Origin of the sequence: Motilimonas cestriensis (genome assembly GCF_021295315.1) — a bacterium.
GTDB classification, from domain to species: Bacteria; Pseudomonadota; Gammaproteobacteria; order Enterobacterales; family CBDFNC01; genus Motilimonas; species Motilimonas cestriensis.
In genome coordinates, this window is the sequence record NZ_JAIMJA010000005.1 from 1 (window position 1) to 113981 (window position 113981).

At 45.5% G+C, this 113981-nt stretch carries 114 protein-coding genes, 2 other RNA genes and 2 pseudogenes (1 of these 118 running past the window's edge); 45 read left to right on the forward strand and 73 right to left on the reverse strand.

What is annotated here, in order from left to right:
* Positions 1–361, reverse strand: a pseudogene (locus tag K6Y31_RS05985) (IS4 family transposase); the annotation flags it as partial.
* Between the two features lie 527 nt (positions 362–888).
* Between K6Y31_RS05985 and K6Y31_RS05990 the strand changes: the two are divergent.
* From K6Y31_RS05990 to K6Y31_RS06020, 7 genes are all read left to right on the forward strand, one after another.
* On the forward strand, positions 889–1458 hold the full coding sequence (locus tag K6Y31_RS05990; RefSeq protein WP_233051903.1) for a type II secretion system protein GspG: 570 nt from the start codon (positions 889–891) through the stop codon (positions 1456–1458).
* A gap of 202 nt (positions 1459–1660) precedes the next feature.
* Entirely contained in the window at positions 1661–2167 is a 507-nt protein-coding gene (locus tag K6Y31_RS05995) for an endonuclease V (protein WP_233051904.1), read from the forward strand.
* A gap of 183 nt (positions 2168–2350) precedes the next feature.
* Complete coding sequence (locus K6Y31_RS06000) at positions 2351–2953, forward strand: hypothetical protein (RefSeq protein ID WP_233051905.1); 603 nt, start codon at positions 2351–2353, stop codon at positions 2951–2953.
* 352 nt (positions 2954–3305) lie between these two features.
* Complete coding sequence (locus K6Y31_RS06005) at positions 3306–3578, forward strand: hypothetical protein (protein WP_233051906.1); 273 nt, start codon at positions 3306–3308, stop codon at positions 3576–3578.
* Positions 3579–3594: 16 nt separating this feature from the next.
* Positions 3595–3990 (forward strand): hypothetical protein, encoded by a 396-nt coding sequence (locus K6Y31_RS06010; RefSeq protein ID WP_233051907.1) that lies wholly within the window; start codon positions 3595–3597, stop codon positions 3988–3990.
* A 182-nt stretch (positions 3991–4172) separates the two neighbouring features.
* Positions 4173–5129, forward strand: coding sequence for an alpha/beta hydrolase family protein (locus K6Y31_RS06015; protein ID WP_233051908.1), 957 nt, complete (start codon positions 4173–4175; stop codon positions 5127–5129).
* 366 nt (positions 5130–5495) lie between these two features.
* Complete coding sequence (locus tag K6Y31_RS06020; RefSeq protein ID WP_233051909.1) at positions 5496–6113, forward strand: trimeric intracellular cation channel family protein; 618 nt, start codon at positions 5496–5498, stop codon at positions 6111–6113.
* A gap of 472 nt (positions 6114–6585) precedes the next feature.
* On the opposite strand, the gene K6Y31_RS06025 is transcribed toward K6Y31_RS06020, so the two are convergent.
* The 6 genes from K6Y31_RS06025 to mtnN form a co-directional block, all read right to left on the reverse strand.
* Positions 6586–7272, reverse strand: a complete 687-nt coding sequence (locus tag K6Y31_RS06025) for an N-acetylmannosamine-6-phosphate 2-epimerase (protein ID WP_233051910.1) — start codon at positions 7270–7272, stop codon at positions 6586–6588.
* The gene (locus K6Y31_RS06030) at positions 7269–8810 is read right to left on the reverse strand and encodes a PTS transporter subunit EIIC (protein WP_233051911.1); all 1542 of its coding nucleotides are present in this window, start codon (positions 8808–8810) and stop codon (positions 7269–7271) included. The genes K6Y31_RS06025 and K6Y31_RS06030 overlap by 4 nt, the downstream gene beginning before the upstream one ends.
* Positions 8811–8935: 125 nt before the next feature.
* Positions 8936–9787: a MurR/RpiR family transcriptional regulator gene (locus K6Y31_RS06035; protein ID WP_233051912.1), complete on the reverse strand. Its 852-nt coding sequence runs from the start codon at positions 9785–9787 to the stop codon at positions 8936–8938.
* Positions 9788–9903: 116 nt separating this feature from the next.
* Complete coding sequence (locus tag K6Y31_RS06040; protein ID WP_233051913.1) at positions 9904–10296, reverse strand: rhodanese-like domain-containing protein; 393 nt, start codon at positions 10294–10296, stop codon at positions 9904–9906.
* Between the two features lie 28 nt (positions 10297–10324).
* Positions 10325–11293, reverse strand: a complete 969-nt coding sequence (locus K6Y31_RS06045; protein WP_232801804.1) for a cobalamin biosynthesis protein CobD/CbiB — start codon at positions 11291–11293, stop codon at positions 10325–10327.
* Positions 11293–11991, reverse strand: coding sequence for a 5'-methylthioadenosine/S-adenosylhomocysteine nucleosidase (gene mtnN / locus K6Y31_RS06050; protein WP_232801805.1), 699 nt, complete (start codon positions 11989–11991; stop codon positions 11293–11295). Before mtnN ends, K6Y31_RS06045 begins: the two co-directional genes overlap by 1 nt.
* A 486-nt stretch (positions 11992–12477) precedes the next feature.
* Between mtnN and tyrS the strand changes: the two genes are divergently transcribed.
* On the forward strand, positions 12478–13758 hold the full coding sequence (gene tyrS / locus K6Y31_RS06055) for a tyrosine--tRNA ligase (RefSeq protein WP_232801806.1): 1281 nt from the start codon (positions 12478–12480) through the stop codon (positions 13756–13758).
* A 74-nt stretch (positions 13759–13832) separates the two neighbouring features.
* The gene (locus K6Y31_RS06060) at positions 13833–14105 is read left to right on the forward strand and encodes a hypothetical protein (RefSeq protein WP_233051914.1); all 273 of its coding nucleotides are present in this window, start codon (positions 13833–13835) and stop codon (positions 14103–14105) included.
* 42 nt (positions 14106–14147) lie between these two features.
* Here K6Y31_RS06060 and K6Y31_RS06065 read toward each other — a convergent pair whose 3' ends face one another.
* The 5 genes from K6Y31_RS06065 to gltB all read right to left on the reverse strand — a co-directional run bounded on the left by K6Y31_RS06065 (position 14148) and on the right by gltB (position 22128).
* A complete protein-coding gene (locus K6Y31_RS06065; RefSeq protein WP_232801808.1) occupies positions 14148–14555 on the reverse strand; it encodes a hypothetical protein in 408 nt (135 codons plus the stop codon).
* Between the two features lie 244 nt (positions 14556–14799).
* Positions 14800–15462 carry a MarC family NAAT transporter gene (locus tag K6Y31_RS06070; protein WP_233051915.1) on the reverse strand — a complete coding sequence of 221 codons (663 nt, stop codon included), beginning with the start codon at positions 15460–15462 and terminating at the stop codon, positions 14800–14802.
* Positions 15463–15670: 208 nt separating this feature from the next.
* Entirely contained in the window at positions 15671–16081 is a 411-nt protein-coding gene (locus K6Y31_RS06075) for a hypothetical protein (protein ID WP_233051916.1), read from the reverse strand.
* Between the two features lie 161 nt (positions 16082–16242).
* Entirely contained in the window at positions 16243–17658 is a 1416-nt protein-coding gene (locus tag K6Y31_RS06080) for an FAD-dependent oxidoreductase (protein WP_233051917.1), read from the reverse strand.
* A gap of 9 nt (positions 17659–17667) precedes the next feature.
* Complete coding sequence (gltB, locus tag K6Y31_RS06085; RefSeq protein ID WP_233051918.1) at positions 17668–22128, reverse strand: glutamate synthase large subunit; 4461 nt, start codon at positions 22126–22128, stop codon at positions 17668–17670.
* 405 nt (positions 22129–22533) lie between these two features.
* Between gltB and mnmL the strand changes: the two genes are divergently transcribed.
* The 3 genes from mnmL to K6Y31_RS06100 all read left to right on the forward strand — a co-directional run bounded on the left by mnmL (position 22534) and on the right by K6Y31_RS06100 (position 26521).
* Positions 22534–23472: a tRNA modification radical SAM protein MnmL/YtqA gene (gene mnmL, locus K6Y31_RS06090; protein WP_233052126.1), complete on the forward strand. Its 939-nt coding sequence runs from the start codon at positions 22534–22536 to the stop codon at positions 23470–23472.
* A gap of 158 nt (positions 23473–23630) precedes the next feature.
* The gene (locus K6Y31_RS06095; RefSeq protein ID WP_233051919.1) at positions 23631–26093 is read left to right on the forward strand and encodes a transporter substrate-binding domain-containing diguanylate cyclase; all 2463 of its coding nucleotides are present in this window, start codon (positions 23631–23633) and stop codon (positions 26091–26093) included.
* 23 nt (positions 26094–26116) lie between these two features.
* Positions 26117–26521 carry a hypothetical protein gene (locus tag K6Y31_RS06100; RefSeq protein ID WP_233051920.1) on the forward strand — a complete coding sequence of 135 codons (405 nt, stop codon included), beginning with the start codon at positions 26117–26119 and terminating at the stop codon, positions 26519–26521.
* A 107-nt stretch (positions 26522–26628) separates the two neighbouring features.
* Here the strand turns inward: K6Y31_RS06100 and folE2 are convergent, their stop codons facing one another.
* Positions 26629–27555: a GTP cyclohydrolase FolE2 gene (gene folE2, locus K6Y31_RS06105; RefSeq protein WP_233051921.1), complete on the reverse strand. Its 927-nt coding sequence runs from the start codon at positions 27553–27555 to the stop codon at positions 26629–26631.
* Between the two features lie 183 nt (positions 27556–27738).
* Between folE2 and arcB the strand changes: the two genes are divergently transcribed.
* The 4 genes from arcB to K6Y31_RS06125 are packed head-to-tail and all read left to right on the forward strand — an operon-like array spanning position 27739 to position 31989.
* Positions 27739–30063: an aerobic respiration two-component sensor histidine kinase ArcB gene (gene arcB / locus K6Y31_RS06110; RefSeq protein ID WP_233051922.1), complete on the forward strand. Its 2325-nt coding sequence runs from the start codon at positions 27739–27741 to the stop codon at positions 30061–30063.
* Complete coding sequence (locus tag K6Y31_RS06115) at positions 30060–30719, forward strand: esterase/lipase family protein (protein WP_233051923.1); 660 nt, start codon at positions 30060–30062, stop codon at positions 30717–30719. Before arcB ends, K6Y31_RS06115 begins: the two co-directional genes overlap by 4 nt.
* 50 nt (positions 30720–30769) lie before the next feature.
* Positions 30770–31246, forward strand: a complete 477-nt coding sequence (locus K6Y31_RS06120; RefSeq protein WP_233051924.1) for an NUDIX hydrolase — start codon at positions 30770–30772, stop codon at positions 31244–31246.
* A gap of 38 nt (positions 31247–31284) precedes the next feature.
* Positions 31285–31989 (forward strand): RNA pseudouridine synthase, encoded by a 705-nt coding sequence (locus tag K6Y31_RS06125; protein WP_233052127.1) that lies wholly within the window; start codon positions 31285–31287, stop codon positions 31987–31989.
* An 89-nt stretch (positions 31990–32078) separates the two neighbouring features.
* Here K6Y31_RS06125 and K6Y31_RS06130 read toward each other — a convergent pair whose 3' ends face one another.
* The gene (locus K6Y31_RS06130) at positions 32079–33170 is read right to left on the reverse strand and encodes an acyltransferase family protein (RefSeq protein WP_233051925.1); all 1092 of its coding nucleotides are present in this window, start codon (positions 33168–33170) and stop codon (positions 32079–32081) included.
* A gap of 333 nt (positions 33171–33503) precedes the next feature.
* Here K6Y31_RS06130 and K6Y31_RS06135 point away from each other — a divergent pair, with 333 nt between their 5' ends.
* From K6Y31_RS06135 to K6Y31_RS06155, 5 genes are all read left to right on the forward strand, one after another.
* Entirely contained in the window at positions 33504–35087 is a 1584-nt protein-coding gene (locus K6Y31_RS06135; RefSeq protein ID WP_233051926.1) for an alpha/beta hydrolase-fold protein, read from the forward strand.
* Between the two features lie 216 nt (positions 35088–35303).
* A complete protein-coding gene (locus K6Y31_RS06140; RefSeq protein ID WP_233051927.1) occupies positions 35304–35669 on the forward strand; it encodes a hypothetical protein in 366 nt (121 codons plus the stop codon).
* A 498-nt stretch (positions 35670–36167) separates the two neighbouring features.
* Positions 36168–36587 carry a hypothetical protein gene (locus tag K6Y31_RS06145; protein WP_233051928.1) on the forward strand — a complete coding sequence of 140 codons (420 nt, stop codon included), beginning with the start codon at positions 36168–36170 and terminating at the stop codon, positions 36585–36587.
* An 82-nt stretch (positions 36588–36669) separates the two neighbouring features.
* Positions 36670–37023 carry a hypothetical protein gene (locus K6Y31_RS06150; RefSeq protein WP_233051929.1) on the forward strand — a complete coding sequence of 118 codons (354 nt, stop codon included), beginning with the start codon at positions 36670–36672 and terminating at the stop codon, positions 37021–37023.
* On the forward strand, positions 37001–37396 hold the full coding sequence (locus tag K6Y31_RS06155; RefSeq protein WP_233051930.1) for a hypothetical protein: 396 nt from the start codon (positions 37001–37003) through the stop codon (positions 37394–37396). Before K6Y31_RS06150 ends, K6Y31_RS06155 begins: the two co-directional genes overlap by 23 nt.
* 207 nt (positions 37397–37603) lie before the next feature.
* On the opposite strand, the pseudogene rdgC (K6Y31_RS06160) reads toward K6Y31_RS06155, so the two are convergent.
* Positions 37604–37850 (reverse strand): annotated as a pseudogene (rdgC, locus tag K6Y31_RS06160) (recombination-associated protein RdgC); the annotation flags it as partial.
* Between the two features lie 316 nt (positions 37851–38166).
* On the opposite strand from rdgC (K6Y31_RS06160), the gene K6Y31_RS06165 reads away from it, so the two are divergent.
* The 3 genes from K6Y31_RS06165 (at position 38167) to K6Y31_RS06175 (ending at position 39765) form a co-directional block, all read left to right on the forward strand.
* Complete coding sequence (locus K6Y31_RS06165) at positions 38167–38898, forward strand: PRC-barrel domain containing protein (protein ID WP_233051931.1); 732 nt, start codon at positions 38167–38169, stop codon at positions 38896–38898.
* Between the two features lie 82 nt (positions 38899–38980).
* Positions 38981–39268 carry a sll1863 family stress response protein gene (locus tag K6Y31_RS06170; RefSeq protein ID WP_233051932.1) on the forward strand — a complete coding sequence of 96 codons (288 nt, stop codon included), beginning with the start codon at positions 38981–38983 and terminating at the stop codon, positions 39266–39268.
* A 41-nt stretch (positions 39269–39309) separates the two neighbouring features.
* Positions 39310–39765, forward strand: coding sequence for a sll1863 family stress response protein (locus K6Y31_RS06175; protein WP_233051933.1), 456 nt, complete (start codon positions 39310–39312; stop codon positions 39763–39765).
* 239 nt (positions 39766–40004) lie between these two features.
* On the opposite strand, the gene rdgC (K6Y31_RS06180) is transcribed toward K6Y31_RS06175, so the two are convergent.
* Positions 40005–40916: a recombination-associated protein RdgC gene (rdgC, locus tag K6Y31_RS06180; protein ID WP_233051934.1), complete on the reverse strand. Its 912-nt coding sequence runs from the start codon at positions 40914–40916 to the stop codon at positions 40005–40007.
* Positions 40917–41107: 191 nt separating this feature from the next.
* Here rdgC (K6Y31_RS06180) and K6Y31_RS06185 point away from each other — a divergent pair, with 191 nt between their 5' ends.
* The 5 genes from K6Y31_RS06185 to K6Y31_RS06205 all read left to right on the forward strand — a co-directional run bounded on the left by K6Y31_RS06185 (position 41108) and on the right by K6Y31_RS06205 (position 49494).
* Positions 41108–42265, forward strand: coding sequence for an exonuclease SbcCD subunit D (locus K6Y31_RS06185; RefSeq protein ID WP_233051935.1), 1158 nt, complete (start codon positions 41108–41110; stop codon positions 42263–42265).
* Positions 42262–45315: an AAA family ATPase gene (locus K6Y31_RS06190; protein WP_233051936.1), complete on the forward strand. Its 3054-nt coding sequence runs from the start codon at positions 42262–42264 to the stop codon at positions 45313–45315. The genes K6Y31_RS06185 and K6Y31_RS06190 overlap by 4 nt, the downstream gene beginning before the upstream one ends.
* 209 nt (positions 45316–45524) lie before the next feature.
* Positions 45525–46214, forward strand: a complete 690-nt coding sequence (phoB, locus tag K6Y31_RS06195; RefSeq protein WP_232801826.1) for a phosphate regulon transcriptional regulator PhoB — start codon at positions 45525–45527, stop codon at positions 46212–46214.
* A gap of 68 nt (positions 46215–46282) precedes the next feature.
* Complete coding sequence (gene phoR, locus K6Y31_RS06200) at positions 46283–47596, forward strand: phosphate regulon sensor histidine kinase PhoR (RefSeq protein WP_233051937.1); 1314 nt, start codon at positions 46283–46285, stop codon at positions 47594–47596.
* A 266-nt stretch (positions 47597–47862) separates the two neighbouring features.
* Complete coding sequence (locus K6Y31_RS06205; RefSeq protein ID WP_233051938.1) at positions 47863–49494, forward strand: methyl-accepting chemotaxis protein; 1632 nt, start codon at positions 47863–47865, stop codon at positions 49492–49494.
* Positions 49495–49654: 160 nt separating this feature from the next.
* Here the strand turns inward: K6Y31_RS06205 and K6Y31_RS06210 are convergent, their stop codons facing one another.
* The 26 genes from K6Y31_RS06210 to K6Y31_RS06335 all read right to left on the reverse strand — a co-directional run bounded on the left by K6Y31_RS06210 (position 49655) and on the right by K6Y31_RS06335 (position 72709).
* Positions 49655–49879, reverse strand: coding sequence for a hypothetical protein (locus K6Y31_RS06210; protein WP_233051939.1), 225 nt, complete (start codon positions 49877–49879; stop codon positions 49655–49657).
* Positions 49876–51738, reverse strand: a complete 1863-nt coding sequence (locus K6Y31_RS06215) for a hypothetical protein (protein ID WP_233051940.1) — start codon at positions 51736–51738, stop codon at positions 49876–49878. The genes K6Y31_RS06210 and K6Y31_RS06215 overlap by 4 nt, the downstream gene beginning before the upstream one ends.
* Before the next feature lie 7 nt (positions 51739–51745).
* Positions 51746–51934, reverse strand: coding sequence for a hypothetical protein (locus K6Y31_RS06220; RefSeq protein ID WP_233051941.1), 189 nt, complete (start codon positions 51932–51934; stop codon positions 51746–51748).
* Between the two features lie 86 nt (positions 51935–52020).
* The gene (locus tag K6Y31_RS06225) at positions 52021–52860 is read right to left on the reverse strand and encodes a hypothetical protein (RefSeq protein ID WP_233051942.1); all 840 of its coding nucleotides are present in this window, start codon (positions 52858–52860) and stop codon (positions 52021–52023) included.
* A complete protein-coding gene (locus K6Y31_RS06230) occupies positions 52860–55265 on the reverse strand; it encodes a hypothetical protein (protein WP_233051943.1) in 2406 nt (801 codons plus the stop codon). The genes K6Y31_RS06225 and K6Y31_RS06230 overlap by 1 nt, the downstream gene beginning before the upstream one ends.
* Positions 55266–55274: 9 nt before the next feature.
* The gene (locus K6Y31_RS06235) at positions 55275–55637 is read right to left on the reverse strand and encodes a hypothetical protein (protein WP_233051944.1); all 363 of its coding nucleotides are present in this window, start codon (positions 55635–55637) and stop codon (positions 55275–55277) included.
* On the reverse strand, positions 55634–59071 hold the full coding sequence (locus K6Y31_RS06240) for a tape measure protein (protein WP_233051945.1): 3438 nt from the start codon (positions 59069–59071) through the stop codon (positions 55634–55636). The genes K6Y31_RS06235 and K6Y31_RS06240 overlap by 4 nt, the downstream gene beginning before the upstream one ends.
* A gap of 156 nt (positions 59072–59227) precedes the next feature.
* Positions 59228–59986, reverse strand: a complete 759-nt coding sequence (locus K6Y31_RS06245; protein WP_233051946.1) for a phage tail tube protein — start codon at positions 59984–59986, stop codon at positions 59228–59230.
* A 3-nt stretch (positions 59987–59989) separates the two neighbouring features.
* Positions 59990–60406, reverse strand: coding sequence for a phage tail terminator protein (locus K6Y31_RS06250; RefSeq protein ID WP_233051947.1), 417 nt, complete (start codon positions 60404–60406; stop codon positions 59990–59992).
* Complete coding sequence (locus K6Y31_RS06255; RefSeq protein ID WP_233051948.1) at positions 60403–60810, reverse strand: gp436 family protein; 408 nt, start codon at positions 60808–60810, stop codon at positions 60403–60405. The genes K6Y31_RS06250 and K6Y31_RS06255 overlap by 4 nt, the downstream gene beginning before the upstream one ends.
* A 5-nt stretch (positions 60811–60815) precedes the next feature.
* A complete protein-coding gene (locus K6Y31_RS06260) occupies positions 60816–61325 on the reverse strand; it encodes an HI1506-related protein (RefSeq protein WP_233051949.1) in 510 nt (169 codons plus the stop codon).
* An 80-nt stretch (positions 61326–61405) separates the two neighbouring features.
* Positions 61406–62314: a Mu-like prophage major head subunit gpT family protein gene (locus K6Y31_RS06265; protein WP_233051950.1), complete on the reverse strand. Its 909-nt coding sequence runs from the start codon at positions 62312–62314 to the stop codon at positions 61406–61408.
* A complete protein-coding gene (locus K6Y31_RS06270) occupies positions 62314–63465 on the reverse strand; it encodes a phage protease (protein ID WP_233051951.1) in 1152 nt (383 codons plus the stop codon). Before K6Y31_RS06270 ends, K6Y31_RS06265 begins: the two co-directional genes overlap by 1 nt.
* Before the next feature lie 72 nt (positions 63466–63537).
* Positions 63538–64314, reverse strand: coding sequence for an SHOCT domain-containing protein (locus K6Y31_RS06275; RefSeq protein WP_233051952.1), 777 nt, complete (start codon positions 64312–64314; stop codon positions 63538–63540).
* Between the two features lie 236 nt (positions 64315–64550).
* Entirely contained in the window at positions 64551–64985 is a 435-nt protein-coding gene (locus K6Y31_RS06280) for a phage virion morphogenesis protein (RefSeq protein WP_233051953.1), read from the reverse strand.
* A complete protein-coding gene (locus K6Y31_RS06285; protein ID WP_233051954.1) occupies positions 64985–65227 on the reverse strand; it encodes a hypothetical protein in 243 nt (80 codons plus the stop codon). Before K6Y31_RS06285 ends, K6Y31_RS06280 begins: the two co-directional genes overlap by 1 nt.
* The gene (locus K6Y31_RS06290) at positions 65224–66675 is read right to left on the reverse strand and encodes a phage minor head protein (protein ID WP_233051955.1); all 1452 of its coding nucleotides are present in this window, start codon (positions 66673–66675) and stop codon (positions 65224–65226) included. Before K6Y31_RS06290 ends, K6Y31_RS06285 begins: the two co-directional genes overlap by 4 nt.
* Positions 66675–68249 carry a DUF935 domain-containing protein gene (locus K6Y31_RS06295; protein WP_233051956.1) on the reverse strand — a complete coding sequence of 525 codons (1575 nt, stop codon included), beginning with the start codon at positions 68247–68249 and terminating at the stop codon, positions 66675–66677. The genes K6Y31_RS06290 and K6Y31_RS06295 overlap by 1 nt, the downstream gene beginning before the upstream one ends.
* A gap of 13 nt (positions 68250–68262) precedes the next feature.
* A complete protein-coding gene (locus K6Y31_RS06300) occupies positions 68263–69843 on the reverse strand; it encodes a terminase large subunit domain-containing protein (protein ID WP_233051957.1) in 1581 nt (526 codons plus the stop codon).
* A complete protein-coding gene (locus tag K6Y31_RS06305) occupies positions 69843–70430 on the reverse strand; it encodes a DUF3486 family protein (protein WP_233051958.1) in 588 nt (195 codons plus the stop codon). The genes K6Y31_RS06300 and K6Y31_RS06305 overlap by 1 nt, the downstream gene beginning before the upstream one ends.
* Before the next feature lie 10 nt (positions 70431–70440).
* Positions 70441–70737: a VpaChn25_0724 family phage protein gene (locus K6Y31_RS06310; RefSeq protein WP_233051959.1), complete on the reverse strand. Its 297-nt coding sequence runs from the start codon at positions 70735–70737 to the stop codon at positions 70441–70443.
* Between the two features lie 97 nt (positions 70738–70834).
* Positions 70835–71131, reverse strand: coding sequence for a DUF2730 family protein (locus K6Y31_RS06315; RefSeq protein WP_233051960.1), 297 nt, complete (start codon positions 71129–71131; stop codon positions 70835–70837).
* Positions 71124–71363, reverse strand: a complete 240-nt coding sequence (locus K6Y31_RS06320; protein WP_233051961.1) for a TraR/DksA C4-type zinc finger protein — start codon at positions 71361–71363, stop codon at positions 71124–71126. Before K6Y31_RS06320 ends, K6Y31_RS06315 begins: the two co-directional genes overlap by 8 nt.
* 17 nt (positions 71364–71380) lie before the next feature.
* Entirely contained in the window at positions 71381–71938 is a 558-nt protein-coding gene (locus K6Y31_RS06325; RefSeq protein WP_233051962.1) for a hypothetical protein, read from the reverse strand.
* Complete coding sequence (locus K6Y31_RS06330) at positions 71925–72203, reverse strand: hypothetical protein (protein ID WP_233051963.1); 279 nt, start codon at positions 72201–72203, stop codon at positions 71925–71927. The genes K6Y31_RS06325 and K6Y31_RS06330 overlap by 14 nt, the downstream gene beginning before the upstream one ends.
* The gene (locus tag K6Y31_RS06335) at positions 72188–72709 is read right to left on the reverse strand and encodes a glycoside hydrolase family 108 protein (RefSeq protein WP_233051964.1); all 522 of its coding nucleotides are present in this window, start codon (positions 72707–72709) and stop codon (positions 72188–72190) included. Before K6Y31_RS06335 ends, K6Y31_RS06330 begins: the two co-directional genes overlap by 16 nt.
* 161 nt (positions 72710–72870) lie before the next feature.
* On the opposite strand from K6Y31_RS06335, the gene K6Y31_RS06340 reads away from it, so the two are divergent.
* Positions 72871–73152, forward strand: a complete 282-nt coding sequence (locus K6Y31_RS06340) for a hypothetical protein (protein WP_233051965.1) — start codon at positions 72871–72873, stop codon at positions 73150–73152.
* Between the two features lie 14 nt (positions 73153–73166).
* A complete protein-coding gene (locus tag K6Y31_RS06345; RefSeq protein WP_233051966.1) occupies positions 73167–73694 on the forward strand; it encodes a hypothetical protein in 528 nt (175 codons plus the stop codon).
* 58 nt (positions 73695–73752) lie between these two features.
* Here the strand turns inward: K6Y31_RS06345 and K6Y31_RS06350 are convergent, their stop codons facing one another.
* The 17 genes from K6Y31_RS06350 to K6Y31_RS06425 all read right to left on the reverse strand — a co-directional run bounded on the left by K6Y31_RS06350 (position 73753) and on the right by K6Y31_RS06425 (position 81467).
* Positions 73753–74169, reverse strand: a complete 417-nt coding sequence (locus tag K6Y31_RS06350; protein WP_233051967.1) for a Mor transcription activator family protein — start codon at positions 74167–74169, stop codon at positions 73753–73755.
* Positions 74170–74193: 24 nt separating this feature from the next.
* Positions 74194–74367, reverse strand: a complete 174-nt coding sequence (locus tag K6Y31_RS06355; protein WP_233051968.1) for a hypothetical protein — start codon at positions 74365–74367, stop codon at positions 74194–74196.
* Positions 74357–74848 carry a hypothetical protein gene (locus K6Y31_RS06360; RefSeq protein WP_233051969.1) on the reverse strand — a complete coding sequence of 164 codons (492 nt, stop codon included), beginning with the start codon at positions 74846–74848 and terminating at the stop codon, positions 74357–74359. Before K6Y31_RS06360 ends, K6Y31_RS06355 begins: the two co-directional genes overlap by 11 nt.
* Entirely contained in the window at positions 74845–75372 is a 528-nt protein-coding gene (locus tag K6Y31_RS06365; RefSeq protein WP_233051970.1) for a gp16 family protein, read from the reverse strand. The genes K6Y31_RS06360 and K6Y31_RS06365 overlap by 4 nt, the downstream gene beginning before the upstream one ends.
* A 7-nt stretch (positions 75373–75379) precedes the next feature.
* Positions 75380–75601 carry a hypothetical protein gene (locus K6Y31_RS06370; RefSeq protein ID WP_233051971.1) on the reverse strand — a complete coding sequence of 74 codons (222 nt, stop codon included), beginning with the start codon at positions 75599–75601 and terminating at the stop codon, positions 75380–75382.
* A 25-nt stretch (positions 75602–75626) separates the two neighbouring features.
* Positions 75627–75691, reverse strand: an RNA gene (locus tag K6Y31_RS06375) — hammerhead ribozyme type II.
* Positions 75692–75877, reverse strand: a complete 186-nt coding sequence (locus K6Y31_RS06380) for a hypothetical protein (protein ID WP_233051972.1) — start codon at positions 75875–75877, stop codon at positions 75692–75694.
* Positions 75877–75999, reverse strand: a complete 123-nt coding sequence (locus K6Y31_RS22300) for a hypothetical protein (protein WP_282560155.1) — start codon at positions 75997–75999, stop codon at positions 75877–75879. Before K6Y31_RS22300 ends, K6Y31_RS06380 begins: the two co-directional genes overlap by 1 nt.
* A complete protein-coding gene (locus K6Y31_RS06385) occupies positions 75978–76433 on the reverse strand; it encodes a hypothetical protein (protein ID WP_233051973.1) in 456 nt (151 codons plus the stop codon). The genes K6Y31_RS22300 and K6Y31_RS06385 overlap by 22 nt, the downstream gene beginning before the upstream one ends.
* The gene (locus tag K6Y31_RS06390) at positions 76430–76777 is read right to left on the reverse strand and encodes a hypothetical protein (protein ID WP_233051974.1); all 348 of its coding nucleotides are present in this window, start codon (positions 76775–76777) and stop codon (positions 76430–76432) included. Before K6Y31_RS06390 ends, K6Y31_RS06385 begins: the two co-directional genes overlap by 4 nt.
* A 39-nt stretch (positions 76778–76816) precedes the next feature.
* Positions 76817–76882: hammerhead ribozyme type II (locus K6Y31_RS06395), an RNA gene on the reverse strand.
* A 1-nt stretch (position 76883) separates the two neighbouring features.
* Complete coding sequence (locus tag K6Y31_RS06400; RefSeq protein ID WP_233051975.1) at positions 76884–77516, reverse strand: DUF3164 family protein; 633 nt, start codon at positions 77514–77516, stop codon at positions 76884–76886.
* A 25-nt stretch (positions 77517–77541) separates the two neighbouring features.
* Positions 77542–77808, reverse strand: a complete 267-nt coding sequence (locus tag K6Y31_RS06405; RefSeq protein WP_233051976.1) for a hypothetical protein — start codon at positions 77806–77808, stop codon at positions 77542–77544.
* 3 nt (positions 77809–77811) lie between these two features.
* Complete coding sequence (locus K6Y31_RS06410) at positions 77812–78180, reverse strand: hypothetical protein (RefSeq protein WP_233051977.1); 369 nt, start codon at positions 78178–78180, stop codon at positions 77812–77814.
* A 3-nt stretch (positions 78181–78183) separates the two neighbouring features.
* Positions 78184–79155, reverse strand: coding sequence for an AAA family ATPase (locus K6Y31_RS06415; RefSeq protein ID WP_233051978.1), 972 nt, complete (start codon positions 79153–79155; stop codon positions 78184–78186).
* Positions 79156–79230: 75 nt separating this feature from the next.
* Positions 79231–81207 (reverse strand): transposase domain-containing protein, encoded by a 1977-nt coding sequence (locus tag K6Y31_RS06420; RefSeq protein WP_233051979.1) that lies wholly within the window; start codon positions 81205–81207, stop codon positions 79231–79233.
* 11 nt (positions 81208–81218) lie between these two features.
* Positions 81219–81467, reverse strand: coding sequence for a helix-turn-helix domain-containing protein (locus K6Y31_RS06425; protein WP_233051980.1), 249 nt, complete (start codon positions 81465–81467; stop codon positions 81219–81221).
* A gap of 123 nt (positions 81468–81590) precedes the next feature.
* Between K6Y31_RS06425 and K6Y31_RS06430 the strand changes: the two genes are divergently transcribed.
* Entirely contained in the window at positions 81591–82343 is a 753-nt protein-coding gene (locus tag K6Y31_RS06430) for a S24 family peptidase (protein ID WP_233051981.1), read from the forward strand.
* Positions 82344–82829: 486 nt separating this feature from the next.
* Positions 82830–83807: a PstS family phosphate ABC transporter substrate-binding protein gene (locus K6Y31_RS06435; protein WP_233051982.1), complete on the forward strand. Its 978-nt coding sequence runs from the start codon at positions 82830–82832 to the stop codon at positions 83805–83807.
* Between the two features lie 164 nt (positions 83808–83971).
* Here K6Y31_RS06435 and arcA read toward each other — a convergent pair whose 3' ends face one another.
* Entirely contained in the window at positions 83972–84691 is a 720-nt protein-coding gene (gene arcA, locus K6Y31_RS06440; protein ID WP_233051983.1) for a two-component system response regulator ArcA, read from the reverse strand.
* Between the two features lie 408 nt (positions 84692–85099).
* Between arcA and K6Y31_RS06445 the strand changes: the two genes are divergently transcribed.
* Entirely contained in the window at positions 85100–85507 is a 408-nt protein-coding gene (locus K6Y31_RS06445; RefSeq protein WP_233051984.1) for a DUF3293 domain-containing protein, read from the forward strand.
* Here K6Y31_RS06445 and K6Y31_RS06450 read toward each other — a convergent pair.
* A complete protein-coding gene (locus K6Y31_RS06450; RefSeq protein WP_233051985.1) occupies positions 85504–86043 on the reverse strand; it encodes a hypothetical protein in 540 nt (179 codons plus the stop codon). The two genes, K6Y31_RS06445 and K6Y31_RS06450, sit on opposite strands and share 4 nt — an antisense overlap.
* A gap of 699 nt (positions 86044–86742) precedes the next feature.
* Here K6Y31_RS06450 and thrA point away from each other — a divergent pair.
* From thrA to tesB, 4 genes are all read left to right on the forward strand, one after another.
* A complete protein-coding gene (gene thrA, locus K6Y31_RS06455; protein WP_233051989.1) occupies positions 86743–89205 on the forward strand; it encodes a bifunctional aspartate kinase/homoserine dehydrogenase I in 2463 nt (820 codons plus the stop codon).
* Positions 89206–89248: 43 nt separating this feature from the next.
* Positions 89249–90205 carry a homoserine kinase gene (gene thrB / locus K6Y31_RS06460; RefSeq protein ID WP_233051990.1) on the forward strand — a complete coding sequence of 319 codons (957 nt, stop codon included), beginning with the start codon at positions 89249–89251 and terminating at the stop codon, positions 90203–90205.
* Positions 90202–91479 carry a threonine synthase gene (thrC, locus tag K6Y31_RS06465; RefSeq protein WP_233051991.1) on the forward strand — a complete coding sequence of 426 codons (1278 nt, stop codon included), beginning with the start codon at positions 90202–90204 and terminating at the stop codon, positions 91477–91479. Before thrB ends, thrC begins: the two co-directional genes overlap by 4 nt.
* A gap of 223 nt (positions 91480–91702) precedes the next feature.
* A complete protein-coding gene (gene tesB / locus K6Y31_RS06470) occupies positions 91703–92575 on the forward strand; it encodes an acyl-CoA thioesterase II (RefSeq protein ID WP_233051992.1) in 873 nt (290 codons plus the stop codon).
* Positions 92576–92658: 83 nt separating this feature from the next.
* Here the strand turns inward: tesB and grcA are convergent, their stop codons facing one another.
* A complete protein-coding gene (grcA, locus tag K6Y31_RS06475) occupies positions 92659–93039 on the reverse strand; it encodes an autonomous glycyl radical cofactor GrcA (protein WP_233051993.1) in 381 nt (126 codons plus the stop codon).
* Between the two features lie 365 nt (positions 93040–93404).
* Here grcA and ung point away from each other — a divergent pair, with 365 nt between their 5' ends.
* Both ung and K6Y31_RS06485 read left to right on the forward strand, forming a co-directional pair.
* A complete protein-coding gene (ung, locus tag K6Y31_RS06480; RefSeq protein ID WP_233051994.1) occupies positions 93405–94082 on the forward strand; it encodes a uracil-DNA glycosylase in 678 nt (225 codons plus the stop codon).
* Between the two features lie 147 nt (positions 94083–94229).
* Positions 94230–94766: a hemerythrin domain-containing protein gene (locus K6Y31_RS06485; protein WP_233051995.1), complete on the forward strand. Its 537-nt coding sequence runs from the start codon at positions 94230–94232 to the stop codon at positions 94764–94766.
* A 69-nt stretch (positions 94767–94835) separates the two neighbouring features.
* On the opposite strand, the gene K6Y31_RS06490 is transcribed toward K6Y31_RS06485, so the two are convergent.
* Positions 94836–95483 (reverse strand): AhpA/YtjB family protein, encoded by a 648-nt coding sequence (locus tag K6Y31_RS06490; protein ID WP_233051996.1) that lies wholly within the window; start codon positions 95481–95483, stop codon positions 94836–94838.
* Between the two features lie 108 nt (positions 95484–95591).
* Here K6Y31_RS06490 and serB point away from each other — a divergent pair, with 108 nt between their 5' ends.
* Positions 95592–96635, forward strand: a complete 1044-nt coding sequence (gene serB / locus K6Y31_RS06495; RefSeq protein WP_233051997.1) for a phosphoserine phosphatase SerB — start codon at positions 95592–95594, stop codon at positions 96633–96635.
* Positions 96636–96683: 48 nt separating this feature from the next.
* On the opposite strand, the gene K6Y31_RS06500 is transcribed toward serB, so the two are convergent.
* Positions 96684–99029 (reverse strand): PilZ domain-containing protein, encoded by a 2346-nt coding sequence (locus tag K6Y31_RS06500; RefSeq protein ID WP_233051998.1) that lies wholly within the window; start codon positions 99027–99029, stop codon positions 96684–96686.
* Between the two features lie 171 nt (positions 99030–99200).
* Here K6Y31_RS06500 and radA point away from each other — a divergent pair, with 171 nt between their 5' ends.
* The gene (gene radA / locus K6Y31_RS06505; RefSeq protein WP_233051999.1) at positions 99201–100565 is read left to right on the forward strand and encodes a DNA repair protein RadA; all 1365 of its coding nucleotides are present in this window, start codon (positions 99201–99203) and stop codon (positions 100563–100565) included.
* Between the two features lie 51 nt (positions 100566–100616).
* Here the strand turns inward: radA and K6Y31_RS06510 are convergent, their stop codons facing one another.
* The 3 genes from K6Y31_RS06510 to K6Y31_RS06520 form a co-directional block, all read right to left on the reverse strand.
* Positions 100617–101228 carry a flavin reductase family protein gene (locus K6Y31_RS06510; protein WP_233052000.1) on the reverse strand — a complete coding sequence of 204 codons (612 nt, stop codon included), beginning with the start codon at positions 101226–101228 and terminating at the stop codon, positions 100617–100619.
* Positions 101229–101326: 98 nt separating this feature from the next.
* Positions 101327–102076 (reverse strand): SDR family NAD(P)-dependent oxidoreductase, encoded by a 750-nt coding sequence (locus tag K6Y31_RS06515; protein ID WP_233052001.1) that lies wholly within the window; start codon positions 102074–102076, stop codon positions 101327–101329.
* A gap of 12 nt (positions 102077–102088) precedes the next feature.
* Complete coding sequence (locus tag K6Y31_RS06520) at positions 102089–102511, reverse strand: thiol-disulfide oxidoreductase DCC family protein (protein WP_233052002.1); 423 nt, start codon at positions 102509–102511, stop codon at positions 102089–102091.
* A 161-nt stretch (positions 102512–102672) separates the two neighbouring features.
* Between K6Y31_RS06520 and K6Y31_RS06525 the strand changes: the two genes are divergently transcribed.
* Positions 102673–103287, forward strand: coding sequence for a LysE/ArgO family amino acid transporter (locus K6Y31_RS06525; RefSeq protein ID WP_233052128.1), 615 nt, complete (start codon positions 102673–102675; stop codon positions 103285–103287).
* 119 nt (positions 103288–103406) lie between these two features.
* Here the strand turns inward: K6Y31_RS06525 and K6Y31_RS06530 are convergent, their stop codons facing one another.
* Entirely contained in the window at positions 103407–105374 is a 1968-nt protein-coding gene (locus tag K6Y31_RS06530) for a cation:proton antiporter (RefSeq protein ID WP_233052003.1), read from the reverse strand.
* Positions 105375–105526: 152 nt separating this feature from the next.
* Here K6Y31_RS06530 and K6Y31_RS06535 point away from each other — a divergent pair, with 152 nt between their 5' ends.
* Entirely contained in the window at positions 105527–105961 is a 435-nt protein-coding gene (locus tag K6Y31_RS06535; RefSeq protein WP_233052004.1) for a gamma-glutamylcyclotransferase family protein, read from the forward strand.
* Positions 105962–106094: 133 nt separating this feature from the next.
* Here K6Y31_RS06535 and K6Y31_RS06540 read toward each other — a convergent pair whose 3' ends face one another.
* From K6Y31_RS06540 to K6Y31_RS06560, 5 genes are all read right to left on the reverse strand, one after another.
* Positions 106095–106460, reverse strand: coding sequence for a PilZ domain-containing protein (locus tag K6Y31_RS06540; RefSeq protein WP_233052005.1), 366 nt, complete (start codon positions 106458–106460; stop codon positions 106095–106097).
* Between the two features lie 203 nt (positions 106461–106663).
* Complete coding sequence (ettA, locus tag K6Y31_RS06545) at positions 106664–108328, reverse strand: energy-dependent translational throttle protein EttA (RefSeq protein ID WP_232801851.1); 1665 nt, start codon at positions 108326–108328, stop codon at positions 106664–106666.
* A 267-nt stretch (positions 108329–108595) separates the two neighbouring features.
* Positions 108596–110089, reverse strand: a complete 1494-nt coding sequence (locus tag K6Y31_RS06550; protein ID WP_233052006.1) for a DUF3360 family protein — start codon at positions 110087–110089, stop codon at positions 108596–108598.
* A gap of 524 nt (positions 110090–110613) precedes the next feature.
* Positions 110614–110811 (reverse strand): hypothetical protein, encoded by a 198-nt coding sequence (locus tag K6Y31_RS06555; protein ID WP_233052007.1) that lies wholly within the window; start codon positions 110809–110811, stop codon positions 110614–110616.
* 157 nt (positions 110812–110968) lie between these two features.
* The gene (locus K6Y31_RS06560; RefSeq protein WP_233052008.1) at positions 110969–112423 is read right to left on the reverse strand and encodes a protein adenylyltransferase SelO; all 1455 of its coding nucleotides are present in this window, start codon (positions 112421–112423) and stop codon (positions 110969–110971) included.
* Between the two features lie 140 nt (positions 112424–112563).
* Between K6Y31_RS06560 and K6Y31_RS06565 the strand changes: the two genes are divergently transcribed.
* Positions 112564–113981, forward strand: partial view of a hypothetical protein gene (locus K6Y31_RS06565; protein WP_233052009.1) — the 5' portion only. It continues 139 nt past the right edge of the window; only the first 1418 of its 1557 coding nucleotides appear in the window; its start codon is at positions 112564–112566; its stop codon lies off the right edge, out of view.

The window sequence follows — 113981 nt, forward strand, 5'->3', positions numbered from 1 at the left end:
CGGAGCGGCCCTGCAAAGCAACCGAAGCCCGCAATGCCACAAGTCTTTTCTGCTCACGAATATCAGACCAATCTACCAAAATAACCGGCATTGGATTACCCGAGCAGATAAAGCTAGCATGCCAGCGATAAACAGCAAGGCGCTCATGATGAAGGTGGCGGTTGCCTAATAAGCGATCCATGCGCTTGATGTTATGTTTTGCTCTGGACTTGGTGGGTAAATTGCGTCCCAGTTCAGTTAATGTGAGGGCTTTACTGTTGAGTAAAGCTCGGCATGCCAGCGTCATGGTGTTAAGGCGCTTTAAATGAAGTTCAGGGCAGAATTGGTAAAGAGAATCGTGTAAAATCTTAAGTTCGCGCATCTTTCTGTTTGGTTTTTTGTGTTTTGGCGAATTCATTAGATCATACGGAAAGATGCCATTCTACTTAAATTTATGATTTTTAATGAAATCATCAGGGGATTCCTCAGTGTTTAGTTGGAGAGTCATGTATTTACTATTTACTTCGTTTCCATTTGTTACTCAACTACTCATTCTGTGTGTTTTAGCTAATTCACTGATGAGTAAAACTATTAATGTTAAAAGAGTAAAATTACTCTTAGAAGTAACTAAATACCAGTCAGTGTTGTTCATATTTATTGGCACAATTTTCACCTATTTTAATTTAATTGAGGCTTGGTTTAAGGTGCCCAACAACTATGGATATGGCTTCGCTTTAGCTGGGTGGATAGCATTTCCTTTAATCTATAAAGGAAAGCTGTATTTAGCGACTAAAACAACAGTTTAAACTGTATGTTTGCTTGTGATAAAACAGCTAACAGATAAGAATAGGTGTCGCCTACGGCGCACCTGATTTAGGCGTTAACTAGGCTGCAAGGATTATAAAGTAAATGGAAGATGTTCAACAGAATATGAATCAACAACAAAAGTCACCGGGTTGTTTGGGCTTCGTAATTGGCGGAATGTCATTTATTCCGTTAATTGGAGTATTTTTTGGTATTGTCGCGATCGTTTGGGGATTCGCAATAAAGAGTACAAAGCTTAAAATTGTTGGCTTTGCCGGTATTTTATTTACGGTTGTTGTCTATGGTGCTCTTGGGTACTTCGGGTTCGTTGAAAAGGGGGGCGTATATGATGATCTCCGAACAAGCCTTGCTAAAAGCACATTAAGTAGTGCGGTCCAAGCTATTGAGTTTTACAAAGTTCAACATGGTCATTACCCCGCTTCATTAGAAACACTTGAAAATTCATTACCTGAAAATTCGATGGTGTTTTTGCAAGATCCGAGTTTGGTAGAAAGCAGCGATTCTAAGTACTTCTATTATGTTTTAATTAATGAGAATGAATATCACATTAGAGCCTACGGACGTGACGGTATATTGAACACTAATGATGATGTATTGCCTGAGCCGATTGAAAACATTGGTTTGGTTGTTAATTACACGCCTGTAAGTAACTAGTGACATAAGCAGCCGACCATACAAATTTGGGGCTGGTTGGCTAAAGGTTGGTCGATACTGAAGAAGGGCTCAATTATAGGGCCGGATCGTACTTTGTTTGAGCCTTTAACATATGCTTTCCGGCAAAATAACCATATATTAACGCCTGACGAATAGCCTTTTGGATCCTGATGATGACGATGACAGAGTGCAATAATTTACAATGAAGCTAGTAATAGATGTTCACTACAATAACAATGAGTTCGCAGTGGCATCTGGGGTGCTATTTTCTGATTGGGAATCTTCATCTTATACCAGTAAGTTAAGTGTCAAGATTAATGACATTGAACCATATCAACCAGGCAGTTTTTTCAAAAGAGAATTGCCTTGTATTTTGGCCCTGCTTAACGAGATCAAAGATGACGTTGAAGTCATCGTGATTGATGGTTATGTCACCCTTGGGGAGGCGCGACAAGATGGGCTAGGCTCTCATCTTTACAATAACTTGAATACAAAAGTCCCGATAATTGGTGTAGCAAAAAACAGATTTGCTGGAACGCCAGAGCAATGTGAAGTTTTACGCGGTACCAGTAAAAAGCCCCTTTATGTAACAAGTATCGGTATTAGCCAGTCTGAAGCGAAGAAGTTTATCCAACAGATGCACGGTGAATATAGAGTTCCAACTTTACTTAAACTAGTCGACTCTGAGTGTAGAAATGAAATTACTTAAAAAGCCGCTGTCATCCAGCTTCTGGTTGAGTACGAGTTATGTCTACATCCTTTAGACATGCTTTCTGCTAGCCAAATTGTTGTATTGAATATAGATTTTTTTATTTCCCCGTGTAAAATCTATGTCAACTTTTTGTGTTGAATCAAGTTGACACATTATTACGGATTTTTTTAAGGGAATATAATGAAAAAACGTATCTTTCTAGCTGTACTGTTGGCGGCGACTATGGCCGGATGTGGCAGTACTGCGGATCAATCCCGCTCAGAGCTAAACCAGCAAATTGCCCCCGCCATTCACCAGCCTACTGGCATCAACGCACCCGGTAACGTTGATGATCTTAGTCGTGTACTAATGACTAATTACAACGAGATAAGCCAAAGCAGCAGCATTTCTTATGGCAACGATCTGATGACGATCACTTCCTCCTTTCGCGATCCCGATATTGATGCCAATCTTTATTTGGATTTAGGTAAGCAGATGCTTACTCAGTCGTCAGGTGTTAATCGCGTTTTATTTGATGGCAGTTCGACTCTTGTTATCAATGGCAGAGAGCTGCAAGGTTGGTCATATCGAGGCTATGACGTCACTAAGGCTAAAGGGGATACAGATCTTCACCTAGCGGTATTGGAAAGCGTATCTGTTTATCAATATGGTAATTATCTAGTTAAGGTAAGAAGTAGCAGCCAGTCTTTTCTTGGTGGGGAATATACCGATAAGTCATTAGTGCTTATCTCAGATAAAGAAAGCAAAGTACTTAGTGCGTTATTAGCCTCAATCCCTAATTAATGTGCTGCCCCGATTAACCAAGCGGAAGCATTGGGCTAAAAACCGAAAGAATAAAGGGGGACGCCCAGTGCGCCGAGATAAATCGGTAGAAGGATTGGAGTGGCAAGCCCTCTGACTGGTAATACCTAGCAAGTCGCCAGAACCCCAACTCATGGGCCTGTTATCGTGAGATAACAGGTTAAGTGATGATAGGGGAAGCCATAGGCTAAGTATTGAGCTGCGTAATCACTCTTTATGTGTGTCGACCTTGTTGGGTGATAGGGAAACCAATATGACGGTTGGTGTTACTGAAAATCAACCGTTGGCACATCGTAGTTGAGCACCTTACGCATGTGGTGATGTCTTCTAAAGTGTGGATGAACAAGACTGGCAGGGTTATGCTGGAGAACTCGCTCAGCATTTGCCACGTCTGCATCAGCATGTGCAATCGGGGCGCTATCGAGCAAAGGCGATCAAACGCGAGTGGATTCCTAAGGCGGGTGGCTGTCAGCATCAAGTCCTCGATGCGGTATACATGGCCGCCAGTGTGAAAACGCCATATAGAGCTAAGGTTAGTTTGAGTGTGAGGCTAGAAGTGTTCTATAAGTTACTCAATACTTTTCTATTTATTGGCTGCTTCTCATAGTGCTAGAGGTAAGAACATGAAATGCTTAATATCTTTCATTTTAATCATACTTTATGTCCCGCTTTTGCAGGGGGAAGAGCAGCCTGAGCTGACTCGCTTCATAATGGATTACCCTCACGGAGAAGAAAGAATTTTATCAAACAGCGATGGTGCCGCGTATTTATACTACGGTGCTCATCCAAGTGCACAAGTGATAAAAAAAGGGACGTTTTCACCACTGAGTTTATATCACCAATTCAAGGCGCATTTACAGGAAAACCAGCCAGGGGAAAAGCGATCAGATTCAAATGCTATTTATGGCATGGTAACGCTGGTGTACAGCGATGGTAGTACGTCTTCCCACCTTATTTTTGATGTAAAAAGTTTAGCTGAACGCGTATTTAGAAAGGCCCATGACAATATTGTTCAGTGATATTTTCCCCTTTTCCCCCTAATTTTAGAGTCATTACTGATGAAAGATCGAGTGGCTAATATCTGACGCTTTAGGGGGACGCTTCATGCCGCAATGGTTGTGAAAACGACGGGTGGTGTATTTAAAAACTTTAAAAAACAACTTATTATACATTGTCTTAGAATGGATATTGGAGTGACTTCATGAAGTATCGACTACTCGCCATACTTTTAATGGCTTTTAATATTAACGCACTTGCTGACTCTGTAGATGCCACCACACTGACAACGAATCGAGCAGATGGCACGAAAATAAATTACTACCTAATTGATCAAAAAGAAGACAGCAAAAGTGATACCTTGTTGCTCATCTTGCAAGGTTCAGATTGTAATAGTGCTCTGAATATCAAATCCATTTTTACGGATTACAAAAATATTTGGCCACAGTCTGATCTTTTATTAATCGAAAAATATGGCATTGATAAAAGTTTAGTTTACAGCGCTGATGCGGAGCGTAAAGACTGTCCAACAGCCTACTTAAAGAAAGATAACCCGAAGCAGCGAGTTGAAGACATCGCCGCTGTGCTAAGTACGATAAATAAAGAGCGTAATTATGACAACTTGGTTGTTATCGGGGGAAGCGAAGGTGCAGTGATCGCCAACTTACTTGCTGCAAGTAATCATGATGTGGATGCGACTATTTCTTTTAATGGTGGCGGGCAATGGTTTATTGATGATGTATTACATAGCATCAGTTCTGAGCAGACAGATGTTGATAAAACTAAGGAAAGCGTTGAGGGCTTTAAAGGCTTTGCTCAACACATATTAAATAGTGAACCGTTTGATATTGAAGTGAGTGGTCATGGTTATAATTGGTGGCGGCAGATGCTATCAATTGATCAGCTTAGTACACTGAAAAGTGTTAATACGCCTTTGCTCATCGTACAAGGGGGGATTGATAAGTCTGTGTCACCGCAAAAAGTGACAGACATGATGTCTGAGCTACAAAAATCAGGCAAAGAAAACATCGAATTTCGTTTTTATGAAAATCTAGATCACCGCTTTAACAATTCTGCAGGCCAAGAGCAGTTAGCAAACGTCATTACTGACATGAATAGCTGGCTAAAAAAAACGCTAAATGCAGACCAAACACATGAATGAGCCACTCGTGGCTGCATCTTTTAGCAAGGGGCGTAAATTCTTTTTCAAGAGTTGTTATTATGCTGCCTGCCACCTTAACCGTTATTAACGCAGTTGCGGCGCCAATGGTGATGTATTCTGTCTAGGGTCAAGTTGGGCCCTAATGAAGCAATCATTGGCAGGCCTGAGCTTTGTTTAAGTCGGGCTCGGTTAAACTGTATTAAATAAGTTAGTGGCAATTTATTTTTTATTGTTATTGCTTTGGTTTGTTTAAATGCTGTTTATTGGTTTTATTTGCAGTGTAAGGTTCTTTATTTCTCGTTTTTTGTGGGCTTTATATCTACAATGCCCCCTTTATTTTGCGAAGAAAATTTAAGCGATCGAACCATGTTACTAAGCATTATTTACATTATTGGAATTACCGCAGAAGCAATGACTGGTGCGCTCAGCGCTGGTCGAAGAAACATGGATTGGTTCGGTGTCATGCTTGTTGCGAGTGCAACGGCAATCGGTGGGGGCAGTGTAAGAGATATTTTATTGGGTAACTATCCTTTAACTTGGGTCGCGCACCCTGAATATTTATTGATCACTTGTGTCGCAGGCATAGTGACCACTTGGTTGGCAAAGTGGGTTGTAAAATTTAAAGGAGTGTTTATGCGCTTAGATGCGCTCGGGCTGGCAGCATTTAGCATCATAGGTTGCCAAGTTGGACTAAACATGGGGTTACACTACGGTATTTGTGTCGTGGCAGCTATTGTCACGGGGGTATTTGGTGGCCTGCTGCGCGATTTAATATGCCGTCAAACGCCACTGGTTTTGCATCAAGAATTGTATGCTTCTGTGGCATTAATTGTTGCTTGCTTGTACTTAACGTTAGCGCATTTCGCCATTGATGAAAGCATCTCAATTATCGCCAGTTTATTGGTTGGCTATTTAGTCCGTATGGCTTCGGTTCGATTTAAATGGCGTCTACCTAGGTTTAACTTATTAGAGACTGCAAGGTAAAACACTTTGGCCTTGCAGTTACGGCATTTGGCTTGGTGATGTTGTTTCGCGCGGTGGCAAGAGGATACATCAACTTGGGTAGGCTAAATTAAGGTGCTAAGAACCAATAACAAGCAGCCATGTTGAACAGGTACCTTAGAAAGGGCATTTACCGTGGCTTACTTATCGAGCCTTCTTTGGTGATGGTATTTATCTGATATAGGCTAATTAATGAACTATAAGACGTTATTATTTTTTTGTTTGGGCTCGGTGAGTGCTGTTGTCGGCACAGCTCTTTATAATGGCGATCAGGATTGGCTATTGGTTCTTTATACCATCATTGGTATCTCGCTCATTTCTTTGCTGTTGGCGGGAATACTTTTTCTGTGTGGCAAGGCTAAGTGAGCTATCTGCTTGGCAGCGTTCAACTTAATATTGTTAATATTACAAAAAAGCCACTTCGAAAAGTGGCTTTTGTCTTAGAAAGGAGGAGTTACTTCATTGCTGAAATGAACTGCTCTGTGATCTGTTTCGGACGGGTAATTGCTCCTCCCACAACAACCCCGTGACAACCTATTTCTAGGCAACGCTTGGCCATTTCCGGTGTTTTTACATTGCCTTCTGCAATCACAGGTGCTTTTACTTGAGTAAGCAATTCTCTTAGAAATTGAAAATCGTTCGAAAACAACTTGCAGCCTTTGGTGTTCCCGGTGTAGCCATGAAGGGTTGATGAAATACAGTCAAACCCTAACTTGTCCGCTTCTATAGCATCCGCCAATGTTGCTATATCAGCCATGAGCAGTATCCTTGGATACTTAAGGCGAATTGCCTTAACAAGACTTGCTAGCGTTTCGCCCTTAGGTCGAGCCCTGTTAGTGGCATCTAGCGCAATCATGTCTGGCGCAATAGTCATTAACTCATCGACTTCGCTCATTGTTGCGGTGATAAACACTTCCGAATCGCTGTAATCACGTTTTACTATGCCAATAATAGGCAAGTTAACTGTATTTTTGATTTCGATTATGTCTTTCACTGAGTTTGCTCGAATGCCCACTGCACCGCCTTGTTTAGCTGCAAGTGCCATACGGCCCATGATGAAATCACTATGAAGTGGTTCGCTCTCAAGAGCTTGGCACGAGACTATCAAGCCTTTTTTAGTTCTCGTAAAGAAATCATTCATAGCCCTAATAATTCCTCTAATTCATTTTTAACTATGGTGACATGAGGACCGTAAATGACTTGGACTCCGTTACCTTTAATGACAACAGCGATCGCCCCCGTTGTTTTTAATCCTGCTTCATCAACCTTCGCAGCATCATTTAGCGTTAGGCGCAATCGAGTTGCGCAGCAATCAACGTCTTTGATATTACGAGCATTACCAAGGTGCTTAACAATGGCGCTGGCGCGAGCAGTACCAGAAATATCGCTTGCTTCGGCCTGCTGCTCATCTTCACGCCCAAGGGTTTTGAGGTTGAATTTTGCAATGGTGAAGCGAAATACAAAATAGTAAAGGAAGAACCAAGCCGTACCAATAACCGGAACTGCCATCCAGTTCGTTTTAGCTTGACCTTGCAATACACCGAACAAAATGAAATCAATAAAGCCGCCTGAAAAGGTTTGGCCTATTGTTATTTCGAACATATGAGCAAGCATAAATGCGAAACCATCGAATATGGCGTGGATGATATACAGAACGGGGGCGACGAATAAGAAAGAAAACTCCAATGGCTCTGTAATACCGGTCAGGAATGAAGTTAAAGCCGCTGATAGCATTAGGCCACCCACCCGTACTTTGTGCTCAGGTTTTGCACAATGGTAGATAGCAAGCGCAGCGCCCATTAGGCCAAACATCATCGTGATAAAACGCCCAGACATGAAGCGAGACGTACCGATAAAGTATTGCTGTACAGATGGATCTGCTAACTGTGCAAAGAAAATTCGCTGCGTACCTTCAACCATTACACCGTTAACGACTTCTGAGCCGCCAAGCGCGGTTGTCCAAAAAGGAAGGTAGAAAATATGGTGTAGACCGAACAGGCCAAGCATGCGAAGGGTGAAACCATAAAGTAAGGTACCTATGTATCCTGTTGTTTCTATTAAGCCACCTAGTCCAAAGATACCCGATTGAATTTTTGGCCAAATCATGAACATCACAGCGCCCAAAATAATCGCAGAGAATGCTGAAACGATTGGAACAAAGCGTGAACCACCGAAGAAACCAAGGAACTTTGGAAGTTCTATCTTGTTATATCGAGCGTGTAAAAAATTAGCCATGATACCTACGACTACACCACCAAATACCCCTGTATCGAGAGTTTGAATGCCTAAGATCATACCCTGGCCAACCGCTCCTAAATTACCCGTTGCTAAACTACCTTGAAGCGACAACATCGAGCCAATCGTTGCATTCATTACCAAATAAGCAAGTAAGGCGGCAAGCCCAACCGTGCCCTTATCCCCTTTTGCCAAGCCCACAGCAACGCCGACCGCGAATAGCACAGGAAGGTTACCAAATACGATAGCGCCAGCTGCTGTCATAATGGTGAATATAGCTTGTAGGAACTCCAAATCCAAAAATGGATATGCGACGAGAGTATTAGGATTTGATAATGCACCACCTATACCGAGTAATAGGCCAGCGGCGGGGAGAACAGCAATAGGAAGCATAAATGACTTCCCGAATTTTTGTGCAGTTTCAAAGAAAGTAGACTTTGGCATGGAAACTAAACTCCGTTAATTTGTTTTGTGTGGAGTATAATTCCACTTGCTGGTGTATTAATCCATCACGAATGAATTAATTCATGACACTAATCACAGAATTACAAGGGGAGATGTAGGGGAAATTACATGATAGATTGCGTTGTTTTAAGTTTACTGCTGCGCGCACCTTCAAGATCTGAGCGAACCAGCTCAGTATAAAGTAGATCAAGAACAAATATTTGAGCCACTTTTGTGCCAATAGAGTCGCCTTGTAACCAGTTCTCACGATTTCCGTTAACAAGTACTTTATCTGCGTAATTACAAATAGTTGAACGTGAATTATGAGTTAGAGCAACGGTAAATGCGCCCATTTCTTTTGCTATTCGAAGTGCTTTGATCGTCTCTGGAGACTCTCCTGAGTGTGAAATAGCAATAACAACATCATCGGCACAAAGTAATGATGCTTTCATATACATAAAGTGATTATTTGCAATAGCATCTACGTTATAGCCGATCCGCATCAGTTTATTCTTTGCTTCTTCTGCTGTTACGCCAGAGGAGCCCACGCCAAAGAAGGTGGTTGATGATGAGTGATTAATGGCGTCTGAGACTTGATGTAATATATCAAAATCTAATAGCGCACGAGTTTCGGAGAGTACTTGTTGTAACACCAGTTGGAGTTTTTCTCCAATAAGCTCCATATCATCTGTCAGGTCTATTTCGTTCGATAATAAGGCCGGTTGTGGTGTCTTATTCTTCGCCAGCGAGACCGCTAACAACATCTTAAATTCTTGAAAACCCGAATAGCCGATCTTTTTACAAAAACGTATTAAGCTGGCTTCGCCTACGCCAGATGAGTTAGCAAGCTCGGAGGTTGATAAATTGGTTACCTGTTGTGGATTTTCTAGAATAAAGTCAGCGACCCTTTGTGCCGATGCGGTTAGGCTATTTCTAACGCTTCGAATACTAGCCAAAACATCTTTAGTGTTTTCCATTTTGTAGCCTTAATCAATTTCTATTGGGTAGTACTTAGTCTCCAGGGAAGCTGAAGACCTTATTTTCTGTCGCTTCCGAAAGATGTCCTAGAGATGTTGTAAGCTTATTAATCTGGTTACTCAATCACCTCAACTGGCAACCCTTTAGCTTGCCAGCCCAGCATATCGCCTTCTAGGTGTGACACCTTTAACAACCCATTGCTCATTAACACGTCTTCAGCAATGGCGGCGCGGCGGCCTGAGCGGCAGTAAACCACTATCTCGGTATCTTTATCTAGGCTAGCTAACTGTTGGTCTAATTGGTCGTATGGGATATTAATTGCGCCTTTAATATGACCTTGGGCAAATTCGGCAGGGGTGCGCACATCTAACAATTGCATTGGCTTTTCTGATTGCTGCCAAGCCACTAACTCGCTTTGGCTGACGACTGGCACGCTGTTTTTAGCCACAGTACTGTGGGTGAAAAGAATAATAAGTGTTAATAAGCAAGCATTTAATAAAGCTTTCATGAGTTAATCCTTGTAACCGCGTTGAGTGTTAGTAGCGGGGCTGCTGTATTAGCCACCAGCAAATATTCAGTACAACATAAACAATTATCCATAACCAAGCGGCGTGATTTAAACGTTGCTTTAATGGTGTTAAATGGCCTTGGCTAATGATGTCACCCGTGCCCATTAACGCAAAACGTACCTTGATGGTTTCATACATACGCGCGCCGCCAAGTTGTATTTTTAAGCTACTGGCTAAGGCTGAAATAACCAAGCCGGAGCTTAACATTGGCCAGCTGGCACCTTGGTGAAATAGGTTTTTTAAGGCGTAGCGGGTGTTGCCATAACAACTTAAGGTGAATGCGAGTAATAAACAGGGAATGAAGCTCACTGTTTGGTAAGCTTGTTGTGCGGCGATGCCAAAATGGCGAAAACGTGTTTTTTTTCTGTTCCAATAAAAATTACACAGCTGTAATAGTCGGCAGGCCAGTGCGCCATAAATACCGGCAACGGCAAACCAAAAGAACACCACAAACCAACGATGGGCTAAATGTAACGGCAGGCTTTCGGCGGCCGCTTTTTGCAGGCCTAACTGCGATAGGGCATCTACATCACGCAAAGTAATAAGATCCAAGTTATTTCGTGCTTGGCTTTTGTCGGTTACAAGTAAAGACTGTCGGCTGTGGTCAAACGCGGTGACATAAGCGCGCCATTCAAATAAAAACAGCAATAATAGAAAATCAAAAAATTCAGCAAATATCAGCACTTCTTTCAGTGCCACGACAAGGGCAAGACTGGGCAATATCACTAACATTAATGCGAGCAAGCCAGCGAGTTGTTGTTGCGAAAAACTATTGCTTGGATTGGCAACCTTGTTACCCAGTAATTGTAATATATGGCCAGCGCCTGTGGCGGGGTGGTAGCGTAGCGGCAGGGGAAAAAATAATGATGCCAATGCAGCTAATAACAGCATTAGCTGATTGGGCATCATTTGGTATAGCTCAAGTAAGCTAGGCATTAGCCGAGACGCTTAACCATTTCCGCAATCATTAAGCTTGAGTGTTTCGCGGCTACCACTAGGTATTCATCAAATGATTGGCTTGATTCTTTACCAGCGATGTCAGACAGCGAACGAATGATCACAAATGGCACGCTAAATTGATGACAAACCTGTGCAATGGCCGCGGCCTCCATTTCAACTGCCGCCATGGTGGGGAAGTTGTTACGGGCGTATTCCACTTTTACTGGATCGGCCATAAAAGTATCGCCAGTACAAATTAAGCCTTCAATCACCTTTACCTGTTCATCAACGGCGGCAACCGAGTCTTTCGCTACTTGCACTAACTTCGCATCGGGTAAAAATGCTGCTGGCAGTTGTGGTACTTGGCCTATTTCATACCCAAAGGCGGTTACGTCAACATCGTGATAACGCACTTCAGATGAGATCACCACATCGCCTACTTGTAGCGCTTGATCGTAACCGCCCGCAGAGCCGGTGTTAATCACAGTATCGGGTTGGTATAGCTCAAGTAATAAGCTAGTTGCTACCGCAGCAGCCACTTTACCTATGCCTGATTTAGTTAAAATTACTTCCACGCCGTGTAGTTTACCGCGGTAAAATTCACAGCCTGCGATGGTTTTGGTTTCTACTTGTTCAAGTTGTGCGCGCAGTAGTTCAACTTCTTGTTCCATTGCGCCGATAATGCCTATTTTCATCTTGATGATTCTGCTATGTAAAATAATTAACTGGATATTAGCATATACCCAATAAACTTGAAGATGCATGTTTCAGAGCACTGCCATGTTTTCAATACTAGGCACGCTAATGCAGGAATGTAGACACCTTTTAAATGAGCGTAACAACACTTTTTGATTTGAAATCAGGGAAACACGGCGGCGCTCCCAAAGGGCAAGTTTTACACGCGTTAATGCTGCGTTATTGATTTTAATAAGGGGAAAGCCATTACCTGCAATCAATGCCTTACCTAAACGCGTGTAAAATCTTGCTGAAATCAAGCATCTCTAGGTTGGGTATGAGCAAAATTGATAGAAACGCCATCCGCTTACAACAATCGCTTAAATGCGGCAGAAAAAGCCACGAAAAACCATAAACAAGCGGGGTTTGGCCTGTTTTTTGTCAGGTCAAATGTGTAAAATCGAGCCCCATTTTGGATTTAAGCAACTTAAAATACAGGTTTCGCGATGACAGCAACAAATGAACTATTGAAAGACTTACAAGCCCGTGGGCTGATTGCACAGTGTACCGCTGATGAAGAATTAGCTGAGCACCTTTCAACAGGTTGTCGCACTTTGTATTGTGGCTTCGATCCCACTGCCGACAGCCTACACATAGGTAGCCTAGTACCACTATTGGTACTAAAGCGTTTTCAGCAGTTTGGCCATAAGCCATTAGCCCTAGTTGGCGGCGCAACGGGCTTAATTGGTGACCCAAGTTTTAAAGCAGCAGAGCGTCAGCTAAACACCACCGATGTAGTGGAAGGCTGGGTAGAAAAAATTAAAGCACAGGTCAGCGCCTTTGTTGATTTTAATGAATCAGAGAACGGCGCCGAGGTGGTTAACAACCTAGATTGGATCGGTAAGATTGATACCATCACCTTTATGCGTGACATAGGTAAATACTTCAGCGTTAACGCGATGATCCAAAAAGAGTCGGTTAAACAGCGCATTGAGCGTGAAGGTTCGGGTATCTCATACACTGAATTCAGTTACATGCTGTTGCAGTCGTATGACTTTGCGGCGCTAAACCGTGATAAGAACTGTACTTTGCAAATCGGCGGTTCAGATCAGTGGGGTAACATTACCGGCGGCACTGAATTAACTCGTCGCATGAACAAAAACCAGGTGTTTGGTTTAACGTTGCCATTGGTAACAAAATCAGACGGCACTAAGTTTGGTAAAACTGAGTCTGGCACCATTTGGTTAGATGAGAACAAAACTTCATCTTACTCTTTTTACCAGTTTTGGTTAGGCACGGCTGATGCTGACGTGTACAAGTTCCTACGTTACTTTACTTTCTTAAGCATTGAAGAAATTGCAGCCATTGAAGAAAGTGATAAGGCGATTCAAGGTCGCCCTGAAGGCCAGCAAGTGCTTGCTCGTGAAGTCACCCGTTTAGTTCGCGGTGAAGAAGGCCTAGCCTCAGCTGAGCGTATTACTGGCGCCTTGTTCTCTGGCGATTTAACCTCACTGAGTGAGTCAGATTTAACCCAACTTGCTTTAGATGGCTTGCCAATCACTGAAGTAGAAGGTGATTCACTTTCTCTGGTTGAGCTATTAACTTCTTCAGAGCTTGCTAAGTCAAACAAGATGGCACGTGAGTTTATCGGTAATGGCGCGGTATCGGTTAATGGTGAAAAAGTAGCTGATACTGAAGCTGTATGTAATAAAGCAGACGCTATGTACGGCAAATTTACCTTAATCAAGCGCGGTAAAAAACTATTTAACTTATACATCTGGAAGTAATACTTGCCGGTAGATAAGTGAGTAAAAGGAGAAGCTAAGCTTCTCCTTTTTTGTTTGTGAAATTGGAGCGAGCAGTGAGCAAACCCAGTTGCGAGCAAGTCCTTCAGGAAGTGATAGCTAAAGTAAAAGCAGAATTTCCGTTTCATGCGCCCGAGTCGAGCATTTGCAGCGACCATTGTGAGGTCTGCACTAAGAAGCTATTAGAGCTGGTGGAAATGGAGATTATTGGCTGGCAAACCCGCTTATACCAAGGTGATAAGCCTAACTTTGCCGAGTTAAATCAATTTGTTAAGTTATGTAAAAACGTGCGCCGAGCACTGGTGCGTAATGGCCTATTAGTTAAATAGTCAAGTAATTAAGGGCTGTTATCAGCCCATGTTGTAAAAAGCTTACTGTTGAAACTCCGCCACTTGTTCTTTGTTTTCAGGATCAAGTAGAGGATCTTGGTTAATGAGCTTAATCCGACGAATATCTTCTATGCGAAAAATAAGATTACCTGAGTCTTCGGCATCTTTGTAATCATGAACCCGATCATCATCACCCCAGTAACGCACTTGCTTCATTAACACAAAGCCACTGCTTAAACGGTTATTGCTTACCTGCTCGTATAGGGATTTAGCGACATTACCGTAGTAATAATAAGTTTCCATGCCATCATTTTCTTCTGGCACGTTAAATTGGGCAAACACCCAAACGCGCTCTTCACTGACATTACTAGTGGCGGCATCCACTTCTTCGGAAAAGCGGCAGCCTGAAAGTAGGGTGAATACACACAGTAATAGCACTTTTAGTTTCATTATTTATCCTTGGTAACGTTAATCCTGACATTATCAGCTAATTAGTCCGTAAAAGTCGATGATGTTCTTATGATATGTCAGGTCTTTTGGATAACAATTGTTGGTAACTTGACGCTGAGGAGGTGATAACACCCTTATCGCCCCTGCTCGGATTAACATCTAACACTTTAACTGCGTAATGTTACATATGAGAGGGGCGCAAGCAGGCTTGTTTACATACTGCGGTTATCACCAAGGAAATAGGTCACGCCACTGATGGTAACGTGGCTTGAAGTTCAAGGTAAATTTCAGTGAAGCCATTAACGCAGAACTGCACGCCCATACAAACCAACAAAAAGCCCATGATCCGCGTAAAGGCATCAATCCCATTGGTGCCTAATAGTTTTAACGTTGGATACGCCATGCTTAATATAAACCAAGCAATCATGCTCATTCCGGCAAAGCCTAATATTGCGCCAATATAAACACTTGGTATATTAACGTCATTAGGAAGGCTGGCTATTTCGGCTGCGCCACTGATGATTAAGGCCATGGTGCCTGGACCACACATGCTCGGAATGGTTAATGGTACAAAAGCAATAGATGAAGGGGTATCCGTTTCAACATTGCTCACCGGTTTTGGGAATAACATGCCAAAACCAATTGCGCCAATGATCAGGCCGCCACCTAATCTAAGGCTGGGTACCGAAATACTAAATATGTCGAGAATTGAAGAGCCGATAAACAAGGTGATCGATAGGGTAAAAAACAATATTAGGCTGGCAAGGCGAGCTTGCGAGGCAATATATTGTTTGGTACGCCCCTTACTTAAGCCAAGTAACAATGTGGCGGTGGTCGGCGGGTTGACCATCGGCAGTAAAGCTAAAATGGTCAGCGATGCCACTCTAAAGATAGTTTCAAAATCCATGGAAGATACTCAGGTTATAGTAGGGTCAATATTATTCATCTGCATTCGAACGATGCCAAAACGCGATTAGTAGGGGATTGAAATAAGCGGGCTGATTATTGCCACTCTTTGGTTGATTTGCAAGTGCCGTAATGATGTTGTAATTGCAAATAAAGAGCCTTACAAACTCACTTGGTGTTGGCAAACCAGTTGACTGTACTAAATCTAGTTATTGCCACTCTTTGGTTGATTTACAAGTGCCGTAATATTGCTTAGCAAATAAAGAGCCTTGTAAACTCACGCGGTGACTGGAGTGAACGGAATTCAAATGGCGATCGATGGAGGTCACGAGCACTTCACCGGTACTGGTTTCATCAATAAAGGCGGCGCCATTACCTTTGTAAACAAGTTTAACCTGTTTAATTGAGCCGTTGTCGGCAATGATAAATCCAGTCGGACCTGTTGGGTCTATTTCAAATTTAAGCTTGAGTTCGTCGTTACTTAGGCCAAATTTATCGCTGTAACGGCTATAAGTGCAATCGATAATGGGATTAGCGCCGATGGCCGCGAAGACTTGAGAGCAGGGCAGGGCTGCGAGCATGATCAGGGTTTTGACAGAAAGTGATAACTTGCCTTTCATAAATTAATCTCGTTATTTCATTTAACATCATCATATTGTAAGTGTGATGAACGTGAGCTGAACATATCACACCCGATAGGCATCTAACACTTAAAAACTGGATGTTAGATGCCTAGATGCCTAGATGCCTAGATGCCTAGATGCGGGTTAGAGGTTAATGGTTACACGCCAAGATAATCCATAATACCATCACCTGCTTTGCGGCCTTCGTCAATGGCGGTTACCACCAAGTCTGAGCCGCGTACGGCATCGCCGCCAGCGAAGATTTTTTCATTACTGGTTTGAAACGCAAAGGCGCCTTTTGCTGGCGCTTTAATGCGTTGCCACTGATCAAGGTCGACCCCATGTTGGCCAAGCCAAGGGGCAGGGCTGGGCTGAAAACCAAACGCCATGATGATGGCATCCGCCGCGAGTACTTCGTCAGAGCCTTCGATTGGTTCAGGGCGACGACGGCCATTTTGATCCGGCTCGCCAAGCTTGGTTTTAATAATCTTAACCCCAGACACTTCACCTTGGTCGTTAAGCTCAATGGCAGTAGGCTGCACGTTAAAAATAAACTCGACGCCTTCTTCTTTGGCGTTTTGTACTTCGCGTTTTGAGCCGGGCATATTGGCTTCATCACGGCGATAAGCACAGTACACATTTTGTGCGCCTTGACGAATTGAAGTGCGAACGCAGTCCATGGCGGTATCACCGCCGCCGAGCACCACTACTTTTTTACCTTTCATGTCAATAAAATCAGCGGGTGAGTTTTCAAACCCCATTAAACGATTAATGTTCGAAACCAAAAAGGGCAGGGCATCGTATACGCCGGGCGCACTTTCGTTTTCCAGACCGGCACGCATGTTGGTGTAAGTGCCGGTGGCGACAAATACCGCGTCATGCTGGCTGAGTAAATCTTCAAAGGCGATATCCTTACCGACATCGACGCTGAGCTTGAATTCAATGCCCATTGAAGCGAACACTTCTCGGCGGCGGATCATCACTGATTTTTCCAGCTTAAATGGCGGAATGCCAAACGTAAGTAGGCCACCAATTTCCGGGTAGCGATCAAACACCACGGCTTTGACGCCGCCACGCGCTAATATATCGGCGCAAGCAAGGCCAGCAGGCCCCGCGCCAATAATGGCTACTTTTTTATCAGTGGCAACCACTTGTGACATATCAGGACGCCAACCCATTTCAAAGGCTTTTTCGGTAATGTATTTTTCTACGTTACCGATGGTCACCGCACCAAAATCATCGTTTAAGGTACAAGCCCCTTCACATAATCTGTCTTGTGGACACACGCGGCCACACACCTCGGGCAAGCTATTGGTTTGGTGACATAGCTCGACCGCTTCTAAAATCTTGCCTTCGGTCGCCAACTTTAACCAATTAGGAATGTAGTTATGCACCGGACATTTCCACTCACAATATGGGTTACCACATTCGATGCAGCGATCCGACTGCATTTGCGCTTGGCTATCGTTGAAGGGTTTGTAAATTTCAATAAACTCTTCTTTGCGCACGGTGATCGGTTTCTTCGGCGGATCAATGCGTTGTACGTCGATAAATTGAAAGACATTCTGGCTCATAATAATTCCTTATTGGGCTTCAACCCGTAGCTCGGCAGTGGAACGACTACGGTGGCCTAACAATGATGAAAGCTCCGCGGATTTCGGTTTAATTAATCTAAACAGTGGCAAATATTGATGGAAGTTCGCCAAAATATGCTCGGCGCGCTCACTTCCTGTTTCCTCTAAATGCAAGTTGATCAGGCCGCGAAGGTGCTCTTGGTGAATGATTAAATCATCTAACTCAATCGTTTCCACCAGCTCAGGATTTAGCTTCTCGCTAAAGTTTCCTGATTCATCAAGAATATAAGCAAAACCGCCGGTCATCCCCGCGGCGAAGTTAACGCCCACTTCCCCTAATACGGTTATAATGCCACCGGTCATGTATTCACAGCCATTGTCACCGATGCCTTCAACCACGGCATGGGCGCCGGAGTTACGCACCGCAAAACGCTCGCCCGCGCAGCCGGCGGCAAATAGCTGACCGCCAGTGGCGCCGTATAAGCAGGTATTGCCTATGATAGCGGCTTCGTGAGATTTAAACGCCACGCCCGCATGAGGGTGGATCACTAACTTACCCCCCGCCATGCCTTTGCCGACATAATCGTTGGCGTCACCGGTGAGATAAAGCTCGACGCCGCCGGCATTCCATACGCCAAAGCTTTGACCTGCGGTGCCGTTGAGGATGATCTTGATCGGGTCGCCAGCCATGCCTTGATTACCGTGTTGCTTGGCGATGATGCCTGAAATCATCGCGCCTACGGAGCGGTCGGTATTGCGAATAGTATGACGATAGACACCGCCGGATTTATGCGTAATCGCATCACTTAGCTGCTCTGCTAATTTGCGGTTAAGTTCGCCTTTATCAAACGGCGGGTTGGTTTCGGTGCAATATAAAGGATGCCCCATAACACTTTTCGGTGCATACAAAATAGCTGATAAATCTAGCTTACTTTGTTTTTGGCTCTCGCCGTCTTTGACCAAGAGTAAATCGGTGCGACCAATTAAATCTGTTAGCTGTTTTACCCCTAATTGCGCCATCAACTCACGGGCTTCTTGAGTGATAAACTTAAAGTAGTTCATCGCCATTTCAGGTAAGCCGTGGTAGTGGTCGCGGCGCAGCTTTTCATCTTGAGTCGCCACACCTGTAGCGCAGTTGTTGAGGTGGCAAATACGTAAATATTTACAACCTAAGGCCACCATGGGCCCAGTGCCAAAGCCAAAGCTTTCCGCGCCGAGCATGGCTGCTTTGATCACATCTAAACCGGTTTTAAGGCCGCCATCCACTTGCAGGCGCACTTTATGACGGAGGTTATTGGCAACGAGTGCTTGATGGGTTTCAGCAAGGCCGAGCTCCCAAGGGCTACCCGCATATTTTACTGAGGTTAATGGGCTCGCGCCCGTGCCGCCGTCATAGCCAGAAATAGTGATCAAGTCGGCATAGGCTTTTGCCACACCGGTTGCTATGGTGCCGACACCGGGCTCGGACACTAATTTAACCGAGACTAAGCAATCTGGATTAATTTCTTTAATGTCAAAAATCAGCTGCGCTAAGTCTTCGATTGAATAAATATCATGATGAGGCGGCGGTGAAATTAGCGCTACACCTGGCGTGGAATAGCGTAACTTGGCAATTTGTGCGGTCACTTTATGGCCGGGTAATTGGCCGCCTTCACCGGGCTTGGCTCCTTGCGCTACTTTAATTTGAATGACTTCGGCATTCATTAAATAGTGCGGCGTAACGCCAAAGCGCCCCGATGCAATTTGTTTGATTTTTGATAGTCGTTTGTTACCAAAGCGAGCGGGGTCTTCACCGCCTTCTCCTGAATTCGAGCGACCACCTAAGGTATTCATCGCAATTGCTAAGGCCTCATGAGCTTCAGGGCCGAGTGCACCAATGGACATGGCGGCCGAGTCAAAGCGCTGATACAAAGACTCCGGCGCTTCCACTTGGTCAAGTGCAATGGCTTTGGTATCGCTGGTAAGATTAAATAAATCGCGCAGACTGGAAACGGGGCGCTGGTTGACCGTATCGGCAAACACTTTATAGTCTTGGTAATCACCTGACTTCACCGCCACTTGCAAACTGGTCACCACATCAGGGTTGTAGGCGTGGTATTCACCGTCATGCACGTATTTGAGTAAGCCGCCTTGCTCAAGTGGCTTGCGATGAATGTAGGCTTGTCTATGTAAACGCAGTGCATCTTGTTCAAAATCAGTGAATTTTGCGCCGGCAATGCGAGAGGTGACGCCTTTAAAGCAGCGCTCAATGACTTCGTCATCAATGCCGATGGCTTCAAATAACTGCGAGCAGCGATAACTGGCCACCGTTGAAATGCCCATCTTCGACATGATTTTGTACAAGCCTTTATTAATACCGTTACGATAATTATCAAGGGCATCGCGCAGGTTAAGGTTTAAGGCGCCGTTATCGACTAATTGGCCTAAGGTTTCATAGGCTAAATACGGATAGATAGCCGTTGCGCCAAAGCCGAGTAACACGGCAAATTGGTGTGGGTCACGGCAGCTGGCGGTTTTAACCACTATGTTAGTGTCACAGCGTAGGTTGTTATTCACCAGTGCCTGTTGCACTGCGCCCACCGCCATCGCGGCAGGGATAGGAAGTTGCTCTGGTGAAATGTTTTTATCTGATAACACCAGCAATACCGTACCACTTTGCGCTAACGAAACGGCTTGTTGGGCAATGCGCTCAACCGCCGCGTCTAAGCCCTCATCGACGCTAAAGGTGAGGTCTATCTGGCCATGTTGATAGTGTTGCTGATCCAGTGCCAGTAATTGCTTGATGTCACTGTAAAGCAAAATAGGTGAGTCAAACATCACGCGGTTAGCATGGCCGGTAGTTTCGTTAAACACGTTTTGCTCTTGGCCAATACAAGTGGCCAAGCTCATCACGTGACTTTCACGCAGCGGGTCAATGGGCGGGTTAGTGACTTGAGCAAACTTTTGTCTAAAGTAGTCATACAAGCTGCGCGGCCGCTGCGATAACACCGCCATTGGTGTGTCATCGCCCATAGAGCCTGTGGCTTCTTGACCGATTTCGCCCAATACACGGATCACTTGCTCAATTTCTTCAGCAGAATAGCCAAACGATTTGTGATAGCTCTTCAGTGTCAGCTCATCCATTTGCCGCGCGCCAATGGCGTTATCAGCAATTTGACTAAATGGCTGCAAACGTTGGCTGTTGGCACTGAGCCACTCGCGGTATGGGTGGCGGCTTTTTAAGTCTTGGTCAATTTCAAATGAGGTCCATAACTTGCTGGTTTTAGTGTCGATAACAAACAACTCACCAGGGCCAACGCGGCCTTTTTCAACTACCTCATCGGGTTGGTAATCCCAAATACCGACTTCAGAAGCAAGGGTGATAAAGTTGTCTTTGGTGATCACGTAGCGAGCAGGGCGCAGGCCATTACGGTCTAAGCCACAACCGGCAAAACGACCGTCTGTCATCACGATGCCGGCAGGACCATCCCACGGCTCCATGTGCATAGAGTTAAAGTCGTAGAAGGCTTTGAGGTCGTCGTCCATTGATGGGTGTTTTTGCCACGCGGGCGGCACCACTAAACGAAAGGCACGAAATAAATCCATGCCACCAGCAAGAAATAACTCCACCATATTATCTAATGAAGATGAATCTGATCCAGAGGTGTTAACAAAGGGCGCAGCATCTTGCATGTCGGGCAATAGTGGTGAGCCAAATTTATAAGAGCGTGCCTTGGCCCATTGGCGATTGCCTTCGATGGTGTTGATTTCACCGTTGTGCGCCAATAAACGAAACGGTTGTGCCAGTGGCCAACGTGGTGAGGTGTTAGTTGAAAAACGCTGGTGGAATAAGCAGATGCTGGTTTCCATGCGAATATCGGCCAGATCCAAGTAAAAGATCGGTAAATCCTCTGGCATCACCAAGCCTTTGTAAATCACCACTTGATTCGACAAACTGGCAATATAAAAGTCGTCATCATCGTTGATACGCTTTTCAATGCGGCGGCGCACCAGATAAAGGCGACGTTGTAAGTCTGACGCGCGCCAACCCGTTGGTGCGTTAATAAAGATTTGCTGAATATCAGGCACGCTTTGCTTGGCAATATCGCCTAATACATTAAGATCAATAGGTACGGTGCGCCAGCCTACTAAGGTCAGGGTTTCGCGGGCGAGCTCTTCACTGATAATTTGTTTGGCTAATTTAGCTTTTTCACTATCTTGGCTTAGAAAAAGCGTACCGATGGCGTAGTTACGGCCTAAATTCCAGTCGTTTTCTTGGGCGACAGCACGAAAAAAGCTGTCTGGTTTTTGCATTAATAAACCACAGCCATCGCCGGTTTTACCATCAGCGGAAATACCGCCACGATGTTTCATTCTGTCTAGAGCGGAAATAGCAACGCGAACCAGCTTATGGCTGGTTTCGCCCTTAGTATGGGCTATTAAGCCAAAGCCACAGTTATCACGTTCAAAAGACGGGTGGTAAAGAGACATAACTTTGCTCCAATTCCTATCATCGCTAACTTTATATGAGTATCAACTTAGCCTGCGATGATGTGTATTCGTTAAGTTGGCGAGAAACTAACCAGAAAAACACAAGGAGTCAAATTTCGTTTACATTTAACTAGATTTGTTAACATTTATTTTTGTTTAACCTTTTCAGCTGTCTATCAACTTGCTTTCTGGCTCTGAATCCTGCATCTCGAGGTTGTTTGGGTATAGATATTCGTTATTTTGGTGATTAAGCTTAAGTTTAGGCTGTTTTTTAAACAAAAAGTTTACTGCTTTGTTAAAAATATAATAATCCCTTACTTAATGCTTGTTTGATTTACCTCTACAACTTATTTTAATCAGGTGGTTAGCATGTCGACTTTGATTGAAGAGATTGAAGTAAACGCTATGCAGCTACATCATTGGGTGAATACCCTAGGCCAAGATTTAAAGTCTCGTTACGGTGAAACGGTGCGTAAGCTCACCATACATGGCAATTTTACTTGCCCAAACCGAGATGGCACCTTGGGCCGTGGTGGCTGCACCTTTTGTAATGTCGCCTCTTTTGCCGACGAAACCATTGCCGTGCAATCCATTGCGGAGCAGTTAGCTATAAAAGCTGAGCAACTTAAGGCAAAGAGCACGAAATATTTGGCTTACTTTCAGGCGTACACCAGCACTTATGGCGAGGTGCTTGAATTAGACAGGCTTTATCGGGAAGCCATGGCGTATCGTAATATAGTGGGATTATGTGTTGGCACTCGGCCAGATTGTGTCTCTGATGCGGTATTAGCGTTACTGGCAGGCTATCGCGCACAAGGCTTTGAAATTTGGCTCGAGCTTGGCTTACAAACCAGTAATGATAAAACCTTAAAGCGCATTAATCGTGGTCACGGCTGGGCCGAATATGAAACAGTATGCCTAAAAGCCAGAGCGTTAGGGATAAAAGTGTGCACTCATTTAATTGTTGGGTTGCCCGGAGAGAGTTTGCTTGATTATCAGCAGACTATCGATAGGGTCGTGACATTAGGCGTTGATGGGCTTAAATTACACCCTTTGCATATTGTGACAGGCTCAACCATGGCCAAAGCTTATGCCGCAGGTAAATTAGCTGCGCTCACTCTAGAGGAGTATGTGGCGGCAGCGGTGATGATGATTCAGCGCACGCCGGCGCATGTGGTATTTCACCGAGTATCAGCCACTGCCAGAAAACCTACTTTGATAGCGCCTGATTGGTGTGAAGAGCGCTGGAAAGGGATCATCGCGGTGGCGCAAGGGTTAGCTGAGTCTGGCCCTCAAGGCAGTCAAACAAATTCAGGCTATCTTTACCCAAGTAATTTTCGCTGAACGCGTATCTTAAAGTTATTGAAGATACTTAATAATTGGAACGTTCTGTGAGCCAACACGGATGTTTCAATGGATAAATTGTTTAAGACTGGTTAAATAAGCGCAGTCATTCATAATAATGATGGGCTATGGAAAAGGGGGCGCTAAGCCACTATTGAATGTTTAATAAGTGTTTTAAATTAATAATCTATTGCTTATCTGTTGGTTTTTTTGCAGGCTTTAACAGCTTTGCCTTTAGCGCGGATAATCTATTAGATACAGAAAAGCCTAATTCTATCAACTTGATAGTCCCGAACGAGCATTTACCCTTAGGTTTTTATCAAGACAATCTTTTAACAGGCGTGTTAACGGATTATTGGGCGCTGTGGTCAAGAAATACGGGAATTAAGGTGAATGTGCAGACTCAAACGGAGTCTGCCTTAGGTGATACGCGCAATATTCACCTCTCTCTTTCTTCACAAAGCTATGATCCTGATTTATTGCGCATTCCTTTAGTAGGATTAAAAGTAAAATTATATTATTTAAATAAAAACCAACGGGTTATTTCACGAGCATTGCAGGACAAGCAGCAACTTGTTCGTTTAGGTTATGTAGCAAGCAAAGGTTATTTAAGTGACAACGTGGCACAGCAGATTAACGTTCAGGCCAGCGCTTATGATTCTTCTATCGCGCTGATGTGGCATTTAATTCAGGGAGATATCGATGCCATTGCGACGGTTAGTATTGATACAGGAGTTGGGCACAGTGATGATTTACTTACCCTATTTATGAGCGTTTATGATTTGGCCGAGCTAGACATTGTGGCCCAAGTAGAGCCTACACAGGGTGAATTAATTGATTGGATCAGTTGGGGCGCTAACTTGATCAGTGCTTCTGAGTTGCAAAAACTCGACGCTAAATGGCTTTCTATATCGGGAATGTGGTGGTGGATTGTTTTACCCATTGTCATTGTTGCAGCATTAACTATTTTTATGGTGCGTGGCGTTAAGCGCAAAAGGAGCAACAAAGCGTTTCCGCTTTCCGTGATGCCTTTTGCTTCAGTGATTATTAGTCAAGATGGTAAGTATTTACTTGAAGCGAACGCGATGGCACAACAGCTACAGTTGTGTCCATCCAGTCTATATAAGCAGCCGCTGCCTGATTGCCTTCAACCTGTAGTCAATTTAATTCAAACCAGTTTGGATGAAGGTGAAATTGTAAACCAGCAAATTGGTTTAACCTGTTTAGCGGGGAGCTGGCACTTTTTCATTTTAAATGCCAAACGTATTCAGCAGGGTAAGCACTACCATTGGCTATGCCAACTTTGCCGTTTGACTTCGCAGCCTGATTTTCGTCCTTTACCGCAGCAACAAGCCTTACTGCGTGATGTGTTAGCGGCAATTACCAGCCCTGCTTGCATTAAAGATAAACAAGGCGTGGTGCTCGCTTGTAATAAGCTTTGGTCCGATTTATTTGGCTTAAATAATAGTGATGTAATAGGCAAGCGCGACAGAGATGTATTGTCTAAAGATGAGTTAGCGCGTCAGCGTCCATTAGAATCCGCGGCTTGGTTGGGACAGGTGCAGTGTGGTGATGATGTTGTTGTCTATCCCATGGAAAATGAACAGCAACATATTTACGCTTTACTAGTAGTATTGAATCAGTCTCAAATCATGACTCGACAAGAATGCGATGCTGAGAAAGCGCAATATTTAACCGCTTCCTTGATGGCCATGTTTAATGATTATCCTGATCCGGTCGCGATAGTGACAAAAGCGGGACTATGTAAAGTGGCTAACCATGCCTTTGCCGATGCCATGGTACAAAAGCCCTTACCTGAAGTGATTAATCAAGCTGTCGCAAATATTTTGCCAAATGATAAAGTTGATTGGAATAAACGCCAGCATAAACAAATATTTCGTGCTAACGACAGTGTGAAGTATGAAGAGCTGGTGTTTTTGCCCCAAGGCAAGCAACAATGGCTTGAAGTGGTGAAGAATCCGTTTGTGTTTCCACTTGATAACGAATCCGCTATTTTGATGGTGACCCATGACATTACCGAGCGTAAGGATACTGAGCAGCAATTAGCGGACGCAATCGGTAAGTTAGAAGAGCTTAGCTTCATTGATAGCTTAACCCAAGTGGCGAATCGACGTAGTTTTGATGAACAGTTGCGTTATTACTGGCGTAGCAGTATTAGCCAAGAGCAGTCGATGTCGCTGATCTTGTTAGATATCGACTTTTTCAAGCCGTATAACGACAACTATGGCCATCAAGAAGGTGACCAAGCGCTGACCTTAGTAGCCAGTACGATCAAGGATGCATCAAAGCGAGCTACCGATTTAGTGGCGCGCTATGGCGGTGAAGAGTTTGTTATTTTACTGCCCGATACTGACAAAGATGGCGCAGAGCATATTGCTGAAATGATCCGCCAAGCAGTAGAAAATAAAAATATTCCTCATGCTCATTCACAGGTTGCTAAGCATATTACGGTGAGTTTGGGGGTCGCCACCCTGACGCCCGATCCAGATTTAGATTACGACACTTTAATTGAACAAGCAGATTTAGCGTTATATCAAGCCAAAGACAGCGGCAGAAACCAATTACTGCACTTTGAAGAGTTAGCGGGCATAGTGGATTAGCTAGACGTAAGGTAAAAGTATTAATGGCTATTAACCCAAATGTGTCGAAAGCGGCTCGTTATTTAAGCGCATTTATATTTATCGGTATAGGACTATGGTGGGGATCTGCTATTCTGGTTTCGCCTAAACCTGTTTTTGTTGCAACAGTCGCCAGCGTATTCTTTGTTATTTCTTTTGGATTAATACGTAATTTATTCTGGTCTAGGCATATTTCAGTTATTTTCCTCTTTACCATATCGCCATTTATGACATTACTTTGGTTGCCTAGTAAGCAAGGTAATGTTTCTTTATCGACCACGCAAAACTTCGTCGCTCAACTCAATTTAGGAGAGCTCTGGTGCTTCTATATGGTGATCGTTATTTTAAATTTGGGTTTAGCTTACCTGCTGAGTCAAAGTAAAACGCAATTTTATCGGAAGTGGATTTAAGCGTGAAGTAATGTAAACAATCGGACATTTTTCCGGCCAGTTAGCTATTAAGCAAATAAAAAGGCGCCGCTTGGCGCCTTTTTAAATTGTTAACAGAACAGCTAGCGTTAAGGCTTAAAGCCGCCTGGCACTCCTTTTGTCGTAACCGCAACGGCATCATGGGCGTGAAGACTTTCATAATGGTTTACGCGTACCCAAAAATCGGCAAATTCATCGCGTGGCGTTAATGCATGTTGTAAACGGCGTGCTGCATCTTCACAAAACATTAGGTTTTGGCCATTTAAACGCGCAAATTCTTGCTCATCTTCACGCTTAACCGCTGCTTGTACTGGCGTTTGCAGCGCTTGCTCAACCAAATCAATAATTTCAATAATGGGAAGATATTGGTTTTCATTGGTTAATTTTACTTTTACTTGCGCATTGCTGCGCTGACTGTGCGGCGTGGCTACTATGCCTTGTGTTGTACCTAACCATGCATGTACGGCTTCTTTGTCGAGGCTTTCGCCTGCGGCAAAGTTGTCGTTAAAAGCTTGTTGGATCAACTGGCGCGCTAAGGCTGCAGAGCAAGGGCAAGTTGACGAATACGGTACGTTTAATTCAAGCTCAAGCTCAAAGTTGTCGTCTTCTTGGCGTGCGGTTAGTACCACAGGATAGGCTTTCCAGCCTTGCTTACCGCTGATCAGTGACTTGCGACGTAAATGATAATCAAACGACAATTTTAAATGGGCTTGATTGCTTAAATCATCGTGACTAATTAAAAACTCATCTAATAATTGTTTTAGGCTCGCTAAGGTCACTTCGCCATTAACTGATAATTCATCAAGTAACAAATACAAGCGCGACATATGAATGCCTTTGGCTTTGGCGTCAGTCAGGTTCACAAAAGCTTCTGCTTTTGCACTGACTTGGCGTGCAGTTTGATTGTCACTTGAAACCATCAGAGGTAACTCTATTTGGCTCATTCCAACCCAGTCTAATAGTCCTTCTTTTTGGGCGAAGGCACTATTGGCAACGTCCGGCATTGATGATGACATTAAGGCGATACTCCTGATTACTACTAAAACAGACCCAATTCTATCATTGAGCAAAGGTGTTTTGGCTCAAATTTTGATAAGGCCGCGAATTATAAACCCCTAAGGGCAGATTAAAAACCATAAAAAACCAAGGTTTTTCAACTTAGGTCGTTTATTATTGACACCATAAAAGGGAGTGCTTGCATGAAAAAAATGAAAGTCTGGTCGCAGTTTTATGTTTCATACTTAACCCGCTTAGGTATCTTTAAATTCAGTTTAATGATGGCTACTTGTCTGATTTTGTTGGCGCTTTTTGTACAAATTGCCGTCACTCTATTTTTGTCGGGAGAGGTTAAGCAAATAGACCTGATCCGCTCGGTATTTTTTGGCCTGTTAATTGCGCCATGGGCAATATACTTTTTTTCAGCCGTAGTGGATCAATTGGAGCTGGCACGAAAGAAATCAAGTCTGATGGTAAAAAAACTGCAACAGATGCGCGAGCGAGACCTAGAGCGCGCCCAAGAGTTAACCCAAACTATCGAACAAATGCATCAAGAATTTGAGCAGCGTAAAAAAGCAGAGCGCGCTCGCAGCGCGGCGATGACTGAATTAGAAAACGAAATAAAGCAGCGCGAAGAAGCGCAGCGCACTTTAGAAGATAAAACGGCATTACTGCGCTCATTTATTGATAGCTCGCCGGACTTAGTTTACTACCGCAGTGAAGATGGCTGCTTTTCAGGCTGTAACAAAGCAGTCGAAGAGCTCACGGGCCGCACCGAATCGCAATTAATCGGCCTCACGCCAAGAGATGTTTATCGCTCTGATATCGCTGAGAAAATAATTGAAACCGACGCCGCCGTATTTGAATCTAACGAGCCTCTTACCTACGAGCAATGGTTGGAATTTCCATCAGGTCGCAAAGCAAACTTTGAATTAAGTAAGGTGCCTTTTTTTGATCAAAAAGGTAAACGTTTAGGCTTATTGGGCTTTGGTCGCGATATCACCGAGCGCAAAAAATACGAAGAAAAACTTGAGAAAGCCAGTCGTGATAAAACCACCTTTATCTCCACCATTAGCCACGAACTGCGCACGCCCCTCAATGGCATTGTTGGCTTAAGCCGCATGCTGCTCGATGGCGAGCTTAGTCAGCAGCAACGTAAGTACCTTAAAACCATTCATGTTAGTGCCACCACCCTAGGCAATATTTTTAACGATATTATTGATTTAGATAAGCTGGATCGAAAGCGTTTAGAAATCGTCAAGCAGCCGCTCAATTTTCATGACTTTGTTTCAGATTTAGAAAGCTTGGCGCATATCCAAGCGCAGCAAAAAAATCTTTATCTAGCTTGTGAAAATGCGCCTAATCTACCGGATTATATCGAAGCCGATGGTACCCGTTTACGCCAAGTAATGTGGAACTTGATCAGCAATGCGGTCAAATTTACCGATCAGGGGCGCGTTGATATTCGTGTCAGTTCGATGGCATTAGGTGAAGATAAAGCGCGTATTCGCATGGAAGTACAAGATTCAGGTATCGGCATACCGGAAGATCAAATTAAGAAAATATTCTCGATGTATTATCAGGTTAAAGGCACCAAGCAAGCCACCGGAACCGGTATCGGGCTAGCGGTGTCACATAAGCTAGTGAGCGCGATGGGCGGTGAAATATTAGTGACCAGTGAGCTGGGCAAAGGCTCAGTGTTTGCGGTTGAGCTGACAGTTGATGTACCGAAAACACTTAATGAGTTAAGTGAGCAAGTTAAGGCCTTGCCCAATCTCGATATTTTGCTGGTGGAAGACGTCGAGCTGAATGTCACCGTTGCCAAAGCATTACTGGAAAAATTGGGTCATCAAGTCTCGGTCGCCATGACCGGGCAAGCGGCATTAGATATGGCAGAGCAGCATGCTTATCAACTCATTTTACTCGATATTCAATTACCCGACTTCAGTGGTTTTGAAGTAGTGGCTAAATTGCGCGATCGTTTTGGCGACGATCTATGCCCTGTGGTAGCACTGACCGCCAATGTGATTAATGATCGAACGGAATATTTTGAACAAGGCATGGACGATGCCATTAGTAAACCCCTTAGTGTGGAAGCGGTTGCCGCCATGGTGAGTGAGCTATTCGCACATGAGCCTTTACCGGTTGCTGTTCATCGCCATGATCACGTTGAAGTAAAGCTGGAAACCTTATTAGATACTGAAATGCTGGGTGACTTTTTAGGCGCGGTGGGTAAGCCAACGCTTATTTCAAGTGTGGCTTTGTTTGAAAAATTAATGCCTGAATACTTGGCCGTCTTAGAGTCAAACCTCATCGCCCGCGATCAAGACGGCATTGTCAATGAAGCGCACAAAATCAAAGGCGCCGCTGGCTCGATCGGTTTAAAACGCTTACGTGAGCTGGCGCAAAAGGCGCAATCGCCTGACTTGCCCGCGTGGTGGGATAACATTGACGACTGGGTTGAAAAACTTAAGCGCGAATACCCAGCCAACGTTGAGCACTTGTATGAATGGATTGAGCAGCAATGAATCAAGACGCTCATGTTAAGAAAGAAACAGTGATCTTATTGCATGGTTTAGTGAGAACGCCGCGCTCAATGAATACCATCGCCAAGCACTTGCGCCGTCAAGGTTATCAAGTGGTTAACCTCGGCTACGCTTCGCGCCAACATGATGTGATGACCCTAGCTAATCAGGTCATGCCACAAGCGTTAGCGCAGTGCCAAGCGGACCACACCATTCATTTTGTCACCCACTCACTAGGCGGTATTTTGGTGCGGGCATATTTATCCAAGCATAAAATAGAACAATTAGGCCGAGTAGTGATGTTAGCGCCGCCCAATCAAGGCAGTGAGATTGTTGATAAGCTTGGCCATTTACGCTTATTTAAATGGATTAATGGCGAGGCAGGTTTGCAATTAGGCACCGATGAAATGAGTATGCCTAAGCGACTTGGCGCAGTTGATTATGAACTGGGCGTGATTGCGGGCACTCGCAGCGTCAACTTGATTTTGTCGACGTTAATGCCCAGACCTAACGACGGCAAAGTAAGTGTCAGCAGCACTAAAATTGCGGGTATGAAAGCTCACTTAACGCTGCCAGTCACTCATACCTTTTTGATGACCAATCGACGCGTGCTAACCGCCATTAGTGCTTTTTTAGCCACCGGCCTATTTGCTAACTAATATTTACTCGCCCCTTAAATGGGGCAAGAACAACCTTGAGAGCTCGATAGATGTTAAATTTTACTCGTGATGGTCATTGCTTTAATTTTCGCAGTGCTGCCGTCATTATTGAGCAAGGCCATGTGTTAATTCACCAAGGCATTAATGATGATTTTTGGACCTTACCCGGTGGTCGAGTTGAATTTTTAGAATCGGCGCAAGAGACAGTTACCCGTGAGTTGATGGAAGAGCTTGGCATTGTCAGTGACGTTCTCCGGCCATTGTGGCTGGTAGAAAACTTTTTCGTCGATGGTGAGTTAAAATATCACGAATTAGGGCACTATTTTCTTACCCGATTAAAGCCAGATGTGCCTTTCGATATGAGCGAAGACTTGGTATGTATTGAACATGGTGGAAGGCTACGTTTTCGTTGGTTTAAGCTCAGCGAAATAGCCAAAGTGAACTTATATCCCACCTTTTTGAAACAAAGCTTATTAGATTTGCCGGACACGCCTGAATACTTTACTTGGAATGAACTCGACAAGTGATATTAGTTGATCAGACTGTAGCCGATGCTCCACTTAATATGCGCTTGGCGCGTTTTATTGCGCTATCAGGCCACTGCTCTCGTCGCCAAGCATCACGTCATATTGATGCCGGTGAGGTGATGTTCAATGGCCGTATTGCCGAGCACATTGATCATGTTCAAACGGGTGATTTGGTGCAGTTAGCAGGGCAAACCTTAACCCTAAAAGCCGCCTTTAGTTATTGGCTATTTAATAAACCTGTTGGCGTGGACTGTAATTTAAGGGCGCATCACAGCGCCAGTTTATTGCACTTGTTACCCGTTGATGCCGGGCGTATTTACCCAGTAGGGCGGTTAGATAAAGACTCGCACGGTTTGCTATTACTCACTGATGATGGCGATTTGTGTCAGCGATTAATTCATCCCGATTTTTATCACCCAAAAACCTACTTAGTGCAAGTAGAGCGCGCTTTTGATGAGGCGTTTTTACTGGCTATGGCGGCGGGTGTGCAACTAAGAGATGGTTTAACTCGGCACTGCCAAATAAGACGGATCGCCCCGGATCAGTTTGAAATTGTATTAACCCAAGGGCTCAATCGACAAATTCGCAAAATGGCGCAAATGCTGGGCTATAAGGTGATTGATTTACAGCGCGTGGCGCTGGCAAATTTAACCTTAGAGGGCTTAGCTTTGGCCGCGTGGCGCCAGCTTTCTGCCCAAGAAGTAGCAAAATTAAAACTCAGCTTGGATATACCTGCGTCTTAAACTGTTAACTTAGCTTCAGTTTCGCTTAAGCCTATTACAAGCGGAAAACATACTATTTTGCTTATCCAGCACTCAGGTAACTTACTATTCTAGCTCGATTTCTTGTTATTTAGTCTTAGAGAGCTAAACACAAAAGCGATTTTCTTGAAATTTTTCGGCTTGGACAAGGGAAGCTCAAAAAATTTGAACGATAGGTATGATAACCCCGAGGTCAAAAACAGAAATATTAATAGTTTAAATTCCACCGCCAAGGTCAGTTTTCGGCAGAAGGCTAACACTATCATGTGCCCTAAATAGGCGCTGAAGCTAACATTACCCCAAAAAATAAGCAGGCGGCTTTCCATCACTTTTTTTACGATGCCATTACCGTGAACCACTGACACCACTAAAACACAGCTCACCAGAGCCAATAGCATAAATTGTTCATGGAATTCGGTTCGTACAACCTCTGCGGAAAATAATTGATTATAAAAACCGGGAGTTAACAAAAAGAAAGCCGACAAACTTGCTAAGGCGAGGGCATTGAGGGCTAATCGAAGGAAGCGACCGGGATGATGATTAAGGTATTCCGTTAATTGGTGTGAGAGAAAAGCGCAGCCAGAGCCGAGCACAAAAATCGGTAAAAAGGGCAGTAAATTAGCGACATACTCAGGTGGAAAAAGCAGCCACCAAGCAACCGAAAATACCATCAAAATGACACTCGTGCGCCATATAGATGTGATTTTATTGAGTAATAAATACGCAATGGGCAGTAAAAAATAATATTGAAATTCGACCGGAATCGTCCAAAAGATGTCTTTGCCGTCGAGTAAGAATATAGCAGCGACGACGTCATCAAGGGAAATGACCTCTAGTCGCAAGCCAAGGTGCAGGTGGGTAATAAGCCAATATGTGAGTAGTGCAGCGACGAAAAGGGGATAAATTCGGATTAATCGGCGCAATAAATAACGTTTGACCCACGGCCATAATTGCTCTCTTGTCGGCTGATATTCAATAAATTGTCGCGTTAACAGAAAGGCGCTTAATACAAAAAAGAGAAATACCCCATACCGTCCTGCGCCACTGAAGCTTAAAGCGGGATGCAGGCTTAGCCCGACGTTAGATGCATGAGAGAGCAGTACCAGTAATACGGCAAATCCCCTGATCCCGTTTAACGACTCAACCTTGCTTACTTGATACATAACAACTTAGTACGTTTTGCCTACATGGTTTTAAGCATAGAGTAGATTTCAAGCTTATAGCGCGATTACCGAGAGCCAACCCTCTCGCCTAGTGAGTCGGATAAAGCCATGTTTACGTGTTTTTGGTCAATAAAATATAAATTCAGTGTTGACATATTATGTCTTTTAGGTATTGTTTCGCTCTATGCCTTTGTTTAATCAGTTCGTAAAAAATATGGTCGTACAATAACATTAGGCTTTGTGTTTGATAAAAAAATAATAGGGCTAGCCTCTGTAAGGGTTAATTTTTTATCGATAAAGATTCAGTGGATGCAAACAGTTAGGGATAATTTGATGAAAAATGCATTAAGCACGATGATAACCATGGCCTGTGCGCTGCTTGTTAGCGGTTGCTTTGCCGAAAAAGAAGTGCCGAAACAGCCAACGGTCGAAACGGTGACCATTACCAGTCCATCTTTGCAAAACAATGTATTACCCATTAAGGCCCAGCGTGAGCTGATTATCTCACTGCCACCCTCTTATCACAGCGATAGCAGCAAAACTTATCCCGTGGTGTATTTACTGCACGGATTAGGCGCCAACGCTTATGGTTGGTTTTCTAATATTGGCGGTGAGCCTAATGTTACCAACGCGCTGAAAACCTTATACGCGCAGCAGCAAATTAACGAAATGATCATCGTGGTGCCAGACAGTTTTACCGAGCATGCCAAAGGTGGCTGGTATAGCAACTCAACGTCGGGTGGCAGCTGGGAGGATTACATCCTTAAAGACGTGATACCTTATGTGGAGGCAAACTATCGCACCAATCAACAACGCGGCATCGCCGGCAGTTCAATGGGTGGCTATGGCGCCCTTAATTTTGCGATTAACTATCCCGAGTTGTTTTCCGGCGTATATGCCATGAGCCCAGCTTTGGTGGGCGAGCATTGGTTAAGTAACATGAAAACCGATGCGCAACTGGCTGACATTAACGCTGGCTTGTCAAAACCAAAAGATCAATGGAGCTGGTGGGAAACCATTAACTATTCCGTCGCTTTAGCATTTGCGCCGAGCAATACCGCGCCCTTGTATGCCGAGGTGCCCTTTACCCAGCAAACGGTTGAACGCATCAGCGCCCACAGCATCATGACCGCCCTTAATCAGCTGTCGGCCAACCAGCTGGAGAATATCAAAGAGAAAGTGACCGCCATTAAGCTTGATGTGGGTAATAAAGACATAGCTATTCGCGGCGATCTGCGCGTGCTATCAAGCGAGCTTGAGCAAAAAGGCATTAACGCGTTTTATAGTGAGTATCCGGGCGGCCATGCTGACCGATTAAACTTATTGATTGAGCAGGAGGTGTTTCAGTTTTTCTCGCAGCATTTTGCCAACGCTTTACCAGCAGAGCCACCAGCGTCACTTGCCGCGATGTCTAACTCGCTGGCGCCTAAGCCACAAATTGTTGAGTTAGACGCCTTTACCCTGACCGGCATTGCTGCGTCAGGTTATGAAGGCAATCAACAGCTAACCGAGCTGTGGCCACGGGTAAATAACTCAGGCATAGATATCAGCACTTGTAACAATAAAGCGGGCATCGGGCTAAGCACCCAAGATCTCTCGGTCTATAACTTCACTAAGTCCAATCAGCTGGAATATATGGTGGGTTGTGAGCTGCTTCAGGGGGCAAGCTTTCCAGCTTCGTTAGCGAGTGAAACCGTTTCGCGCGAGATCCCGAAAAATACCTACGCCGTGTTTGAGTTCAAAGGGGTGATGGACAACCGCTATACCGAGTTTTGGCAAGCCATTATGCTCGATTGGTTCCCCAGTTCTGGCTATGACCACACGGGTGGTTATTTCTTTGAATATTATGGCCCAGAATCTGCGGCCAATAGCGATGAGTCGGTGATGAAGCTTTATTTTCCGATTAAGAAGAAATAAAGCTGATATTGGTAACACGTAATTAACCTGAGCTTGGGATAAATATTATCGTATGAATAATCCGCAAAACCGCTGTGAATATGTCCCTATACGCTCTGCGTTTTCATCCCTGAAAACGAAGCTTTGCTACTCATTCATACGATATTCAATGGTCATGTGCTTAGCCAAAACTAATGTTGATTAAATTGATGATTTTTTTATTGAAGGAAAAAAACGATGAAATATCTATACCTAGGGTTATTGTTATTGTCTTTTCAAGCGGTTAGTGGCGATTTTGTTACTTTTTATAACGATGAAAAAGATTGCTCAATAAAAGAGCTTGGCTATGGTGGCTCTAAGCATGACGCATTGATATTTAAAGGTGAACGTTGGGAAATGAGCGGCATCTCAGGTTGTACTGTGCCTGTTTATAAAAAGGATTTTGAAGAAAAATTCTCTATCTGCTTTTTAACCGCAATGCGCGTAATGAAAACGGGTGAATGTTCGTTTCGAGGGAATGGGAAGCATCATGGCGATGATGTCTACTACTTTGCATTTGATGATAAAGAAACCCTGCACTGCGAGTTTAGTTGCATGAAATGAGAACATAGCCATCAACCGAGCGAGATTGTTGAGGGGCGTATGTAATGGAAATAAATGAACTGGTGAATCCAAAATAGATACGTCTTTTGGTTGGCAAGCTACAACGACGAGCGCGCAAATCTGCTCCGATACTCCCTATAAATGGATATTTAATTATTTCTGTTTATTTATACAGTTATAATGGGGTTTGGCTGGTTCTGCCAAGTTTTGGCTCGGTAAATAAAATGCAAAAGTCTCGCTTTGTTCACATCGAGTTCTTAATTCATTGATATATAATCACAAAAAATATCAGCCCACTGATTTACGGGGGCCAAATTAGGTCTCGGTAATGTTGAGTCTTGGTTTGTTTTCCTCTTGGATTAGAGTTAACAGTCGATTTATGAGGCTAAAGTTTTGATAAATAATTATTTTAATGGGTTAGGTCTAGACGTTAGCGTGTGGCTTTGCCAAGAAAAGTGTGTAATACACTGTTAGGTTAAACGGAGGTCTCAACAAGGTATGAATATTTTTCTTATTGCTGCAGGTACATTAAGTGCAATAGCTGCCATTCTACATTTTGGCTGTATTTATTTTGGTGCATCTTGGTATCGCTTCTTTGGTGCAGGAGAGAAAATGGCGTTGCTTTCTGAGCAAGGGAGTATAAAACCAACACTCATAACTAGTGGGGTTGCACTAGTTCTCGTAACTTGGTCAATGTATGCGTTTTCTGCTGCTGGGGTTATTTTCAAACTCCCTTTAATTCGTTTAGCTCTCATATTAATAACGTTAATCTATTTTGTCCGTGGGATAGTTGGTTTCTTCTTTGTAAAGTCACCTATGGGGCGCTCACCTGAGTTTTGGGTTTGGAGTTCAATTATTTGTTTATCTTTTGGTATTGTTCATCTAGTCGGATTAAAACAGCAATGGCCTAGTTTATGAGCATTCACGAAAGTACATATTATCGGAGGCAGCATGTCACAGGTCCAGGAAGGGTTCTTGTCTCAATAAAGTAGTTCGTAAAATGCCAGAAGACGGCGTCCTTGTGGTTAAGCGTCTCGCCTTAAAGCAAGAAGAGGCTGAGATACAGTTTGAGCGTGATAGGCATATTGAAGAAGTATTGGCAGGGGTGCAAAGTGCAAATGAAAAGCACAATGGTAACCTTGAAGTTCAAGAGATTGAGGTAGTCCCAAATGACTATCCACAACGTGGTCAGGTGATGTCTGCTGCTTTTAAAATTGCAGAGCATGTGCTTACCAAAAACATTTATCAAGCGCAGGCTGTCGGAACGCCCTTCCGCTCCTTCGTCGCTACAAGTCGTCCGCAGCTGCGGGCGTTAGTGGGCAAGGAGAGCCATGAACCAAGCCATACACTTTAAGACATCAATGTTTGATGTTTCTAAGGAAAAAGAGAATCCCATTAATCCGATCTACGGTATATCTCTGCTTGCTTGGCTCAAATCTGAGTTGGCGGGGAAAATCGAAATTACTGAACCTGATGCAGAAGATTGGGGTTGGTATAGTGAATTGGAGTTTGAAGGCAATAACTATCTAATTGGCGCTTGTGCCTACTTCGAAAAAGGCGATAATCCAAAAGATGAAATCGAGTGGGTATTCCAGGTCGATAAGTACCGAAGTTTTAAAGAGAAGCTCTTTGGCAAGAATAAAATGAATGCCTCTGATAACTGCTTTGTATTTTTTAAAACGCTGCTTGAAGAAAACCCAAATTTCAATGATGTTCAAGTTGCGTAATCCACTAACAAGGCCAAGCACTATCGTGCAATACAAAAAAGTGCATTGCACCTCCCTGATCGACTTCTTAGGTGTTAGGGTAGCTAGTGGTGGTTATCTGGTGAGAGGTTATGCCATCTCATACGGATAATTTATCCATGATTTCTTCCCATACTTCACAGTCCTTACCAACAACACAAAAAAGTTCACACTCTTGGTCGAGCAAACTTAGAAGCAGCTACGCTTTTTATCTTCACCACCAAGGGCTTCTACTAGCGCGGGAATAAAGGCTTCTAACTCATCTGTCATTAGCGCAAAGTCTGCGTCAAAACGGGCGGCAAAGTCATCGCCGTCAACGTCTCCGTTTTCTTGCCAGTTTAGTCACTAGCTTGTCGGCGTCTAAGTGGGCTTTAATTTCTTCTGCGGTCAAATCTTGCTGCTTACAACGAATAATACCGCCGTGCTCTAGGGTGCTGCGCGGCAAAGTAACGGGACACTTGCAGTGAAGATGTAAAAGAGGATGTCAGCTAGACCCCCGTTCAACGTAAATAAAATCGTCAATCATTTAATTACTATACCAACTAAAATTATTTAGTCTACTAAATATTGTAAAGGGCTGTTTTGTTGGATTTCTTTAAAATAAAAGCATTAATATATAATAAAAAAGCCAATTCTTGCTTATTTTGGATAGTTTCACTATGCTTTAAACATTGTTTTCATAAAAACAATTCTTTGACCTCTAACTAAATTTTAGGTTGAAATGTCTTATCACGGGCAAGTTAGGATGAATAATGTTAGTTGATTTAAACAAATTAAATGGTAGTACCATTAATGCGGTCGATGGCGAAATAGGAAAAGTAAAAGATGTGTATTTTGATGATCGATATTGGACTATCAGGTTTTTGGTCGTTGATATACAACCTTGGGTACCATTAAGTCAAAAAACCTTAATCAGTCCCATTTCCTTACTCGACTTTAATTTTGAAGAACAATTGCTTAATGTTTCCATGTCAAAAGACTTGGTTAAACACAGCCCCGGTATTGAAGAGCATGAGCCGGTCTCCCGCGAGTTTGAAAGAAAATATTTTGATTATTATGGTTATGGCTATTACTGGATGGGTCCAGAGCCTTGGGGCCAATATACTTTTCCCACCGCATTAGTTACCCGCCAGAAGGCCCCGGTATTAGAACAAGATGATGTACAACCCAGTAACCATTTACGCTCTGCCGATGAGATAACTCACTATGGCATCGTCGCGCGTGATGGCAAGAAAGGCTATGTAAAAGATTTTATTTGGGATACCGACAATTGGTCGCTGCGTTTCATTGTGCTTGACACGAGAGAGTGGTTACCAGGCGGTAAAAAAGTACTGATTGCTCCTGAAAAACTGGGGAGTTTGAGCTGGGAAGATCAAACGCTTACGTGTCATATGAGTGTTGAGCAAATAAAAGCATGCCCAGAATATAGTGCTGAAAAATTAAATGATCCTGACTACTTAGAGGCAGTTCAAAAGGCTTTATGAAGTAGTAACACTGTTAACCGCGAGGGTTATCGCCATTTGATTCTATTGACTATTAATAACTTTACTATTAAGGAGGCAAGTTATGAGTATGAAAGAAGCATACCAAAAGAAACTTCAGGCGCAATTAGATGAGTGGAGTGCCGAAATCGACAAACTCAAGGCAAAAGCCGACCATGCAGAAGGTGATGCACAACTTGAGTACTACAAGGAAATTGAGGAGCTGCGGTCCATGCAGGAAACTGCCACAAAAAAACTAACCGAACTTAAGGATGCTGGTGATGATGCTTGGGAGGACCTCAAGGCAGGTATTGATAGTGCGTGGGACTCTCTTAGTAATGCAATGAAATCAGCTGGTTCAAGATTCAAGTAGATATCATACTCGCTCGAATTCAATAATTAAGGATGTAATAAATGAAATCACATATCTTTGCATTGATGTTGGCCGGCATAATGGGGGTGACTCCTCTGTGTTATGCCCAAGCACAAAACGCTGACACTTCAATAGAAGAGGTTAAGAAAGAAACTCAGGATTTGCTTCAAACCATCGATTCATACACCGCAGACAAAAAAGATGAAGCTGTTCAAGAAGCAAAAAATGGCCTCGATAGACTGGATAAGCGTATCGATGCGCTAGAGGCGAGAGTTGACAAAAACTGGGATAAAATGAGTAATGTTGCCCGCGAGGAAGCTCGTGAGAACCTTAGAGCACTTCGCAAGCAACGGAATCAAGTTGCCGAATGGTATGGCAGTATGAAAACAAGCTCAGACGATGCCTGGGACCATATGAAACAAGGATTTTCTGATGCATATGAAACCCTAGAGGGGGCGTGGGAAAAGTCTGAAAAGGAATTTGACTCTAGCAAATAGAGTTTCGGACTACCTAAGCCACACCGCTTATTCAAAACGTTAGGCAAAATAGTACCTATGGGCTTTTCTGATTACTCACCATTAGCAACTTTACTATTGCATATTGATGTTGCTTGCGGAGTCGATACCATTCGTTAAAATGTCGAGTGCCCATGCTATTTTCAAGCTACGTCAGTAAGTGTGAATAAATCTTTAATACCCACAAACCCCATCAGGTTTGTGGGTATTAAAGTAGCTAATTACGCTTTTTTATCTTCACCGCCAAGGGCTTCTACTAGCGCGGGGATAAAGGCTTCTAACTCACCAGTCATTAACGCAAAGTCAGCGTCAAAGCGGGCGGCAAAGTCATCGCCGTCAACGTCTTCGTTTTCTTCACGTAATACGTCTGAGAATTTAACTCGTTTCACGCCCATGTCTTCACCTAAGATGAACGACACGTTTTCTTGCCAGTTTAGCGCCAGTTTAGTCACTAGCTTGTCTGCGTCTAAGTGGGCTTTGATTTCTTCGGCGGTTAAATCTTGCTGCTTACAGCGAATAATGCCGCCGTGCTCTAGGGCGCTGCGTAGCTCGGCTTCGTCTTCAATGTTAAAGCCCGCTGGAATATTGCCTTCGTTAAGCCAGTCGGTCATGGTGAGCTCTGGTGGCGTGGTTAGGCTTAGCGGCACCACCGGCAAGCTGCCTAAACATTTACGCAGTAGGGCAATTAACTCTTCGGCTTTTTTCGCGCTTGATGCGTCAACCACAAGTAAGTCTGATTTTGGGCTGATCCAAGCAAAGGTTTGGCTGGTGCGGCTAAAGGCGCGTGGCAGCAGCTCCATGATGATGTCTTCTTTGAGCGCGTCTTTTTCTTTTTTCTTTAATGCGCGGCCTTGGGTTTCTTCAAGGGCGAGGGCTCGCTCTTCGACCATGTCTTTGATCACTGGGCCCGGTAGCATTTTTTCTTCTTTTTTAACACAAAGCAGAATGTTGCCGTCAGCGCCGTGAGTCAGAGTTTGGCCAAACTTGCCTAAGGGTTTTACCCAGCCAAATTTCGATACGTCTTGCGAGCCACAAGGGGCAAATTCAAAATCCGTTAAGGTGTTTTCCAAGGCTTCAATGGTGTGTTCAAAAGGGCGGGTAAAACGATAAATTTGCAGGTTTTTAAACCACATAGTATTGATCCACTTATATAAAATATCTGCACCTTACGCATGACTAAGCGTATTGATAGCGTCAGAAGGGTTGGAAAAGGTCACTTAGGCATGCATGATAAACTATTTTTAGCTTATTATGATCCCTGCTTTGGGCTTTTTTGTTTTCGGCGAGCCACTCCTCATTTTTTTACTAGGCATTTATTATTTCAATGAAATTTATTCACACTTCTGATTGGCATCTTGGCCGTCAACTGCATAACCAATCTTTACTTGACGATCAACGCCATGTATTAAATCAAATTATTGAGTTAGCCCAGCAGCATCACGTGGACGCGGTAGTGGTGGCGGGTGACATTTATGATCGCTCGGTGCCGCCGGCGCAAGCGGTGAGTTTGCTCAATGAAGTGTTAACAACCTTGGTAAAAGAGTTAGCTATTCCTGTGGTGATGATTGCGGGCAATCACGATGGCGCTGAGCGGTTAGGTTTTGCCAGTGCGCAAATGATAGCCAGTGGTTTGCATATTACCGGCCCATTGAATGAGCAAATAACGCCGGTAGTGATTAAAGGGCGTTCAGGTGTTAGCGCGGCTTTTTATTCATTACCTTACGTTGAACCAGCCACGGTGCGCAGTGTGTTTGATACCGCTGCAACTAGCCATCAAGAAGCGATGCAAGTGTTACTTGAACAAGTGCAGCAACAGATTGATGCCAGTAACAATAAAGTCAAAAATGTGGTGGTCAGTCATTGCTTTTTAGATGGCGGCGAAGAGAGTGAGTCAGAGCGCCCCTTAAGCATTGGCGGCGCCGATAAAATTGCGCCCAATTTATTTAGTGAGTTTGACTATGTCGCATTAGGTCATTTACATGGCCCTCAATACAAGGGGCAACCTCATGTGCGTTATAGCGGCTCAATCTTGAAATATTCCTTTAGTGAGCAGCACCAAAACAAATCCGTCACCTTAGTAGAGCTGGCTGACAATGCACCCGCGCAGGTTGAGCTGTTGCCGTTAACGCCGCTGCGTGATGTGCGCATTATTGAAGGATTTTTGGCGGACATTATTGCCAGTAGTGAGCAAGATTCTGCCCTTGATGATTACATTATGGTGCGCTTGCTGGATAAAACCGCGATCTTGGATGTGATAGGTAAAATTCGCCAAGTGTATCCCAATGTATTGCATATTGAACGCACCGGTTTGATGGCGGAGTCGGCGCAATTAGAGCGGCGCACTGATCACATCAAAAAAGGCGAAATGGCGATGTTTAGTGACTTTTTTTCGCAGGTGCAAGGAGAGGCGCTCAGTGAGCAGCAACAAGCTTGTATTAACGCCACCTTAGATGAGCTACACCAGCAGGAGCAAAGCCAATGAGACCGATTCATTTAACCATGACGGCCTTTGGCCCGTTTGCTGATACTCAAACCATCGACTTTGCCAAGCTCGGGCAAAACCCGCTGTTTTTACTCAATGGTCCCACTGGCGCGGGTAAAACCTCGATTTTAGATGCCATCTGTTTTGCTTTATATGGCAAAAGCACCGGCGATGAGCGCGAAGCGGCGCAGATGCGCTGTGATTATGCCGCGCCAACGACACTGACCGAAGTCACCTTTGAGTTTGAATTAGGGTCGCAGCGCTATCGTATTCGCCGTGTACCGGAGCAGGCAAGGCCGAAAAAAAACGGTGAGGGCACCACAGACCAAAAACCAGAGGCGCAGTTATATCGCGTAGATGGCGAGCAAGAAGTGTTATTGGTACCGAGTAAAGTCAGTGAGGCCAATGCTTTAATTGAGCAGTTAACCGGACTGGATGCGGATCAATTTCGTCAAGTGATGGTGTTGCCGCAAGGCAAATTTCGCCAGCTGTTAATGGCTGACTCGAAAGAGCGAGAAAAGATTTTTAGCCAGCTGTTTCAAACTCAAATATATCGCAAGATTGAAGACAAGCTAAAAGCCCAAGCGGCGGCGCTGCGTAAAGAAAACGATGCGCTTGCCAATCAACGCGCCGGTATGATCAATGCCTTAGAGCTTGAAGAAGGGATTACCCTAGAAGATGAGCAAGCTAAGCTTGCGCCGAAGCTGGCGGATGCCTTAACGCAAAAAAATGCTCACACACAAGCATACGAGCAAGCTAATCATGCTCTTGTTAGTGCCAAAAGTATTGCCGCGGACTTTACTGCTTTAGCCCAATTAAAAGCCGAGCAGCTTAAGCTAGATGAGCAAAGCGGCGTGATAACGCAAACTCAGCAACGGTGTGAGCGTGCCCAGCAAGCTCAGCAGATTGAGCCTAGTTACCAATTCTATTTGGCGCGCGAACAAGAGGCGCAGTTAAGCCAAAAAGCGTTGCAGCAAAGTGAAGAGCAATTAAAACAAGGGCAGCGGGTAGCCAGCGAAAAAGCAGCTGAATTTGCTAAATTAGCGCAGTTAAACGAGCAGGCTAAAGCTGAGCAAGCTGAGTTACAAAAGCTTAATGGCTTAACTGTGCCTTTTAACGCTCTTGCTGAACTTGCTCGTGAAATTAAACAAGCCGAAACCGCGCGCTTGAACGGCCAGCAACAGCTGCAAACATTTGAGCATAAGTTGGCGCAATGTTTACAACAAAAGCAAAGTGATGACGCCGAGCTGGCAAAGCAGCAACAACTGGCTGAGCCATTGTTTAATTTGCAGCAGCAATTTAATGCTTTACAAGCTCACGAAAAAACCCACCAACAGTGGCTTAAGGCCAGTGCTGAACTAGCTTTGCTAGGCGAAAGGCTGCAACAGTCTTTGGTTAATGGCAAGGCGTTAAACCTTGCTGAACAAAAGGAGCGTGAGCAGCTTAATCAGGCGCAATTACGCTGGCATCAAGGTCAAGCGGCCATTTTGGCGCAAACCCTGCAGCAAGGCTTGCCATGTCCTGTTTGTGGTAGTGGTTCGCATCCTGCGCCCGCCCAGCCACAACATGACCTCCCCACAGAAGCGGTATTAGAGCAGTTAACCCAGCAGGCGAATAAGGCGCAGCAGGACTTGGCCAGCGCACGCCAAGAATACAAAAGCTTAAATGTGCAGCTAACGGAAAAACAGCAATTTGTTGCTGAGCTGGCGTTAAGTTTGGGGGAATATGTTCAATACAGTGCGCAGCAGTTAACCCAGCACCTGCAGGGGCTAAAGGGGCAAGTTGAACAGGCGCAATTGGCGCAAAATCAGGTGAAAACCATTACGGAGCGCTTAAAGCAACAGCAGCAACAAGAGGAGCCACTGCGCCAACAAGTCGACGCTGAGTCTAAAAGAGTGAACCAATTACAAAGTCAGTTGGCGCAATTGCAAGGTAAAGAGGCTAGCCTGCGCGAGCAAATTCCCACTGACTTTAGCTCCCTAACGCAACTTGAGCGGGCCATTACCGCAGCGACAAAAGCGCTGACTGAGCTTGAGCTTAATATTCAAACCATACGAGACCAGCACCAAGTTGCGCAAACCGCACTGGCGCAACTGCAGGCGGCGAACACCGCTGCGATAGAACAAAATGAAACCAGTAAAACGCGCCAAGAGCAGGCGTTAACTGGGTTTAATCATCAGCTAGCAGCGGCAAACTTTGCCGATCTGGCTGCTTACAAACAAGCTTGTTTAACCAAAGCGGAAATCAGCGCCCTGACTGAAGAAATCAATGCTTATCAACAAGCTTGCCAAAAAAATCAAGCCAATACCGCTCAGTTAGCCGAAAAGTTAACCGATATTAACGAGCCCGATATGGCGCAATTAACGCAGCAAGCTGAGAGGCTATTGGCGCAAAAAGCACAAGCCGAAGCGACTTGGCAAGGGCTACACAACCGTGCCGAGCAGCTGCAAAAAGCCGCACTGCAATTAGCTGAGCTGGGCAAAAAGATAACGCAGGTTGAACAAGAATACGAAGTTGTCGGCACGCTGGCTAATGTCGCCAATGGTCAAACAGGAAATAAGATTAGCTTACAGCGATTTGTGCTGAGTGTGTTACTGGACGATGTGTTGCTAGATGCCAGTGCCAGACTACAGTTAATGAGTAAGGGTCGGTATCGCTTATTGCGCAAAGAAGAAAGAGCGAAAGGCAATAAAGCGTCAGGGCTAGAGCTAGAAGTAGAAGATGCATACACAGGTAAAGTGCGCTCGGTGGCAACGTTAAGTGGCGGCGAAAGTTTTATGGCGGCGCTGGCGATGGCGCTGGGGCTTTCTGAAGTGGTGCAAGCCTACGCCGGTGGTATTAAGTTAGACACGCTTTTTATCGATGAAGGCTTTGGCAGCTTAGACCAAGAGTCTTTGGATTTAGCGGTAAGAACCTTGATGGATTTACAAAGTAGTGGTCGCATGGTCGGGGTGATTTCCCATGTTTCTGAGATGAAAGAACAACTTAGTACACGCGTGGATGTAAATAAAACATCAATTGGAAGTACTTTAACCCTTGTTTTACCTTAGTGAACTATCGTAATATTCGAGCGGCTATATCGTTATTACCGAATTTAGTAAGTTTTTATGCTGTGAGAAAGGAATCTCTATTTTGCAAGGTTTTTTCATCTTAACGTCACAAAAATATCACTTTTGCTCAAGTCAAAGCTTGTTTGTCATATAAGTGTCATACAAACAACTAATAATGCAGTCAATCGTAATAAATATAGAGTTACAAGATGTCTAGAAGAATACTTGTAGTAGAAGATGAAGCTCCTATTCGTGAAATGCTTTGTTTTGTACTAGAACAAAAAGGTTATGAGGCAATTGAAGCGTCTGATTTCGAGATGGCATTAGAGAAATTAGTTGAACCGTTTCCTGACTTAATTTTATTAGATTGGATGTTGCCTGGTGGTACCGGGATCCAACTGATAAAACAGCTAAAACAAGATGACATTACGCGTCAAATTCCGGTAGTGATGCTGACAGCGCGTGGTGAAGAAGAAGATAAGATCCGCGGCCTCGAAGTGGGCGCCGATGATTACATCACTAAACCTTTTTCACCTAAAGAGCTGATGGCGAGACTTAAAGCGGTGATGCGCCGCGTTTCACCGACGTCTTTAGATGATGTGATTGAAGTACAAGGTCTTAAATTAGACCCTGTTTCTCATCGCGTCAGTGCTAATGAAAACCCATTAGAAATGGGGCCAACAGAGTTTAAATTGTTGCACTTTTTCATGACTCATCCTGAGCGCGTATATAGCCGTGAGCAGTTGCTCAATAATGTGTGGGGGACCAATGTTTATGTTGAGGACCGCACTGTTGATGTTCACATTCGTCGTTTACGTAAGGCGGTAGCAGATGAAGGCCATGACCGATTGATTCAAACGGTACGTGGCGCAGGTTATCGCTTTTCAACACGAATGTAGCTAGGCTTTATAAACGGATTTAGCCAGACTATTTTGACTGGATAGACAAAAGGAAAACGGTACGCTCTATGTTGCAACCCTTCTCTTGGATGATACTTTTTGTGCGAGTGCTGTTTTTCTATGTCCCCTTTTTCATTATTGGTTTGCTTGTTGATGATTTGGTGTTATGTCTGTTAATCGCGACAGTAGTACATCTTGCTTGGCATTATAACAACCAGAAGAAGTTGGCTGACTGGCTCTGGCATGATCGCAGTTTGATCCCGCCAAATGGACGAGGCAGCTGGGAAATAGTATTTAACGGTATCTATAAGTTGCAACAGCGACACCGTATTCGCCGTCGAGAGCTTGCTAGTGTTATTCGCCGCTTTCGAGAAGGGGCCGAAGCTTTGCCTGATGCCGCGGTAGTCTTTAAAACCGATGGCAGCATTATTTGGTGCAACCGCCTTGCTGAAGGGATATTAGGCTTTCGTTGGCCGGAAGACGCGGGACAACATATTGGTAATCTGATCCGCACCCCTAACTTTGTTGATTACTTAAAAGCGCGTGACTTTGACACCCCGCTTGAAGTGGTTTCTCCAGTGCAAGCCGACAAACTATTAGAATTTCGTATCATGCCTTATACCTCTGGGCAAAATATGCTGGTGGCTCGAGATGTGACACACGTTCGCCAATTAGAAGCGATGCGTCGCAATTTTGTGTCCAGTGTGTCCCATGAATTGCGAACGCCTTTAACCGTGCTAAAAGGGTACCTTGAAATGATTGAAGATGCCCCTGAAGCGAGTTCAGGTATGTGGGGCAAGGCTCACCATGTAATGGCCGAGCAAACGGCGCGAATGGACTCGCTGGTTGAGCAGCTACTTACATTATCTCGGATTGAAGCTACGCCGGATGTCGATCTCGAGCAAACGGTTGATGTCCCTTCTATGTTGGGTTTAGTGGAAAAAGAAGCCCAAACGTTAAGTGGTGATAAAAACCACAAATTAGTATTTGAAGTAAACCCAGAATTAAAAGTGCGCGGCGATGCAGAGCAGCTGCGCAGTGCCATTTCTAACTTGGTTTATAACGCGGTCTATTACACGCCAGCCAAGCGTGAAATTAAAGTGCAATGGCTTAAGCAAGATAAAGGTGCGCACTTTGCCGTAACCGATAAAGGTAACGGTATTGCCCCTGAACATATATCACGCTTAACTGAACGTTTTTACCGTGTGGATAAGGCTAGATCACGCGAGACGGGTGGATCAGGTTTAGGCTTGTCTATTGTAAAGCATGCGTTAAGTCACCATAGCAGTGCCCTAGAAATTGAGAGTGAAGTAGGCGTTGGTAGTCGATTTAGTTTTACCATTCCATCACAGTTTATTTATTCTTCTTCTACACCCCACTAACAAATACTGTAAACACAGAAACTTGTATATTTTATGATGAAGTTATACATATATTTTATGCTTTATCCCTCCGCTGAATAAACTCAACATAAATAAGATTTAAGTCCGCTGATGCATCACACATACATCAGAAATATATCTTAAGGGATATATTTCATTATTTGGTGAGTTGTGGTCTTACCTTTACTTTTGCTATATTGCTGCACATGTGTCTAGATGAGAATTGTTCTCACTATTGACTATTTGCATAATATATCGGGTAACTAATGGACTATATTAAAAACCTCACGGTTAAAAGTAAGATCTCTTTTTTGGTGACTGTAGCATCTTTGTCCATCCTCCTAATGGCTTGGTTTGGCGCGTTAGAGCTAAAAGACAGTATGCTAGCGGAGCGAAAGCAGCAGCTAAAATATCAAGTTGAAGCTGCTAAAGGGGTGTTTACACACTATCAAGAGCAAGTTGTTCGTGGCGAAATGGAATTAGAAAGAGCGCAGCAGTTAGCCTTTAAGCAACTTTCTGAAATGACTTATGGCGATGATGGGTACTTTTTTGTTTTTAATAACGATTTTGTTTTAAAAGCCAGTATGAAAGGCTCGAGTAAAATTGGTAGTAACGTTGGTTCAACCAAAGACAGTTATGGCGTTTATCTGTATCGCGAGATTTTAAAGTCTGTGCGCATGGGGGGCGGATCGGGTTACTTTGAATACCATTTCCCAAAAACACCAGGTGGAAATCCTGATGCAAAATTGTCGTATGCGGCTGAGTTTGCGCCTTGGGAAATAGTATTAGGCTCTGGTGTTTATTTAGATGATATCGAAAAGCTATACATTGAACGTCTTTGGAGTAAGGGGGGCATTTTTGTCGCCATTTTACTCGCTCTCATTGCTACCTCTTGGTTGATCATTAGTTCAATTGTTAAGCCACTTGGCTTGATTGTGAATGCTATGGGCCTAGTTGCCAAGGGGGATGTGACGGTAAGAATTAACATCGACAGTCAAGATGAAATGGGTATTTTAAGTCGTGAAATAAATACCATGTTGGACTCTTTTCAGGGGCTGCTAAGATCAGTTCAATCTAGTTTAAGCGCGTTGAATTTGTCTGCGGATGAATTAGCCGTGATTGCAAATCAGACCAATACCGGCGTGCAAAAACAGATGTTAGATGTTGATACAGTGGTCAGTGCGGTAGAGCAGATGACATTAGCTGTTAAAGAAGTCGAAGCCAGTACCGCACAAGCATCCGAGGCAACCAGTGAAACCAATAATGTGGTGCGTGAAGCTAGCCTATTAATCAATGAGACACTGGATTCAATTAACCAAGTCTCTAGCCAGGTTGAGCATGCTGTGACGGTGGTGAATGAGCTTGAAGCTGGCTCAAGTGAAATAGGCGAAGTGCTAAATGTTATTTCAGGTATCTCAGAGCAAACCAATTTATTAGCCCTTAATGCGGCCATTGAGGCAGCGCGAGCAGGTGAGGCTGGACGAGGTTTTGCGGTAGTGGCGGATGAAGTAAGAAGTTTGGCTCATAGTACGAAAGATTCCACTATAGAAATTCAGAAAATGATTGAAAAACTTCAATCGTTAGCAAAAGGTGCTGCGCGAGCCATGGAGCAAGGCCGCAATACGGCGCGTGAAAGTGTTGTTGCTGCGGGCAAAACCGGTGACAACTTGAATGTGGTAGTAAAACAAGTTGAGCGCGTTAATGACATGAATCATCAAATCGCATCTGCGACCACTGAGCAAGCAGCAGTGGCGGAAGAGGTGGCACGCTCGATGGTAAACATCAGTGTCATTTCTTCGCAAACAGGTGAAGGAAGCCGCGAAACCCTTGCTAACAGCAGTAAAGTGAAAGCTTTGTCTGATGATGTAACTAAGCAAATATCTGCATTTAAAGTTTAACTATTTGATTTAATAATCCATATATGAAAAGCGCTGTAGCGCGCCACATAGTTTAGAAAGAAAATTCGGTTAGATTGAAAAATCATAACCAACAGCCTATTTTACTAAGTTTACTTATTTAAAATTAAATATTATTAAACGTGCTTAAACGACTGTTAAATCACACCTCAACTTCACTGTAAGGTAAGTTGGCCGCTTGGGCCACTAGTTCACCGTCTTTAATGTAAACCTTTCCTGAGGCGATGCTATCGCCTAATACTAACTCAAATGAGCCGTTGCTATGTCTTACGGTAGTTGTGCCATTATTGTGCACGTTCACTACCGTCGCGATAGTGCGCGCTGGGGGCTTGAGTAGCCCTGAAAAGCGTTGATAGGCATTGCTCATGCAGCGTTTCTCATCAAGGTAATGGTTTGGTTAACACTCAGCTTACCCTCATTGTCGATACTAATATCAATAGCTAAGCTATCGCATGTGGCTTTAAATACCTCTGCGTCATACGACACACCAACTAGCATACCAGGTGTAATGGGCAGTAAATCAGGCATTAACTTAGTTTTAATGGTGTTAATTATCTTGTCGCCAGCATCTGCCAGCACAGCAGTGCCGCGTTGGCGCGCTGCTTGAACATCGGTGATCAGGTTGTCCACCACATCATCAGCAAACTTATCGCCTGGTGTGCCTTGTCTGCGTACACCGCAAGCCACGCCTTGCTGCTCCCCTCGCACCAGCACCTTATTGGCCACTGGCCGAATTTCTTTGCGCTCACTGAATGCCGTAATTACATTTGGAATAAGTACCACATCAGCGACCGCGACTTGAGTATTCCAAGGCGTGACTGGCCATTTCGGCACCAAATGAATGCTACGAGCAGCATCGTCAACCAACAGCATAGCGCCACATGATTTCGCCATCGCGGCAATGGCTTCTGCAGGTGTTTTGTCTCGATAGCTAAAGCAATGAGCGGGAATAATGTGATCGACAATATCAGCTGTGACCGTCCAGCCGGTGTTTACTAAAATATCGCTCATAATGCCCAGCAAGCTGCGCTGAGTTTGATTACTCATCGAGGACTTTTCAAGGTATGGCGCTGATAACTCGGCCAAACGACTTCGACCGGTGCCAAGCCATGACTGAGAGCCAAACGCGTGCGAGGTGCTACTTTGCTCAATCAGTATCAGAAACAAATAACCATTCACGTTCAATTCAAGTAATTGATTCATTGCGCGCTGCATATCAATGCGGGAGCCAAAAGCCACCGACCAAGTGCCTGCAAATTGTTCTCGTCCATGCTGATAAGACGCAGATTTTAATGCAATGGCTTGGCCATCAGATAAGCGCTGGCAACTAACGGTTGGTTTCATAATATAAGACCTTCTGATTTGTGGGCCAATCGGCAAGTTAAAATCAATGTCGGGCAAGGTAGGATGGGCATCAATTAAGCCGCCGCCTTCATCCCAATAGCAATATTCAGGCTCAGCAATAAAGCGCATGACCAACGGATTAGCTTGAGGCTGGCGAACGCCACTAAAGCGCAGTGTCACTTTGCCTTTTTGGGGTTTGTAATCCGAGGTACAAATTACTGCCGCGACTTTTGGGCCATAGCGCCAATGGTTTTCAGCTTGGATCGCTTCATCTAGCGCATAACTCAGCTTAATTGACTCGCTCAAGTGGATCGCGCCGCGCCAAGCCAGATGAATATCAGCGGCTTGAAACTGCCCTTTGATGTAGCGAACGCACCAATCTGATTGCTGCACGTCACCCGCTTGCCAGTTGACGTTAATGCTGGCGCTTTGCAATGGCGCGTTTTGCCAGCCGATTGCATAGCGTTGGCTTTGTTTGCCCAAACGCTTGGTGCTAATGACATGGGTTTGGCGCTGCATTGGGTAGCGCTTCATGCTAGCCCGCACCGCTTGGCGCTGTAATGCCAAGCGATGTTGGTTTAGTCTGATTTCAGTTCGGATGGTTTCGATTAAGCTACTGACCTCAATGTGCTGACTGCATAGCACTGGCCCACCGGTGGAAAGTTGCCATTCAATGCCGATATTGGGCCGCTTGATGGGCACCACCGGCGCAGGCTTGCCATCACCAAATTTAACATGCAGTGGCCAAAGCTGTTTTTGGTTGAGCCTTTCAAATTGAATTCTAATGGTGGGCTCTGGCTGCCCCCCTCCAAATTGAAGCGTAATCGGCAGTGCTGCCACTTGCTGAATCTGAGTAAACTGAAACAACACTCCTTGCGTCATAATTACCCTACTCAGCTATTAAGCCGTTAAAAGCTAACGCTTGATATTTTCCTGTTGGATCATACGCAACAATGGTTAGTGGTTTGTATTTAAATGCACTTCTAACGATGTGAAATGTGCCTTGTGCAGTGGTCATCGCCGTGGTCAATACACTGAGATTGCTTTCATTTAGCACGACCAAGCGACAATTTCCCATTGGAGATCCATTGCTATCAGTAACAGTCCCATTCACTTTAGTTACAATATCACTGTTGCTGATATTGCCAATCAAGGGTAAGAGCATTAAACCCACCAGTCATTTAGTGATATAGCATAACCAGGGAAGTAAACATATTCACTGTCTGTTTCACCGAATTCTTTTTGGGTATGTGGGCTAAAAAGCGCCCCAAAAAAACCAGGCATCACGCAAGTCACTCGATTGGATGAATCCCTAAACGCTATTCCTGTATATAGGCCGTCACTATATAAAGGCTGTGTGCCATAATTTGCTTTCCCACCTGATATCAAATTTGATGTGGTCTTTAGCATATCATGCGTTTGCTTATGAATATTATCTGATATAGGGAAATCAATAATACCTCTATCTGGCCGACCTAATTTATAAGCGTCATCATCAGACCAGTATGCATCAGCTCCTAGTGAAACTTGTGTTGTGTTTGTTGCTCCAGCTTTTGCTCGGCCAAGACAGCAAAACATTGGGTGACCTTGATGAATTGTGATGATATAGCATGTGTTGTTATCAGCTACTACCCACCAATTTGTGCTGCGTAAAATGCCTTGGTGGAGCGCATTTGATACACGGCCAGATAACGGCGGATACGAGATAACGGACGATACATTATTAAAATCAATGAAGCTTTCACAAGTATCGAATAAACAGTATGCAGACCCAAAAACACTTGTGTGCGCATCATTAAAACGATAAAACCATCCGTTATCACTGGGCGCTAAAATAGCGCAATGCTCTGCTCTTAAATCAAAAGCAATTTGCCAGCCAGCGCCCGCTCTAGCTCCAAACCCCTCAACTAGACATTTAATTAACATATTAAGAATACTGCCCTTGCTACCGTCTAATTGCGGCGCGCCGGGATCATCATGTTTGTATAAAATCGGTGCTGCCATTATGCGTTTCCTCTAAAAGCTAAAGTCAATGAGTCTTGAGTGATATTGCTGTGACCGGGATTGGTTGCACGCACTAACATAGCGGGACGACTGGCGGCCACTTGTTGAAAGCGAATGACCTCCCCCGCGTTATACCCTGCGCCGAACGCTTCAACGGGGATGGTAAACATCACATCACCGGTTTTTACATTCAATGCGCTAAAGGGGTTTAAAGTGTCCCCCGTTTGAATTTGACCAAAACGGCGGCCAATGCAACGAAATGCAGTGGGACTGGTAAACACTAGCGCCCAATCTTCGTTTATCGCACTGTTGTTACTGGTTTCAATCGGAAAATCAGGGTTTAACTTGGCCACGGCCAGCGCGCTGTCGTTATCCCAGTTATTGTTAAAACTGCTTAATACTCTTGGATTAACAATGCGCGCTTGTAAATCACCTAGCACTTGCACACTGGCCACCGTGGCACCTGCCGGATAACTGTTGGCTAACGGCTCGGATAAACTCACCTCATTGCCGACCACTTGCGTGACTAAGGCCAGCTCGCTGACGTTATCGGTTAAAACAAACGGGCCGGTGAATCCAGCAAAGTCGCTGTTAATGGTGACAGTGGTGCCCGCATAACTAAAATGCGTGTTGGCCGCTGTCCAAAGGCTTTTTTGATTCGCGTCTAAAATATCAATACGGCTATTAGCGCGTACGGTATGGTTTGCGCCATTGACGGGGCTAATCAGTTGGCTTTTTAAATCGGATAAGCACAAAACACCCCACGGGCGATAAATGTCCACTAGGCCACCTTTGGGCACCCTTAGCGGATTGATGCCATAGCGATCAGAGGGCGGCAACAAGCTGACCATTTCTGTTACATCGTAAGTTAAGGTGGACAATTTTACGGGGCTGCTAAACGTCAGCTCAACCACGTTGCCTGATACGCTGCCGGTGATGCCCGTGCCGCTAATTACACCAGCATTGTCACCGCTGGCGCTAAGTTGGGTATTGGTGGCCGTGGTCACGCTAATATAAAGCGACTCAAGCAATACGTTGTTAAAAGGCAACACAAAACGCGCCTCGGCAGCGGTCGGCGTGGATTTCACCGCAAGACCAAACAAAGAGCGCATGCGGTTATTAATATCAACATAAGTGCCCGCCGCGTAATCCACAATGGCAAGACGCACGGTGCCATTGCCATCGGTGCCATAGACGCCATCGTCCCGCTCGGTGATTTGGCCCACATATTGAGTAGTTCCGCCCGCTAAAGCATCAAATGTGCCTTGCAAGCTGCCCTTGGCAATCGCTAGCGGGTTCGCATTGGCCGTGGTGAGTATTTCACGGTACTCGTAATTATCGGCGCTGATATACGACACGCTGACAAAGCTGCCTGCGTCGGCCAGCTCTGCCAGCACCACTTGAATATATCGCTCGTTGCCGTCGTACTCAGCGCGAACAAGGGCATCTTGCTCGGTTTTCAACTCGCCGCCTTTGGTGTATGACACGGTGGCAGGATATTTTTCTAATAAATCCAAGGTGGGCGCATCAACCACCACCCGATAAGTGCTTGATGATGTAGCGCTAAACTGGGCCACGGTGCGCACAATGTCGCTTTGTGCGCCATTGGGGTTTTGGCCAAGATGTTTTTTCTCGGTGTTGATCACGGGCAACAAGGATTGCTGCGCCGCTTCAACCTGCAAGGTTTGGCCGCTGCTTGGCGCGGTTAACTTACTTACACCGTGGGCTTTAAATGTTTCGGTCGCCGTGGAAATACGGCGCAATACTGAACATTTAGTTTGACCATTAATCACAGTGTCACGCTCTGGGGTAGGCCACGCGATTGCAGGCTCAAATACCCACAATCGCTGTGCGCTATCATAAGCTGTAATCTGCACATAATGATTGCGACGGGGCCATGTTGCGTCTTCTTCGCCGTCATACTCGACGCAAATAGCAACGATTTGGCCGATAGACAAGCTCACCCGCGTTGGCTCACCTTGCGCCGCGCCTGTTTCTAAATCTATCGCGCTGATCACGTTTTGGTTTTTGCTTAAGCCACTTAAGCCGGTGCGTAAACGCAAGCCCGGCGTCACCGCACTGCCTAAGATTTCACGCATATCAGCTAAGGTGCTAGCATCATTCAAGGCGTCTGATTCAATCAATAATGCCGTCACTTTAGGATCGGTTAGCGGCTGGCTGATATACACATGGCCATCTCCCAACAATTGAGCATCAGGCGTATCCACGGTGGGATAAAACTTAATAATGTCGATTGCGCTTCGGGCGTGATCAATGTCTGAAATCGGGGTTAATAAATCCGATAGCTTGCCGTTGACCACGACATTTTTTGAGCGATAGCCGCCCGCGTCATCGGTTTGGCCAAGGGATTCGGGTTTAAATATTTTTAAGTCGCTGCGGTTCATAGTACCTCTTTAAATAGTGATGAAATTCAAAGTCACATCAAACATGGTGCTGGGTGACTGATCGGCATAGGCAATCGCTGGCGTGGCGGTTATCGCTTGAGGTTGATGCAGCCAAACCACGTTAAACACCTCATCGTTAATGGTTAACGCAAAACCCGTTGGCGAGCTGCTGGCATGAGCCTTAAGAGCCATGTAAGTGGCAAAGCTTTCTTGCTCACTCACCAGTACAATGGGTTGCCCTGCTTGCTTTTGTGATTGTTCTAATAGCAAGCTGCCATCAATGGCATATTCGCTGTGCGACACCCAGGCATCCCATTCAAAACGGTTTTGCCACACAAATTCAGCAAGTGAAAAATCAGCAAATGAAATCAAAATGACACTCCTTTTAAGCGCTCTAACTCAGCCAGCAAACTTAAGTCACTGGTCTGAGCTTGCAGGGCTCTACCACTGGGCAGACCTATCTCTAAGCGGATCACCTTGTCAGCTTGGCGTGATGGGCTTTGGCTATTGTTTTGAAATGTCGTTGAACGGTTATTCGCGTTAGCCCGACTCGATTTTTCTTCTTCCTTGCGCTTTCTCAACGCTTCACGCAACTCATCCATTTGCGCCTGCATTTGCTTAATTAGTGCATCAATGGCTGCGCCATTATTAAAGCCGCGACTTAACCCTGTTTTAGTCATGTTGCGGGCAAGCTCAGCCATCATTGCTTCAAGCTCGCGCACGCTCTTTCCGCCTAGGTTGCTGGTATCCACGCCAGAGCCTAATGTGCTGCCTGCACTGGCGGTGTTTTTATCAATCTCGCTTTGACGCGTGCGGGCGTTGGCATCAATGATACGGCGGGTTGCGTTTTCCACTTGGGTGGCCGCATCCGTCGCGGCGGTTGCGGTGCTGGCCAAGTCACTGGCTAGGTTGCGTGATGAAGTGGCAGCATTGTCTTGCGCTGTAGTCAGGTTTTTAAACTGGTCAGTTAAGCCATTGGCGGCTTTTTCCACGTCAATCAGGGGATCGATTTGCCCGCCGGTGGCTTGCGTGGCTTTGATGGCGGAGTCTTCCCACACACCAAGGGCATTAGCTACATCAGTCGCGCTGGCCACGCCCGATTCTTTGATGATGAAATAGGCGTCTTTGTTTTTTTGCGCTATGTCGGCCAGTGTTTTGGCCGATTGAATGCCCAACTGTTGAAACGCTTTTTCCACCTCTGAGGTGTTGCGGATCAAGTTGTTTTGCGCATCTTCAATCCGCTTCACGCCTGCGGTCACAAGGTCGGTGGCCACGTTATTATCTTTGGCGTATTTCAACCAAAGCGCCGTCAGCGCATCTAATTCAGCTTGGGTTTTGGCTTGGCCAATAGACGCATCAAAGGCGGCTTTCACCGCGTTAAAGCTTTGGGTGCCTGAGCTGGCGATCAACGCAAAGGCATCAATGGCGCCTTTGCCGGTGGCGGTGATCTGATTGTTCACCTCCGCCATGTCTAAACCTAGCTTGGTGAAGCTGGCGCTTAAGGCGGCGTCCATGCCGTTGGCAAATTCACCTGCGCCTATCATGCCGTTATCAAACAGCTGTTGCAGATTGGTAGAAAATACCGCTAAGTCTTCACCTGATAGCTTGGCCAGTTTGGCGGCTAATTCGGTTTCTAGGCTTTGGGCAAGGGCTGCGCTGTGCGCGGTGGCTTTTTCCAGTACGGTGCCAAAGTTGGCCACTTGCTCTATTTTGGTGGGGTCAAACGCTGCCACTGTGGTGGTCACCCAATTGGGCAAGGTATTGTCTAGCGCAGCGGTGTTTAAGCCTTTGATGGTGTCGGTTAGCGCTTGTTGCGACAGCACCATTTTATCCATCAATGTATGGTTTTTAGTGTCTTGCGCCCAAGCTTGTTCTGCTGCGGCTTTTTTCTCGGCTAAAGCTTTGGCCACGTTGTAAAGGGTGTCGGTTTGTTTGTCCCAGGCTAAGGTGCCATTAGCGACAAGGCGCTCAAGGTGTTCCATGTCCTTGATCTGAATGCCCAGCTTGCCACTCAACTCAGTTAATTGCTGGCTAAACTGGCCTTGCTGGATACGCTGGTTTTTTAGGGATTCTGCGGCGTCATTTATCGACTTATCATAATCAATGGCCGCACGCGTAAGGGCATCAATGCCTTGGTAGGCAATCACAGTGCCTGCGGCCAAGGGGCCTAATAAGCCTAAAAAGGTAGAGGTCGCCGTGGCTAAACGGCCCATGCTGGCCGCGCCCGTGGTGCCCATGGCGTTGGCAGTGGTTTGGGTGGCCACCATTTGTAGCCTGAAATTACTTAACGCTTCTGCCGCCACCACAGCTGAGGCTTTAAAGCCGCTAAACATTGAGGCCAGTTTTAACCCACCGACCAATAGGGCAAGGTTGCCAATGGCCTCGCGCCATTCCCACACCGTCGCTAAACCTGTTTTTAACGCCGATAAAGTGCTGATGATGGCATCTGATATTTCTTTGGCGTATTGCTGCAATGAGCCATCGGCGGCCATCTCATCAATGGCGGTGTTAATGGCGTTTAACTCGCCTTTAAAGGTGTCCAACAAGCCAGCATTGGCGATGGTATTTTTTACTTTGTCCAGGTTGTCTTGCAGGTTGGAAACCATGCCGTTCCAAGTGGTCATCATGGCCGCCGCACTGCCTGCGCTGGCTTTGCCCATTTCCTGCACCAACAAAGCAATTTCTTTGCGGCCTAATTGGCCAGCACTGGATAGCTTTTGCAGCTCAAGGGTATTTTTACCCGTGGCCTTTTCCAGTAAGTCCCAAACCGGAATGCCGCGCTCAACCAGCTGCAAGATCTCTTCGCCTTGTAGCTTTTGTTTCGCCCAAGCCTGACCAACTGCCAGCACTGAGCCTTCCAGCATTTGCTGATCGCCGCCCAGCTGTGCCACTTGGTCGGCAATGGCTTGCATTGAGCCGTCCATCGGATCCATACCAAACGCTTTTAACTTAACAAAGGCATTGGTCACGCCATCCAATTGGTATGGGGTATTTTTAGCAAACTGTTGCACCCATTGGCTGGCTTGTTCGCCTTGCTCAATGCCGCCCATCAAGGCGCGCATTTGCATATCAAGCTTTTCAAACTTGCCGCCGGTATTCAGCAAGTCCAGTACAGAACTGGTCAGGGTATTAATGCCGACATAGGCCGCGCCCGCGGCAATTAAGCTTGTCGTAATAGCGTTTAAACGGCCATTAAAGCCCGTGCCAGCTTGGCTGGCTTGGTGAAAGCCTTGGCTGGCTTGTTGGCTTTTTTGATTAAGCGCGCCGGTAGCACTGGCGGCTTGTTTTAACTTGGCTTGCTGCTGGCCTAACTCTTGGGTAAGTGATTGCGCCCACTGCTCAGCAGCGCGCATCGAGGTGGCCAGCTTTTGCTGCTCGGTGTTAAGGTTTTTGCTGTTAATACCCGCATTGCTCAACTGGCTGCGCAGTTGCTGCAGGGTTTGTTGTTGCTCAGATTGCGCCGCTTTTAAGCCACGGCTTTCGGCTTTAGCGCGGTTAAACGACGCAGTTAGCGCCTTGGTGGGCTTATCCGCTTGGTTGATCTCTTTGGCCAACGCCCGGGTGCGCTGCTCGGCCTGTTTAAGCTCAGTTGAAGTGGTGTTTAATTCGGTTTTAAGTTTGCGAAACTGCTCCACCGCCGCTTGCTGGCGCTCAAGCTCATTGATCCGCTGGCCCAGCATATTGGCTTCGGGATGCGCCTGCGCCGCTTCCTCGCCCAGCTCATCCAGCAAGGCAGACAGCTTTTTCAGGCTCTCGCTGCCCGTGGTTTTAGTATCAATGTTTAAGCTAAGGGACAGTTTCGACACGGCAGATCTCGCAAATTAATAAACCAAACACACAAGAACAATAAGCGAGGTTTCTTATTCGGTTATTTGCCGCAGGGACGCGGCAATTAAGCCATCAAGGACGATTTAACGGCGCGCCGAACAAGGAACATCGCGTTTTACTACACGACTGCTTATTTACGCCAAAACCTCATGCTCTTCGTAGCTATAAGGCACGCCGTTTTCAGACACCAAAATCACTTTGCCCGTTAGCTCAGTGCTAACGTAATCCGCCGCCATAAAGTCGGTGCCATTGCTCGGTGATAGCGTACACAGCGGCACATTCAGGCGAATGGGTTTGCGGTTAGCGAGGTTTTTGCCTTTGAGTACCAAGCGATAACGGTTGCTTGAGGCCAAGCCACCTTTCACCCGCGTACCGGTCAGGGCATTAAAACTGGCGGTGACTTTTACCGGGCCACCGTTTTCAAGCGCGCCGCCAACCACAGGGCGGATCAAGCCATCAGCCCAGTTAATTTCCACGTCTGCGCCAATGTCTAACGCCGCATCAGCATTGCTGCTGTCGGTCACACTCGCCGCCGCGGCCACTAGATTGCTGTTAGGTAACTCAGTCCAACGGCCTTTAAGCAAGGTCACGGCCACCGCGGCTAAGTTGCCCGCGCCTTGGTTAATGGCCTCGGCTTGACCTTGTAGCGCCATTTCCACCACTTCACTGGGTTGGTCATCAATGGCGATGGTGATTTCCGTCGCACCGGGGATGATCACGTCATCCAGCAATTGGCCATAGCTGGCTTTTTTGGTGGACTTGCGCGACTTACTTTCACTGGTGGGTTTAATTTCCAGCTTAGTGGTGTTCAAGGGGCCAATCAGGCCAAGGCCTGCGCCATTATCAGCAATACGCTCTAAGTACATATCGCCAGCACATAAAATACCGTTCATTGTTTAGTTTCCTTCAACTTTAAGGCTGGTTTCAAATACCAGCGGAAAATAGGCGTAGCCGTTTTTGTACAAGGGCATGGTGTTCGCGTTCACTCGCTTAACGCAGCCAAGTTCGGCTGGCGGCTTCCAGCCTTGTAAATGGGTCAGCACAGCGCCCATCAGCTCGCCCGCTTGTTGGCGCGCATTACTGGTGCTGACATAACGCACCGTCACGGTCACCATCCAATGCTGCTTCACGCGGCTATACAGGCCCGCTTGGGCGGTTTCATCCACCCGATCACCCAAATAAATCACATGGGCCGCGGGCACGGGTTGGCACTTTTCTTCCAACACCGACAGCTGTTCACTGCTCAGCACCGCCTTAAACGGCAAGGCTTTAAGGTGTTCAATTAACAAAGGTTCAAAGGCTAAATAGTTCATATAAAGCCCTTGGCCTGTGAGCGGCTTAACAGCGTGCCGGCGGATTCAATGTGCGCCAAGTCGTTGCTGCTGGTGTTAGCGTTGTCTATCACCAAGCGCACATCGCCCTTGGCCACCATTTTTAAATAACTGATGGCTTGCTCGTAACGCACTTTCACCTGCTCCGGCACCACATCGTCAAATAACAAATAGCGGCTAATGTCAGCGCACAAGGGCTTTAACGCTTCGGGCACCACCGCAAAGGGCAACCAAGGCGCTAAGTACATATTCATGCGCACGCCAGCATCGGCAATCACCCGCGTTAGCTTGGCTTGGTCAATCTCGCCGCTGCCGGTTTCATCGGTCAGCATGCGCATTTCATCGCTGCCAAAAGCGTCGATTAAATCCGTGGGCGTGCAATACATGGCCGTTACTCCTGCGCGGTTACTGGGCTAGCTTGGTTGGCTTGATACCACTCCCATGCGGCGTCACGCTGCGCGGCGCTGATGTTTAATGGCACTTGTTCGCCGTCTAAATCTTCTAAGCCCAGCGCTTCAAGGGCTTTAATATCGGGCTTGTTTGCGCTGGTCAGCACCAGTGAGCCATCGGCATCCACCACTGCAATTAATGCCACAATGGGGGCTAACTCGTCTGGGCAGCCGGCTAGCTTGAGCACGTCACTGTGTGCTAAGCCCAGTGGCGCATCGTCCATGGCCCCTTGCGGGTTAGCATTAACAATGGCGCTTTCATTCGAGATGGGTTCAAGGCTAAGGCGCTGGTCGCTTTGCAATTGGGCGAGTTGCGCTTCGCTAAGCTGGTCGGCTTGAAGCAAATTTTCCCCTTTAGCCAGCACCAAACCCGCGCGGCGATAACCCGAATGGGCCGTATTGAATATGCGTAAAGAGCCCGAAACGCCTGCGATACCTTTGGTTTTATCCATAACATGATCACTCCGTACTTAAATGTTTAAACGTGGTTAATGGCCAGTTAAACGGGGCGTAAACCCCGTTTAAATGGGGTTTAAAGGTAATCCGCTACCAGCAGCTCAATGCGGCCTTTCAGTTCGTTTGAGCTATTGGCGTCCAGTTCACGCTCAAGCAAACGGGTGGCGGTTTTTTCAAGAGACGTCGGCACCACCAAAATGGTCGGCTTAATGCCCAGCTTTTTGCCGCCGTCGCCTTCAATAGCCCGCATAGCGCTAATGGCTTCCCACAGTGAATCCGCGTTCAGCGCCTTTTTCATGCCAAAGGCCATTTGCCAAAAACCAAAGCCCACCGCGCAGCGTTTATCCACGCCGTAGCGAAATTCACGCGACATAAACACCGATTCATCGTCGTTTTTGGTCATGGCAATCAACTGCGGTTGCTTGCGATCTTGATAAATCAGCGGCTTAATGGCGCGTGAGGTATCAAGCACAAACCAAGGATCACCGCTATAACCCGCATCCACTATCATGTTGGCCACGCTGGTGACTGCGCCGGTGCCATCGACGTTCTCGGCCACGGGGTGGTCGGTATCAAAGAAGTTTTGGCCGTCATAACACAAGGTGGTAAAACCTGCCGCCAGTAAACCAAAGGTCAGCTGATCAGGGTGAATGGCCGCTGCATTGCCCATTTCTTGAAACAAGGGCGTGTAAATTCCCATGTTGTCATCTTCAATGTCATTTTGGTCCACGCCGACCGTTGACTCGTAATCTTCATTGACTATCTGATAGCCATGGGCTTGCATCGACTTAATTTGGCGATCGCCCACCCACTTTTGCAATGAGGGAAACTTGCCCAACCAGCCGTAGGTGTTACTTTTCGTTGTGGATTTGATCACCGAGGCAATCTTGGTGTATTGAGGTTCAACGCCCGTTAGGCCATTTTTAAAGTCAAATTTGAAGCCCGTAAACAGGGATGCAATTTGAGCATGGGTAACAATCGCCATTATTTTTCACCTTTGGTTTTTGCGAAATCGTCATAGCTGATGCCAAGCAAATCAGCCGCTATTTTGTCTTCTGCCGTGAGTGTGGCTAAGCCAGTGTCGGTTGGCGCTGCAGGGGGTAAGCTTTGGCTTTGCTGCGCGCTCAGCGCCGCAATAGGTTGTAACAAGTCAAGCTGCGCAGTCAGCACCGCCATGCCGTGTTGCTTGCCTAGCTGCAGGTAATAATCTTTTTGCGCGCCGGTGAGCTTGTTGGCCGCGAACGCTTTATCCACTGCCGCCGTTACTTGGTCGGTTTGGCTTTGCGCAGACAGCGCCGCTAGTTGCTTAACAGTTTCGTCATAGGCAGCTTTAGGCACGTATTGGGTCAGGTCAACGGCCATTGTTTTACCGATGCCTTTTTCTGTTTCAGCAGCTAACGCAGCAATAGCTTGCTCGGTTTGTTCAGCCTTAGTGGTTAACGCAGTCAGCGCGGTTAAAGCCGTGGTGCGCTGCTCTGGCGTGATAGTGGCACCGTCTGCCACCTCAACGCCGAGCGGCGCCAGCAGTTGTTTTAGCCATTCATCCATTACTGGAGTCTCCTGTTTTGTCGGGGGTAAGGATTGGGGTAGCAGCGTCGCCGCCAGCTCAGCGAGTGGCGTCATGCCATCGAGGGCTGGGCGATTAGTCAGGGCGGCGCTGTGCAAAAATGTGGGGTGGCCAGTGGCCTTGTCGTAACCAAACACACACGACAAATAGCGGTATTCTTTGGCATGCAGGTACGCCAGCGCCTTGTCGCTCCAGCGCGGCTTAATAAACAAGCCTTGGCCTTCACGCCAGTCAATTTCGTTAACGCTAAAGTAACCGGCAGCCGGATTGGGCTGGCCATTTTTAGGGCTGTTAAGGGTTTGGTGTTCGTAGTCAATCACCAAGTCACCCAACTGATGGGGCGTGGCCGCTAGCATTGCCTGAGTCACGTCAGCATCAATAAACCACTGCTTCGATGGCACATCAACGGGGCGACCATCTACCGCGCTAAAGTGACCAGCAGGCAGCAGCTGAACCCAGCCATCTGAGACGTTAAGATCAAGCTCAGCTGCTAACGCCGCAATATTGCTATTGTGGGGTAAGGTCGCGCTGAGGGCCGCAAGGCCGTAATGAGTGTGTTTTGTTTTCATGCCGCTAGATTAGCGGCATGGGGTGATGGGTGGGGTTTAGTAGGTTTTAGTGCTGATGAACATGGGGAATGACTAGTTAAGGTTGAGTAACTTCTGCTTTTGAGCCATTAACTCATCATCCGTGATCAGCCCTTCTTTGTTAAGTTGAGCAAGCTTTCTGATCTCATCTGCCACTGAACCTGGTTTTTGTATTTGTTTTTGAGGCGTTACAACTGCCGGCGTTTCAGGGATGTCTTGCACTATATCTGATGGCGCTAACATTTCATCTTGCTCATCCGCTTTTCTGATTAAAACGGATACTAAGCTATGCCAGTGCCTAGCCTGCGACATTGCTTGTTGATATAACGCACTACCTTGATCAGATTCAATATTCAAAAAATTAATTTCAAAGATTGGCTCTGATGTGTCATTTTTAACAATTCTTAAATCAATGCGTTTCGTTTTCGCTTTAGATGTTTTTTTCCCTGTTACTCCACCGATGATAGCGCCAACCCCACCAAGCATCACACCACCGATTAATGCACCACCAAGCTGGCTTGAGCGAGATGTTTTAGTAATAGTGGCATTATCTTCAAATATCTCAGAGGACAACAAATCTTTATAACCGATAATTTTTCTTGAAACTTTTTCTCCTCGCATTTTGATTAAACAAATTTTTCGTCTTCGTTCATCAATTGCAATTCCGGTTAAACCATCACTCCCCAAGGCCTCTTGGGTAACTTTAAAGTCTCTAACCATAGTAAACTGTCGTTTCATTTTTTTCTTGTTGTTAGAAACAGCGATCACTTGAACCACCCCAGCAAGTATTCCCGCTATTGCCACAAAAATTATTAGGTCGAAAAAGCCCATCCCACATATCCGTTATGCTATTGAATTAAGCCGCTAGTTTATAATGATTCACACGTCAAAACATTGAACTAAATTTGATATCAAGAAAACACCACCCACAACCCTGTTTAATACCTGTTTAATTCGCGTCAGATTTGTTTAACACTTTTTAGCCTAGCGCTTACCTACCTTTAAGGAAAAAGCGCTTAAAATCGCTTACAGGCGTTTGCGGGGTATTTGCATGACAGGGGTGATTGTTAGCTTTCTATGTAGTGTGCCAGGATGTCTAACACGCTTTGGCTTTGCGCATCGTTTAGGCCCAGCCAAGGGCGCGGCGGTAGGTTTATTTCATCGCGGCCAAACTGATGGGCTGCGCCATATTCTAGGTTAGTACCAAAGCTGAGTTGCTGTTCGCCAATTTGATAGCTTAGGGTATCGGCCAAGGTGCCAGACTCGCGCAGAATGCGATCGGGCCGCTTGGCGTTGGCTAAGGTGGCCGGTTGCAAAGCGGCCCAAGTGTTGCCATCGGGATCGGTTTGGTCAATAAAGCGCTGGGCGTGCAGGTCTAACAAGTATTCGCCCACCTCGCTTAATGCGGGGGTTAAGTCTTCACTGCGCTGGTAAATTTGCTTGAGGGTTTGGGCGATTTGTTGCTGGCCCAGCAGGTCAATGGATAAAAAACTGCCCGCCATTATGCTTTGTCCTTAGCGGCGAGTTCCGCTTCCCATTGCGCGATTTCTTCAGCCGTTGGCTTTGGGCTCCATAACGCTATTTGCTCTGGAGTGGCGGCGGCCATTAACGCTTCAAAATACATATTAACAAAGGTTTTTTCTAACCCTGTGGCTTGAGCCGCTATTGCACTAAGTTGCTCTGGCGCATCATCTGGCAACGGATCTTGGGCGATTAAATTGCCTGCTTGCTCTACAAATTTCATTTTCTATCCTGTAGGTTTGCCCACTGCTTATCAAACCAGTCTACTACATCAGGCCAATGTTTTTGCAATTCTTCGCGGCCTAATAGCCAAGCGCTAAAGTGCTCAGCGAACCATTCGCGCTCTGATTCTTGCTGCCAGCCGTAGTAGGTTAAGTACTTATCTGTCGGCGGTGATGGCTGCCCTAACTTGTAATGTACCTGATGACCCATTTCATGAAGCCAAGAAAGTAAGCAACCGTGACTGCCAAGTATATCGCCTCCTGCTTCGGCAATGGCAAACCATCGCTGCGATCCATTCGGCCATAGGTGTTTACCATTTCCAGCTGCGCCTTCTTTGATGATTGTTTTTACATCTTTAATGATAGCGTCAACATTCACTTTACCAAGGTTATGCTGTTGCTGTGCACGAATAACAACATGCTGCCAGTCTACGGAAGTAAACCCCAGCGGGTCTTTCAGTTTTGGTGCGTAATACATATTCCTTGCTTGATCAGCAGTCAGCCCTAAATACTCGGCCACCTCATCAGCGATGGCCCAAGCCGCGTCACCTTTGCCCATTTCGGTTGATTTGATAAACAGGGTTTTAAGATCACGCTCTTTAATAAATGCTAGCAGCTTGGCCAACTCGGGCGCGGCGTCGGTGGCAATTAGCGCTTCAAGGGCTTTATTCAAGCTGTCTATGTTCACATTTTTCACAGTGCTAAACGCCGTGGGCACTAGACGCTCTGGCGGTGTAAAGGGTTTTGCTGCTTGCTCGCGGTGCTTGGTTTGTTGCTTGGCTTGCTGCGCTTTGGTGGGCGCGTAGTCAAAGCCGGGGTCGATACCTTGGGGAACGCGGTGCACTTCGCCTGTTACTGGGTCAATATACTCACGATAGATAGGCTCAGGGGTCTTGTTTAAGTCTTCGTCTTTAATCCGGCGCAAGCCGCGCACTTTGCATTTGCAGCCCCAACCGTTTTGCGGGAAATGCGTATGCCAAAAGGGATCGTCTTTGTTTAACGTCAGGCCATGCCATTTTAAATGCCACTTGCGCGGGGTAATGCTGTCGCCGTGTTGGTATTGCCACACCTCAAATTGCTGCAGCTGTTGCCAGCGCCCCGCGTTGTAGCTTTGGCGCATGTTGGTGTCGTAAATGATCCGCGCGCGCCAATCGGCGCTGCCGGTGTGCTCCCAGCCGTGTTTTTTGACGATGGCGTTAAACTCGCGTTTAAACCAACCAATGCTTTTGCCCTCGGCGATGGCGGTGTCTACCGCTTTACGAAAGTCATTCAGCAGGTTGTCGCCCATGGCACCCGCCACCATAAAGCCGCTGTTGTGGGCATCGCGCCACACGTCGGCCCAGCGCTCACTGGGCAGGTTTAACTTGGCTTTAAACTGCTTAATTGCCTCTTCAAAGGGCAATGAGCCATAGCGGGCTTGCCCTTGCATATTCTGCTGCGACTTGGCCATTAGCGGCCTTGCTCTACGTCAATGCGACCAGCTAGCTCAACGGCGGCAAAGGCTTGGCCCATGATGGCGCTGGCGTCATCGACGTTAACCGCGTGGCTGGCTAACAGCTCGGCCAGTTCGTCTAGGCTGTTGGCTTGCTCGACTAAGGCGCGAATGCCGTCGGTCATGCTGCCTAATGCGTCGCCCATTTGCTGGCGCAGCTGGGCGCTAAATTGGTCAGCGTGATCAGGGCCGTCATCTGGAGCTGGCGTAATTTTGTGAATGGCGCTAAGGGCCACTAAGGGCGTGAGATTATCTTTGCTTTCATTGCTTGGGCTTACCCCTAGTACCGCTTGGCCTTTTTGCGCCACAGGGATCTTTAGTTTGTCATGCGCCCATTCTTGGGGAATTTGCATACCCAAGCTGACTAAGCCCGGCAGGCTCTCTGATAACAGTTTAATGTCTTCGGGCTCGGTCACGTCAAACTCAAGACGCGGAATACGGTGAGCGCTGCGATAGCTGCGGCCATTAAGCACATACAAGGGATAAACCAGATCGCGAGTGAGCGTGGCAGCAATTTGTTTTAGATCGCTGTCGCGCAGCTCTTGGCGCACTTCGTTATGCACTTGGCCTAGCGCGTTGGTTGAGCTTTTGCCATCGGCTTGGCTCGTTAAGGTGCCACCGACAATGGCTTTTGATTGGCTACGCTCGCACCAAGCGATCATGGCTTCAAATGGCTCAGCGCCGCCTTTGGCCGCTTCGTGAAAGTCCAGCTCCATGCCACGGGGAATAATGCCACCGGCGTTATGGCCAATGCTCATCACGGCGCGCAGTAAGGTGGATTTTTCATTTTCACTGGCACCACTTGGGTATTTACCCAGGCGCAGCGGCAGGCCGTAGATTTCTAAAAACTCGCCTAAGTCGCGTACCGATAGGTTTTTAAACAGGAATGGCCAAGCCACTTGGCGCACTAATGCGGCGCGGCCAAGGTAGCCCGATTTGGCTTTATGCTCGTGCTTGATCCAACCGAACGGTTGCAACGCTGCGCCTAAGTGGCTGTTATCGCGCAAGCGCAGTTCGTCACGCTGCAGTGGATTCAGTTGAAACCAGGTTTGTGGGCGAAAGTCTAACCCTTGCACCACATGCAAGCCGTCAAACTGTGCCCACTTAATTTCTAAGCAAGAAAACGCCTTAAAGATGCCGTCAGCCATTTCCAATATGGCTTCATCCATGATTGTGCTGTCTTCCAGCATTTGCTGGATCAACTCGGCGTCAGCCTTTTCTTGGGCACTGGCGTTGCGCGGCGGCGTGATGTTCCATTCAATGCCCAACAAAGCTTTGCGGCGCTTATCTACCTCACAATAAACATGGGCATCTTTTTCCAATATGTCTTCGGCCAACTCCATTTGGCTGACTAAACTACCCGTTTCTGCTTCGCGCATGATGTTGGCCAAGCGGCTCGGTGTTAACCCTGATGTGGGGTGCTCGTCATAATGGTGCTGCAAATGCGCTAAGCGCGCATCGTCATGGGTTTGTTGCTGTTTTAACTCGCGCTCTGAGCGCAGCGGGTTGCCGTAGATATCAACGATAGACATTATTTATTCCTCATTACCAGCAGCGACTTGCAAAGCCGTTGCTGTCTTCATCTTCATGGGCGTCGCCGTCAAAGCGGCTGGTTGCTGGCAACGGGGTAAACTCGATAGCACTGCCTTCCATCCAACTGGCGCGAATGGCCATGGCAAGGCCCACAGCGGCGTCACCGTGGCGCTGTTTGCCGTCTTGGCCTTTGCTTTTGCCTTTATCGATCTTGGGCACACCGCCGACCACTTGGATGTGGCGCAAGTCGTCGAGTATGTCTTGGTGCTTGGGAATGCTCAGGGTGCCGTCTTCAAATTCGGCTTTAAGCTTGGGCATCCACTCGCGATACCAAGGATCGTTAAGCATGATGCAATCGACCATTTCGGTGCCGTAATGCAGCGCCGCGCTTTCGGCTAAGTAGCCGCCATTACCGGTGGCATCAAAGGCCATGCCTTGCAGGCGTGGTAATCCGGCTAACAAATAGAACAAGATTTGCTTTTGTTGGTCGTAAGTGAGGTTGCGCAGCTCAATTAAAAACGGTGTGCGCTTGGTTAAATCGCGTTTAATTTCCAGTGGCACAAAAATGGTTAAATCGCCCTTGCGGGCAAAGTCTTCACCAAAGGCGTGGTTTAAATTGGGATCGAGTTGGGCCAGTTCTGGGGCCAGTGTTTGCTCGCACCAATCGTTTATTTCAAGCTCGCGCCTTGGCTTGCTCCAATTCATAAAGTCGTCACAGGCTTCGTAACGCAAAATGGGAATGCCTGCGGTCATGGCACGCTCAATGTAGCTGCGCTGCAAATACGCGCCGCCGCCGTGTTTGGGCACACAGTAGTATTCTTCTAGGGCGTCGTCTTTGGTGTGGGTGGCGTTAAGTAGCCCTGCTATCCAAGCATCTTGGGCTTGCTGGCTCCACTCGATGCCACGAATTTGGCAAATGCGCTGATACAAGCCATCAGCGCAGGCATCGTCTAGGGTGATGGTGTGCACGCTGTAGGCTTTTTTGCCGGCGCGGCTGTCTTGAATAAGCTGATTAAATTGGTTGTCTACACCGTTATGGGTGCTGATCAAGCGCACCTTAGCGCCCCACATGGTCAGTGCCAGTGCGGCTTTTAACACCTCGGCCAAGCGCTCATGAAAGGCGGCTTCATCAATGGTGACGTTACCTTGCATGCCGCGCAGGTTGCTGGGATTTGAGCTAAGGGCTTGTACTTTAAAGCCCGACTCGAAATACACCACAAAGGTGAGGATGTCTTTGTCTTCATCATTTAAGACTTCTTCACAAATATCACCCGCAGCCTTATCGAACACCTTGGCCCACATGGCCACGGCGTCGATAAACTCGCGCGCCATTTCTTTATTGGAGCCAACATAAAAATGATGGGTGCCGCCATGGCTTTTGGCGGTGGCAGCGGTTAAACAGGCGTCTGCCGCTTCGGCCCAAGTGATACCGGTACGGCGCGACTTTTCGGCAATTTTTAACGGTGATTCGTCGGCTATCCAGCGCTTTTGATAACCAAGTAGCACCTCTGCAGGATCAAAGGCGCTGATTTGGGCTTGGGTTTGTTCGGCCAGCACTTGCGCGAGCGTGGCGTTATCGACCAGCGCAACCATTAGGCAATCCCCAAAATTTCATTTTTCAGCAGTTGCACCGCTTCTTTGGTTAAGCCTTGGGATTTACCCACCACTTCGGCGGCATTGGCGGCTTCTTCGGCAAAGGCTTTGCGGATCTCTTTTTCACGCTTGTGGGATAACGTGGCGGTTTGCTCTAGGCGCTGCGCCGCTAACATGGCGTCTTTGATCATGCCAATATCGACCGCTTCATCGGCTGAATCGGCTTGGTTCATCATGGCTTTAAACAGTTGGGTGCGGCCAATTTCCAAGATCAGTTTGGTGACATCACCGGTGGGTTTTTCGCCTAATTGCGCCACCCATACTTCACTGACTTCGCGCATTTCGCGCAGGTCTTTGCCCACGGCTTCCATTTTGCTGGCGTAGCGATTTAGGCCGCTTTTTGACAGCTCGGCTTCTTCTGGCAGACCAGCAACACGGATCAAGTCGTTGATTTCTTCCAGCAACTCTTTTTGCGTGATAGAGCCATCACGCAGGCCCATATCTAGCTTTTTCCGGATCGCTTCGGGCAGCAGATCGATTTTGCTGCGCTTGCCTCTGGTCGGTTTATCAGTAGGTTTATCTGCCATCTGCGCCCCCTTATAAATTTGGACGCGGGCGTTTAATGCCTGGCGCAAACGCATGGCCTAGGGCCACGTCTAACCCTCGTTGGGTTAAGCTAGCCAATAAGGTTTGGCCAACGGTTTCCACCTTGACGTATTGCTGCTCGGCCAGCCAATGCAGCTGAGTGCGCAAGGCGTCGCGGCTGATGGTGAGGTTATAACGGGCAAGGCCATCTTGTAAGATGGACTCGTTTAGCTTAAAGCCGGGTACTTCATTCAATAAACGCAACACCACTAGGCGATAATGCTCGTTCATTACATCTTCTAAAGCCATGATAGGGTTATCCTTTAATTTCGTTTTCTGTGAGCCGCTATTGGTGTCGTTCATGACGTGCCGGCACGTCTTAAATCACTAATAAGCCAGCGTGTTCTTAGCCTTTGATTTCGTTTTCTGTGAGCATCTGCGTCATAACGTGTAAGTGATTTAGCTGGGTTAAAATGGTGTCGAGCTTGCCGCTTTGGTTTTCAATGCGGCGATCCAAATCGCTGATGTCGGTTTTACTGGGCAGGTGTTTAAATTCGCCTTCCAGCCTTGCTAAGCGCCGCTCTAGCTCTTCCACCTTGGTTTGCTTGGCAAAGGTTTTGGTTAAGAAGAAATTGGCAAACAGCATCACCAAGGTAATAAAGGCGTAAATTTGCACCCAATAGGTTGTGATAAAGCTAATCACCTCGCTGCTCCTTTAATTCCTTGATGCTTTGGCAATCAATGCAGCGCAGGGCGCAGGGGTTAGCCTTAATGCGCTTAGCGGGGATCACTTCACCGCAGTCGATACACAGGCGTTCGCCCTCGCTGGCATCATCAGGCCGGTGGCCTTGCATCGCTTTGGCTTGTTGGGCGGCTAAGCTGCGCGCCAGCCACTGGCTTTCGTGTTCGCTGGCTTTATCGGCTATGTCGGTCATTGCTATTCCTTAATCAATTAGAGCTTTGGCCCTTTAAAGCGGCTAAAGGCGTCCCACGTTCTAACGCCCATGTAGGCCATGGGCATCGAGAGCAAACAACCTAATAACTCCCAGCTGGCGCCAGTGCCCACGTCTTGGGCTTTCAAGGCTTCAAAGCCGATGGTGTAAAGCAAGGCGGCATAGGTGCAAATGCGGGCGATCAGTGGTCGGGTTTGCCGCACGTATTCGCCCTGGGCGTTATCACCGTTTTGAATGGTGGCTTGTTGCTGTTGGTTGAGGGTTTCGTCATGCTGAAACTGGCGTGATTCACGCTCTTGGTCGATTTTGGCCAGCTCGACTTGCATCTGTTGCAGCTGCACAAATTGCGCTGGCGGCATTTGATTGAGGGCTTGCTCCATCGCCACTTGCTGTGCTTCTTTGCTGCTTAAACTGCCGCGAATGTGATCGACGGTGTTGGCGACCTTAATGGCGGTGTCTTCGGTGTCGCCACCAAACAAGCTGCCCACGGCTTTCACCACACTGGGGCCAACCTTTAATAAGGTGCTGGCTAAACCGATTATGCTAACGGGATCCATGGGCTTTCCTCTGGATTAAATCACTAATAATGCGCTGCATTTTGCCGCGCCATTTCTCGGCTTGTTGCTGGGCGCGAGCCACTTGCGCAGGGGTAACGCTGTGCCAACCCTTTTGGTAATAACTGGCCTTAGTGGCGCAGGGATAACACTGCTTATAGGGCCGCTCAGACTCACCGGCTAAACTGGCCAGCTCGGTTTCAATGCGGTCGCGGCGGCCTTCGTAATAAGCCAGTGTCCAGCCCATGCCCATTACAGATACTGCCAAGTAACAGGCAGCAGTAAATCAAGGCGGTTAAACCAACCTTCTAGGTACTTCTGGCTGCGTTGGCGCTTGGCGACAATGCGGGCATAACGGCGGCCACGGCGCAGTAAATAGGCAGATACCAGCAAGGCGGTGTCGGTTTGGCGCGCTGCCGCTAAGGTAATGGGGCCGATTTTGCCGTCTGGTTTTACCTTGAGGGCGTTTTGCAACATTAGCTTGGCTACGCTAACCCCGTGATTAACGGCGGCATCAAACACGGCAATGGCCAAGGCATCGGGCAGTTCGTGGCAATACGCGGCTTTCCAATAGTCGCGATGGTAAATGCGCACGGCTTGCGCTTGGGTTAAGTTGGCAATATCCAGATTCGGGTAAGCCCGTTTGGATATACCAAATTGGGTTTCCCCGCCGGGGTCGTCGGGATCATTCACATAGCCGCCTTCAATGGGGCCAAGCCAAAGCATGGCAGCCTGAAAAGCGGGGTGATAATTTAATAAGAGGTCTTTATTCATGCCGTTATCATGACGGCATTGGCGATTTGGTTGGGTTTATCGGGTTTTAGTGAGAGTTGTGTTTTTTGATATTAAAGAGTTGATAGTGGTCACTGAAAAATCAAATAGATGTATTTATTATGTTGTCATCAAAATGATTATCAAAATTAAGAGGGATATTTATGTCTGAATTAACCTGTCCACATTGTCACAATAGTGTACCACGAGGTGCAACTGTATGTAGCGGTTGCCAAGCTGAAGTTGAGTATGGCTCTCCTCAAGCAATGTTTATCATTATTTTAATTATTGCTGCTGCCGCTGGTATTAAAGTGGGCATTTGGTTTTCTTCCGCAAGTTGGTTGGGCTGGGTGGTCGCGGTTGCCGTGGTTATTGGTGGAATGGTCGTTAGTGGACGGTTATTCAAAGATCGCGTGAATTTCAAACGCGTTTATAAAACCCGATAAGGAAGCTGAAAATAATGGCCTATAAATTAGCAGTAGCGGCATTGATGAGCACCTTAACACTCACCGCCTGTGGCGGTGGTGGTGAGAGCCAAGCCCTATCGAGTAACGCATCTTCAAGCTCAACGACGGATATTTTTGCCAAAGACTGCACCGCAGAGATTAACAATAAGATTGCTGAAATTGGCGATCCTGAAACCATCGACAAGTATGATAGTGGAAATTATCATAGCCATTCCTATAAGTGGTTTAACGGTGATTACACCTTGGATTTCACTTGGGGTGACATAGTTCAAGGCTGTGAGATTAAAACGTTTTGGTATCCTGATGATTTCAATTGGACGCCAACATCTGGAGAGTGCCCGAAAAAAATTAAGGCTGAATTAGCAGCCAGAGGTGAATCGGAAAAAGTATTTGTGTATTGGTCGCCCAGTACTTCAACTTATAAGTATTATTGGTACGCTCAAGGCGTTATCTATACCTTCGATGAAGGCGAATTTTATAATGGTTGTGAGGTATCAACGTCTACCTTTGCCCCGTTCTAAACAGCAAAAAGCCCCATTAACGGGGCTTTTTCATTCCTAGCGACATACAACCTCACAACTAAAACAACTCCCGCTGGCTGCGCTTTTGGTGCAGTTTGCGCTGCTCTTGAATGATGCGATAGATCTGCGGTTCGGTCAGTTCGCGGTGGTCTTGCGCGATCAGTTTGATGCTTTTGCCGTGATACCAATCATTAAAAATGTCGATATTGCGCAATGCGCTTAGTAGCTTGTCGCCCTTGGGCAAATAACGAAAACGCCCACCTAAGTAGTGGGCTTGTTCGGCAATTAAGGCTTTGGCGATTTTGCGTGGCTGAGAAATGCTGAGGCGCGTTAAACGGCTTTCAAACACGTCCACTAAATCGGCGAGGTATTCGGGCCAGCTGCTTTTATAGTCATCATCTGGCACGTCTTCAATGCGGGCCAGCAGTGGCTCGACTAGGTCATCACTAAATAGGCTGTGCTGTTGTTCGCTCATGATTGCTCCTGCTGGCTATAGGGACTAATAAGGGGCGTTAATATTTAGCTCAAAATCTTGACCACACTGAGTGCAAGTTAAGTCATGAGCACCAACGGTAATATCATAGTTAAGGCCATGCTCACTGGTCCGTTGTGGTTTATCACAGTGTGGGCAGTCAAAGGTTAACTCCAATTCAACATTCACTTCAGCAAACATGGTGATCTCCTTTAAACTTGGCCATTTGCTCTTCAAATTTGCGTTTATTCTCGGCGGCGCTTTCTGGTCGCCCTTGGGCTTTGATTTCCACGTTGCCTTTCACTTCGCTTTTTAAACCACTGTTAAAGGTGTCTGAAACCGTGTTTAACACTTGTTTAAGGTAGTTGTGATTTTTCAATGGCTGCGCGTTGCTGCCTTCTAAGCGCTTGGCCTTAATGCTGCTGGCCGTTTGGTACACCGCTTCACGCAAGGCGTCGTGATTATGAGTTAATGCCAGCACCTCACTGATTAGCTTGGCGGCGCGGCTTAGGCTCAAATCCGACTTTTCAGGGCGAAATAACGCGATGTATTCCATTAAATGACGCCCCAAGTGTTTATCTAACTTGGCCAGTGTGGCCATCACTTCGCGGCCTGCGTCATCTTCAATTAATTGCTGTAAATACAACTGACTTTTACAGATAGGACAACGGCCTAATTTCATGGCTGCTCCCCTTGTGCTTGCTGAAAAATATCACAGATAGTTGCGTAAGAGGGGGTTTTTCCTTGGCTATTTTTGGGTTGCTCACCCAGCTGCTTAACCATTTCCCGCGTGTGCCATTTTTTCAGGCTTTCTAGCACGCGACTGGCTTGGTTGGATTGCAGCCATGTCAGCTGAGCAATCCCGGTGATGCGTTTGCTGTAAGCCGTTAATGCACGCTCTGAGCCATCACGAACAAAACCTTGCTGGTGCATGGTGCGCCAAATAGCGTTGATTTTTGCTAGCTCAGGCGCGCGCACGGCCTTGGTTTTGTTGGCTGGCTTGCGGGTTGGCTTTTGGGTTTTAAAGCCGCGCTGTTCAAACGCAGCCATCACCGCCATTAACTCAGGTAAGCTCATGGTACTGCATGACGTTTTGCCCTTGGTGGCACTGGCCAAAATGGCTTGGTAAATATCATCGTCTAGTTTGAGCTGCGCTTTGGCGATGTGAATGCGCGTGATTAAACTCTTTCGGTGTGCTGTGGTCATAGGGCCTCTACTGTTCGGTTGATCTCAGCGCGTCGCGGCTAAGCTGGTCGCGCCATAGGGTCATTTCTTCGGCTAATGCCAGCCAGCCTTGCTGCTCGGCGCGGGTGGCTAATTGGCTTAATTCGCCGCACAAACTCAGCACGGCATTTACCTCATGGGTGGTGACACTGCGGCATATCAAGCGCGTGAACGCGGTATCAACTGCTGCTTTGGTGGTTGGGTTCAACATAGCGTTTCCTTTTTTATGCCGCTTGAGTAGGCTGCTCATCAGTGCCTAGCCGCCATGCTAGGCAGACGCCGTGGAGACGGCGTTTCGCTTTTATTGCTGCGCAAGTCGCTTTTGATTGCACACGTCCTTATTAGCCAAAATGATGTTCTTTTCCAGTTGCTCGTAGAACGCTAAGGCAATGGCGTCGGCAACGTTTTTTCTATCGTGTTCAATATGCGATACCCAATTCACCACGCCCTCATCGGTGCAGGTAATTTCTACGGTAATCAGTGCCATTACTTTTCCTCCAGTAAATGCCAGCGTGGAATGTTCTTTTCACACCACGCCCGGGCGGTTGCTTCGTTGTAGCCTTGGCCGCTGTGCAGTAAGTAGTTAATTAATCCTTGACGGGTTGGCATGGCTCGGCCTCCACATCGGTGGGTTCGACGAACATTTGCAGGTCTTTTTGCTTACTCAGCACCCGCTTTAAGCCTGCGAACTTAGGGAAGAATGGTTCGTAATACACATGCTTGTCGTATAATCTAGGGTATTGCTTCTTGGCTTCTCGCTTCCCCCATAACTTTTCTATTTCCTTAATCTGCTTTTGCGAATAACAGGATTCGCTTCGCTTACGCCATACCAGCGCCACAAACGGATCATAATGTTTACTTGATTCTAAGCCCGACGTGGGTTGAATCGAGCCGTCGATAAACACCAACACTGCCAGTTGGTTTTCAGCAATCAATCGCTTCTCAAGGGTAAGCGTTCGGCCTTCTAGCATCAGTTTGACTGTGCCATATAAGCCACTTAATTTGCTTTCAATATCCGTCCACTGTTCTTTGCTAATGCTCATGCCAACTCCTTGGGTATCGCAGGAATAACCCCTAACGCCAGTTCCCATAGCGCACGGTAGCGCTGAGCGTTACGCTCCCTTACGCCTTCACTGTCCCAGGCAATAACACTTTGTTGGTCGTTAATGGCCTTAACTTTAAATCGACGCGGCTTAGTGAGTATTTCCACCTCAATATCAGGATTGTTTTCAAGGTAGCGAAAGGTTACTTCCGCTTGAGTTTGGGTGATGCCAGCACGCTCAATCAAGCGAGCTAATGGAAAAAACTTGCCATCCTCTAGCATGTATTGCGCGATGCGGCGCTGGCGCATTAAAAACTCGGCGCGGGTTTCTCGGGTTGTTTTCATGGTGCATATCCATTTTGAAATAAAAATAAATAGCTTGGGCCCTGGCTGCTCGTCAGTGCCTAGCCACCACGCTAGGCAGACGCCGTGAATGACGGCGTTTCGCTGGTTATAGCTTGCTGATATCAAGGGGGATGTTTAAAAACTTCCCTTCTGGATTACGCTTTTTAAAGTTCAGGTAAGATTTAGAGCCCACCACTTTGATCGCATCGGTAATCGCTTCCATGCCGTTCACCCAGCGAGGGTCTTCGGACACATGCTGATATTCACGTTTGAAGCTCAGTACCTTGGCAATGCTTAAATTACCTTCCTTATCCGTTTCAAAGGTGTTGAAGATGATGGCGCGCACTTCTGCACTGGATGTTTTTGCCCACTCTTGAGCACATTCTTTGATTAACTGCTCAGCAATGCGCAGCTCTGGCCCCATGGTGATGCGGTCTTGAACCGAAATACGGATCTGCAATTCACCATCAAAAGAGGTAAATGACATGCCGCCTTTTTTGCCACCTTTTTTAGCCGAATACTTTTCCTCTAGCAGCTCTTTAAAGGCATAACAGTCTTCGTAAACTTCTTGTTTCAACTTCGCTATTTGCTGCTGTAGTTCATAGGCTCGATTGATATGTTTGATAACAAAATCATTCATTTCAACGTCATAAGGGCTAAGCAGCTGCTCTTGCACCAAATGGCCTTTACTATTTTTGATGTAGCCAGCGGGAATGCTGTTTTCTGTTGCTGTATTCATTGATTAATCCTTATTTAAACGCGGTTTAAACCGCGTTTGCTGGGGTTACTGGGGCTGATTCAGGGCACCAAAGCACGGTGCTACCGTTGTATTTAAACGGGTACACAGTGCGGGTCTTGCCGTCTTTGTTTTCCGTAACCGCGGGCGGCATCGGTGGCGTTAAAAACTGCTCGGGCACATCACGCACTTCAAACACGGTGCCGCAACGCCCCGAGTAACAGGCGGTGACACCAAAGCCTAATTTGATCAGGCCACTAAGTTGTGTGCTGGTTGCATCGTTTAAGGTATTCATTGCTTATCTCCCTGCTAAATAATCTAGCCATTGGTCATCTGGCAAGCGCCACTGCATTAGTCGATCGAACGTGGTTAGCGCCTTGATTTGCTGAATGGCGAGCTCTTCACGTCTCATTCTCGCCCCATCCAGCTTGCGAAGTTGACGATAGGCGCGTTGCCAGCCCGCACGGGTGCCTGTAAACATCAGTGTATCCATTGACAGCACGAAGAAATCTTCCGTTTCCGCTGATCTTTCGCGACTATTCAAATAAACGTCGATAGAGTAACGAAACCCCGTGCTTTCAAACATGCCATCGCAAACCACACCCACAAAGGTGTTGCCTCTAATTTCAATTTGAACAGTGCTATGCTTCTTCGAAAATACACTCATGGCTTATCCCTCAATCAAGTCTTGTTTTAACTCGGCGTAAGCGCCGCGAACGTGGTCTACTGTTAAGCGTTCGCCTTTGCCTTGGGCAATCATCGACGCTAAACGTAATGTGTGGCTCAGTTTACGCAGCTGACCTTTGTTGCCTGCAATGCTATGAATAAGCTGCATTTCAGTGTCGCTGGTGAGCTGCCAGGCTGCGGCAATGGCGTCAATATCACGCTTTTTTACCTTCAAAATGGACAGCTTTTTTGATACCCGAGACTCTAAACGGCTTAGGTCGATGTTGCGGCTATTGCCCACCATTTTGCCGTACACAGTGGGGTTTCCTACCAGCGCCAAACCTATGCCGATTTTTTGCTGTAGCACGCGCAGCTCTTCAATCACTTCAAGCTGCAAGTGGTCAGCTTCATCGATGATGATCAAACCGCCTGTACCTTCAAGACGGCGACGAATGGCGTGGCACAGTGAGTCTTTGCGGCGCGGGGCGTTCTCTATGCCCAGCTCCATCGCTAACTCGTAGAAAAAGCCCAGCAAACCACTAATAGACGGGCTTGCTACCACTATCCAACAGTTAGGTGAACGGCGGGCGTACTCTTTTGCGGCTTCTGATTTGCCCACGCCTGGCGCGCCCATCACGACTGTCATGCCATCGCCACGGCTAATGTGGGCATAGCGCAAGGTGTTAAAGACCTGCTTTGACGTAGTGGTTTCAACAAAGCTAGGCGCAATCGGCATGTCTGTTTCACGGCTTTTGCGCATCTCTAACCACTGCTGCAGGGTGTGCAGGTGCTTTTCTGGCGGCGCTTTGTAAGTGCCATTGAGAATTTGCGATAACAGTGAGGTGGTCATGCTGGTTTCGCGCGCCACTTCGGCTTGCAAGACGCCAGATGCGATCACGGCTTTTACGGCGTCGCGCACAGCATTAGCGTGGTCTGACATGGTCACTACATTTGAATTTTGATTATTCTCTGCCATAATTACTCCGATTTATTTTGTTAATTAATCAGGTCAGGCCACAACCTGACCTTTTTTATGTCTGCTGGTTTGGTGCTACAGCTCTGCCTGCTTTTCCCATATCGCGCTAATGGCGTTACCAAACGCTTCTTCACGTTCATCCTCGTCCATTTCTATTTGCGCTTTGCGCACCGTGTTACCCGCTTGCTGGTACATTTCTACTATCTTGGTTTCAGGCGCTTTTGGTGGCTCAACCTCGGGCAGTTGCGCGGCCACTTCGGCAATGGTCATGCGTTGCTGCGCCAATGCGGCGGCTTTCGTTGCCTTTGTAAAGCGAGTGCGGTTTTTTTCATGGTCACGAGCGGCTACGCGATCGTTAAAGCCGCTGCGCTCTTGGCACTGTGCTTCACAAATAAAGCGGCCATCCGTGGTGTAACAAAACACGCTCTGGTGCAGGTTGCGCGGGTCAAAACGCACCACCACTTTGCCGTGCTTAAGGCGCATGCCGATCAAGGATTCGCTAATGTATTTGTTAGTTTGGTTTGCAATGGTGCCGCCAGCCTTAAGTGTGAAGGTGCCGTTTGTTACCCGCACTGGCTCTGAGCACAGCATTAATATGCGCAGCTGCTCTTTAGTGGCTTTGCGAATAGTTGACGCCTCGTAACTCACGTTAAACGCTTCATCAAAGCTCATCCGGCCGCCACACACTTCCGTTTCACGGTTAGGCTTGCTATTAAACTGGTTTACACCGTATTCAACGGTTTTTAAAAAATCTTCTACCGCAATGGCTTTGCTGCCGTAGTTGTCGGGCTTGGCCATTGGGTTCGGGCCTGTGTAGGCACCGGCATTAAGCGGGTGCTTGTCGATCATTTCTTCTAAGCCACCCACACCAAAGGCACGTTCAATCGGCTTCGCTTGGCCGTGGCCTTTACCGTATTTAATGGTGGTCCATTGCACATCAATCCCCAACACCTTGAACAAACCATCGGGATCATCTTCTTTCACTTTGAAGCGGTATCGGGTTTTAATGCCTGCGGTTAGCTCCTTGTTAGCCGCTGCGCGTGTGTTATCAATCGTGGCGATTTTGGGTATACCGTAGCGCTCAATCATGCTCATTAAACTAAGACGGATACTGTCTTTGTTTTCTGATACATCGACGTAATAGCCCACAATTTTTCGGCTGTACACGTCCTGCCAAAACCACGTTTTAGGGCGCAATATTTCGCCGTTATGCCAGCGCACAAACACGTTGTGTTGGTAGCCGTCACCGTTGATATGCTCCATTGCATGCAGCTGCAGCACGCTACGGGTTTGCGCGGGATACATCATCATCAGCGCGTGTTCGCCTTTGCGCAGTAGCACCGCTTGGTCTTTCGGTATTTCGCGTTCAATCTTGCGACGAACCGAAGATTCTGAGGGCACAACCCAGCCTTTATTCGCGCCCGCTTGGATCACGCGCTCAAGGCAAGTGGTTAAATTAGGGCCTTCTAAACGGAAATAATCGGCCTTAAACGCTTCCCAGGCAGCAGGGGTAAATTCTGCCTCTTGTGTTTCTTTGCGCGCCTTGTATTTGGGCACAAACAAGGTGATCCAGTCGGCACGCTCAAAGCCGTCAACCGTATAATAAGTGCGACGAACCGTGCCTTCGCTGGTGTTGAATTTTTTGGCGACCAACAGCAGCGCATCCTCTACGGGGATGTTTTTTGCCCTTAAATCAGCCACGGCGCAGGCAATATTGAACTTACGCTCAGCTTTCTTTTTGTGTGTGTCAGGCGCATTGTCATACTTATCCCACAATGCTTCAGGGCAATAGCTAAGCTCTTTGGCTTCATTGCGTTTTGGCAAAGTAAACACCGTGCCGCCCACTTCAATTTGTGACGCTTGCAGCAGCAATGCTGCGCGGGTTTCCATGGGTAAAGCGTCGATGTGGTATTCGAAAGCTTTTGTGCCTTCGCGTTTACGCTTTAACTCAGGCTTATAACAAGTCGCCCTCTCAAGAGCATCCCTTGTTCTTCTCTCTGTTGATGGCATTCCTGCCAACCCCTTCACCTCTTTCGCGGTAATCCATTGCATAACGAATCCCCTTAACCTTGGTATCGAGACGGCCAAATTACAGCAGGCTCAACCCCAATGGCAGCACCAACAATCTGCTCTCCTTTTGGCCAATGACGATATAAAACATTACTTAGCGTTCTGGGTTTCAATCCTGCATCCCGCGATAGTTGTGAAAACGTCGTCCCTGTCTTTTTTACAGCTGCTTGAATATCTGCTGTGTGCCAATCTTGTGGGCTTTCTTTTTTAACGTCTTTTTGAGACTCTACACAGTTAAGCATTGTCGTAACCTCTTTGTATTATGCTCTTTCGTAAAGACTATAGGGACAAATGGGACTACATGCAAGCTGAAAACGTCCCTTTTGTCATTTTGTTTTTATATTACATCAAACCAAGGAAGCCCAATGAGCTCAGGCCCTAGAGAAGATAAGCTAGTTGATACACCACAAAAGGACGATACGTCCCTTTGTGGTGGTAAGAAAAGGACTCTAAAACAGGAGTGGTATACAGCACAGGACCTGCATGGAATCAGGGGGATGCCCACTACAGCACGTCGTACAAGAGATACATTGGAAAGACTTGTTGATGGAAATGATGATCTAAAAAGAAAAAGGACAGGAACTAAAGCTACGGAATACCATGAATCTATATTGCCACGAGAAACTAAGCTGGCATTAGGCTATTCAGCACTAGCATTAACAGAAAGCAACGTTGTCGTGACCAACTTAAACAACCTGGTGCAAATCCCTCAATACAGCGTAAAAGCCTCAGCAGGCGGGGGGTTAGCGGTAGAAGAAGAGAACATCATAGGTCAAATATCCGTAGGTAAAGACTGGCTTTACAAGCAAAAGCTCAACAACCTAAACCTCGCGCTTATCGAGGTAAGCGGTGACAGCATGGAGCCTACCCTCTCTGATGGTGATTTAGCCATGATCAGCCTGATTAAGCCTTGTTGCACTGAGAAGGTCGAAGGTATTTATATCTTTAGCATTGATGGTGAAGTACGCATCAAAAGGTTAACTAAGGATCTAAGCAAACGAGGCTACCATTTACGCAGTGACAACCAATTATTTGGCAATGACTATATCGAAGAAAGCGAGCTTCACCGCATGAACATCATTGGCAAGTTAAAGAAGGTATTAAAGTCCGTTAAATGAGGGCATTAAACATTATTAAACATCCGTTAAACTTGTTTAACAGAAAAACACCGCTTTTCATTTAAAGCGGTGTTTTCACAAAAACAGGATCATTTTTTTCATTTTAAAGGATCACGATCTCAGCAAAAAAGATCTCTTAGAAAGGCCACGCTCACAACCAAAAAACTCAAGTGAACAGAAGAAGCGACAAACATGACAAAGCCAACTACAATAAGCCTCAGAGGCTAATGAGCACCATCTAATAAAGCGCTATTCCCCCTGAGTCATACCCGCATAGTTTTACAAAATTTCACCAAATTCCACATATCTTCTTCATTTATCATTATTAGTGGGTCTATACAAGCGCCGTAGATTCGGCGCTTTTTCGTTTGTGAAGGAAAAATTACCACGGTCATTAAACTGTCATCTTAGTTACTTATATTTGTCATCATCGCTAGCCATACTGGCGCGGAATCGAAAAAAACACATTCACTTGGAGTAAAGATAATGAAAGTAAAAAATCTGGTAACAGCGATTGGTTTCAGTGTCGCTACCGTTTTCGCTGGATCAGCTGTTGCTGGCAATGTTGATGCAAACCTTCCAACTTACACCAAAGTAAGTGGTGTCTCTGGTAACCTTTCATCTGTTGGCTCTGACACACTAGCTAACATGATGACTTTTTGGGCTGAAGAATTTAAACGTCAATACCCTAATGTAAACATCCAAATTCAAGCTGCAGGTTCATCTACTGCTCCACCAGCATTAACTGAAGGTACTTCTCAGTTCGGCCCAATGAGTCGTGCGATGAAGTCAAAAGAAATCGAAGCATTTGAAAAACGTTACGGCTACAAGCCAACACAAGTACGCGTTGCAATCGATGCATTGGCTGTATTTGTAAACAAAGATAACCCAATTGAAGGTCTATCAATCAAACAAGTTGACGCCATCTTTTCAAGCACACTTAAGTGTGGCGGCGACAAGCAAGCAGAGCGTTGGGGCGACCTAGGCCTAGACGGTTCTTGGAAAGATAAAGACATTCAATTATTCGGTCGTAACTCAGTATCTGGTACTTACGGTTACTTCAAAGATAAAAGCTTATGTAAAGGTGACTTCAAGAGCAGCGTGAACGAGCAACCTGGTTCAGCTTCTGTTGTTCAATCTGTGTCTTCTTCACTAAACGCTATCGGTTACTCTGGTATCGGTTACAAAACATCAGGCGTACGCGCTGTTGCACTGTCTAAGAAAGGCGGTGAATTTGTAGAAGCAACAATGGATAACGCAGTAACAGGTGCTTACCCACTGTCTCGTTTCCTATACGTTTACGTAAACAAGCACCCAAACAAACCTCTTGCACCACTAGAGCGTGAGTTCCTAAAAATGGTTCTTTCTACTCAAGGTCAAGAAATCGTTGCTAAAGATGGCTACATTCCACTACCTGCTTCTGTAGTAATGAAAGACCTTAAAGAGCTAGGTATTGAGCTTTAATTAGCACACTCTTTAACGTTTGATTTGAGCCCTGCATTGCAGGGCTTTTTTGTATCTGATGCTTAATAATTGTATTTGGCGAGGATAGCTTAAACCGAAATCTAGGCAACAAAAAAAGCCCGCAGTATTTGCGGGCTTTATTGTCTTCGGCTTACTTGAAAGATTTATTGTGGTTCGATGTCACCACAAAAACGGTAGCCTTCACCATGGATAGTGGCGATGATTTCTGGCGTTTCACCATGACTTTCAAAGTGCTTGCGAATACGTCGAATGGTGACATCAACGGTTCTATCATGAGGCTTTAGTTCACGGCCTGTCATTTTTTTCAATAAGTCAGCGCGGGTTTGAATTTGGCCTGGGTGCTCAACAAAGTGCAGCATGGCTCTGAATTCGCTGCGTGGCAGCTTAAATACTACGCCTGCAGGGCTAACGAGAGATCGGCTGTTAATTTGTAACTGCCAGCCGTTGAAGTCGTATTGCTCTACTTGATTTGGTAACTCTTCGGCCACTGCTGATGTTTGGCTGCGGCTTAATAAGTTACGCGCTCTGATGGTTAGCTCTCGTGGATTGAAAGGCTTAGTGATGTAATCATCTGCACCAATTTCGAGGCCTAATATTTTATCGACTTCGTTATCGCGTCCGGTTAAGAACATTAATGCGATATTATGCTGATCGCGTAGCTCACGAGCCAGCAATAAGCCGTTTTTCCCAGGTAAGTTAATGTCCATGATCACCAAGTTCACAGAATTAGTTTTTAATATTTGGTACATTTCATTACCATCGGTCGCTTCTAGGACATGATATCCCTCTGCTTCAAAAATACTTTTAAGTGTATTTCTGGTGACCAATTCATCTTCGACGATGAGAATATTGGTTGTATTCATAGTAGTTAGGCCCTAAGTTTTTTAATTACAAATCTAGCATTCTTTCAATTGTAAACCGAGCATGAAATTTAAAAAGAGTGCAACATTATGTTTATAATTCTAGTTCGTTGACTCAGCTTGGATGTGCTCGATTACTACTTAATTTTGCGTTTATCGCACCTAAATTCCGTTTTGAGGAGACTAAAATGCTGCTATCCAGTCAATGTAGAGTAGCCTTAAATGCTGGCTATCAAAGGCTTGGTGGCGAATTGTTTCGAAAATACATTCTAGTTAGTTAACAGATGTATAACAACCGATATCACTAGGTTAGTGTTTTTTTTTCAATTCAGATTGACTTAAATCAAGAGTAGTCTAGGGACCCAAGCTCTTAACAATTCTTTTTCATTGCTGGTATGAGGCGAATATATTTTGTCTAAATTACAACATTCTCTTTGGTTCGCGTACCAGCAGACACACTTTAAATGGCACCAGCTGAAGCTGAGTGCATCGAATTTTGTTATTGTGACGGCATATAACTCAAAGGGTATTGTTCAATCGCGATATGCTAATCATGTGGCGCATCGCGAGTTATTGCGTTACTTACGTATTCATCGAAAGGTATTTTCTTGTTTATCAGGCATGTCTGTGGATGGCGCACATGTTGAGTTGAGTGTTGCGGTCGCCTGTTCAGTTAAGGAAGGTAAAGCTATTGCCTTGAAGTTTAAACAAAATGCTATGTACTGGGTAAATGATGATCAGCTTTACTTGCAGTCGGTTTTAATGGACAGAGGTCAGATTCATTTAGGTGCATTTAGCCTACGATGCTTAACTAGCTAGAAGCGGTAGTCTAAACCGAAATGCATAATTTGCCGCTGTTGCTGCATCTCTACACCGGCTTTAAAATCAAGGTTTCTAATTAATTCGTAGGAAGTGGCTAAGCCTAAATTAGTAATGCTGCCATTAACAGCCGCCTTATTTAACCCAAGTGACATTTGGGTTATACGACTTTCAAGCTTAAGTTGAGGGCTGACTTGGTAGCTGACGCCAGTGGAAAAGTGATACTCGGCTTGTTGGTCTGTTTCTTTAATCTCATTATTGTCACTGAAACCTGCTTCCATAAACACGTTAATACCTCTGTTAACAGGCCACTTATAACCCCCAATCATACCCAAGTTTTGGCCCTCGCTGTCATAATCACTTGGTGATAGTTTTTGATTCAAGAGCAGATTAAAAGAAGGTGAAAGCTGGCTGACGTACCATTGCTGTGCAATCTCTGTACGCTCTGTTGTGGTGGACAAAGGAATAAAGCTATCAGCTGCCACAGCTACGCTGCTCATCGCAGATAAAATAATTAATAGCGCGGCTCGCATCATATAACTATCCCTATTTCAAAAATGTAATTCTAGTATGGTCCGATGTAAGGTAAATGATCTAAAAAAAATAGCTTTATTTATAGATGTCTGGTGAAGGATCCGGTGTTGGAGCAAACAAGTTTCAATAATCAGTTATCATTCAAAGGTAACTATTCCTATTCGGCTCACCCGTTGCATTGATAACGTTAATTGGGTTTCAACCTGTTGGTGAATAGTACGTTCACGACCTTCAGCTGGTTTGGTACCTTGATGAAACGGCTAATTAGTAAGGTTGTAACCAGTGCGCACTATGATTTACTTAGCCGCCGTGTGAGTGTAACAGGGGGCGTAGCCGAATATTTGTCTTACCTATTATTGATAGAGGCTTAGACTGCTTTCTGTTTGTTTATTAGGTTTTTTGTGTTGTTTTATTGTTTTCTAGTTTATTTATTGGCTTTTTATTCTTTTTTAGCAGTTTATTCGGCTTTTTGAGCTTGTTCTTGCTTCAACGCCTCCAATTGACAAGCTAGGTAAAGTTCGGTATTAGTGTAGCCATTATTTTATAAGGTTGCTTTATGCTAGTTATTCTAACGACTACCACCATTATTACCACCAGCACAGTTATTGTCGCTGGGGCGGGCTAATGGATAAGCAATAGCAAAATTCTATAAGCCCGCTCAAACGAAGCGGGCTTTTTCATTTTTATCAGGGAGAGGTACGATGCGCGTACTTAAGTTTGGCGGTACATCTTTAGCCAATGCAGAGCGATTTAATCGCGCTGCCGATATCGTGGTAAGTAATCAGCAGCAGTCACAGGTCGCTTTAGTTTTATCTGCGCCAGCAGGTGTCACCAACAATTTAGTTGAAGTGGTGGCGCAAACTAGCCAAGGGCAAAATGCCGAACATCATGTCGCGGCCATTAAAACCATTTTTACCGACCTGATCATTGGCCTTTCTAAGCTTTATCCTGATTTCAGACATAATGCGCTGTTAAACCAAACCGACGAGGTGTTAGCCAAAGTAAGTAAGCTGTTACAAGGTGTGAGCTTGCTTGAGCAGTGCCCAGATAACATTGAAGCGCGGATTTTGTCCCAAGGTGAAGTGCTTAGTATTGCTTGTATGGCTGAGCTGCTAAAAGCCAAAGGGGAAGTGGTTGAAATTATTGTGCCACAAGAGAAGTTAATTTCTTATCGCGGTGGTTATGTCGAAGCGATGGTTGATATTGCGGCTTCAAAGGCGCGTTTCGCTGCTGAAGTCATTATCCCCGAAGCCATTTACTTAATGCCCGGTTTTACGGCTGGTAACGAAGCGGGTGAAACCTTAGTGTTGGGGCGAAATGGCTCTGACTATTCTGCGGCGGTGTTGGCGGCGTGCTTAGATGCTGAGTGCTGTGAAATATGGACCGATGTGGATGGTGTATACAGCTGCGATCCACGTTTAGTTAAAGATGCCACTTTACTTGATTCGTTAAGTTATGCTGAGGCGATGGAGTTGTCTTACTTTGGTGCTAAAGTGCTGCACCCGAAAACTATTGCGCCTATTTCACAACATCACATCCCTTGTTTGATAAAAAACACCAATAACCCACAAGCGCCGGGCACCTTAATCAGCGGTGAGCCGGGTGATGCAAAAATGGAAGTGAAAGCCATTTCAGATCTTAAAGGTATGACCATGTTAAGTGTGTCTGGTCCTGGGATGAAAGGCATGGTGGGGATTGCAGGTCGCATTTTTTCTGCGGTATCGCGTGCTGGCGTGTCTATTGTCTTAATCACTCAATCTTCGTCTGAATACAGCGTTAGCTTTTGTATTCATAGTTATGAAGCACAGTTGGCCGTTTCAGCGATAGAGCAAGAGTTTGAACTAGAGCTTGCCAATCAATTAATTGAGCCGATTGATCAAAAGCACAATTTGGCTATCATCTCACTGATTGGCGATGGCATGAAAACATCTCTTGGTGTTGCGGCGCGTTTTTTCAATGCGTTGGCAGAGCCGTCGGTGAACATTATTGCCATTGCACAAGGCTCGTCAGAGCGCTCTATTTCTGCCGTTATCCCGGAGAATAAAGTCAATGAGGCAATTAAATCTTGTCATCACAATTTCTTTGGTACCCAGCAGTTTATTGACGTATTTCTCGTGGGCTGTGGCGGTGTTGGTGGTGCTTTTGTCGACCAAATCTATCGCCAAACAGAGCAGCTTGCGAATAAAAATATCACCATGCGGGTGTGCGGCATTGCTAATCGTAGCGCGATGATCACCAATCCCGATGGCATTGATTTAACGAATTGGCGCGATCAACTCAAAGATGCGACAGAACCCTTCTCGCTAAAACGCGCTCATCAACTGGTCGAAGCTTCACATATCATTAACCCGGTATTAGTTGACTGTACCAGTGATGACAAAATTGCTGATGATTATGTTAACTTTTTAGGTGCGGGCTTCCATGTGGTTGCCGCCAACAAAAAAGCCAACACAGGTAGCATGGATTACTACCGTCAGTTGCGCCTTACTGCTTTATCGACCCGCCGTAAGTTTCTTTATGAAACAAATGTGGGTGCTGGCCTACCAGTCATTGAGAACCTACAAAATCTATTAAATGCTGGCGACCAGTTGATGACGTTCAATGGTATTTTGTCGGGCTCATTGTCATATATTTTTGGTAAATTAGACGAGGGCATGGCATTTTCTGAAGTGACTAAGGTTGCTCGTGAAAATGGCTTTACTGAGCCAGATCCACGCGATGATTTAAGTGGCGTTGACGTGGCGAGAAAACTGTTAATTTTGGCCCGTGAAGCGGGCATGGAATTGTCATTAAGCGATGTTGAGATTGAAGCGGCATTGCCGCCAGGCTTTGATGACAGCGGTACCATTGAAGAGTTTATGGAGCGCTTACCGCAAGCGGACGAATACTTTGCCAAGCGTGCAAAGGATGCCGCAGACAAAGGTCAAGTATTGCGCTACGCGGGAACTATCGAAGATGGTCACTGCCGAGTGTCAATTATCGCATGTGACGAATCAGACCCTTTGAATAAAGTAAAAGATGGCGAAAACGCACTTGCGTTATACAGCCAGTACTACCAGCCAATTCCTATGGTGCTAAGAGGCTATGGTGCGGGCACCGAAGTGACCGCTGCTGGTGTGTTTGCTGATGTATTAAGAACACTGAATTGGAAGCAGGAAGTTTAACCATGATTCCAGCTATAAAACGATTAACTTGGAGAATAGGATCATGAGTCTTGTTGCTTACGCCCCCGCTTCTACGGCTAACGTGAGCGTTGGGTTTGATGTTTTAGGTGGTGCATTAGCGCCAATTGACGGCTCATTATTGGGCGACCGCGTATTGATTGAAAAGGGCACTGACGATTACAGCTTAACTTGCAGTGGTCGCTTTGCTCACAAGCTGCCTGCCGATGGCAAGAGTAATATTGTTTATCAGTGTTACTTAGGTTACAAAGCGGCGCTATCGGAAAAAGGCATGACTTGCTTACCGGTAGCGATGGAATTAGAAAAAAACCTGCCAGTAGGCAGTGGTCTTGGCTCAAGTGCTAGCTCCATTGTGGCGGCATTGGAAGCCCTTAATGCTTTACATGATTACCCATTAGGCGAAATGGAAATGCTGGCGTTAATGGGCAAGCTTGAAGGTGAAATAAGTGGCAGTGTGCATTACGACAACGTCGCACCTTGTTACTTAGGTGGCATGCAATTAATGCTTGAGCAGGGCGCATTGATTAGTCAAGCCATTCCTAGCTTTAAAGAGTGGTATTGGGTGGTCGCTTATCCCGGTATTACTGTATCAACCTCGGCTGCTCGCGCGATTTTACCGGCGCAATACCGTCGTAGTGATGTGTTAGCATATGGTCGTCACTTGGCAGGTTTTGTTCACGCAAGCTATACCAATCAACCAGATTTAGCTGCGGGAATGCTCAAAGATGTGATTGCGGAGCCTTATCGTCAGCAGTTAATCCCTGGCTTTAAAGAAGTGCGCAAATACGCCACACAAAGCGGCGCGTTAGCAACGGGTATTTCTGGATCGGGCCCGACGGTATTTGTGGTGATGAAAGAGCTAGACCAAGCCCAGCGTTTAAAAAGCTGGTTAGAAGAACACTTCATTCAAAATGAAGACGGATTTTGTCATATTTGTCACCTCGATGAAGAAGGTGCAAGAGTTGTAGGAACGCAGTTATGAACTTATACAATATCAAAGAAAACAGCGAGCAAGTGAGCTTTCAACAGGCTGTTAAGCAAGGTTTAGGTAAAAACCAAGGGTTGTTTTTCCCTGACACCATCGAGCCGTTGGCTGATGTGAATGCGCTGTTAAAACAAGATCTTGTTACTCGCAGTAGCGCCATTTTACATCACTTGATAGGTGATGAACTCAGCGCTGAAGATGTGTCTGATATGGTGAGTAAAGCATTCCAATTTGGCGCGCCAATTAAACAGGTTAGCGATGATATCTACGCCCTTGAGCTATTTCATGGTCCAACTTTAGCGTTTAAAGACTTTGGCGGCCGCTTTATGGCGCAATGTTTGGCTAAATTTGGTGGCGATAAAGCCATCACCATTTTAACGGCAACATCGGGTGATACTGGCGCAGCGGTAGCTCATGCGTTTTATGGTCTAGAGAACATTAAAGTGGTTATCTTATATCCAAAAGGTAAGATCAGCCCATTACAAGAAAAGCTATTTTGTACCCTAGGTGGCAATATTACGACCGTTGCGATTGAAGATGACTTTGATGCCTGTCAAGCCATGGTTAAGAACGCATTTGATGATGAGGAGCTAAAACAAGCCATTGGCCTAAACTCTGCAAACTCTATTAACATCAGCCGCTTGTTAGCACAAATTTGTTATTACTTTGAAGCCTTTGCGCAGCTGCCAGCTGACAAACGTGACAATGTTGTGGTGTCGGTGCCAAGTGGTAACTTTGGTAACCTAACGGCAGGTTTATTGGCGCAGGCTTTAGGTTTACCGATTAAGCGCTTTATCGCTGCAACTAACGAAAATGATACTGTTCCTCGTTATCTGCAAGACGGTCAGTGGGCACCAAAGAAAACAGTTGCCACGCTTTCTAATGCGATGGACGTGAGCCAACCGAACAACTGGCCGCGTATTGAAGAGCTGTTTAAAGTGAAAGGTAAGTCCTTATCTGAGCTAGGCAAAGGCATGCTAACTGACGCTGAAACAGAAGTCGCTCTGAAAGGATTAGACGATGCTGGCTATTTATGTGAGCCACACGGCGCAATCGCTTATGATCAGCTCACTAAACAGTTACAAGCAGGGGAGACCGGTATTTTCCTATGTACTGCTCATCCTGCTAAGTTTAAAGAAAGCGTTGAATCTATCTTAGGTAAAGATATTGGTTTGCCGAAAGAGCTAGCTGATCGCGCCGATCTCGAATTGTTATCAAAAGAGATGCCTGCTGATTTTGCGCAATTGCGTGAACTGTTGATGAATAACTAATCCTTCACACGTTTAATAAATACTTAAAGGGGCTTTTGCCCCTTTTTTGATCTTGGCTACAGTGTCATGTTGTCACTTATGCCTATTTCGGGTTAACTTAGTGCTATGGCACCCTCAAATTATTGTTTTGCCTCGCGCCCTAACAATACTCGCGACACTCGCATGTTGCAGTCGTTTGGGTATATGCCTATCATGGGCAACTTTTTCAACAGCAGGTCATCACATGAGTAAAGTATTAACCGATTTGCTCTCTCAACTTCAGCTTGAGCGTATTGAAAACACACTATACCGTGGCCAGAGCCAAGACTTAGGGTTTGGTGCGGTGTTTGGTGGTCAGGTTTTAGGGCAGGCCTTGTCTGCTGCGAAAGAAACAGTAGAAGAGCAGCGTAAAGTACACTCGCTACATTGCTACTTTTTGTTGGCGGGAGATGTAAATCAACCGATTGTTTATGATGTAGAAGCGATTCGAGACGGCGGTACTATTTCCACTCGCCGGATCAAGGCTATTCAAAATGGTAAAGACATTTTCTATATGACGGCCTCCTTCAAAGTGCCCGAACGCGGTTTTGAACATCAAGATAAAATGCCAGATGTTCCTGCGCCAGAAGAGCTTGAGTCGGAACAAGATTTTGCGTTGAAACATCGTGAGCTACTACCTGAATATATTCGTGAGAAATTTATTTGCGATCGGCCTATTGAAATCCGTCCAGTAAAAATGGTCAATCCCTTGGCTCCTGAAGTATCTGAGCCTAAGCGAGCGGTATGGATGAAAGCACGTGGCGCGATGCCAGACGATTTACGGGTACATCAGTATTTATTGGCTTATGCGTCAGACTTTAACTTTTTACCCACTGCGTTGTATCCCCATGGCGAGTCATTTTTTTCACCGCAGATGCAAGTGGTTACTATTGATCATTCGATGTGGTTTCATCATGAATTTCGCTTTGATGAATGGCTACTTTATGAAATTGATAGTCAAGCCGCTGCAGGTGGGACGGGCTTAGTGCGGGGGAAAATTTTTAACCGTGAGGGTTTGCTTGTTGCGTCAACCATTCAAGAAGGGCTAATTAGAAAAAGGCCTGAGAAAAAATCATAGTCTGGATACAGAAATGGAAAAGGGCGCTATGCGCCCTTTTTATTGCAACTCTCCATGGCTCAATGGAGGCTGAAACCCCGATATTATAGGCTTTCAGTGAAAGTACGCGTGATCACATCCTGTTGTTGCTCTTTTGTTAACGAGTTAAAACGTACTGCATAGCCTGATACGCGAATAGTCAGTTGTGGGTATTTTTCTGGATGAGCAATCGCATCTTCCAATGTTTCACGCTTTAACACGTTTACGTTTAGGTGCTGACCACCTTCTTGTAGCGGTGCAACCTGCACTGGCACTTCTTTGTATTCGATATCACCCAAATCATTTAACGCAACAACTTGGTCTTCCGCGTAAGCATTGTCTTTTACACAAAGGCAACGTGCTTCTTGTTTTGCTTCATCTAACAACCAAAATGAGTTAATCAAAGAGGCATTATTTGCTTTAGTAATTTGCACACCAACTGTCATAGTCAAGCTCCATTTAAGGTAGAAATTTTGAAATAAAAGGACATAAATGAAATTAAAGAACTTTTATTCCTTGGTTAATCTATGAACTATTATAGGCAGCTCGCATCTTGATGTAAATCAATTTAATACCCCTAAGGTGGTATTTTTGCTTTTAGTTCTTTGATCTAAATCAATGAAATATCTATTTTAGCTATTGTGGCCGCTGTGTGGAGATGGCACGGTCTCAAAAACTATTTTGTAATTTATTAACGTAATTTAATTACATATTTGTGTGTTGTTTATAGCGGGTATAAACGGTGTTATTCTAGGTTTATGACTTATTATCAGCTAACTGAGTAGGTTAGCTAACCAAAAAGGAAGCACTCATGGCGCTGCATAAAACGTGGGCTGAAGTGATAGGTGTAGAAAAAGAACAAGCTTACTTTCAGCAAATAATGTCTTTTGTTAAAGCTGAGCGAGATTTAGGCAAGGTTGTGTATCCTCCTCAGCATGAGGTGTTTAATGCGTTTAAATTAACTGAATTGTCTGATGTTAAAGTGGTTATTATTGGTCAAGACCCTTACCACGGCCCCAATCAAGCTCATGGTTTATGTTTTTCAGTATTACCGGGCATTAAAACGCCGCCATCATTAGTTAATATTTACAAAGAGCTACAAAATGATATACCGGGCTTTGTCATTCCTAGTCATGGCTTTTTACAAAGCTGGGCTAGTCAAGGTGTGTTATTGCTCAATACTGTGCTGACTGTTGAGGCGGGTAAAGCCCATAGCCACGCTAAGTGCGGTTGGGAGCTATTTACCGATAAGGTGATAGAGCAAATTAATCTTCATTGTGAAGGGGTTGTATTTTTGCTGTGGGGCGCTCATGCGCAAAAAAAAGGTGCCATGATCAATACCGCGCGCCATCACGTGTTAAAAGCGCCGCACCCTTCACCTTTATCCGCGCATCGAGGCTTCTTTGGTTGTGGTCATTTTTCGGCAACCAATGAACGATTAAAGCAGCAGGGGTTGGCGCCAATTAATTGGCAACCAGAATTGCCATAATTACTTGGCGATAAAATATTAATCGACTAGTATCATAAGGTTATTTGTAATTTTCTAGTAACAGTTAGCTGTAATGCTTTATATCAAATTATTTTGCCCAAGCCCTTGATAGAGTGGATTTTCAAGGATAAGCATAAGGACGCAGTCGTGTTAAGTATCATACATAACGATCATAAGAATATTGCCAAGTTACTCAACGTGCTAACAGATAAGCTCAGTAGAATTAAGCTTGAGGATGAAGTGGACTACCGCTTAGTGAGAGACATTGTTTCTTATTTACAAACTTATTCTGGAAAGTTTCATCACCCCCTCGAAGACCGTATTTACGAATACTATCTTAAATACCGGGTTGTTGATGACAGTGTAGCTAATCGCTTACATGATGAGCATCAGCACTTAGAGATTATTAGTGCCGAGCTAAAAGAGATGATAGACAGTATTTTACTCGATGCTATCGTGTCTCGTGATGACATCATTGAAAAGTTACAACAGTTTGTTAATTTGCAAAAAGCGCATCTTGATTACGAAGAAGTTGAAATTTTACCTGCGATTAAAGCCAGCTTAAGTGCCGATGATTGGCGTCATCTTGAGCAAAATTGGCACCATGATCCGCAAGAAGACCCATTGTTTGGCCGTACTGTTGCAGATCAGTACAAGTCGCTAGCTAAGCGCTTAAGTTTATAAGCAATTTTTTGTTTGTAATATAAAAAATCCAAGCCTTGGCTTGGATTTTTTTGGTTTTAAAATTGCTCGTTACGGCGATGAAGCGGAATCGTTTTGCTGTTGTTTTGATTTGTACATCAGTTGTTGCCACCAATGGCGTTTTTTCGATAGTGAGCGGGTCAGTAAAAAGCCAATTAGAAGGGCGACTACTAACATGGTTTTGAGTAGTTCATTGGCTTTTTGTTGGTAGTCGTTCATCACCGCTAATATTTTACCTTGTTCTAGGGTCACCCTTAGATAGCCTATCTTTGTACTTTCTTTAAATAACTCAGCAATATAAGGAATACGGTTTTGGGCTATCTCACGTGCATCTGCTGAGGTTGTTTTCGGTGATAGGTTAAGCACTAAATCGAGTGGTAATGCATCGGCAGATTGGTGTAATACCACACCAAAGGCATTGTAAATGGTTACATCTCTAACCAAGGGGTCATGGGATAGGCCGTCAACTAGGCGCAACAGCTCTTCATTGTCTTCTGCTTCAAGATAACGAGCGGCATCATTCGCTGCTCGGCTGGTTAAGGTATAGCCAAAACGCTGAGTTTGCTCGATACGGTTTTTATCTGCGAGTACCTGTAAATTAGTCGTTAGATAGGCGAGGTAACCGATTAAGCCAACAGCAACAATTAGTTGTAGCGTTCGCCAAATAAGCAAGCGAGGTAGTTTTGCATTTAGTGTCATGAACAAAAGACTCCTAACCAATAAACACACTAAGATTGGTACTTGCAAAGGTAAAACGCAATAGCTATCTTGAGCGCAATTAATTTTAATGAAAAATCAGGAAGTATTGTGCAAAAGTTACATGAAGTCAAAGTGACCCAATTGCCAGAGAGTCTTATACAATGGAAGGCATTGTTAATTGAGCAAGTTGGGGCATTTGATGCGCTATTGTTTGAACCTCAAGGTGCTTGTGCTGTTACTCAAGTGTCAGTGCAGCCCGCGAAGCAGTTAGTATTAATGGGCCGCACATTGACTAGCCCGATTTTGAGTCAGTTCACTAAGATCCTATTACAAAATCAAGTTGAAGGTATTTATGCCTATGGGCCTAAAAACTTATTGGGTACTACTGTTGTTCGCCTTGCCTTAGCTAACGCGCCAGCAGGAACGAAAGCTTTGGTGCAAGAGTTTTGTCAAACTCATCAACTTGATTTTGCTTTTGTTGATCATATCCCAACTTTGGCTGAGCCGGGCGTGGTGTTAATGGACATGGACTCAACCACGATCCAAATTGAATGTATTGATGAAATTGCACGCTTGTACGGTGTCGGCGAACAAGTATCAGCGGTGACAGCCCAAGCTATGAATGGCAAGTTAGATTTTAACGAAAGCCTGCGTAGTCGAGTAGCCTTACTTGAAGGTGCAGACGAAGATATTCTTAATCAAGTGATTGAAAATATGCCGTTAATGCCCGGCCTAAAGGACTTATTGGCTGGTCTAAAACAAGCAGGGTGGAAGGTTTGTATCGCCTCTGGCGGCTTTACTTACTTTGCTCAAGCATTAAAAGATAATTTAGGTTTTGATCAAGTATTTGCCAATACCTTGGAAATTATCGATGGAAAATTGACGGGTAAAGTGTTGGGGGAAATTGTTAATGCGCAAGTTAAAGCACGCATTTTAGGAGAGTTAAGCCAACAGTATGGTGTTAGCAATACGCAAACAGTGGCGATTGGTGATGGCGCTAACGATTTGATCATGTTGGGCGCATCGGCGATGGGTGTCGCTATTCATGCCAAACCTGTGGTGCAAGAGCAAGCAGCAGTCTCTATTAATCATTTGGATTTAGAAGCGGCATTTTGCATTTTAAGCACCAGTCAGAATACGGCTTGGTCATAAGTTGACCGCCAGCCAGTTTGATAACTGGTTGGCTATTTGCTCTGCCAATCACGACTGTGGGTCGCGCAGACCAAAGCGATATAAGGTTTCAACAGTTGAATCAAACAGCTCTACGATGGCGCAAATAGACCATAGCTCGTTTTCTACCTGTTTTGCTTTGTGAATCGCATAATGAGCAATGTAATCGAGTTCTTTTTGAATCGATTCTATGTCCGGTTTACCCACTCGGGTTAAATCAATAATCAGAGAGTAAAAGTGGCCATGCTGCAATGCATGGTTAATAAAGGCTTTGCGCTCACTGTCATCAAAGAAGTCTTCATCCAAACACCGAGTGACCTTTAGCTCTTCGCTATCATCAATATGTATATACATTTCAATGCGTTGGTTGGCTTCATTGCCCGGCAGGTTTTTTAATCGCGTGGCGACTAAGTCATCTAATTGTTTATCACCAAAAATAGGCGTGAGGTTGAACTGGTTCTTTTCTTTATTGAATGCTTTCAGTAGCGGCGCAAGGCTATGGGCTTGAGCATTAATTGCCAGTTTACCTACATCAAAATGGCCGTGATGGCGACCAATAAAATTAACCGCAGATAACAGATGGTGGCAACATAAATGTCGTAATGCGAGCTCTAAGCCGGGTTTTGGCAGCTTTTCAACTGCTTCACTGAGTTTGCCGGGGTTACTTTCAATCAGTAGATTAAAAAATTCTGTGCCGGTATGAGACTCTGCATGTTTACCAACACATAAATGAACAATGGTGCGTGCAGGGTTAAATCCTACCACACGATATACCATGCGCGACAGGTTCATGGTTTTAGTCAAGCTCTGCAACTTGGGTAGAGAAATCAGTACCTTTTCTCCCTTCTTGACTTGGGCTGCTTGGGTGAGGGCTATTTTTAATCCTCGAGGCGAAAAATCTTGGGTACTGCCTTCTAGCACGCCTGCTTTAGTGGTGAGCTCTACCAAGGTATTATAGTTATAGCGCTTCTCTTGGCGCTGTTGAACAAATTTAAAAGGCAATTGCTCAAAGTGCGTTTGTTTTTTACTAACAAAACGGTTGAGCTGGTTAGCACTTTTTATTTCACTGGCAAGAGATTGATAACTCGGCTTATGTTGCTCCATGGTGACATCGGTTAGCCAGCCGACGTAACGCACTTCTAAGGCTTTTTCCAAGGCAATGCGAGAGACGTTTTGTGGGCTATGTTCACTAAATTGGCGTTTTAGTATGGTCGGCTCAGCGACGGTTAACTGCAATTTATACACACGCCAGCTGGATTTTCTCGATGCAAAAGAGAGAAATAACGATTTAAGGCCACTTTGCTGCAGTTCTTCTTTACTGGCGGCAATAAAAAAAGCTTTACATTCGGTATGATGAATAAAACTAAAAATAAGGGTTTCTTTAATATCTTGAGGCTGTTTTAAAATCAACGCTATTCGCTCTGGGTTAAGCAGTTGCGAAAGGCTATTTTCACCCTTTTCATCACGCCAGTATTCTAATATGGGCAGGTTTTGGCTATTACACAGCACGCTTTCAAGCTTAGGCTCACTATGGTGACTAAAAAATAGCGGTAACCCTTTCATCAAAGGTAAGTAATACTGTTCGTAACCTTTGGTTGTGACTGAGTGCAGTAAGTTGTCGGTATTAATTTTGTAACGATGCTTATTGCCCTTAATAAAGCCATCAAGAAAGTTATCAAATCGAGTCGGATCTTGAGTTCGCGCGAGGCGAAGCCAAATAAGGTCTTTGGTTTTATCTTGTCCAACTAAAGTGTAGGGCACAGGATTTCTGAGTTCTGGACCGCTAAATTCTTTTTGTAAGCCAGTAAAAATAATGCCCACATCGGTACCTGTTTGCACGCGATGCTCAGGGCTTATTTTGACTCTTAAGCCAGTGGTTGATATATCCGACGTCGTTGCGGCTATCTCTTGTCCATCTTGAGTCAGAAATTGCACAGGAATGGCAAAGTGCATCCGCTCTGCACCTCTGGCATTAGAGCGTTGTAGGTTAAGGTGCTCAGCTTGGAGTAGCGCTTTAACTTTTTTTATTTTCTCGGTATTTTTGGATTCGCGTTTTTGATTAACCACATCTTCAAACACCCCCATGGTATAGCTGTTGTTGAATCTTTTTAATGATTTTTCAAAGGCTTTAATCGCCGTTTCATCAAGAAAGTGACGCTTTTGACCAAAGGTAAATTCTTTGGCATCAGGGTATTTATCACGCAAATCTATGATGCGCTGACAGGGGGCGTTAAGCCGATTGAGTTCCATTTTGACTAAGAATTTCACATTGGTGCTTTCACCAAATAAAATTCTATCGAGTAGATCATTAAAATCAGACTCGCGCATTAATGGCAATAATTGTTCGATTTGACCTTGGTAGTCTTTTAAATCCATGAAAGTATGATTAGCCGCTAGAGTCAGAGAAAACTGGTTGTTTAAAACTACTTATTTACTTTACCCGTTATGACAACTGGGGGCAGTCGCTTTTTTTTATTATTGCGTAGTATGATACAAAAATTATGCCGAACAATCGGCAAAACGGGTTTAACAACGTTAGAGGGCTTTATGGCTAAAGCAAAAACCGCTTATGTATGTAATGAATGTGGTTCAGAATTTTCACGCTGGCAAGGGCAATGCAATGATTGTAAGGCGTGGAACACCATCACAGAAGTACGCTTAGCACCGGCCAAAGGAAGTCGTAATACCAGTCATCAAGGTTACAGTGGGGCCACTCAAGCGAAAGTTCAGGTGTTAAATGATATTTCACTAGCGGACTTGCCGCGTTTTAGCAGTGGCTTCAAAGAGCTTGATCGCGTGTTAGGCGGTGGCATTGTGCCGGGTAGTGCGATTTTGATTGGTGGTAACCCAGGTGCCGGTAAAAGCACTGTGTTACTGCAAACCATGTGTCATTTAGCACAAACCATGGGAGCGCTTTATGTAACGGGTGAAGAGTCACTGCAACAAGTAGCGATGCGCGCGAATCGCCTAGGACTGCCCAATGATAAATTAAAAATGCTGTCAGAAACCAGCGTTGAAACGATTTGTCATTTAGCTGAGCAGGTCAAACCGCAAATAATGGTGATTGACTCGATTCAAGTGATGCATGTTGCAGATGTGCAAAGCTCGCCGGGCAGTGTGTCGCAAGTGCGTGAAGCCGCCGCTTATTTAACGCGTTTTGCTAAGCAAACCGGCGTCGCTATCTTTATGGTGGGTCATGTGACCAAAGATGGCTCTTTGGCGGGCCCAAAAGTACTTGAGCATTGTATTGACTGTTCGGTGATGCTTGATGGTGATGCCGACTCTCGCTATCGCACCCTACGGGGCCATAAAAACCGCTTTGGCGCAGTTAATGAATTGGGCGTGTTTGCCATGACTGATCGTGGTATGCGTGAAGTGAGTAACCCTTCAGCCATCTTTTTATCTCGCGGCGAAGAAAACACTTCAGGCTCGGTCGTGATGGTGATTTGGGAAGGAACCCGGCCACTGCTGGTGGAAATTCAAGCGTTGGTTGATTATTCCCAGCAAGGCAACCCACGGCGCGTGGCGGTGGGAACTGAACAAAACCGTTTAGCTATTCTATTGGCGGTATTGCATCGTCATGGCGGTTTACAAATGGCCGACCAAGATGTGTTTGTAAACGTCGTCGGTGGGGTGAAAGTCGCTGAAACCAGTGCCGATTTGGCCTTGTTGGTGGCGCTGGTTTCTAGTTTTCGTGACCAACCTCTATCGCAAGAATTAGTCGTGTTCGGTGAGGTTGGTCTATCAGGTGAAATTCGCCCGGTGCCCAGCGGCCAAGAGCGAATTATTGAAGCGGCTAAGCACGGCTTTAAACGCGCCATTGTACCTATTGCCAATGTGCCAAAAAAACCGATCGAAGGCATGGAAGTAATTGGGGTTAAAAAACTGAGTGATGCGTTAGAAGTGCTTTAGCAAGTGATGTCACTGCACTGCAGTGACATCTCGTTAAGTGTGAAACGATGTTTATTTTGGTTTTGCGTAAGGTAAGCGCTGCAGCCTTGAGGTGACATGATAGCTGTCTAGACCGGATACTGTGACGCAATCCAGCAATTCGATATCCACATAGCCATCTTTTGTGATGGCTTCATCATCTACCATTATTTCTATTATTTCCCCGATGACCAACTCAGTGCCATTAACGGCTAATGTTTGGGTGCTGATGAGCTTTAATCCCATTTTTAAGGCACTTTCTGCCACGTAAGGGGCCAGTATTTGCTGGCCTAACTCTGGGTGTAAACCCACTTGCTCAAACTCAGATTGATTTTTATCGTAACGTGCCGATGTTTGGTGCGCTTGTTGGTAAAAATCAGCATTGACTTGATTAATGGTATAAACCTTCGTTGCTTGTATATTTTCCAGTGTATGGCGAGGCACGCTATGAGGACGCATGATCATCCCTATTAGCGGAGGGTTAGCGCCCAAGTGAAATACCGAACTGACAATTGCCAAATTATGATTGCCATTAGCATCGCAAGTGCCGATCAAATTTGCACTTTTAAAGCCCGAAAGCGAGTTAATAAAGTGGGCGCGATAGCGGTTGTCTAAATCTGTAATGTCTTGCTGAGTAAAATGCATAGTTTGTCCAAGTATTGGGGCATTTTTATTATTATGTTGGGGTTTGCCAGTTGATGCCTTACCTAGCAATGACTGTCTTTGCCAATTAATGTAATGACTTACCAGTCTATAGCTTGTCCTTGCCAGTCAATAAAACTTGCTTGCCCATTAGGCGGATAGCTTGGTAATAAGCTTAGCAACTGTGTGGCAACAAATTCAGCAGCGAATAACTTCTCCTTGGCAACATTGGCTTGGAATGGCCTAGACAGTGGCGTATCGGTTGTCCCCGGATGAAATGAAATTATTTTCACTTGTTTGAGTCGTCGCCCATACTCAATCGCTGCATTTTTTATCATCATGTTAAGGGCTGCTTTTGAGGCGCGATAACTGTACCAGCCACCCAATTGGTTATCTTGGATACTACCAACCCGTGCGCTAAATATCACAACGTGTGATTCTAGTTTAGGCGGTAATCGATGCACTAAATGCTTTAGCCACATTAGCGGCACTAACATGTTACTTTGCATAACTGCTAACACATTTTCAGGGGTTATATCTTCCAAGCGCTTTTCAGGTGTTATCTCGGCTTGGGTTATTGCATGTTTGCCATGGAGAAAGCCATTACATACAAACACATAACGAATAGGTAAGTGAATATCAATTTGCTTTAAGCTCGCTAGTATTGCGGCTTCTGAGTTGTCGCAAGTCAGCGGCTCAACCTTGGGGCCAATCTTTGGATTTGTATGCTGACGACTGATGGCGTAAACAATTTGGATTTGCTCATCGTTGCTAAGTTGCATGATCAATTGCTGAGCAATGGCGCTACTTGCACCAATAACGATGGCGCAATATTGCGGTTGATTTGGCATAGTAAGCCCCAGTTAACGAATTTTTGTGATGCAATGGCCGTCATCACAGGCGTTTTGAGCTAAGCGCTTTTTACCCGTGAGTAGCAACGAAATGTTATAGCGGTATTTAGCGAACACTAAATAGGCTTTGTCGGCAACAGGTCTCACTAAGGGCATTCGCAGCAACGATGTGAGCTTGCCACAACCCACCATTGACCAAGCTTTATGGGTGACGTCTAAACCAAGTAGAATAGCGCCATTTGCTAGCTCGCCATGTAAAATGTCATTGGCGTGCTTTCTGTCTATGTGCGGGTAGTTTTTTTCAAAATCAATTCGGTTGATATCGACTAAAGCAATAAGGTTATGCTTGTCACGTCGCTTAATTTGCTGCATTTCGCGATGACATAAAGGACAAAGTCCATCAAAATAGATCGTTAGCTCATAAGGGGAAGTCATCTAAGCTCCTTGGTTAAGTTGCTATCACGCAAATTTATGAATCTCACATATGGATAACGTATGGATTGATGAATTAGATCTTATTTAACTTTAACTCAGTTGTCGTATGTCGTTGTGCATATTGCTGCTGTAGCTTGTTGCAACAGATAGATTTTCACGTGATGTTAGAGGTAAAAGTGGATATTTTTATTACAGGGTTATTATTGGGTTTTAGCTTGATTATTGCTATCGGCTCACAAAACGCGTTTGTATTACGTCAAGGCCTTAAAGGGCAGCATGTTTTATTAGTGTGTGCTATCTGCGCATTATCTGATGCGGCTTTGATCGCGCTAGGCGTGGCAGGGTTTGGTGTATTGGTGAAACAAGCGCCTTGGATTGAGCTGTTCGCCCGTTATGCAGGAGCGCTGTTTTTAATTATTTATGGCGCTCGAAGTTTTTGGGCGGCCGTTAACAACAAGGCTGGCACATTAGCTCCTGCATCCGAGACTTTCTTTTCCATTGGCAAGGTGGTATTAACCTGTCTTGCGTTTACTTGGCTTAATCCCCATGTTTATTTAGATACCGTTATTTTATTGGGATCTATTTCGACTCAATACGGCGCGCAAAAATGGCTATTTGGCCTTGGCGCCATGTCTGCTTCTTTATTGTTCTTTTTTGCCTTGGGTTTTGGCGCTCGTTTACTGACGCCGTTATTCGTAAATCCTATGTCATGGCGAGTACTCGATTTTGTGATTGCTGGGGTCATGTGGTTTATTGCGGCATCATTAATTCTGTAACGAATGTAGCCAGCGTTTCGCATTAGCAATAGTGCTGCCTTCTCCTAACAAATCAAATATACGCCACAAAAAAGATATCCAAGTATCTAGACGTTACTTGAATACCTCTTCAGTAGTGACTAATTTTTATCCGTTTTAGTTTCCTTGCTAGCGGTGGTTTGAAGTTCAGATTCGGCAGTAGCATTAAGGAGATCATGCTCCTTAATCGCTTCATTAGCTCGCTCAGCTTCTTCCTTCGCTTTTGCTTTGGCCTCTCGCTCTGCCGCTTCTTCTTTTGCACGTTGTAGAATGGCGTGCTCTTGGGCATCAAGGGGCAGTAAACTGATCAGTTCAATATCATTTTGCTGTTGGTTATTTTCAGTTTCTGAAATGACCTTAACTTTATTTTCTTTAGTGATATACACCAAAGGGATCGCGGTTTCACCGTAGCGCTGGCGAAAATGCTCATGGGTAAAGTTGTCGGTAATGCTGGTGATTTTTAATATGGCGCCTTTTGCCATTAAACTGGCTAGCTTGGCGTAGGTGATATTCTCACCAAATAAACACAATCGTTTAAGGTAAGACTCTGATAACTGATGTCTGGCACTGCTGCTGTCACGGCTATTAAGGCCATACACTTTATTAATGCCGAATAGATCCTGAAAGTGAAAGCTTACTAAAGGATTGAGTTGACGATAGGGTGACATCACCAGTACGCGGCCAATACCGTTTAAATCAAGGTAGTTGCCGGCATGCTCGGAGGCTGGATTACCAAAATACACTGGTAAGTTTTGCATTCGAGCCAAGCGAATATTGTCGTAGTTGGTATCCGTTAGCACGACGGGAATATTCTTGTTTTGTAAAATAATGGCCAGCTCTCTAGAAAATTTCGACGCGCCAAACATCAGTAACCCTTGTGGGGAGCCAGCTTGAACGCCGAGAAATTTAGCCCATCGCCCGGCCGTTAAGCTCTGCACTACCACAGTGCCGATGATGATCAAAAACACTAAGGGTACAATTAACTCTGAGCCTGCGACATTAAGCTGCTCTAGTTTAATGGCAAATAAAGAGGATATGGCGGCTGCAACGATACCGCGAGGGGCCAACCAACTTAAAAACCACTTGTCGGCTCTGGTGAGAGAGGTCCCAATACCAGAGATCCAAACACTCAGCGGTCTGGCGATAATCATTACCACCAATAGCACGCCTAGGCCAGACCAGCCGAGGCTAAGCATGGCATCGGAGTTTAATCGCGCAGCCAATAAAATAAACAAGGCAGAGATCAATAAAACAGTCAGTGTTTCTTTGAATTCCAATATGTCCGCGATGTCTACTGCGCGCATATTGGCAAGCCAAATGCCCATTACAGTAACCGTTAATAAGCCTGACTCTTCTTGCAAGATATTGGAGCCAACGAAAATACCGAGCATAATAGTCAGTACCGCTGTATTGCGTAGGTAATGTGGAAAGATGTTTTTCCTTATGGCCATGCCTATGCCATATCCGCCCAGCGAACCTAGACCGAGGCCAATTAATAAGGTTAGGCCTAAAGAGACCATCACATGAGTGGTGGGATCGGCGGTAACGGTAATGTATTCAAACACTAATACGGCAAGTAGCGCGCCGATAGGATCGATCACTATGCCTTCCCAGCGCAAAATGCTGGCTAAGTTTGATTTTGGCCGCACTGAGCGCAGCATCGGGACAATTACTGTTGGCCCTGTTACTACCACCAGCGTGCCAAATAGTAAGGCGATGGGCCAGTCAAAACCGAGTAGAAAATAAGCTGCCGGAGTGACGCAAGCCCAAGTGATCAGCACACCGATGGAAACCAAATGGGTCACCATTCGACCATGCTCTTTAATTTCTTTAAAATTAAGGGTGAGCGCCCCTTCAAATAAAATAACGGCCACCCCTAATGAAATAATGGGAAAGAGTAAATCACCAAAAATGGCATCAGGCTGAAGCCAACCTAAGCCGGGCCCAAGTAACAGGCCGCACAACAATAAAGGTAAGATGGCTGGAAGTCGCAGTTTCCATCCCACCCATTGGCATAACAGAGACAGTACCCCTATAAGTGCCAGCATACCGGTTATGTGTTCTACCATGTTTGTTCCTTTGTGGTATCTGAGAGATTAAAATGATCAGGCTAAAAACAATTTACCAGTATATTTGATAGCTTTGTTAATAATTGTGGTGTTGCCTTTATAGCACCACAAGTTTGTTACATTTACGGTGAGTTTAGTTGGGAGCGGTCATAATGGATCACCAAAGTCAGTTTGTTTTTGTCTATGGCTCGTTACGCCGAGCAGGAAAACGCCATGATTTGCTCAAACAGCAAAGCCAATATGTGGGTAACGCGCGTGTTTCGGGTCGCTTATTTTGGGTAGCAAGTTATCCCGGTTTAGTTGTTGCCCAGTCTGACAACGATTGGGTGTTAGGTGAAGTATACAAGATGAATAATCCCTGTAAGTTATTACGTCTGCTTGATGAATATGAGGAGTGTACATCAGCCAACCCGCAACCTCACGAATATATTAGAGAGCTTAAACAAGTTGAATTGATAACAGCAGGGCGTGGCTCAAGTCTTGTTAAGGCGTGGCTGTATCGCTATTGCTGGCCAGTTGACCAGAATAAACGGATACATTCTGGTGATTTTATTAAGGCCGTTGCTGAATCAGAGGACGTTGAATAGCAACATTTTACTGAGTGGCGCGATAAGGGGGATAAGCATTGGAAATAGTCGGTAAATGCTATTGCAAGTCGTTCGGTCGGCGTGGTTTGCTCGATGTGACTCGAGCAAAAAAGTCATAACCAAAGATAAAAGGTTAGTCTTGTTGTTTGACCAGCTGTTCTAACTCTCGATGTAGCAATTCATCATCGCCGACATTTAGTTGTACCAAACGTTTTAAATGGGTCGCGCTTTCAATGTCGATGCTGGTGGTTTTTAAGCCTAAGTGATCGTCATGTTGATGGCATAAGGTGACATTCATACTGAGTTCGATATTGGTATCGACTAAGGTGAAATGCAAAATTAGCTCATTACCGATGGCTTCATTCCAATTGTCAGGAGTCGCGACAAGTGCGCCTTTTAACGATAAGTCTAATAATCGAGTAGGCCAATGCTGTCCGCTGGCTTCGATTGATGCGTTGGCTTCATATACCACGCGGGAAAACTTTCTACGCTCTGACATACATCTGTTCCTGTAGTTAATATGGCTGTTAGGGACGCTTCCCTAAGCGATATCTAGCAGATTAGCGCTTTTTTTACCCAAGATCATCCTCTGCGCTTTTAAGCATAACTAAGATGTGAGCTTTGTGCGACTTTGCCGAAAAAGAAACGCCCTGCAGGGCAGGGCGCTTAGGGCATAACATGAGGTGCTACTTCAGCAATTATCTATGAAATACGCTTGTACTTAATACGATGGGGTTCAGCCGCTGCGGCGCCGTAGGTTTTCTTCAACCAAGCTTCGTAATCAGTGTAGTTACCTTCATAGAAGTTGATTTGGCCTTCATCGCGGTAATCAAGAATATGGGTGGCAATACGGTCTAAGAACCAACGGTCATGGGAAATAACCATGGCACAGCCAGCAAATTCTAATAACGCATCTTCCAGCGCGCGTAAGGTCTCAATGTCCAAGTCGTTGGTTGGCTCATCCAGTAGTAATACGTTACCGCCCGTTTGCAATAGTTTGGCTAAGTGTAAACGACCGCGCTCACCACCTGACAAATCGCCAACACGTTTTTGTTGGTCGGTGCCTTTAAAGTTAAAACGGCTTACATAGGCGCGGCTAGGAATTTGGATATTGCCTACCATCATCATATCGCCGCCACCGGTGACTTCTTGGAATACCGTTTTATTGTTATCCATGTGGTCACGGAACTGGTCAACACTCGCCAGTTGTACTGTTTCACCGAGTTTTACTTCACCGGAGTCGGGTTGCTCTTGACCGCTGATCATCTTAAACAGGGTCGATTTACCCGCACCGTTAGGGCCGATAATACCCACGATTGCGCCTTTTGGAATGCTGAAAGACAAATCATCGATTAACACACGGCCATTGAAGGATTTTTTCAGATTAGTGACATCAATTACTTGATCGCCTAAGCGCTGACCGGTTGGGATAAACAGCTCGTTAGTTTCATTACGCTTGGCGTAATCTTGGTTATTAAGCTCTTCAAAACGCGCCATACGTGCCTTGCTTTTAGATTGACGACCTTTGGCGTTAGAGCGTACCCATTCCAATTCTTTTTCAATGGATTTTTGACGCGCTTTTTCTTGTGACGCTTCTTGTTGTAAACGTGCATCTTTTTGCTCAAGCCAAGATGAGTAGTTACCTTCCCAAGGAATGCCGTAACCACGGTCTAGCTCTAAGATCCAACCCGCAACGTTATCTAAGAAGTAACGGTCATGGGTAATCGCCACAACTGTGCCTTCATAGTCGTGTAAGAAGCGCTCTAACCAAGCCACTGACTCGGCATCCAAGTGGTTAGTTGGCTCATCAAGTAGCAGCATGTCTGGTTTTTCAAGTAACAAGCGACAAATGGCCACGCGGCGACGCTCACCACCTGATAAGTGCTTAACTTGCGCGTCCCATTCAGGTAAACGCAGTGCATCTGCAGCGCGCTCTAGTTGGTTGTCTAGATTATGGCCGTCATGAGCTTGAATAATGGCTTCTAGCTCGCCTTGTTCTTTAGCTAGGGCGTCAAAATCAGCGTTTTCAAGGGCGTATTCGTTGTACACTTCATCTAAACGCACCAGTGCATTTTTCACTTCGGCAACGGCTTCTTCTACCACTTCACGCACGGTTTTATCTAAATCGAGTTTAGGCTCTTGCGGTAAGTAACCGATTTTAATGCCCGGCATGGGCCGTGCTTCGCCCTCAATTTCAGTGTCTACACCGGCCATAATACGCAGTAAGGTCGATTTACCGGCACCGTTTAAACCTAACACACCAATTTTGGCGCCAGGGAAAAAACTAAGTGAGATATCTTTTAAAATAGTGCGTTTTGGGGGGACGACTTTGCCCACGCGGTTCATGGTATAGATAAACTGTGCCATTAATATTTCCTTTAATAACAGTATATTGAATTGCTGTCGTAGTGGTATTTGTCAGCTTGGTGATAACGCTAGAAAATGCGATAAGCTCGCAGCGTGATGACCCACTACAATAATGCAGCAATGAAAACAGGATTTAAGGCATTTGACAACCGTAAAGGCGTAAAAGTATGGCTAATTTTGTTGGTGTTGGCTGGAAAGTAATACTGCTTAAGCAGATAAAAAAATCCGAGACGTTGCGCCTCGGATTAATGGGTTATCAAATTGTGGTTAAGTCTGTTGTTTTAGAGCAGGAAAGCCCGGCAGCTGACCCACTAGTGCCAGTGAGCCAACACAGATAATAAAAGTGATAAGCGGGATAGTTAGCTTATCAGTCCAAGATAGGGATTCCGCGCGCTCTTTGTCGCCGGTTAAGCCAAGGTTATCCAACAGCATGGCCAATGCCCAACCAAATACTGGGTTAACTAGGGCGCAAGAGAACATACAGATACCCGCACTTTGCGAGTTTTGCGCGCTGCGTACCATTTGCATGCCCGCTTCAAGTAGTGGTAAGAACACGCCCACTAATAGTGCTACGCGTAATACCGGCTCCCACATGGCTAAGTCCATTGGATAGCCAATCACCGAGGCCAGCACACAAACCAGACCGGTTAACACCGCGCCTCCTGGAATAGGGCGCTTGGCGATAGCGGCAGGGATCATATAAGTACCCCAAGATGACGCTAAGTTACCACCACCTAAGCCAGCACCGATAATTTGACGAACAGAACATACCGCCATAGTGTCATCCACATTCATTAATACCTTGTGGGCCTTGCGAGGGTAGTTTAGCTCTTGGAATACACGGTGTCCTAAGAAATCGGGTGACCACATTGCCACCGCTAAAATGGCAAAGGGAATAACGGCAATGTAATGATGCAATTCAGGCCAGCCCATCTGCCAGCCAGTATTTTCTCCCCACCAATAAAATGGGCTCATGTTGGGCAGACCTGGCTCAGTGACAAAGCTAAAAGGCGTGCCCATCGCGTAAGCGATAATACCGGCCATGGCCGAGCATAATGGAATGGCAAGCCAACGTTTTTGAATTTTTGCTAAATAAGCATAAATAACAATAGTGGCAAAGATCACCACAAAAAATACCGGCTCTTGGTCAATGCTGACCGACCATTGGTCAAACTTTTTGATTTGCCCCACTAACCCCATTGCGCCAAGGTAAATTAGCAAGCCGCCGCGCACGCCTTCACCGGTTAAGGTGACGAGTTTAGATCCACCTTTACTGGCACTGAGTAGTAATCCAAATATCCCCACCATAATACCTAACGCTAAAGGATGTCCTCCAGCTGCCGCAATTAAGGGAATTAATGGGATCATCGGGCCGTGTGTACCGGCAAGGTTGGTGAGTGGGTTAATTAATGCAGAAAATAAAACCACAAACAGTACGCCAGCAATTAATAATTCATAGCGGACGTTTTCAACAATAAATTCTGGCGATAAATTAAATTGACTGGCAAAAGCTGCGACCATGGCTGTTACCATCACAATTTTACCTATAGTAGCGGCAAATGCGGGTACCCAATCTTCTACCTCAATTCTAAAATCACGAAACGGTAAATTTAATTTCCAGCGCTTTAGCTCCATAATTTCGAGTTCGTGCTCTAAGTATTCGGTGCGGCTATTAAACTCACTAGCGGGTTTATGCTTTTGCTGATAGCTGCTTTGCTCCGCCGGTGGTTTAGTTTCAACTGGGTCTTGTTGTGAATTCATATTATCCCTCTAAATAAAAACAAAAACGTTAAATGCATTGATGTTTTGGCATCCTTTGTGGTGCATTAAAAATGGCTTTGCCTTTGTGTTTACTGATCTAAATCAGGTTCATGTATATATTTTCCTGATGAACGATATCAGCGTTTTTAATTTTATCTAGATGAAACTGCTTGGTAACTATTGTTTTTTGGCTTAAAAATCTAACTGGCTCACACTTTGTTTTATTTATGTTAATGTTTTGTGGTATTTTTGTGGGTTTTTGTTGTGTGTATTTTGACCGGTTTTTTCGTAACCGATTGCTGTTATTTAGTAAATATGAAGATTTTATATTTTTTATTTTTACTTTTGTTTTCTTGAAAGCGATATTTTATCTCGCGCTGCTATTGAATAAAATTGAGAGCTTGCGCTTGCTGTCGTCAAAAGTGAATAGAGCCAATTTAATTAATGGATTTACTATTAATGAGGCTGCTAGTGATATAAAAAAGGCCTATTAAAAAATAGGCCTTTTTAAACAGTGATGAAGGTTAGTGTAGCCGACTCGGGTAAGCTTGAGTGAAAGAAACCGTGTCTTGTAGACATAATACATAAATAAAATTGGTGATAGCGAGCAACCAAAATTGAAATAAAGTTAATGGCTTTAAACGTTTATCAAATACCCAGAATTTATGAATTAATACCATTATGGTAATCACTTTGATGATAACGAAGATAGAAAAAAACATGCTCAACTCCTTTGAACCATTTTTTAGTCACCTTGCCGATTTATTCGCCATGATTCAACCAGCACGAAGCAAATGTTCAAGCATGTTCACAATTGCTCAGTTAGGCAAACTTAGTCTTACGTTACTTGTCTTATATCATTTTTTTCATTATAAGTTATTAAGAAGAACAACTTAGAGGTCGTTGTTGCGCGCCTTTAACGGGTGGCAGGCTATATTGATGATGTTCCATTTGCTCATCAAAAGGGTGTTGCAGTAAGGCAAATAGCCGCGCAATTTCGTTATAGTTACCTTGCTCTGCTTGCTCAATGGCGGCTTGGGCTAAATGGTTACGCAAAATATACTTAGGGTTGCGGCTTAGCATACTGAGCTTGCGCGTTGAAGCTGGCATGCTGTCTTGGCTAAGTCTTAGGGTATAAGTATCAAACCACTCACTAAAGCCCCGTTGGTCTTCAAATAGATCATACATTTGTTCTGGCCCTACAGTGTTAGCGAGGCGGCGAAAGAAACAAGTGTAATCTACTTGATTAGCGGCCAGTAAATTAAACAGGCGGCGAATTAACTCGCCATCTTGTTCTTGGTGTTCACTAAGGCCCAGTTTGCTTTGCATTAATTGACGGTAATGACTGATTAGCTGCGGCTCAAATTCTGCTAATGCGTCATTCAAGGCTTGTTTTGAGATCAGTGGCGTTAGCGCATAGCCCAAAGCAGATAAGTTCCAAAGTGCTATGTCGGCTTGGCGATTAAAGGCATAACGTCCTTCGTAATCAGAATGATTACAAATATAGTCGGCTTGGTAGCTATCAAGGAAGGCGAATGGTCCATAATCAAAGGTTTGCCCGAGTATCGACATATTATCTGTGTTCATCACCCCATGGCAAAAGCCAACCCCTTGCCATTGTGCGATTAACGTGGCAGTGGTGCTTATTACTTGTTTAAATAAGGCCAAATAAGGCTCTGGTTCGTTCACTAGGTGAGGGTAATGCTGTGCGATCACCGCGTCGGCCAACACTGGCAATAGGTGATGTTGATTACTGTGGTACAGATATTCAAAGTGGCCAAAGCGGATATGGCTTTCACTGACTCGAACTAGAATGGCACCCGTTTCTAATCGTTCACGCCAAACTGGCTCTTCGCTGTCAATTAAGCATAGGGCGCGGGTTGTAGCAATGCCCAGATGGTGCATCGCTTCACTGCACAAGTACTCTCGAATGCTTGATCGCAATACCGCGCGACCGTCACCCTGGCGTGAATAAGGTGTTTTTCCTGCCCCTTTTAAGTGTAAGTCCCAGATAACGCCATTATCATTTTTCACTTGTGCCAATAATAAGCCGCGGCCATCGCCTAAAGCGGGATTGTAAACGCCAAATTGATGACCGGTGTATTTCATCGCTAAAGGAGCCATGTTGTTGAGCAGTGTATTGCCTGAAAACAGTTGAATGAACTCGTCTCGTTGCAGTTCGTTTATATCTAAGTTTAATAATGCCGCAATATTTTCATTAGCGTGTACTAACTTCGGTTGCTGCAATGGTGTAGGGGTGACTTGCTGATAAAAAACATTTGGCAACTGGCTAAATGAGGAGACGTAGTTGAGTTGTTCTAAGGTGTTATTCATAGGCACATCACGCGCAACGTTATTTCCCCACATCATAACTCAGTAGTGAGTTAATTCGACCCCAAACTAAATAAGGGTTAAATGGGCTTGCCCAATTAAGCTGACTATACTTGTTTTATTGCTGGTTGATGGAGCGCACTATGCAACTGATTTCTAGAAGGTTAGGTTATACCTTTAGTTGCTTTTTGTTGTTATTGCTGTTGTCTGTTTTGTATCCCGAGCCTTGGTTGTATTTAGATTGGCCTCTGGGGTTTGATCTACATTCAGGCTTGAGCTTAGTGGGTCAGCAGCTATCCCTTGAGCGACTACTGCTAATACTTGCTTTAGCAATGAGTGTATTGCGCATATATCAGCTAAAACAGCAAATAATCAAGACTGCAAAGGTACGAATATCTACTTATCAAGGCATAGAAGCGGCTGTTTATGAGGGCTCGCAATTTATTGATCGCGAATTAGACCCATTAGAAATAAAGCCGATTAAGGATGCATTATATTGGCAACAGCAACAGCAAAAGGCGTTGAATGAGAAGCTCAGTGCGCTACAGCAACAAAAACAACGAGAGAATAAAAAGCTATCAGTACTTGAGCAAGAAAAGCGGCAATTAAAGTTGGGTTTGCTAGAGCTTAAAGAAACAAATCAACAGTTAACTCAGCAAATAGCGCATTTAAACCAATATTTTCCAAAACAACTGCAAGGGCTTACCCAAGAGTTTGATGACTATAAAACGAAGCAAAGTAAGCTCGTGCAGCCCTCAGTCGATTGTTTAGCTCAGGTAATTGACGAGCTCTCTTATTTACAGTGGCGAACGGCGACTGCCAATCAGGCTGCAGTATTACGCTCGTTGCAGTTTGATCTAGAAAGAGAATACCAAAGGTTACTCGATGGCGTCGGTTTGAAAAAAGATCGCCCAGCCACCTTAGCAAACAAAATTTTACCTTTAGGACAGCATGTATTAAGTGTCGATGTCGCGTCTTGGTCAGTCGTATGGTTTAGTCACGACAAGTTATCGAGTCAATTCGAGAATATGGCGGAGTGGGGGCTAAGTGTTTGTGCCGCAAGTGATATCGCAGAGCTCAATACTGTAATAAGTAAGACAAAAGGCAATGTGATTTTGGTTGATTTGGCGACACAAGAAGCTACCTTGTCCCAATTAGACAGTGAGCTTAGCGCGGACGCTTTGATTGTCTTAGTTGACAAATATTGGTCTGAAGCGCGAATACAGCAGTACAGCGCTGTGGCGGATGGGGTGTTGGTGTCGCCTTTTGCTCGACAAGATTTATTACGTATTTTGTCTGGCGTAGCGCGCGGTGATACCAGTGATTCCGCTTATCAGCTTGAGCTGATGCTACAGGGACAGCTGCCCAGTGAGGTTGCTGTACCTTTACTCGCAGCCAAAGAGGAGATGATTAAACAACAAGTGATAAATCAAAATATGCAACCTAACCCACAGGTGACAGAAGCTTTATTCGATCTTGCGTCATTAGCTGAACAAGTCGTTGATGGTCAAATGATTAAAGAAAATACAAATAAAATTATAATGTTAAGTGAGAGGTTGGC

Coding starts and splice junctions, on each gene's coding strand:
- K6Y31_RS05990 (WP_233051903.1), top strand. CDS start 889: ATGGAAGATGTTCAACAGAATATGAATCAACAACAAAAGTCACCGGGT.
- K6Y31_RS05995 (WP_233051904.1), top strand. CDS start 1,661: ATGAAGCTAGTAATAGATGTTCACTACAATAACAATGAGTTCGCAGTG.
- K6Y31_RS06000 (WP_233051905.1), top strand. CDS start 2,351: ATGAAAAAACGTATCTTTCTAGCTGTACTGTTGGCGGCGACTATGGCC.
- K6Y31_RS06010 (WP_233051907.1), top strand. CDS start 3,595: ATGAAATGCTTAATATCTTTCATTTTAATCATACTTTATGTCCCGCTT.
- K6Y31_RS06015 (WP_233051908.1), top strand. CDS start 4,173: ATGAAGTATCGACTACTCGCCATACTTTTAATGGCTTTTAATATTAAC.
- K6Y31_RS06020 (WP_233051909.1), top strand. CDS start 5,496: ATGTTACTAAGCATTATTTACATTATTGGAATTACCGCAGAAGCAATG.
- K6Y31_RS06025 (WP_233051910.1), bottom strand. CDS start 7,272: ATGAATGATTTCTTTACGAGAACTAAAAAAGGCTTGATAGTCTCGTGC.
- K6Y31_RS06030 (WP_233051911.1), bottom strand. CDS start 8,810: ATGCCAAAGTCTACTTTCTTTGAAACTGCACAAAAATTCGGGAAGTCA.
- K6Y31_RS06035 (WP_233051912.1), bottom strand. CDS start 9,787: ATGGAAAACACTAAAGATGTTTTGGCTAGTATTCGAAGCGTTAGAAAT.
- K6Y31_RS06040 (WP_233051913.1), bottom strand. CDS start 10,296: ATGAAAGCTTTATTAAATGCTTGCTTATTAACACTTATTATTCTTTTC.
- K6Y31_RS06045 (WP_232801804.1), bottom strand. CDS start 11,293: ATGCCTAGCTTACTTGAGCTATACCAAATGATGCCCAATCAGCTAATG.
- mtnN (WP_232801805.1), bottom strand. CDS start 11,991: ATGAAAATAGGCATTATCGGCGCAATGGAACAAGAAGTTGAACTACTG.
- tyrS (WP_232801806.1), top strand. CDS start 12,478: ATGACAGCAACAAATGAACTATTGAAAGACTTACAAGCCCGTGGGCTG.
- K6Y31_RS06065 (WP_232801808.1), bottom strand. CDS start 14,555: ATGAAACTAAAAGTGCTATTACTGTGTGTATTCACCCTACTTTCAGGC.
- K6Y31_RS06070 (WP_233051915.1), bottom strand. CDS start 15,462: ATGGATTTTGAAACTATCTTTAGAGTGGCATCGCTGACCATTTTAGCT.
- K6Y31_RS06075 (WP_233051916.1), bottom strand. CDS start 16,081: ATGAAAGGCAAGTTATCACTTTCTGTCAAAACCCTGATCATGCTCGCA.
- K6Y31_RS06080 (WP_233051917.1), bottom strand. CDS start 17,658: ATGAGCCAGAATGTCTTTCAATTTATCGACGTACAACGCATTGATCCG.
- gltB (WP_233051918.1), bottom strand. CDS start 22,128: ATGTCTCTTTACCACCCGTCTTTTGAACGTGATAACTGTGGCTTTGGC.
- mnmL (WP_233052126.1), top strand. CDS start 22,534: ATGCAGCTACATCATTGGGTGAATACCCTAGGCCAAGATTTAAAGTCT.
- K6Y31_RS06095 (WP_233051919.1), top strand. CDS start 23,631: ATGTTTAATAAGTGTTTTAAATTAATAATCTATTGCTTATCTGTTGGT.
- K6Y31_RS06100 (WP_233051920.1), top strand. CDS start 26,117: ATGGCTATTAACCCAAATGTGTCGAAAGCGGCTCGTTATTTAAGCGCA.
- folE2 (WP_233051921.1), bottom strand. CDS start 27,555: ATGTCATCATCAATGCCGGACGTTGCCAATAGTGCCTTCGCCCAAAAA.
- arcB (WP_233051922.1), top strand. CDS start 27,739: ATGAAAAAAATGAAAGTCTGGTCGCAGTTTTATGTTTCATACTTAACC.
- K6Y31_RS06115 (WP_233051923.1), top strand. CDS start 30,060: ATGAATCAAGACGCTCATGTTAAGAAAGAAACAGTGATCTTATTGCAT.
- K6Y31_RS06120 (WP_233051924.1), top strand. CDS start 30,770: ATGTTAAATTTTACTCGTGATGGTCATTGCTTTAATTTTCGCAGTGCT.
- K6Y31_RS06125 (WP_233052127.1), top strand. CDS start 31,285: ATGCGCTTGGCGCGTTTTATTGCGCTATCAGGCCACTGCTCTCGTCGC.
- K6Y31_RS06130 (WP_233051925.1), bottom strand. CDS start 33,170: ATGTATCAAGTAAGCAAGGTTGAGTCGTTAAACGGGATCAGGGGATTT.
- K6Y31_RS06135 (WP_233051926.1), top strand. CDS start 33,504: ATGAAAAATGCATTAAGCACGATGATAACCATGGCCTGTGCGCTGCTT.
- K6Y31_RS06140 (WP_233051927.1), top strand. CDS start 35,304: ATGAAATATCTATACCTAGGGTTATTGTTATTGTCTTTTCAAGCGGTT.
- K6Y31_RS06145 (WP_233051928.1), top strand. CDS start 36,168: ATGAATATTTTTCTTATTGCTGCAGGTACATTAAGTGCAATAGCTGCC.
- K6Y31_RS06150 (WP_233051929.1), top strand. CDS start 36,670: ATGCCAGAAGACGGCGTCCTTGTGGTTAAGCGTCTCGCCTTAAAGCAA.
- K6Y31_RS06155 (WP_233051930.1), top strand. CDS start 37,001: ATGAACCAAGCCATACACTTTAAGACATCAATGTTTGATGTTTCTAAG.
- K6Y31_RS06165 (WP_233051931.1), top strand. CDS start 38,167: ATGTTAGTTGATTTAAACAAATTAAATGGTAGTACCATTAATGCGGTC.
- K6Y31_RS06170 (WP_233051932.1), top strand. CDS start 38,981: ATGAGTATGAAAGAAGCATACCAAAAGAAACTTCAGGCGCAATTAGAT.
- K6Y31_RS06175 (WP_233051933.1), top strand. CDS start 39,310: ATGAAATCACATATCTTTGCATTGATGTTGGCCGGCATAATGGGGGTG.
- rdgC (WP_233051934.1), bottom strand. CDS start 40,916: ATGTGGTTTAAAAACCTGCAAATTTATCGTTTTACCCGCCCTTTTGAA.
- K6Y31_RS06185 (WP_233051935.1), top strand. CDS start 41,108: ATGAAATTTATTCACACTTCTGATTGGCATCTTGGCCGTCAACTGCAT.
- K6Y31_RS06190 (WP_233051936.1), top strand. CDS start 42,262: ATGAGACCGATTCATTTAACCATGACGGCCTTTGGCCCGTTTGCTGAT.
- phoB (WP_232801826.1), top strand. CDS start 45,525: ATGTCTAGAAGAATACTTGTAGTAGAAGATGAAGCTCCTATTCGTGAA.
- phoR (WP_233051937.1), top strand. CDS start 46,283: ATGTTGCAACCCTTCTCTTGGATGATACTTTTTGTGCGAGTGCTGTTT.
- K6Y31_RS06205 (WP_233051938.1), top strand. CDS start 47,863: ATGGACTATATTAAAAACCTCACGGTTAAAAGTAAGATCTCTTTTTTG.
- K6Y31_RS06210 (WP_233051939.1), bottom strand. CDS start 49,879: ATGAGCAATGCCTATCAACGCTTTTCAGGGCTACTCAAGCCCCCAGCG.
- K6Y31_RS06215 (WP_233051940.1), bottom strand. CDS start 51,738: ATGACGCAAGGAGTGTTGTTTCAGTTTACTCAGATTCAGCAAGTGGCA.
- K6Y31_RS06220 (WP_233051941.1), bottom strand. CDS start 51,934: ATGGGAAATTGTCGCTTGGTCGTGCTAAATGAAAGCAATCTCAGTGTA.
- K6Y31_RS06225 (WP_233051942.1), bottom strand. CDS start 52,860: ATGGCAGCACCGATTTTATACAAACATGATGATCCCGGCGCGCCGCAA.
- K6Y31_RS06230 (WP_233051943.1), bottom strand. CDS start 55,265: ATGAACCGCAGCGACTTAAAAATATTTAAACCCGAATCCCTTGGCCAA.
- K6Y31_RS06245 (WP_233051946.1), bottom strand. CDS start 59,986: ATGAACGGTATTTTATGTGCTGGCGATATGTACTTAGAGCGTATTGCT.
- K6Y31_RS06250 (WP_233051947.1), bottom strand. CDS start 60,406: ATGAACTATTTAGCCTTTGAACCTTTGTTAATTGAACACCTTAAAGCC.
- K6Y31_RS06255 (WP_233051948.1), bottom strand. CDS start 60,810: ATGTATTGCACGCCCACGGATTTAATCGACGCTTTTGGCAGCGATGAA.
- K6Y31_RS06260 (WP_233051949.1), bottom strand. CDS start 61,325: ATGGATAAAACCAAAGGTATCGCAGGCGTTTCGGGCTCTTTACGCATA.
- K6Y31_RS06265 (WP_233051950.1), bottom strand. CDS start 62,314: ATGGCGATTGTTACCCATGCTCAAATTGCATCCCTGTTTACGGGCTTC.
- K6Y31_RS06270 (WP_233051951.1), bottom strand. CDS start 63,465: ATGAAAACAAAACACACTCATTACGGCCTTGCGGCCCTCAGCGCGACC.
- K6Y31_RS06275 (WP_233051952.1), bottom strand. CDS start 64,314: ATGGGCTTTTTCGACCTAATAATTTTTGTGGCAATAGCGGGAATACTT.
- K6Y31_RS06280 (WP_233051953.1), bottom strand. CDS start 64,985: ATGGCGGGCAGTTTTTTATCCATTGACCTGCTGGGCCAGCAACAAATC.
- K6Y31_RS06285 (WP_233051954.1), bottom strand. CDS start 65,227: ATGAAATTTGTAGAGCAAGCAGGCAATTTAATCGCCCAAGATCCGTTG.
- K6Y31_RS06290 (WP_233051955.1), bottom strand. CDS start 66,675: ATGGCCAAGTCGCAGCAGAATATGCAAGGGCAAGCCCGCTATGGCTCA.
- K6Y31_RS06295 (WP_233051956.1), bottom strand. CDS start 68,249: ATGTCTATCGTTGATATCTACGGCAACCCGCTGCGCTCAGAGCGCGAG.
- K6Y31_RS06300 (WP_233051957.1), bottom strand. CDS start 69,843: ATGGTTGCGCTGGTCGATAACGCCACGCTCGCGCAAGTGCTGGCCGAA.
- K6Y31_RS06305 (WP_233051958.1), bottom strand. CDS start 70,430: ATGGCAGATAAACCTACTGATAAACCGACCAGAGGCAAGCGCAGCAAA.
- K6Y31_RS06310 (WP_233051959.1), bottom strand. CDS start 70,737: ATGGCTTTAGAAGATGTAATGAACGAGCATTATCGCCTAGTGGTGTTG.
- K6Y31_RS06320 (WP_233051961.1), bottom strand. CDS start 71,363: ATGACCGACATAGCCGATAAAGCCAGCGAACACGAAAGCCAGTGGCTG.
- K6Y31_RS06325 (WP_233051962.1), bottom strand. CDS start 71,938: ATGGATCCCGTTAGCATAATCGGTTTAGCCAGCACCTTATTAAAGGTT.
- K6Y31_RS06335 (WP_233051964.1), bottom strand. CDS start 72,709: ATGAATAAAGACCTCTTATTAAATTATCACCCCGCTTTTCAGGCTGCC.
- K6Y31_RS06340 (WP_233051965.1), top strand. CDS start 72,871: ATGTCTGAATTAACCTGTCCACATTGTCACAATAGTGTACCACGAGGT.
- K6Y31_RS06345 (WP_233051966.1), top strand. CDS start 73,167: ATGGCCTATAAATTAGCAGTAGCGGCATTGATGAGCACCTTAACACTC.
- K6Y31_RS06350 (WP_233051967.1), bottom strand. CDS start 74,169: ATGAGCGAACAACAGCACAGCCTATTTAGTGATGACCTAGTCGAGCCA.
- K6Y31_RS06355 (WP_233051968.1), bottom strand. CDS start 74,367: ATGTTTGCTGAAGTGAATGTTGAATTGGAGTTAACCTTTGACTGCCCA.
- K6Y31_RS06360 (WP_233051969.1), bottom strand. CDS start 74,848: ATGAAATTAGGCCGTTGTCCTATCTGTAAAAGTCAGTTGTATTTACAG.
- K6Y31_RS06365 (WP_233051970.1), bottom strand. CDS start 75,372: ATGACCACAGCACACCGAAAGAGTTTAATCACGCGCATTCACATCGCC.
- K6Y31_RS06370 (WP_233051971.1), bottom strand. CDS start 75,601: ATGTTGAACCCAACCACCAAAGCAGCAGTTGATACCGCGTTCACGCGC.
- K6Y31_RS06380 (WP_233051972.1), bottom strand. CDS start 75,877: ATGGCACTGATTACCGTAGAAATTACCTGCACCGATGAGGGCGTGGTG.
- K6Y31_RS22300 (WP_282560155.1), bottom strand. CDS start 75,999: ATGCCAACCCGTCAAGGATTAATTAACTACTTACTGCACAGCGGCCAA.
- K6Y31_RS06385 (WP_233051973.1), bottom strand. CDS start 76,433: ATGAGCATTAGCAAAGAACAGTGGACGGATATTGAAAGCAAATTAAGT.
- K6Y31_RS06390 (WP_233051974.1), bottom strand. CDS start 76,777: ATGAAAACAACCCGAGAAACCCGCGCCGAGTTTTTAATGCGCCAGCGC.
- K6Y31_RS06400 (WP_233051975.1), bottom strand. CDS start 77,516: ATGAATACAGCAACAGAAAACAGCATTCCCGCTGGCTACATCAAAAAT.
- K6Y31_RS06405 (WP_233051976.1), bottom strand. CDS start 77,808: ATGAATACCTTAAACGATGCAACCAGCACACAACTTAGTGGCCTGATC.
- K6Y31_RS06410 (WP_233051977.1), bottom strand. CDS start 78,180: ATGAGTGTATTTTCGAAGAAGCATAGCACTGTTCAAATTGAAATTAGA.
- K6Y31_RS06415 (WP_233051978.1), bottom strand. CDS start 79,155: ATGGCAGAGAATAATCAAAATTCAAATGTAGTGACCATGTCAGACCAC.
- K6Y31_RS06420 (WP_233051979.1), bottom strand. CDS start 81,207: ATGCAATGGATTACCGCGAAAGAGGTGAAGGGGTTGGCAGGAATGCCA.
- K6Y31_RS06425 (WP_233051980.1), bottom strand. CDS start 81,467: ATGCTTAACTGTGTAGAGTCTCAAAAAGACGTTAAAAAAGAAAGCCCA.
- K6Y31_RS06430 (WP_233051981.1), top strand. CDS start 81,591: ATGAGCTCAGGCCCTAGAGAAGATAAGCTAGTTGATACACCACAAAAG.
- K6Y31_RS06435 (WP_233051982.1), top strand. CDS start 82,830: ATGAAAGTAAAAAATCTGGTAACAGCGATTGGTTTCAGTGTCGCTACC.
- arcA (WP_233051983.1), bottom strand. CDS start 84,691: ATGAATACAACCAATATTCTCATCGTCGAAGATGAATTGGTCACCAGA.
- K6Y31_RS06450 (WP_233051985.1), bottom strand. CDS start 86,043: ATGATGCGAGCCGCGCTATTAATTATTTTATCTGCGATGAGCAGCGTA.
- thrA (WP_233051989.1), top strand. CDS start 86,743: ATGCGCGTACTTAAGTTTGGCGGTACATCTTTAGCCAATGCAGAGCGA.
- thrB (WP_233051990.1), top strand. CDS start 89,249: ATGAGTCTTGTTGCTTACGCCCCCGCTTCTACGGCTAACGTGAGCGTT.
- thrC (WP_233051991.1), top strand. CDS start 90,202: ATGAACTTATACAATATCAAAGAAAACAGCGAGCAAGTGAGCTTTCAA.
- tesB (WP_233051992.1), top strand. CDS start 91,703: ATGAGTAAAGTATTAACCGATTTGCTCTCTCAACTTCAGCTTGAGCGT.
- grcA (WP_233051993.1), bottom strand. CDS start 93,039: ATGACAGTTGGTGTGCAAATTACTAAAGCAAATAATGCCTCTTTGATT.
- ung (WP_233051994.1), top strand. CDS start 93,405: ATGGCGCTGCATAAAACGTGGGCTGAAGTGATAGGTGTAGAAAAAGAA.
- K6Y31_RS06490 (WP_233051996.1), bottom strand. CDS start 95,483: ATGACACTAAATGCAAAACTACCTCGCTTGCTTATTTGGCGAACGCTA.
- K6Y31_RS06500 (WP_233051998.1), bottom strand. CDS start 99,029: ATGGATTTAAAAGACTACCAAGGTCAAATCGAACAATTATTGCCATTA.
- radA (WP_233051999.1), top strand. CDS start 99,201: ATGGCTAAAGCAAAAACCGCTTATGTATGTAATGAATGTGGTTCAGAA.
- K6Y31_RS06510 (WP_233052000.1), bottom strand. CDS start 101,228: ATGCATTTTACTCAGCAAGACATTACAGATTTAGACAACCGCTATCGC.
- K6Y31_RS06515 (WP_233052001.1), bottom strand. CDS start 102,076: ATGCCAAATCAACCGCAATATTGCGCCATCGTTATTGGTGCAAGTAGC.
- K6Y31_RS06520 (WP_233052002.1), bottom strand. CDS start 102,511: ATGACTTCCCCTTATGAGCTAACGATCTATTTTGATGGACTTTGTCCT.
- K6Y31_RS06525 (WP_233052128.1), top strand. CDS start 102,673: ATGTTAGAGGTAAAAGTGGATATTTTTATTACAGGGTTATTATTGGGT.
- K6Y31_RS06530 (WP_233052003.1), bottom strand. CDS start 105,374: ATGGTAGAACACATAACCGGTATGCTGGCACTTATAGGGGTACTGTCT.
- K6Y31_RS06535 (WP_233052004.1), top strand. CDS start 105,527: ATGGATCACCAAAGTCAGTTTGTTTTTGTCTATGGCTCGTTACGCCGA.
- K6Y31_RS06540 (WP_233052005.1), bottom strand. CDS start 106,460: ATGTCAGAGCGTAGAAAGTTTTCCCGCGTGGTATATGAAGCCAACGCA.
- ettA (WP_232801851.1), bottom strand. CDS start 108,328: ATGGCACAGTTTATCTATACCATGAACCGCGTGGGCAAAGTCGTCCCC.
- K6Y31_RS06550 (WP_233052006.1), bottom strand. CDS start 110,089: ATGAATTCACAACAAGACCCAGTTGAAACTAAACCACCGGCGGAGCAA.
- K6Y31_RS06555 (WP_233052007.1), bottom strand. CDS start 110,811: ATGTTTTTTTCTATCTTCGTTATCATCAAAGTGATTACCATAATGGTA.
- K6Y31_RS06560 (WP_233052008.1), bottom strand. CDS start 112,423: ATGAATAACACCTTAGAACAACTCAACTACGTCTCCTCATTTAGCCAG.